Source organism: Actinosynnema sp. NPDC037264 (assembly GCF_055603705.1).
The window spans coordinates 57,672-170,819 of the sequence record NZ_JBVJVK010000010.1; the positions used below are offsets into that span (position 1 = coordinate 57,672).

Annotated in this window: 46 protein-coding genes and 1 pseudogene (1 of these 47 cut by a window edge); 29 read left to right on the forward strand and 18 right to left on the reverse strand. The window is 73.2% G+C overall.

Translation table 11 applies throughout. The features are described from left to right. Both ACZ7GX_RS14715 and ACZ7GX_RS14720 read left to right on the forward strand, forming a co-directional pair. On the forward strand, nucleotides 1–743 hold the 3' portion of the coding sequence (locus tag ACZ7GX_RS14715; RefSeq protein WP_498776694.1) for a LysR family transcriptional regulator. It extends 166 nt beyond the left edge of the window; the window shows 743 of its 909 coding nt (coding positions 167–909); the start codon falls outside the window, past its left edge; it ends in the stop codon at nucleotides 741–743. Nucleotides 744–1,397: 654 nt separating this feature from the next. Then, entirely contained in the window at nucleotides 1,398–2,972 is a 1,575-nt protein-coding gene (locus ACZ7GX_RS14720) for a hypothetical protein (protein WP_498776696.1), read from the forward strand. Between the two features lie 186 nt (nucleotides 2,973–3,158). Here ACZ7GX_RS14720 and ACZ7GX_RS14725 read toward each other — a convergent pair whose 3' ends face one another. Continuing rightward, the gene (locus ACZ7GX_RS14725; protein ID WP_498776698.1) at nucleotides 3,159–4,703 is read right to left on the reverse strand and encodes a pectate lyase family protein; all 1,545 of its coding nucleotides are present in this window, start codon (nucleotides 4,701–4,703) and stop codon (nucleotides 3,159–3,161) included. Between the two features lie 661 nt (nucleotides 4,704–5,364). Between ACZ7GX_RS14725 and ACZ7GX_RS14730 the strand changes: the two genes are divergently transcribed. Beyond that, entirely contained in the window at nucleotides 5,365–6,996 is a 1,632-nt protein-coding gene (locus tag ACZ7GX_RS14730; RefSeq protein WP_498776700.1) for a protein kinase domain-containing protein, read from the forward strand. Nucleotides 6,997–7,036: 40 nt separating this feature from the next. Here ACZ7GX_RS14730 and ACZ7GX_RS14735 read toward each other — a convergent pair whose 3' ends face one another. The 11 genes from ACZ7GX_RS14735 to ACZ7GX_RS14785 all read right to left on the reverse strand — a co-directional run bounded on the left by ACZ7GX_RS14735 (nucleotide 7,037) and on the right by ACZ7GX_RS14785 (nucleotide 26,750). After that, complete coding sequence (locus ACZ7GX_RS14735; RefSeq protein ID WP_498776702.1) at nucleotides 7,037–10,051, reverse strand: zinc ribbon domain-containing protein; 3,015 nt, start codon at nucleotides 10,049–10,051, stop codon at nucleotides 7,037–7,039. 5 nt (nucleotides 10,052–10,056) lie between these two features. After that, nucleotides 10,057–12,141, reverse strand: a complete 2,085-nt coding sequence (locus tag ACZ7GX_RS14740) for an Hsp70 family protein (RefSeq protein WP_498776704.1) — start codon at nucleotides 12,139–12,141, stop codon at nucleotides 10,057–10,059. A 55-nt stretch (nucleotides 12,142–12,196) separates the two neighbouring features. Beyond that, the gene (locus ACZ7GX_RS14745) at nucleotides 12,197–13,846 is read right to left on the reverse strand and encodes an Hsp70 family protein (RefSeq protein WP_498776706.1); all 1,650 of its coding nucleotides are present in this window, start codon (nucleotides 13,844–13,846) and stop codon (nucleotides 12,197–12,199) included. Further along, on the reverse strand, nucleotides 13,843–14,424 hold the full coding sequence (grpE, locus tag ACZ7GX_RS14750; protein WP_498776708.1) for a nucleotide exchange factor GrpE: 582 nt from the start codon (nucleotides 14,422–14,424) through the stop codon (nucleotides 13,843–13,845). Before grpE ends, ACZ7GX_RS14745 begins: the two co-directional genes overlap by 4 nt. After that, entirely contained in the window at nucleotides 14,421–14,843 is a 423-nt protein-coding gene (locus ACZ7GX_RS14755; RefSeq protein ID WP_498776710.1) for a hypothetical protein, read from the reverse strand. Before ACZ7GX_RS14755 ends, grpE begins: the two co-directional genes overlap by 4 nt. A gap of 55 nt (nucleotides 14,844–14,898) precedes the next feature. Then, nucleotides 14,899–15,468 carry a hypothetical protein gene (locus ACZ7GX_RS14760; RefSeq protein WP_498776712.1) on the reverse strand — a complete coding sequence of 190 codons (570 nt, stop codon included), beginning with the start codon at nucleotides 15,466–15,468 and terminating at the stop codon, nucleotides 14,899–14,901. 30 nt (nucleotides 15,469–15,498) lie between these two features. Continuing rightward, nucleotides 15,499–17,070, reverse strand: coding sequence for an OmpH family outer membrane protein (locus tag ACZ7GX_RS14765; protein ID WP_498776714.1), 1,572 nt, complete (start codon nucleotides 17,068–17,070; stop codon nucleotides 15,499–15,501). Between the two features lie 78 nt (nucleotides 17,071–17,148). Beyond that, complete coding sequence (locus ACZ7GX_RS14770; RefSeq protein WP_498776716.1) at nucleotides 17,149–20,784, reverse strand: tetratricopeptide repeat protein; 3,636 nt, start codon at nucleotides 20,782–20,784, stop codon at nucleotides 17,149–17,151. 507 nt (nucleotides 20,785–21,291) lie between these two features. After that, complete coding sequence (locus tag ACZ7GX_RS14775; RefSeq protein WP_498776718.1) at nucleotides 21,292–24,030, reverse strand: PKD domain-containing protein; 2,739 nt, start codon at nucleotides 24,028–24,030, stop codon at nucleotides 21,292–21,294. A 161-nt stretch (nucleotides 24,031–24,191) separates the two neighbouring features. Beyond that, nucleotides 24,192–25,901, reverse strand: a complete 1,710-nt coding sequence (locus ACZ7GX_RS14780) for an IlvD/Edd family dehydratase (protein ID WP_498776720.1) — start codon at nucleotides 25,899–25,901, stop codon at nucleotides 24,192–24,194. A 207-nt stretch (nucleotides 25,902–26,108) separates the two neighbouring features. Continuing rightward, nucleotides 26,109–26,750, reverse strand: coding sequence for a response regulator (locus ACZ7GX_RS14785; protein ID WP_498776722.1), 642 nt, complete (start codon nucleotides 26,748–26,750; stop codon nucleotides 26,109–26,111). 116 nt (nucleotides 26,751–26,866) lie between these two features. On the opposite strand from ACZ7GX_RS14785, the gene ACZ7GX_RS14790 reads away from it, so the two are divergent. After that, nucleotides 26,867–29,791, forward strand: a complete 2,925-nt coding sequence (locus ACZ7GX_RS14790; protein WP_498776724.1) for an AfsR/SARP family transcriptional regulator — start codon at nucleotides 26,867–26,869, stop codon at nucleotides 29,789–29,791. A 46-nt stretch (nucleotides 29,792–29,837) separates the two neighbouring features. On the opposite strand, the gene ACZ7GX_RS14795 is transcribed toward ACZ7GX_RS14790, so the two are convergent. Beyond that, nucleotides 29,838–30,050, reverse strand: a complete 213-nt coding sequence (locus ACZ7GX_RS14795) for a hypothetical protein (protein WP_498776726.1) — start codon at nucleotides 30,048–30,050, stop codon at nucleotides 29,838–29,840. Between the two features lie 465 nt (nucleotides 30,051–30,515). Between ACZ7GX_RS14795 and ACZ7GX_RS14800 the strand changes: the two genes are divergently transcribed. From ACZ7GX_RS14800 to ACZ7GX_RS14845, 10 genes are all read left to right on the forward strand, one after another. After that, nucleotides 30,516–31,631, forward strand: coding sequence for a phytanoyl-CoA dioxygenase family protein (locus ACZ7GX_RS14800; protein WP_498776728.1), 1,116 nt, complete (start codon nucleotides 30,516–30,518; stop codon nucleotides 31,629–31,631). A 129-nt stretch (nucleotides 31,632–31,760) separates the two neighbouring features. Next, the gene (locus tag ACZ7GX_RS14805) at nucleotides 31,761–31,910 is read left to right on the forward strand and encodes a hypothetical protein (protein ID WP_498776730.1); all 150 of its coding nucleotides are present in this window, start codon (nucleotides 31,761–31,763) and stop codon (nucleotides 31,908–31,910) included. Nucleotides 31,911–31,983: 73 nt separating this feature from the next. Further along, the gene (locus ACZ7GX_RS14810) at nucleotides 31,984–33,279 is read left to right on the forward strand and encodes an MFS transporter (RefSeq protein ID WP_498776733.1); all 1,296 of its coding nucleotides are present in this window, start codon (nucleotides 31,984–31,986) and stop codon (nucleotides 33,277–33,279) included. Beyond that, nucleotides 33,279–34,613, forward strand: a complete 1,335-nt coding sequence (locus ACZ7GX_RS14815; protein WP_498776734.1) for a tetratricopeptide repeat protein — start codon at nucleotides 33,279–33,281, stop codon at nucleotides 34,611–34,613. The genes ACZ7GX_RS14810 and ACZ7GX_RS14815 overlap by 1 nt, the downstream gene beginning before the upstream one ends. Then, nucleotides 34,610–35,914, forward strand: coding sequence for a hypothetical protein (locus ACZ7GX_RS14820; protein WP_498776737.1), 1,305 nt, complete (start codon nucleotides 34,610–34,612; stop codon nucleotides 35,912–35,914). The genes ACZ7GX_RS14815 and ACZ7GX_RS14820 overlap by 4 nt, the downstream gene beginning before the upstream one ends. Then, nucleotides 35,911–36,957, forward strand: coding sequence for an aKG-HExxH-type peptide beta-hydroxylase (locus ACZ7GX_RS14825; protein ID WP_498776739.1), 1,047 nt, complete (start codon nucleotides 35,911–35,913; stop codon nucleotides 36,955–36,957). Before ACZ7GX_RS14820 ends, ACZ7GX_RS14825 begins: the two co-directional genes overlap by 4 nt. After that, nucleotides 36,950–38,200 (forward strand): aKG-HExxH-type peptide beta-hydroxylase, encoded by a 1,251-nt coding sequence (locus ACZ7GX_RS14830; protein ID WP_498776741.1) that lies wholly within the window; start codon nucleotides 36,950–36,952, stop codon nucleotides 38,198–38,200. The genes ACZ7GX_RS14825 and ACZ7GX_RS14830 overlap by 8 nt, the downstream gene beginning before the upstream one ends. 7 nt (nucleotides 38,201–38,207) lie before the next feature. Continuing rightward, on the forward strand, nucleotides 38,208–39,281 hold the full coding sequence (locus ACZ7GX_RS14835) for a HesA/MoeB/ThiF family protein (RefSeq protein ID WP_498776743.1): 1,074 nt from the start codon (nucleotides 38,208–38,210) through the stop codon (nucleotides 39,279–39,281). Next, nucleotides 39,278–41,881, forward strand: coding sequence for an insulinase family protein (locus ACZ7GX_RS14840; protein ID WP_498776745.1), 2,604 nt, complete (start codon nucleotides 39,278–39,280; stop codon nucleotides 41,879–41,881). Before ACZ7GX_RS14835 ends, ACZ7GX_RS14840 begins: the two co-directional genes overlap by 4 nt. A gap of 35 nt (nucleotides 41,882–41,916) precedes the next feature. Continuing rightward, nucleotides 41,917–43,257: a coproporphyrinogen-III oxidase family protein gene (locus tag ACZ7GX_RS14845; RefSeq protein WP_498776747.1), complete on the forward strand. Its 1,341-nt coding sequence runs from the start codon at nucleotides 41,917–41,919 to the stop codon at nucleotides 43,255–43,257. 142 nt (nucleotides 43,258–43,399) lie between these two features. Here ACZ7GX_RS14845 and ACZ7GX_RS14850 read toward each other — a convergent pair whose 3' ends face one another. Beyond that, nucleotides 43,400–43,924, reverse strand: a complete 525-nt coding sequence (locus tag ACZ7GX_RS14850; protein WP_498776749.1) for a flavin reductase family protein — start codon at nucleotides 43,922–43,924, stop codon at nucleotides 43,400–43,402. Between the two features lie 380 nt (nucleotides 43,925–44,304). Here ACZ7GX_RS14850 and ACZ7GX_RS14855 point away from each other — a divergent pair, with 380 nt between their 5' ends. Beyond that, entirely contained in the window at nucleotides 44,305–47,082 is a 2,778-nt protein-coding gene (locus ACZ7GX_RS14855) for an AAA family ATPase (RefSeq protein WP_498776751.1), read from the forward strand. Nucleotides 47,083–47,434: 352 nt separating this feature from the next. Here the strand turns inward: ACZ7GX_RS14855 and ACZ7GX_RS14860 are convergent, their stop codons facing one another. From ACZ7GX_RS14860 to ACZ7GX_RS14870, 3 genes are all read right to left on the reverse strand, one after another. After that, on the reverse strand, nucleotides 47,435–48,187 hold the full coding sequence (locus tag ACZ7GX_RS14860; RefSeq protein ID WP_498776753.1) for a thioesterase II family protein: 753 nt from the start codon (nucleotides 48,185–48,187) through the stop codon (nucleotides 47,435–47,437). A 126-nt stretch (nucleotides 48,188–48,313) separates the two neighbouring features. Further along, nucleotides 48,314–48,496: an acyl-CoA carboxylase epsilon subunit gene (locus ACZ7GX_RS14865; RefSeq protein WP_498776755.1), complete on the reverse strand. Its 183-nt coding sequence runs from the start codon at nucleotides 48,494–48,496 to the stop codon at nucleotides 48,314–48,316. Nucleotides 48,497–48,500: 4 nt separating this feature from the next. After that, nucleotides 48,501–50,081 carry an acyl-CoA carboxylase subunit beta gene (locus tag ACZ7GX_RS14870; RefSeq protein WP_498776757.1) on the reverse strand — a complete coding sequence of 527 codons (1,581 nt, stop codon included), beginning with the start codon at nucleotides 50,079–50,081 and terminating at the stop codon, nucleotides 48,501–48,503. 212 nt (nucleotides 50,082–50,293) lie between these two features. Here ACZ7GX_RS14870 and ACZ7GX_RS14875 point away from each other — a divergent pair, with 212 nt between their 5' ends. The 8 genes and pseudogenes from ACZ7GX_RS14875 (at nucleotide 50,294) to ACZ7GX_RS14910 (ending at nucleotide 98,055) form a co-directional block, all read left to right on the forward strand. After that, nucleotides 50,294–50,728 carry an SRPBCC family protein gene (locus ACZ7GX_RS14875; protein ID WP_498776759.1) on the forward strand — a complete coding sequence of 145 codons (435 nt, stop codon included), beginning with the start codon at nucleotides 50,294–50,296 and terminating at the stop codon, nucleotides 50,726–50,728. A gap of 37 nt (nucleotides 50,729–50,765) precedes the next feature. Next, complete coding sequence (locus ACZ7GX_RS14880) at nucleotides 50,766–52,184, forward strand: NAD(P)/FAD-dependent oxidoreductase (protein ID WP_498776761.1); 1,419 nt, start codon at nucleotides 50,766–50,768, stop codon at nucleotides 52,182–52,184. A gap of 185 nt (nucleotides 52,185–52,369) precedes the next feature. Then, nucleotides 52,370–60,562 (forward strand): annotated as a pseudogene (locus ACZ7GX_RS14885) (type I polyketide synthase); the annotation flags it as partial. 133 nt (nucleotides 60,563–60,695) lie between these two features. Then, nucleotides 60,696–65,324 (forward strand): type I polyketide synthase, encoded by a 4,629-nt coding sequence (locus ACZ7GX_RS14890; protein ID WP_498776763.1) that lies wholly within the window; start codon nucleotides 60,696–60,698, stop codon nucleotides 65,322–65,324. A gap of 32 nt (nucleotides 65,325–65,356) precedes the next feature. Then, nucleotides 65,357–85,231: an SDR family NAD(P)-dependent oxidoreductase gene (locus ACZ7GX_RS14895; protein ID WP_498776765.1), complete on the forward strand. Its 19,875-nt coding sequence runs from the start codon at nucleotides 65,357–65,359 to the stop codon at nucleotides 85,229–85,231. A gap of 6 nt (nucleotides 85,232–85,237) precedes the next feature. Further along, nucleotides 85,238–96,127, forward strand: a complete 10,890-nt coding sequence (locus tag ACZ7GX_RS14900; protein WP_498776767.1) for an SDR family NAD(P)-dependent oxidoreductase — start codon at nucleotides 85,238–85,240, stop codon at nucleotides 96,125–96,127. Beyond that, on the forward strand, nucleotides 96,124–97,029 hold the full coding sequence (locus ACZ7GX_RS14905; RefSeq protein ID WP_498776769.1) for a proline iminopeptidase-family hydrolase: 906 nt from the start codon (nucleotides 96,124–96,126) through the stop codon (nucleotides 97,027–97,029). Before ACZ7GX_RS14900 ends, ACZ7GX_RS14905 begins: the two co-directional genes overlap by 4 nt. A 114-nt stretch (nucleotides 97,030–97,143) precedes the next feature. Further along, entirely contained in the window at nucleotides 97,144–98,055 is a 912-nt protein-coding gene (locus ACZ7GX_RS14910; RefSeq protein ID WP_498776771.1) for an ACP S-malonyltransferase, read from the forward strand. A 22-nt stretch (nucleotides 98,056–98,077) separates the two neighbouring features. Here the strand turns inward: ACZ7GX_RS14910 and ACZ7GX_RS14915 are convergent, their stop codons facing one another. Further along, a complete protein-coding gene (locus ACZ7GX_RS14915; RefSeq protein WP_498776773.1) occupies nucleotides 98,078–98,323 on the reverse strand; it encodes a phosphopantetheine-binding protein in 246 nt (81 codons plus the stop codon). A gap of 95 nt (nucleotides 98,324–98,418) precedes the next feature. Here ACZ7GX_RS14915 and ACZ7GX_RS14920 point away from each other — a divergent pair, with 95 nt between their 5' ends. From ACZ7GX_RS14920 to ACZ7GX_RS14945, 6 genes are all read left to right on the forward strand, one after another. Continuing rightward, nucleotides 98,419–99,984, forward strand: a complete 1,566-nt coding sequence (locus ACZ7GX_RS14920; protein WP_498776775.1) for an AMP-binding protein — start codon at nucleotides 98,419–98,421, stop codon at nucleotides 99,982–99,984. A gap of 77 nt (nucleotides 99,985–100,061) precedes the next feature. Next, nucleotides 100,062–101,579 (forward strand): AMP-binding protein, encoded by a 1,518-nt coding sequence (locus ACZ7GX_RS14925; RefSeq protein WP_498776777.1) that lies wholly within the window; start codon nucleotides 100,062–100,064, stop codon nucleotides 101,577–101,579. Beyond that, nucleotides 101,579–102,799, forward strand: coding sequence for a type III PLP-dependent enzyme domain-containing protein (locus tag ACZ7GX_RS14930; protein ID WP_498776779.1), 1,221 nt, complete (start codon nucleotides 101,579–101,581; stop codon nucleotides 102,797–102,799). The genes ACZ7GX_RS14925 and ACZ7GX_RS14930 overlap by 1 nt, the downstream gene beginning before the upstream one ends. After that, on the forward strand, nucleotides 102,796–103,278 hold the full coding sequence (locus ACZ7GX_RS14935; RefSeq protein ID WP_498776781.1) for a cobalamin B12-binding domain-containing protein: 483 nt from the start codon (nucleotides 102,796–102,798) through the stop codon (nucleotides 103,276–103,278). Before ACZ7GX_RS14930 ends, ACZ7GX_RS14935 begins: the two co-directional genes overlap by 4 nt. A 373-nt stretch (nucleotides 103,279–103,651) precedes the next feature. Next, the gene (locus ACZ7GX_RS14940; protein ID WP_498776842.1) at nucleotides 103,652–104,956 is read left to right on the forward strand and encodes a methylaspartate mutase; all 1,305 of its coding nucleotides are present in this window, start codon (nucleotides 103,652–103,654) and stop codon (nucleotides 104,954–104,956) included. Nucleotides 104,957–105,036: 80 nt separating this feature from the next. Further along, a partial coding sequence (locus tag ACZ7GX_RS14945; RefSeq protein WP_498776783.1) for an SDR family NAD(P)-dependent oxidoreductase occupies nucleotides 105,037–113,148 on the forward strand: 8,112 nt, incomplete at its 3' end.

Sequence of the window (113,148 nt, forward strand, 5' to 3'; positions counted from 1 at the left end):
TGGTGCTCACGCCGCGGGGGCACGCGCTGCTCTCCCACGCCGACGCGATCTTCGCCGAGATCGAACGCGCTCGCCACGAGCTCGACTCGTGGGATGACAGCGTTCGCGGGACGATCAAGGTCGGCGCGTTCCCCACCGCGATCACGGGCCTGCTCCCGCAAGTGCTCGACCGGGCCCGCGACGAGCTCCCGAACGTCAAGATCACGGTGACGGAGGCCGAGCCGCCCGCCCTCTTCGACGAACTCGACGCGGGACGTCACGACATCGCGCTCGCGGTCGACTTCACCGGCTCGCCCGCCGCGGGCGACCCGCGCTACCACCGCGTCGACCTGGGTCCCGACGAGCTCGACGTCGCACTGCCGCCCGGGCACCCCTTGCTGGAGCGGAAGGTGCTGGGGCTCAAGGACTTCCGGAACGACCCGTGGATCGTCGGCGACGGCCGGGGCTGCTGCGGCGCCATCACCGCCACGGCTTGCGCGGCGGCCGGCTTCACCCCGGACGTCGCGCACCGGACCAACGACTGGCAAGCGCTCGCCCAACTGGTCGCGCACGGCCACGGCGTCGCGCTGATCCCACGACTTGCCCAACGTGACCTGCCCGCCGCGGTCACGATCCGCCGGATCACCGCGTCCCGCCCACAGCGGTGGATCTTCGCCGCGGTGCCCGAGGGCGCCCAGCACTCGCCCCTGATCACCACGGCACTCGGTCTGCTCACGTCCGTTCGGGGGCGAGCGGCGGGGTGATGGAGCCGCTCGACCGCCTCCGGCACCGGTTCGTGCGAGCTGCTGCGCGTGAGAGGATGCCGCGGGCCGATTCGCTGCGAAGATGACCGGTTCGGCCCAACTACTTGTCGCCGACAAATCCCTGCACCCGATGACCGTGGTGTGGTCCCCTATGGGTGGGGTCGGGGACACCGTTGTGGGGGGTTTGGGATGAGCGAAGACAGATCGAAGGCGCAGACGCCGGCGGCCGGACCGCCGGACGAAGCGCCAGTTGCAGTACCGGTGTCGGAGCCGGTGCGAGAGTCGGTGCCGGAGTCGGTGCCGGAGCCGGAGTCGGTGCCTGTTGCCGAACCGGCACAGGGTGACACCACGGTCGCGGAACTGCCGGCGGAGTCGGCGCCGGGTGAGCAGGCGGCATCGACGGCCGGGACGGCAACTGCCGAGCTGCCGGTGGAACCCGCTCCGGCGGAACCCATGCGGGCGGAGCAGGAAGCACCCCAGGCCACTGAGCCGGCAGCGGCAGGCCCGGCCGCCGTCGTGCCGGATCCCGCTGGAGCACCGGCCGTTGGAACAGTGGCCGGTGAACCGCCGGCGGTTGAGTCGCCGGCCGTTGAGTCGCCGGCCGTTGAAACGGCGGCGGTTCACTCCGCCGAACCCTCGGCGGCTCAGGCCACCGTGGCGGCGAATCCGTGGGCGCGGCCGAGCGGGCCGGACGAGCACGTCACGTGGGTCGATCCGACGCCGACCGACCCGATCCTGCGGATCCCGCTGACGCCGCCGGAGCCGAGGTCCACCGCGGCGGCGGTGCTGTTGAACCTGACCGGGCTCGGGGCCGGGTACTTCTACCTGCGCCGACGTTGGCAGGCGTGGACGGCGGTCGTGCTCGTGGTCGCGCTCGTCGTCGTCGCGTTCGCCACCAACGCGGCGGCCAACCCGTGGTTGTGGCGGGGCCTGGTGGCGGCCTGGCTCGTGATCCTCGTGCTCGACGCGTGGCGGATCGCGGTGAAGCACCCGCCGGTCGCGAACCGCCGTCCGGTGGTGATCGGGGCGATCGCGGTGCTCGCCGTGGTCGGCGCGTACATCGGGTACGGCGTGCTGGGCCGCGGCGCCTACGACGACGGGCTCGCGGCTCAGGGGCGCGGTGACTGCGCGGCGGCGACCGGCCAGTTCGAGGCCGTGACCGGGCCCTACGAGCTGACGCTCAGCTCGGACGTCGCCGCGGCGATCCGAGGCCTGGACGAGTGCGCCGACTTCACCCGTGCGGCCGACGCCGAGGACGAGGCCACCGCCGTGCAGCGCTACGGCCAGTTCCGCCGCGACCACCCGGACAGCCCGCTGAGCCCGTTCGTCCACGACGAGCTCGTCGAGACCTACACGACCTGGGCTCGCGGCCTGCGCGACGAGGGCAAGCTGGTCGACGCGATCAAGGTCTACCGCGACCTGCTCTCCGAGGACGAGTCGTTCGCCGCGGAGGTCGCCGACGTCTACCTGCGGCTGGCGAAGCAGCTCACCTCCGAGCAGCCCGTCGGCTCCAGCGCGGCGGCCAACGCCCTCGAGGCGATCGCCGACGAGTTCGGCGACACGCCGGCCGCCAAGGAGGTGCCCGCGGCGTTCGACGCGCTCTACGCGGCGGCCACCGCGCCGCTCGCCGCCGGTCAGCCGTGCAAGGTGGTGGACGTCCTCGCCTTCTTCTCCGGCCTGACCAACAAGGTCGCCGCGAAGGTGGCCGGCGAGGCGAAGAACCAGTACCCGCGCACCATGCTCGACTGCGGGCTGAGCGAGCTGCGCGACGGCCAGGCGGAGCAGGCGGTCGGCACGCTGGACCGGTTCATCAGCACGTTCGCCGACCACGGCGACGTGCCGCAGGCCCAGTCGGCGCGCATCGCCGCCAAGGTGGCCATCGGCACCGGCGCGCGGGTGCCCGTCCCCGCGCCCCTCGGCGCGGGCGGCCCGATCACGATCACCTTCTACAACACCGTCAACAGCCCGATCAACATCAAGCTGGCGGGCTCCACCGCGCACGAGTTCACGTTGCCGGCGTGCACGACGTGCCCGGAGTTCCACCCGCCCGGCACCGGCGAGGCCGCCTGCGACTCGCCCATCGGGAAGCCGTTGTTCGCGGTCGGCCTGGGCGCGGGCAACCACCACGTGCTCGCCGACTTCGAGAAGAGCGGAGAACTGGTCAAGCAGCTCGACGCCCAGCCCGGCGGGTTCGACCTGTACTGCCTGTACTCGGAGTACAAGAACTGATCCGCGGCGCGGCCGGCCTTGCCACCAGGTCCGGCCGCGCGCCTTCGGTCGGGGACGAGGTCTCAGCTCCTCTGGTAGAGGTCCTGGAACGGGCCGTACTCAAGGCGATGGACGATTGCGTTCAGCGAGAAGGCGGCTACCGGGCGAGTGCTGCCCGGTAGCCGCCTTCTGCGACGGTGTGGTCGGTCAGCAGCTGCCGTTCGACTCGCTCAGGCCGGTGTTGGCGCCCGCGGTGCGGCTGACGATGCTCGGCACGCAGGTGGCCTGGTCGAGGGTGTAGCTGTAGGGGATGCTGACGGTGGTGGTGGACTTGACGTCGGGCCCGGCGGGCTTGTGGTCGCTGCTCGGGGCGGACCAGGTCACGTTGTCGAAGATGTTGCCGCTGACCTGCCAGTAGCCGGCCTCGGTGGTGTAGAAGGTGCCGAGGACGTCACGCGAGTTCTTGAAGTAGTTGTTGTCCACCTTGGCCTTGGCGCCGACGCGGGAGTTGATGCCGGTCTCGTTGAGGCTCACGTAGTGGTTGTTGTAGATGTGGGCGATGCCGCCGCGCAGCAGGGGCGTGCGGGAGTCGATGTTCTCGTACAGGTTGTGGTGGAACGTCACGAAGCCGTTCGAGACGTCGCTCTCGCTGGACCCGATCAGCCCGCCGCGGCCGGAGTTGCGCAGGGTGCTGTAGGACAGGGTCACGTACTGGGTGTCGTCCTTCATGTCGAAGAGGCCGTCGTAGCCCTCCGACTCGCCGCCGGACGCCAGCAGGTTGACGTGGTCGACCCAGATGTTGCGGACGTTGCTCTCCATGCCGATGGCGTCACCGCCGTTGGAGGTGGGCGAGCCCGACTTCTTGACGTTCTGGATCGTCACGTTGCGGATGATGATGTTGCGGGACTCGCGGATGTGGATGCCCAGCTGGTCGAACACCGCGCCGCCGCCGACGCCGATGATCGTGATGTTGCTGACCCGCTTGAGCTCGATCACGCCCGCGGCGGTCTCGCAGCTGCTGCCGGAGACCTTGGCGGTGTTGCCGTGGTTGATGGTGCCCGAGACCTCGATGACGATCGGGGTGGAGCTGCTGGCCCGCGTGCACAGCGCCTGGTGGATCTGGGTGCCCGTGGTGGCCCGGACCGTCGCCCCGCCCCGGCCGCCCGTGGTGCCGCCGTTCTGGGACGCGAAGCCGGTGGCGACGCCCGTGGGCGGGTTCGACGTCGTGGTGGTCGTGGTCGTGGTGGTGGAGGTCGACGTGGAGGTCGAGGTTGACGTTGACGTCGAGGTCGCCGTGGACGTCGAGGTGTCGGTGGGCTGGCCGGTGCACGCCACGCCGTTGAGCTTGAACGAGGTGGGCGCGGGGTTGGAGCCGCTCCAGGACCCGTTGAAGCCCGGCGTGACCGACGCACCCGTCGCCAGCGAGCCGTTCCAGGAGGCGTTGCGGACCGTCACCGCGCTGCCCGACTGGGAGAACTCGCCGCCCCACAGCTGCGTGACTTTCTGACCGGCCGCGAACGACCACTCCAGCGTCCAGTTCGACACCGCGTCACCCAGGTTGGTCACGGTGACGTTGGCGCCGAACCCGCCCTCCCACTGGTTGGTCACGGTGTAGTCGACGCGACACCCGGCCGCCGCATTGGCATTGGTGCCGGCCGCCATCACCAAACCCCCGGTCAATGCCGCCACCGACACGGCCGCGGCAATACCGGCGGCTCGACTTCTCGTTGGTTTGCCAATGCGCAGATCCATGCGTCGCCTCCTTGCGAACAGCACTCCCGGACAGTGGTTCCTCCGGACACCAGCCGACGCCGACCAGCGGATTCGGCGCGAGGGAGCGGTGTCTGGGAACGCTCCCAGGGAGCATTGCGCAACTTTCCGGAACAGGCAACAACATTCACATCGGTGAACTGCCGGAGCCGTGCCGGCCGGGAGGGCGGTGACTTCGTTGATCAACAAGGCGCACACTTCGCGGTGGCCGTCCACCGATTCACGCACGTGAACAATAGGGGTGTGCGACGGTCTGCTCGTCGACGTGAACCCGGCGCGCTTCCGTGCCCACTCCGGCCGGCCGGACTCGTCGCTGAAGGTCGATTCTTGGAAATAAAATACGGTTTCGGCAGACTGTTCCAGTCATGGTGCGGCTGGGTAGGCAAGTGGCCTGAACCGCTTCGCCTTATTCCAAGGCACCCGTCCTGGTTGCGCATTGGCGGCCGGTTCCGATCCGCAAAAGGACGGATACCGAATACCGCGGAAACGACTAGACTGCGCGAAGTGCGCACGGGGGATGTGGTCGACGGCCGCTACCGACTCGAGGACGCGTGGGGGTCGGGGGCCGGCGGTGTCGTGTGGAAGGCCTTCGACGAGAAGCTGAAGCGGGTGGTGGCGCTCAAGCGCCCGCACGGGGTGGCCGGTGGCGCCGACCGGGCGCGGTTCCGCCGGGAGGCCGAGACCGCCGCGCAGGTCCACCACCCCAACGCGATCTCGGTCTTCGACACGGTCGACGAACCACGACGAGTGCTGGCTCGTCATGGAGTTCGTGTCGGCGGACAGCCTGGACAAGCTCCTCACGGCCTCCGGCCCGCTGCCGCCGGAGCGGGTCGCGCGGATCGGCTTGCAGGTCGCCGCCGCGCTGGCCGCCGTGCACGCGAAGAAGATCATCCACCGGCACGTGAAGCCCGGCAACGTCCTGGTCGGCGACGGCGACCTCGCCAAGCTGACCGACTTCGGCATCTCCATCTGGCGCGAGGTGACCCGCACCGACGACGGCCGGATCAGCGGGACGCCGGCGTTCGCCGCGCCGGAGGTGGCCGGTGGCAAGCCGGCCGGCGAGGCCTCGGACGTCTTCTCGCTCGGGGCGACCCTGTTCGCCGCGGTGGAGGGGACTCCGCCCTACGGCGCCGGCGACGCGTACGAGGTCCTGAGACGTGCCCGCGAGGGCGAGACGCTGCCGATGGCCAAGGCCGGTCCGCTCGCACCGCTGCTGGCCGAGATGTTGGCGCCGCGGCCCGGGAAGCGGCCCACCGCCAGCCAGGTTCGCAGCCGCCTCAAGGAGATCGTCGGCGACTGGGAACCGCCCGCCGCGCCCGTCACGGCGGAGCGGAGGCCACCTCGCCGCCGGTACTGGATCGGCACGGCGGCACTCGTGGTCGCGATCACCGCCACCACCCTGTACGCGGCGAACCCGTGGCCGGGGTCCGGAGAGGCGGGCGCCGAACGGCCCGGGGCCGGCGGGCTCATCGGCGACGAGCGGACCGCGAACCCGTGCGCGCTGGTCGACCAGGGCGCGTGGGACCGGTTCGGCCCGGCCGAGCTGCACACCACGTACGGCAACTTCAACCGCTGCGACGTGCTGGTCGACGTCGGCGGTCGGGAGCCGGTCGACGTCGAGGTCCAGCTGGTGACCCGCAAGTCGCACCCCGTGCGGGGCGAGCCGTTCGAGGTCGTGCCGGAACCGTCGAGCGCCGACGAGTGCGACCGCACGTTCCTGGTGGACGACAGCTACGGGGTGCGCGTCACGGCGAAGGCGCCCGACGCGCCGGCGGACCTCTGCGCCATGGCCGACCACGCGCTCGTCACGGTGCGCCAGGTGGTCGGCGAGGGCCGGATCGCGCGTCGCAACCAGCCCTTCCCCGCCGGGTCACTGGCCTTTGTGGACGCGTGCGGCCTGTTGGACGACACCGCGCTGGCCGCGCTGCCCGCGGTGGATTCGAGCTCGGCCGTCGGCATGTTCGGCGGCTGGGGGTGCAAGTGGTACAGCGCGGTCGACCGCGTGCAGGTCTACGTGCGCTACGACCAGCACGCCACGACCGATCCCGTCGAGGGCGAGGAGGTCGCGATCGGCGGGTACCACGCCTTCGTGAAGCTGGACGCCGACACGGGCACGAGCTGCACGGTCAGCGTGCTCCACCAACCGCCGAACCGGCCCCGGAGCACCACGGTCGACCTGCTGAAGTTGTCGGTCAGGAGCGACCGCCCCGGCGAGGAGTACTGCCCGCAGGCCACCTCGCTGGCCGGCGCGGCCGCCGCCAACCTGCCCTCGTGATCCGGTCGTGGGTCGGGGGAGCGTCGAGCCGCCGGCGCGGTCACAGCGGGTCGAGGCGGACGGAGTACGGGGCGGTGGTGGGGAAGAGGCGGTACCGGAAGTCGGGACGGGCGGTCTTGGGCAGGTGGACCGCGTGCGTGTCGACCAGGCGGGACGGGGGCAGGGTGGTGACGGCCTCGCCGTCGTCGGCGGTGTGCGGTTGCCGGTCGGGGTGGCCGCGCAGGGTCAGGGCGGGCAGGTCGACCGGGGTGTCGGCCCGCAGCACGAGGTCCAGTCGCCGACGGGCGCCCGTGCGGACCTCGTAGCCGATGTGCGTGGTCGGGCGGACGGCATGGGCCGGGACGCCGGAACCGACGAACGGCAAGCCCTCGTGGTCGACCGCGGACGCGAGCACGACGGACACGTGCGTGCTCGACCCCGCCGGGATCTCGCAGCCACCGAAGCGATCGCCGGGGTGCCTGCCGACGAGCACCTGCCGTGCGGCGACCGTGGGATCCACGGGTGCTTGGTCGGACAGCTCGCAGCCGACGAGGACCCGGGTCCCGTCCTCCGGCCACGTCCAGCCGACCCGCACCGCCGTGCCGACGTACTCGACGTGGATGCCCGTCGGCTCCGGGAGCCTCGCGTAGTGCCGCGGCTTGCCGACGTGACCCGTGCCGTTCAGGATCACGACCGGCAGGTACGTGCAGAGCACGAGGCCCTTGTCGATCCACGCGTCGTTGACCGGCGAGGGCCCGTCGAGCACGCGTCCCGCGTGGAAGAGGTCGGCCTCGGTGACCCGGTCGCCCTCCCGCAGGGCGCCCGTGCCGCGCACCCGGACGACCTTGACGACGCCTTGGCCGGGCGGCGGCCAGCGCAGTTGGGTCGTGTGCTCGGCCAGGCTCAGCTCGGTGCTGATCCGCACCGCGGTCAGCGGACCCGGCGGCGCGGGCCTGCCCGCCGGGGTGACCTCCCGCGACCGGCCCGACGACCAGACGAGCCCGCCCGCGGGGCCCGGGTACGCGACGCGAACCGTGTAGCGGTACCGGCCGCCGTTGCGGACGTCCGTGTCGGTCACCCTGCCGGGCACGGTGGTCGCCAGGACGACCGGCGCGTCGTGCTCGGCCCCGACCTCGGCCCGGGACACCTCGACCCGCACGGCGGTGTCCGGCACGTGCCAGGTCACCGTGACCTCGCCGTCGTCGGTGTCGGTCTCGACGGTCGCCTCGGCGGTGATGACGACCGGCGCCGTCACGACGGGCGTGGAGTAAGTGCCGGACCGCTCGGTGAACACCGCGTAGCGCAGCGGCACGCCGGGGAGGCCGGCCGCGGCGGCGTCGCGGAACCCCGTCGTGGTCGTCCGGCCGAGGCGGGCGGGGCCCGAGGCTTCGTCGGGGCGTTCGGGCACCCGGTCCCCGGTGACGCGGACGACGACGTAGGCGATGTCCAGGTCGGGCGACGCGGGCCAGGTCAGCCGGACGCCGGCGGCCGGGTCGGTGACGGTGGCCCGCGCCCGTCCCGGTGGGTTCGGCGGGATCCGGTCGAGCTCGTTGCGCGCGGCCGACAGGTCGGCGCAGAGGTCGAGCGCGGCGGCGTACAGCTCGGCCCGGCGCGCGTTCGGCGTGTCCGGCCGCCTGGCCCGCAGGTACAGCTCGGTGGCCTTGTCGATCTCGGTCTGCGCCCGTTCCAGGAGCACGTCACGGCGGGGGAACTCCTCCGGCGCGGCCCGGATCTCGCGGACGGCGGCGACGTAGTTGCGCCCGTCGATCAGCTTGTCGATGCGCGCCACCGCTTCGCTGATCGACAGCAGGGTGGTGTCGACCGAGCCCTTGAACTCGCGGATCTCCCGGGCCAGCGGGTCGGGCCGGTCCGCGGGCACCGCCCAGATCCTGGCGGCCCGGTCGATGCTGAGCCGCGCCTGTTCCAGGTCGCGCTCCCTCAGCGCGCTCTTCGCCTCCGTGATGAGCTCCTCCACCAGGTACCGCTGCCCGATCGGGAAGCCGCACCGGCGGCAACCGAGGCCGTAGGCCGGGTCCACGGCGCCGCAGCGCGGGCAGGGCTCGCGCAGCAGCAGGCCGCACGTCTTGCACGCGGTGCTGGTCTCGTCGTTCAGGTCCGCGCACCTGGGGCACTGGACGCGGCTGCGCAGTTGCCGCTCGGACTCCGCGGCGGGCAGCTCGACGGCCCAGCCGAGCTTGCCGAAGTGGGCCACGAACTCGCGCTTCGCCAGCACGAGGTCGTCGACGCCGCCGAGCCGCGCCTCTTCGAGGTACAGCTCGAACTGCCGGGCGCTCACCGACGCGGCGAGCTTCAAGGTGGTCTCGAACCGCTTGATGATCGCTTGCAGCGTCACGGCTTTCATCGACATGTCGTGCTGTGCGCGCTTCTCCTCGGAGGCGAACACGGACTTGGCGAAGACACCGAGGCGTTCCCGCGTCGGGAGCGTCGGGTCGGACTTGTCCTTGATCAGGTGCGTCCGCGTCCAGAGCTCCTGCGCGGCCTGGCGCAGCTGCGGCAGCGGCGAGGTGTTGGTGATGGACTCGTCGACACCCCGGAGCAGCTCGTAGAGGCTGATCTCGCCGACTTCCGCGAGTTGACCGCTCAAGCGGCTCTCGTCCTCCGGCGGGAGCCGCGCGCTCGCCGTCCCGCCGCCCGAGCTGCGCTTCTCGGCCCGCTCGACCCGGTCGGCCAGCGCCGGGTCGGCGGCGAGGACGTCGGCGAACTCCGCCCGCAGGCCGGTCGCCTCCTCGACGAGCAGGTAGCCCTTGGCCAGCATGAGCGACAGCCGCCCGCCCACCTCCCGGCGGCGGTCCTCCAGTGCCGCGCGCTCGTGCCGGATGGCCAGCTCGCGTTCCTCCCTGCGCCGGTCGGCGCTCGACATGACCTCCTTGATCTCGGCGAACAGCGTCAGGTGGTACTTCGCGTCCTGCGCTTTCTTGCGGGGGAAACCGTTCTGGGCGGCCGTCGACCACTCGCTGCGGCGCTTGGCCAGCACGCGCACGAACAGGGCCTGGTCCCACGGAGCGTGGGGGTCCAGGCCGAGCAGGGCGAAGAAGTTCGGGCGGTCCTTGGCCACCGGGCTCACCCGGCACCGGAGAGCCGGTAGTCCGACGAGCCGCTCTCGGTGATCTCACGGGCGATCGTGCCGAACACGGAGGACAGCTTCCCCAGGTCGGTGAACAGGGCCTGCTCGGTCGAGGACGCGATCTTCCGGAGGAACTTCTCGTCGGCCGACCCGAAGCCGACCGCGATGATCTCGATGCCGTCGCGGTGGCACTCGTGCGCCCGTTGGACGGCTCCGCTCTGGTTGTACCAGACGCCGTCCGCGAGGACGACGCCGAACCTGCGACCCTCGACACCGGAGAGCAACTGGCGCAGCTCCCGGAACGGGTCGGTCGCGTTGCCGACCCCGGTGCTGCCGACGGTGAGCCGCCCGATCGCGCGCTCGACGTCGGCGGCGTTGTGGGTGGCGGGCAGGCTGACGGCGACCCGGTCGGAGAACGAGACGATGCCGACCTCCGTGCTCGTCAGGTCGAGCTGCACCAGGAACGCCCGCGCGGCCTCCTGCGCGGCGGCCAGCGGCCGGCCGGCCATGCTGCCGGAGAGGTCGAACGCGAGGTAGATCGTCAGGGGCTCGCGGACGGTGGTGCGCACGGGTGGTTCCAGGAAGCGCTGCGGCACGTCCTCCGGCAGGTCGGCGACCTCGACGTGCAGCGCGGCGCCGCTGGACCGGTCGGTCGCGGTCACCCCGACCATGGCGTTGTCGTCGTAGGCGTAGGCGATGTCGACTACCGTCCGGCCCCGGGATCCCGCCGGGAAGCCGGTGACCAGGTACCGGCCGAGGTAGGCGCAGGGCGCCGGGTCGTCCGTCTCGCCCTGGGTCAGGAAGACCTCGAGGAGGTCGGCGCCGTCGCCCTTGACGTGGAACTGGTACGGGCGCGTCTCCACGCACGGGATCGTCCGGTTCCTCGGCAGCAGCACGCTGTTGACGTAGCGGTCGCCCGCCGCGTTCTCGGCGATCATGCCGAGGCTGTGCGCGACCGTGCCGACCACCCGCCGCGGCGCGGACAGCCGGAGGATGGGCTCGACCTCGCCCGGGCCGTCGAGCCTCAGCCCGGCCTCCTGCTCGAGCAGGATCGCGGCCTGGGCGGCGGCGCCGAGGGCGACGGCCTGGTCGGGGTGGACGCCGCTCATCGGCGGCTTGCCGGACATGGCCTCGATCCAGTCGCGCACCATCGGCATCCGGGTCGAGCCGCCGACCGGCAGCACGCCGTCGATGTCGGACCAGGCCAGCCCGGTCTCCTCCAGCACCTTCCCGGTCAGCTGCGCGGTCGACTGCAGCAGGTCGCGGCAGGCCGCCTCGAACTCCTCGCGGGTCACCACGCAGCGCAGGGTCCGGTCGCCGACGACCAGCCGGACTTCGGCGGCCCGGCGTGCGGACAGCATCCGCTTGAGGTCCTCCACGGCCACGAGGAGCGGGCCGGGGTGCGCCTCGATCGCGGCCGCGTCCTCGGGGTGCTTGTCGAGGATGATCGTGGCCAGGCGCTCGTCCCAGTCGCGTCCGCCGAGCTCGTGGTCGCCCTCGGTGGACCGCACGGTGATCCCGTCGGCGTCGATGTCGACCAACGAGATGTCGAACGTGCCGCCGCCCAGGTCGTACACCAGCACGCGCCGTGACCGCGGTCCCGGCCGCAGCCCGTAGGCGAGGGCCGCCGCGGTCGGCTCGCTGATGATGCGCGGCACCTCCAGCCCGGCGAGCCGGCCCGCCTCGATCGTGGCCGAGCGCTGGGGATGGGTGAAGTAGTCGGGGACCGTCACCACGGCTCGGGTCACCGGCACGCCCAGCGCGGCCTCGGCCTGCGCCTTCAAGTGGCCGAGCACGAGGGCGGACAGCTCGGTCGGGCTCCACTCCCGACCGCCGAGGGACAACCGGAACGACGCGTTGCCCATCGACCGCTTGAACAGGTGCGCGACCTCGGTCGCGTCGGCGGCCAGGTCGGCCTTGGCCGAGACGCCCACGACCGGGGCGCCGCCGGCGAAGCTCACCACCGACGCGGTGAGCGGCTCGCCGGCCGCGTCGGGGATGATCTCGGGGTCGCCGTCCTGGTTCACCCACGCCACCGCGGAGTACGTGGTGCCGAGGTCGATGCCGACAGCCGGTGTCATCGTGTCCGCCTTCCCCGGTCCGGCGCCCGGACCGTCGCGGTCGTCGACCCGGGCATCAGCTGATGATCCGGATGCTCTTGGCGTGCTCGACCGCGTCGCTCAGCTCCGCGGCGGACAGGGCGCGGTTGGTCTCGATGGTGGCGTTCACCTCCGCACCCCCCGTCGCCTTGTCGCGGCCGGTGATCTGCAGCCGGCCCTGCCCGTTGATGCTGAAGCGCACCTCGACCGGCGAGTTCTCGGGCAGGTCGGCGACGAGCTTCAGCACCGCGCGGCCGACTTCCTCGGCGGTGTCGAAGTCCTCGACGATCCGGTCCCGCACGGTGTTCTCGAAGATGCGCAGCTCCACCTCGCCCATGCCGGCCTGCCGGGTGCCGAAGACGTTCATGGCCTCGGCGGGCAGGGGCTCCTGCGCGCGGACGAGGTTGTAGATGACCGGCTTGTCGTCCTTGGTGAAGGAACGGACGCCGAAGCTGTGGCTCAGCACGTTCTTGACCACCATGCCGTCGAGGTGGCGCACGGTGTCCAGCCGCAGGCCGAGCTCGGACGCGACGAGCTCCTCGGCGGCCTCGCGCGTCGAGGTCCCCTGGCGCGCCGGGTCCTGGTCGAGCTCGGCGGTCACCTCGCGGAGCCGGTCGCCGACGGCCAGCTTCTGCCCGTAGATCGCCGCGCCCTTGGCGACCGCCTGGTCGGGGTCGACCATGGTCACCTCGATGTCGAACTCCTCCTTCAGCCGCTCGGTGACCTGCACCATCCTGGTCGAGCCGCCGACCAGCAGGATGCGGTCGACCTTCGGGTGGCCGAGTTCGCGCGCGGTCTCCATCACCTTCTTGGTGAGCACCACCGTCGTGTCCAGCAGGTCGCGGGTGAGCTCGTCGAACTTCTCCCGGCTCAGGGTGACCGCGAGCTGGTGGTTGTCGTGGACGACCCGCATCCGGGTCTCGCCCTTGGCGCTCAGCGCCCGCTTGCCCATCTCCGCCTGCTGCCAGAGGTCCTGCAGGGTCTCCGGCGAGTCGAGCGGGTCGCTGGTGCTCCCGTGCTGGGCCTGCCACTGCTCGGCGAGGTGCTGGACGACCCGCTCGTCCCAGTTCCGGCCGCCGAGCTCGTGCGCCCCGTCGGTCGCCACCACCGTGATCGCGCCGACCTCGATCTTGATCACGGTCACGTCGAACGTGCCGCCGCCGAGGTCGTAGACGAGGACGACCTGGTCGGTCCGGTCCTGCATGCCGTAGCTGATCGCGGCCGCGGTCGGCTCGTTGATGATCTCCAGGACGTCCAGCCCGGCGATCCGCCCGGCGTTCGCGGTCGCGTCCCGCTGGACCACGCCGAAGTAGGCCGGGCACGTGATGACGACCTTGTGCGGCCGGACGGTGTCGTGCCGTTCCGCGTCGTCGACGACCTTGCGGAGGATGTAGGAGGAGATCTCCTCCGGGGAGTACTCCCGGCCGAAGAACTCCCGCCGCCACTCGCCGTGGCCGATCTGCCGCTTGATCATCTCGACCACGCGGCCCGCGTCGAGCATCGCGGTGCTCTTCGCCTCCCGGCCGACCACCCGCGTGTCCGCGTCCTCGAACAGGACCACCGAGGGCGTGGTGAGGTCGCCCTCGGCGTTCGGGGTGATCATGGGACGGCCGGAGAGCGGGTCGACGTGCGCGATGCACGTGTAGGTCGTCCCGAGGTCGATTCCGTACACGGGTGTTTCGGTCAACTCGGAGCTCCTTCTTCGGTGGTCGTCGGGGTGTCTGCCGGTGTGGTCGGGTCGGTCGACGCGGCGGTGGCGGGCTCGGCCGCGACGCCCTGGGCCGCGGCGTAGACCTTGACCCATTCCGGCCGCAGCACCTTGTCCTGCCAGGAGAAGCCGGTGCGGGACCGCTCGGCGACGTGCCGGTCGAGGCCGGGGTCCGCGGTCTCGACGACGCTGATGACCTTCTGCCGCGCCCGGTCCACCTCGGGCCCCTCGACGGTGAACGCCTCGACCCCGTTGCGGGCCAGGGTCTGCTCGACGGTCTCCCGGAAGAACAGCAGCGCCTCGACGGTCGCCGGGTCGCGGCCGGGCGACCCGGCCAGCTTGGTGAGGTCGTCGTGCATCGTCACGAGGTCGAGCAGGACCGTCCGCAGCTGGGCCTGGATCAGGCCCTGGCGGTGCGCGGTAAGCTCCTCGCTCATCGCGTCGAAGACCCGCTCCCTGGCCTCGTCGTAGCGGATCTTCGCGTCGAACGTGGTCTGCAGGCGCCGGATCTCCGCCAGCACCACGTCGGTCGCGTCCTGGGCCTCCGGCGAGCTCATCGGGTGATCTGGGTGATCTGGGCGTCGTCGCCGGTGGAGACGACGCTGTCGGTGATCGCCTCGGCCGCCACCGCCCGGTCCCCGGACGCGGTGACGGTGACGCCCGCGCTCTTGAGGACGTCCGAGATCTCGGCGCGCAGCTCCTCGTCCTCGGCGAGGAGCTTGCGGATCTGCAACCGCAGCGCCCCCTGCCGGTCCGGGTCCTCGGTGTCCTCGGCCAGGTCGAGCACGGCCGCTTCAAGGGCGGGCGCGGACTTCTCCTTGCCGAGCAGCCTGCGCAGCAGGGAACCGCCCGTCCGGACGGTCGCGTCGGCGGACTGCTCCTGCAACTTCGTCAGCACCGCGCTGCCGTAGGCGCCGGCCGCGGCGGTCACGTAGGGCACCACGGCGTTCGCCAGCTCGGCGATCTCCGCACTCATGTCGACTACCTCCAACGACGGAATGTGTTGTGTTTTCCCGCGAACGTGCTCACCGTCAGACCTTGAACAGGTAGACGTCCATGCTCAGCGCGTCCGGTGAGCCCAGGCTGATGAACGACCGGTACACGGTCGAGTCGAAGACGAAGCCCTGCGCGCCCAGCTCGCCGAGCACGCCGTTGACCCGGTCGGCGATCGCCAGGCCGCGCGTGACGTTCGCGCCCTGGCTCGACCCGCCGGTGCCGCCGAAGGTCATCACCAGGCCGGCCCGGCGTCCCGCGAGCCGCGGGTCCGCCCGGACGCGGTCGCGCAACCCCTGCGCCGTCCCCGCGTCGCCGCCCAGGAGCGCCGCCGCGTCGATCGGCAGTTCGAGCTTGACCGGGTCGAGTTCGAGCGCGGGCCCGGTGGGCCGGCTCGGCGTGGTGGTGGTCGTCGTGGTCGGTGGCGTGGTGGTGGTCGTGGTCGGTTCGGCCTGGGCGCCCGGGGGCAGCGGCGGCGCGGCGGTCACGGCCACGATGAACGCGAGCGCGAGCGCGAGCATGAGGTCGGCGAAGAGCCAGCCGATGGAGCCGAAGACGGCGTTGCCCGGATCGCGTTCCGCGCGACGCCTACCGGTCGAGGTCCGCACGCCGGTTCACCGCCTCGTTCCTCGGATCGGTCATGCGCCACCACCTCGCCGGAACAACAGCCGCCGCCACGCGCCCCGCCGGGCGGGGCTCGCCGCCGCCGCGTTCGCCAGCTGGGTGGCCGCGCCCCGCAAGGCGCCCGTGGTCGTCGCCAGCGTGCTCGTGGTCGTCGCCAGCGCGCTCATGGTCTTCGCCAGCTCGCTCGTGGTGACGGACAGCCCGGCGTCGACGTCGGCGATGCGCTTGCCCGCCAGGACGACGTCGCCGGTCAGCGTTTCCAGGTCGCCGCGCATCCGGTCGGCCAGGAGGGTGGCCACCTCGCTCAGCGCGGTGGCCGCGCTCTTGATGTCGGTCGAGTGCTGCGCCACCGTGGCGACCAGGTCGGTCTGCGATCGCTTGATGTGCTCCAGCTGCTGGTCGATCGCCTTCGCGGCCTCGGCGTGCGAGCTGGACGCGGAGGCGATCACCGCGGCCGACCCGGACAGCCCGGTCACCTCGGTGGCCAGCTCGGTCGCGGCGGCCCGGTAGACTTGGTGGTCGGCCCGGTAGTCCTTCAACGACTCGCGGAACCCGTCGAACAACGGCGTCATCTGCTGCTCGACGAGCTGCCGGTTGTCCGTCACCGCCTGCCGCAGGACGAGCAGCGCCTCCTGCGTGGTCCTGGCGATGAACTGGGTGTTGTCCTCCCGGACCGCGCTCAGGGTGTCGCGGACCTCCTTGGCCAGGCCGGCGACCAGCGTCTCGGCTTGCTGCTGGAGCCCGGCCATCTGCTCCTGCGCCCGCTGCTGGAGCCCGGCGACCTGGTCCTGCGCCTGCTGCTGGAGCCTCGCCATCTCCTCCCGCGCGTCCGCGGAGAGCTTGCGGTTCGTCTCGGCGAGGTCCTTGGTCTCGCTGATCGCGGTGGTGATCGTCTCCTGCGTCGTGCGCAGCGCGTCCTGCGTCTTCGCCAGGATCTCCTGCGCCGTCTGCGCCCATTCCCGGGCGGTCACCGGCGGCTGCACGACGTCCTCCGCGATGGCGGCGGCGAGCGCGTCCATCGCGTCGTCCAGCCGGCCGTCGAGGTCGGCCAGCACGCGGCTCGACGTGGTCTCGGCCCGGTGCGCCCGGACCGTCAACCACAGGATCGCCAGGATCAGGACGACGGTGGTGAGCGCCGTCTCGGTGAACGTGAGGATGAACCCGCCGCCGAACCGGGTCTGCCAGAGTGACAGGAACGGTTGCGCCGCCAAGTCCGGGTCGGCGGTGAGCTGCCGCTGGTAGAGGAGGCTGGCCCAGCCGAGGAGGAGCCAGGTGATCACCAGCGGCAGCAGCGCCGTGCCGTTGCGCAGGCTCGTGATCCGGCGGATCTCGTGGTGCTGGAGGTCCTCGAGCTGGTCGAGCCGGTGCTCGCGCTCGACCAGTCGTTCCAGCGCCGGGAAGTCCCGCAGCGCCGCCGCCCGGTTCGCCACGACGAGCCGTTCGGCGTCGTCCCTCGCGCCGCGCTTGCGCAACTCCGCGTGGACCTCCCGCAATCTCTCCGCGGCGGTCTCGCCGTGCGGTCCGAGGCCCGCTACGGCCGAGAACGGCTCGGCGGCCGAGGGCTCCTCAACTGGCTCACCCGTCATGCGGGCTCCTCCTGGGCAGGGTGGGTAAGTCGGTCCTCGTCACGGGCGGGGCCGCGGGACGGGGGATCGTGTCGTGGGTCATGGGCCCCACCGGGGTGGGGTCGGGTCGGGCGGACCGAGGAAGTCGCGCAGGTCGCGGATCGTCACGTGGTCCGGGTCCAGGTTCTTCTGCGCGATGGTCAGCGCGCGTTCGGCCAGTGCGATCGCGTCCGCCTCACGTCCGCGGGCCCGACAACTCGCGGCGAGGTTGAACAGCGGCAGGAGCAGGTCCACGTGGTCGGCGCCGAGCGCCCTCTCGCTGATCTCCAGCGCGCGGGTCTCGACCGGGATGGACGCTCCCGGATCGTCGTCCAGGAAGTGCAGGTTGCCGAGCGTGGTGAGCTCCTGGGCGACGTCGAGCGAATCCGGCCCGGATTCCGCCTCGACGAGGCGCACGACCCGCCGGACCAGCGGGATGGCCCGGCGGTAGTCATCGAGCTCGCGGTAGGTGGTGACGAGTTCGCGCAGCGGGCTCACGAGGTCACGGTGGTCCTCGCCGAACGCGGCCTCCGCGATCTCCAGCGCCCGGCGTCCCGTCACCGCGGCCGCCGCGTAGTCCGCCACGTTGCGCTGGGTGATCGCGAGTTCCTCCAGGCGTGACACCAGTTCGGGGCTGCGGCTGCCGTGCATCGCCTCGGCCACGGTCAACGCGTGCAGCGCCAACGGCAGCGCGTTGTCGTACCGGCTGAGCGCCCGGTAAGTGGCCGCGAGGTTGTCCAGCCGGAGCAGCAGGATCCGCTGGTCGAGCTCGGCGGTCGGGTGGTCGGTGAGCAGGCGCCTGGTGATCTCCAGCGAACGCGTCTCCGCCGCCACGGCCTCCTCGTAGCGGCCGAGCTCGTAGCAGGCGTGGCCGAGGCCGGTGAGGTAGTAGGCGGCGGCGATGTCCTCACCGTGCTCGGTGGTGCTGATGCCCACCGCCCGCCGGTACGACCTCGCGGCCAGGTCGAACTGCTCGGCGTCCTGGTGGGCGTCGGCGACCGCCTCCAGCCACGGCAGGGTCTCCGGGGCGTCCCGGCCGTGCTCGAACTCGACGATCTCCAGCGCGCGCCGCAGCAGCGGCACCGCGTCGCCCGGTCGACCGGTCCTGCTGTAGGTCGTGGCGATCTCGCGCAGTTGCAGGGCCACGTCGGGGTGGTAGGCGTGCAGCACGTTCTGGGTGATCTCCAGCGCCTGCCACCGCGTGCCGACCGCGTCGTCCAGGTTGGCCAGGTCCGCGTGCGCGTCGGCCAGGTCGGACAGCACCCGGGCCAGCCCGAGGTGCCGTTCCCCGTAGGTGTGCCGCATGATCTGCGCCGCCCGGTTGAGCAGCGGCACGGCCTCCTCGGCCCGGCCGAGCTTCTGGTAGCCGGAGGCCAGGCCGCGCAACCGGTGCGCGACGTCGCGGTGGTCGCGGCCGAAGTGGGTCTGGGTGATGACGAGCGCCCGCTTGAGCAGCGGCACCGCCTCGGCCGCGAGCCCGAGTTGCAGGTAGCTGTGCCCCAGGTTGGCCAGCAGCGTGGCGACGTCCGGGTGGTCGGGTCCGCGTCGGGCCTCCAGCAGGTCCAGTGCCTGCCGGTCCAGCCGGGCGGCCTCTTCGGCGCGGTCGAGCTGGCGGTAGGTGTTGGCGATGTCGCCGAGCCGGAACGCCATGTCGGGGTGGTCTTCCCCGACCGACTTCCGGGTGATCTCCAGGGCCTGTTCCTCGAGTTCGAGCTCCTTCTCGTACTCGTTCATCTCGCCGTACACCGAACCGAGCTCGGCGAGGAAGAACGCGAGGTCCGGGTGCTCCGGCCGCAACCGCTCCTTGCTGATCTCGTGGGCGCGCTGGGCCAGTGCCAGCGCCTCGTTGGTCCGACCCAGCTCCCGGTAGCTCGACGACAGGCCGCACATCCGGTACGCCACGAAGATGTGGTCGGAGCCGTACGCGCTCTCCTCGATGGCCAGCGCCTCTTCGAGCAGCGGCACCGCCTCGCGGGTCTGCCCGAGTTCCCGGAAGAAGCCCGCGAGGCTCGCCTTGCACCCGGCGAGGAACGGGTCGGTCGGGCCGAGCCCCGCCTGGGCGATCCGCAGCGCGCGTTCGGCCAGCGGCACCGCTTCCGGGATGCGGCCGAGGTGGCTGTAGCTGGTGGCCAGGTTGTTCAACCTGGTCGCGACGTCGAGGTGGCTCGGCCCGAGGCGCTGGGTCGTGATGGCGAGGGCTCGTTCCTCCAGGCCGATGCTCTCCTCGGCCCGGCCCAACGAGCAGTAGGCCGCGCCGAGGTTGCCGAGCAACGTCGCCATCTCGGGGTCGTCCGGCGCGAGGGTGGCCTCGCCGATGCGCATGGCCAGCGTCGCGAAGCGCTCGGTCGCCGTGTACATCCCCTGCGCCGCGGCGAACAGCCCCGCCTGGTTGAACAACGTGCGCAGAGGCGCGTCCCGGTTGTCACCGCCGATGTCGTCGGCCAGCGCGTGCACGTGCGGTAAGAGGCGCCACCACAGCCGCCAGCCGTCCACGTTCGTGCTCGGGTCCTCCGGGATCTGCCGCTCCAGCAGGTCGATCGCCTCGGTCGCCGCGGGCGCGAGTCCCGAATCCGTGGGCGGCACGTCCTTCTGACCCACGCGCAGGATCGTCTGGACGAGTCGGTGGATGCTGATGGAGTCGGCGGTCAGGGTGATCATGCTGTAGGACGCGAGGTGCCCGAGGATCCGGTTCGCCGCGAGTTCGTCACCGGCCAGGAGGTTCGTGACCAGGCTGCGCGGAATGTCGTCCGGCCCGAGCCAGGCGAGCACGTTCAGCACATCGACCGCTTTCGGGACCGGCCCGTCGCGCAGGGCGGCGAGCGTGATGTCCCAGGTTCGGGTGACGGCTTGTTCCTGGCTGATTTCCGGGCTGGTCTCGGCCAGGAGTTCGTACGGCTGCGCGGCGAGCAGGGAAGCGTAGTCGGCGATGGAGACGTGGTGGTACCTGATGTAGGCGCCGGCCTGTTCCAACGCCAGCGGCAGGAACCCGAGCGCCTCGGCGACCGACGCCGCGGCGCGTTCGTCGGACTGTTGGGACCGCTCGCACAGCAGCGTTATCGCGGAAGTGCGGCTGAGCACTCCCAGGCGCACCGGGCGGAGCCCGCGTTTCGTCCAGTCGAGATCTCGACGGGTGGTGACGAGGACGTGGCTCCGGTCCGCGGCGACGAGGAGTTTGTTGATGTCCTCCGGGTTCTCGACGTTGTCGAGGATCAGCAGCCAGTCGTCGTGCTCCTGCAACCAGTTCAGCGCCCAGTCGGCCCTGAACTCCAGCGGCGTGCTGCCGAGCACGGGGGCCAGCCTCGACGCCATCGCGGCGAGCGCCGACGTGATGTTCTCCGGCGTGTCCGCGGTGATCCACCAGACGCACGAGTACAGGTCCCGCTGGTGGAACGCGTACTGCAGGGCCAGCTCGCTCTTGCCGACACCGCCCATCCCGGCGACGCTCTGCCCGATGACCCCGTTGCCCGAGGCCATCGCCAAGCCCAGCTCGCCGAGCGACTGGCGGCGTCCGACGAACACGTCCGACGGGCGGCGCGGCAGGTTCCACAACCGATTCGGCGCGATATCGCGGGGCGACGGGACGTTGTTCGGGAGCGTGATGTGGTAGTTCTGCGCATTGTCACCGGACGAGACGATGCTGCCCTGGATCCGCTGCGACGCGATCGAGCGCTCACCCCGGGCAAAAGGATTCGTCACCGATGGATCACTTCCTCCTCGTGCCCAGGAGGTGACCGGACGCCAATCCGCAAGACCGCTCACCCGTCGAATCGCGATACCCGGCCCTCGAACACGCGTGGGCCACCGCTCGTCTCCGCATCACGATGACCGTACCCCCTTGCCGACACCACTCCATCCCGATCGGGTACATGTCGTCGTGCGCCGACCAGTGCGATGAACACTCGGGTTTCCCGACCCCGTCCGACCTCCGGTGATGACGGCTCCGGGATCATCCATCCCCTGAGTCGGCCACTACCCCGGATTTGTTACCCGCCAAAATCGGGGTTCGAGGTCTCGCCGTTTCCGGGTGCGGCGGCTATCGGGCTTGTCCGCAAAACTCGGGGTCGACCACGGTCGTCCGGGAATCGATTGCCCGGCCGGGGAGCGGGTCTTTCGGCATTTCGCCGACGACCACCGTGCCGCCCCGGTGGAGTCGAGGGCGGCGCGGTGGTCGTCACGGCCGGTTGGCCCGGGTCGTGCGGGGCGTCAGTTCTGGTAGAAGTAGCCGGTCACGTCGACCACGAGGTCGACGGTGCCGTCGCTCCCGTTGTGGAACGCCGTCCTCGAGTGCTCGGTGACCGCGAGGTTGTTGGTCACGGCGCCCGAGGTGAAGTTCAGGGTGGCGGCGTCCGGGGGAGTGGGGATCGCGCCCGGGAAGTAGGCGGTGAGGTAGCCACCGCGCTGCGGGTTGACGACCTTCGCGTTGAACATCACCGCGCTGGGGACGAAGTTGAACGACGGAGCGTTGTGGTCGAAGGTGTACTCGGTGGTCGATCGTCCCGGCAGCGCGCCGGTGCGACCGCCGACGCCGGTGCGGGTGTCGACCGCGCGGCGCGGTGACAAGGGCAGCAGGAAGCTCCTGCCCCCCGAGGAGAAGTAGCCGACGACGTCGACGACGAGGTCCGTGGTCGCGTTCGGGTGGAACGTGACGTGGCCGTCGGCGCCGATGGGGACGATCACGGAGTTCGTGGCGGTCTGGCCGGCCGCGTAGTTGAGGTTGGAGGTCTGCGGGTTGGCCGTGCCGGTGGGGAAGGCCGTCAGGTGGCCCGACGCGCGCGGGTTGACCACCGTGATGTTGAGCAGGGCCGCGGTCGCGTAGTCGGGCACCGTGCCGTACACGTGGGCGATCCGGTGGCTGAACGACTCGCCGGCGGCGATCGGCCGGGGCGACGTCATCCCGATGCCGGTGCGGGTGTCGAGCAGCCGGGACGGGTAGACGGTGGTGAAGCCCTCGGCCGTCGCGCCCTTGGTGAAGTAGCCGGCGACGTCGGCGATCAGGTCGACGGAGCCCGGGCTGCCGTTGTACAGGTCGACGTGGCCGCCGCCGACCGCGACGGTCGTCAGCCCGGGCACGGTCACGCCGGCCCGGAAGTCCACCACGGACGCGGTGGGCCTGGCCTGCCCGGCCGGGTGGGCGGTGAGGTGCCCGTCGGCCGTCGCGCTGGTGACGGTGAGGTTCACCGTCACCGCCGTCACGTCCGCCGGGATCCCGTGGCGGCCGCCGATCGCGAGCCGCACGGTGCCGTACGGCGCGACCTTCTGGGCCGGGGCGCCGACCCCGCTCCTGGTGTCCAGGAACCGGGTCGGTCCGTGCTTGACGTAACCCGAGCCGAGCGTGGTGAACGTGGTCGACGTCGTCGCGGTGTTGCCGGCGGCGTCGGTGACGGTGGCCCGGACCTGGTACGTGCCGGGGAGGTCGTACCGGTGGCTGCCCGTGCCGCCGACGGTTGCGGTGTCGCCGTCACCGAAGTCGAACTCGGTACTGGCGATGTTCCACGGGTTGTCGCCCGGGTCCACGGTGAAGTGCCCGGTCAGGACGCCCGAGCTGCTCGCGGTCAGGCGGGGGGTCAACGTGCCGCCGGCCGGCACGACCTTGAGCGACCAGGACCGACTCGTGGTCAGGCGGGACTCGCTGGAGGCGGTCACGCGGATGGTGTAGGTGCCGGTCGCGTTGTAGGCGTGCGACGCCGAGCACGGCGACACGGACGTCGTCGTGCCGTCCCCGAAGTCGACCGCGCAGGTGACGGGCGATCCCCACTCGGAGCGGACCGTGCCGCTGAAGTCGACCACACCACCGACCGGCGCCTGCGACGCGGACACCTTCATGGACGTGTCGACGAACCGGTCCTGCTGCTCCTGCGCGCCGCGGTCGAGGTAGGAGACCGCACCCGTCCCCGTATCGGGAACCCGCGGGTTGTCCACCCTGGGGCCGTTGGCGGCGTCGACCACGCCGGGCGCGTCCGCGTTGCCGGAGTCGACGGCGGGCGTGCCCTCGTCCGGGTCCGTCTTCAGGTCGTGCGCGCCCTGCCCGGTGGCGGCGTGCAGCTCGGCGGGGTCGTGGTGGACGACGCCTGCCCACCGGTACACGTTGACCCACAGGTACGCGATGTTGTAGTCGAGCGTGACCCCGGGCGCCGCCGCGCTGTCGACCTCGATCGTGTGCACCGGTCCCCGCGGGCAGTAGCTGCTGACCGAGGAGGACAGCACCTCCGAGATGATGTTGTTCTGGATCGAGGAGCCGGTGGTCGCGCCGGTGATCACGATCCCGCGGTGGCACGAGTCGCGGAAGGTGTTGCCGGTGACGGCGACGGCGTCGACGTTCTCGGCGATCACGCCGAAGTTGCCGAGCTCGGTGATCGTGTTGCCGGTGACCGTGAGGCTGGCGCCGCCGTCGGCGTACACGGCCCGGCCGCGCGTGCCGAAGTTCGTGCGGCTGACCGTGACCGCGGTGGACCCGCCCGTGACGCGCACCGCGTGGGCGCCGCCGTAGGGGTTCGCGTCCGGGCGCAGCGAGCCGCGGTCGAGCGTGACTCGGGCAGCGCCGTCGATCAGGACGGCGTCGACGACCGTGGCGCCGTGGATGGTCATGCCGCGCAGCGTCACGTCGTGCGCGCCGCGGACGGTGATCGTCGGCGTGGTGCCGCCCGCCGGGCGCCGCACGGCCCCGCCCTGGAACACGATCGGCGCGTCGGCGGTCCCGGACCGGGTGATCGTCACGCTCTCGTCCTGCGTGCCGGTGATGTCGACGACCTGGCCGGGCTCGACCACGTCGGCCGCCGCCTGCACCGTGCAGAACGGCGTGGCCGCGCTGCCGTCACCGCTGTCGCTGCACGTCGCGACGTCGTTCACGTACAGCGTCGTGGCCGCGGCCTGCGCCGCCGGTGTCGTCACCACCCCGGCGAGGACCACGAATGCCGCTGCTGCGGCGATGTTCGGCAAGCGCACGGTGTCTCCTCGGAACGCGCGACGGGCGGTGCGGTAGTTCTACCGCGAAACCGCCGCCGAGGATGACGAGTTGACCGAACGGGCCGCCGCCCGTCCCGCTCGCCGGTGCGACAGGGGGATCGGGCGCGGTCGGCCGGCGATCACGGCGGCCGACGTCGTGCTCAGTGCGACTCGCGGCTGACCTCCGAGCCGCTGGAGCCGAGGAGGAAGTCGAGGTCCGCGCCGGTGTCGGCTTGCAGGACGTGGTCGACGTAGAGCCGTTCCCAACCGCGGCGGGGGTTGGCGAACCCGGCGACGGTCGCCGCGTTCGGCGTGCGGGCGGCGAGCTCGTCGTCGGACACCTCGACGTCGATGCGGCGGGCCTCGACGTCCAGGCTGATCACGTCGCCGGTGCGCACGAGGGCGAGCGGTCCGCCCGCGGCGGCCTCGGGGGCGACGTGGAGGACGACGGTGCCGTAGGCGGTGCCGGACATGCGGCCGTCGCAGACGCGGACCATGTCGCGCACGCCCTGCTCCAGCAACTTCTTGGGCAGCGGCATGTTGGAGACCTCCGGCATGCCGGGGTAGCCCTTGGGCCCGCAGCCGCGCAGCACGAGCACGGAGTCGGCGGTCACGTCGAGGTCGGGGTCGTCGATGCGGGCGTGGAAGTCCTCGACGGAGTCGAACACGACGGCCGGGCCCCGGTGCCGGAGCAGGTGGGGCGAGGCGGCGGCGGGCTTGACGAGCGCGCCGCGCGGGGCGAGGTTGCCGCGCAGCACGGCGATGCCGCCGTGCTCGACCAGCGGCGTCGCCCGGGTGCGGATGACCTCGGGGTCCCAGATCGGCGCGTCGTCCAGGTAGTCCACCAGCGGTCGGCCGGTGACCGTGAGCGCGTCGGGGTCGAGCAGGTCGCGGACCTCGCGCAGCACGGCGAGCAGGCCGCCGGCGCGGTGGAAGTCGTCCATCAGGAACCGACCGGCGGGCAGCAGGTCGACCAGCACCGGCACGTCGGAGCCGATCCGGTCGAAGTCGTCCAGCGCCAGGTCGATCCCGAGGCGGCCGGCGATGGCCAGCAGGTGGACCACGGCGTTGGTCGAGCCGCCGATCGCGGCCAGGGCGACGATGGCGTTGTGGAAGGACGCCTTGGTGAGCAGGGCACCGGGCCGCCGGTCGGCGGTGACCAGCTCCACGGCCAGCCGGCCGGTGGCGTGGGCGGCTTCCAGCAGTCGGCTGTCCGGGGCCGGGGTGCCCGCCACGCCGGGGATCACGGCGCCCAGGGCTTCGGCGACCAGCGCCATGGTGGAGGCGGTGCCCATGGTGTTGCAGTGGCCCCGGCTGCGGATCATCGCCGACTCCGACCGGATGAACTGCTCGTTGGACAGCGAGCCCGCGCGGACCTCCTCCGACAGCCGCCACACGTCGGTGCCGCACCCCAGCGGGACGCCGCGGAACGTGCCGGTCAGCATCGGCCCGCCGGGCACGACCACGGCGGGCAGGTCGACCGAGGCGGCGGCCATGAGCAGCGACGGGATGGTCTTGTCGCAACCGCCGAGCAGCACCACGCCGTCGATCGGGTTGGCCCGGAGCATCTCCTCGGTGGCCATCGCGGCCATGTTGCGCCACAGCATCGCGGTGGGGCGGACCTGCGTCTCGCCCAGCGACACCACGGGCAGCTCCAGCGGGATGCCACCGGCCTCGTAGATGCCGTTGCGCACCGACGCCGCGACCTCCGTCAGGTGCGCGTTGCACGGCGTCAGGTCCGAGGCGGTGTTGGCGATGGCGATCTGCGGGCGGTCGAACGCGTCGTCCGGCACGCCGCGGCGCATCCAGGCGCGGTGGATGTAGGCGTTGCGATGATCTCCCGCGTACCACTGGGCGCTCCGGAGCGTCACGTGCGACCGCCTTCCGACTACCGGCGCGATGGCCTGATCCGTGGAATGCGATGAACCCTACCCGCTGCGGGCACCGGCAGGGCCAGGTGAAATCCGGCCCGGTCCACCCGCGCGGCGCCGGCCGGCGGTGACCACTGTCCACTTCGGACAGTGAGGTGCACTCCGCCGACCTGCGCCTCGACGTCTCCCGGCGCAGCGGTGCGTGCCTCAAGCGGTGAGCTCGTCGATGGAGATCAAGCCGTCGTCGAGCACCCTGGTCACCAGGTCGCTCTTGGTGCGCGCGTGGCGGCCCGCGTTCGCGTACTTCGTCCGCACCCGCTGGATGTAGGTGTCCACGGTCTTCACGCTGAGGTAGAGCCGGGCCGCCACCAGCTGCTTGGACGGCGAGGCGAACCAGGCGCGCAGCACCTCCAGCTCACGGGGTGTGAGCTTCGGCCGCGTGGCGGAGTCGGCCGGCGCCGCGCCGCTCGTCGCCGGGCTCAGGTAGGTCCGGCCCGCTGCGGCGGCCCGGATCGCGGGCACGAGGCGGTCCGCGCCCTCGCACTTGGGCACGTACGCGTGCACACCGAGGGCCATGCACCGCTCGGCGGCTCCGCGGTCCACGTGCTGCGCGTACACGACCACCCGCCGGCCGACCTCGACGAGCCGCCGCAGCGCGGTGGCCCCCTGGCTGCCGGGCGCCTCGACGTCGAGGATCACCACGTCGGCCGCCGCGCCCGGCCCGGTCCACGCCCCGGCGAGGCTGCCGCCCGTGTCGAGCAGCTCGATCGGTGGATCCGCCTGCGCACACCACTGCCCGACACCCGCGACGATCGCCGCGTGGTCGTCGACGATTACCGCCGTCGTCACCGCTCCCCCTCGCCGTCACCCCGCCCTGACGGTGAGCTTGTCGGGTCGACCTCTCCGATCGATATCGGTTGATCATGAACGACCACTATCCTGTGGTCGGCGGCTTGGGGGGCGCGATGGAGTTTCGTCTACTCGGACCGCTCGAGGTCGTCGACGGCGGGACGACGGTGCGAGTGGGCGGTCTGCGGCAGCGGACGCTGCTGGGTGTCCTGCTGCTGCACCGCGGCCGGGTGGTCCCGCTGGAACGGCTGGTGGACGCGGTGTGGGACACCGATCCGCCGTCGTCGGCCCGGGACCAGGTCCGCAACAGCGTGTGGGCGCTGCGCAAGGCGCTCGGCGACGCGCCGGGCCGGGTCGTGGTCACCGAGGACGCCGGCTACCGGCTGGACACCGACGGGCACGTCGTGGACGCGGACCGGTTCGAGGCAGGCGTGCGCGCGGCCAGGTCCGGGGCCGAACGGGGCAACCTCGAGCAGGCGAGCGCGGTGCTGCGCACGGCACTGGACCTGTGGCGCGGGCCCGTGCTGGCCGGCCTGCGCGCCGGGCTGGTGCGCGACCTGGCGACCGGGCTGGACGAGCGACGGCTCCTCGCGCTGGAGGAACGCCTGGAGCTCGACCTGGCCCTGGGCCGACACGGCGAGCTGGTCGGCGAGCTCACCGAGCTCGTCGCCGAGCACCCCGGGCGGATGCGGGTCGTCGGCCAGCTGATGCGCGCCCTGAACGGCGCGGGCCGCTCCGCCGACGCGCTGACCGCCTACCAACGGGCCAAGCGGCACCTCGCCGACGAGCTCGGCCTCGACCCGCCCGCCGAGCTGCGGGAGCTGGAGGCCGCCATCCTGCGGGACGACCCGGAGCCGGTCCCGCCGCGCCCGGGGCTCCGGGCCGCCGACGTGCCGCCGCGTGGCCGCGCCGTGCCCAGGACGCTGCCGTACGACGTGCCGGACTTCACCGGCCGACCCGCCGAGCTGCAACGGCTGCTCGGCCTGGGCGCGGCGGCGCGGACGGTGGTGATCTCGACCGTCGAGGGCATGGCCGGCGTGGGGAAGACCGCGCTGGCCGTGCACGCCGCGCACGCGCTCGCCGACCGGTTCCCCGACGGCCAGCTCTTCGTCGACCTGAACGGCTTCACCCCCGACCGGGTCCCGACCAGCCCCGAGGACGCCCTGGCGGTGCTGCTGAGCACGCTGGGCGTGCCCCGCGACCGGATACCGTCCTCCGTCGACGAGCGGGTCGCGATGTGGCGCACCGAGGTCGCGGACCGGCGGCTGCTCCTGGTCCTCGACAACGCCGCTGACGCCAAGCAGGTCGCGCCGCTGATCCCCGGCAGCCCCGGTTGCCTGGTGCTCGTCACGAGCCGCCGCCGGTTGACCAACCTCGACGGCAGCATCCCCGTCGAGCTGGACGTGCTGCCGGAGGAGGAGGCGGTGGCCCTGGTCGTCGCCATCCTGGGCGCGGCGCGGGTCGACGACGAACCGGAGGCCGTCGCGGAGCTGGTCGGGCTGTGCGGGCGCCTGCCGCTCGCGATCCGCATCGTCTCGGCCCACCTGCAACGTCGCCCGCGGTGGACCATCCGGTCCCTGACCGAGCGGATGGCCGGCGAGAAGCGCAGGCTCACCGCGCTCGCCGCGGCCGCCGACCACGGGGTGACGACCGCGTTCGCGCTGTCGTACCGGGCGCTGGCCCCGGACCACCGACGGGTGTTCCGGCTGCTCGGGCTGCACCCCGGTGCGGACATCGACTCGTACGCGGTCGCCGCGCTGGCGGGCCTCGACGTCGACGTGGCCGACGCCGTGCTGGAGCAGCTCGCCGACGAGTACCTGCTCCAGCAGTCCAGCCCCGGTCGCTACACGTTCCACGACCTCCTCCGCGCACACGCCCGCGCGTGCGCGGAGGACGAAGAGCCGGCGGCGGCCCGGCACGAGGCGCTCACCCGGCTCTTCGACCACTTCCGCCACACCGCCGCGGAGGCGGTGAACCTGCTCGACCCGCACGACCGGGACCGCAGGCCGCGCACCGAGGACCCCGGCGCCGCTCCGTTGCCGTTCGGGCACGACGTCGCGGCGGCCCGCCGTTGGCTCGACCGGGAGACCCCGAACCTGCTGTCCGTCGCCGCCCAGGACGACCGGCCCGCCCACACCTGCGACCTGTCCCTGATCCTCTGGCGCCACCTCGAACAACAAGCGCGGCACCGGGAAGCCGAGGCACTGCACACCCACGCCGTCGCCTCCGCACGTGCCGCGGCCGACCCTCTCGCCGAGGCGGGCGCCACCCGCAACCTCGGCCGCACCCAGTGGTACCTGGGCGACCTCTCACGCGCGGCGCAGCTGTTCGAACGTGCCCTGGCCCTGTTCGACCACGTCGAGAACCCGCTGCTCACCGTGACCGTGCTCAACGACCTGGCGACCACCGTGTTCCAGCTGGGGCGGCACGACGAGGCGATCGAGCACTGCGAGCGCGCGCTGGCCATCTGCGCGGGCACCGACGACCCCACGGGCGAGATGCAAGTGCTGATGACCCTGGGCAACGGCGAATCACTGCGGGGCGACGACGAGGCGTCGAGCCGCTACCTCCACCAGGCGCTGCGGCTCGCCCACGCCGTCGGCAACCGGAACATCGAGGCCCGTGCCCGGCTGAACATCGGTGACATGTACGCGGGCACGGGCTTTCCCGACGTGGCGAAGACCTACCTCGAACACGCGTTGGAGCTGTACCGGGAGATCGGCAACCGCGAGGGCGAAGCGGTCGCCCTGGCCAACCTCGGCAGCGTCCACACGCGGCTCGGGGACGAGCGACGGGCGACGGCGTACCTCGACCAGGCGCTGACCTTCTTCCAGCAGAACGGCGACCGGCGCTGGCAGAGCGAGACGCTGCGGGAGATCGGCACCCTGCACGCGCGAGCGGGGCGGCACGAGCAGGCCGACCGGTACTACGGCGAAGCCCTGGACCTCGTGCGGCGGATCGGCAACCGGTCCGCGGAGGCGGACATCCTCGACCGCCTGCGCGAGAACGCCCTCGCCCGCAGCGCCAGGGCGACCGAGTGAGGCGCCACCGCCGGCCGCCGTCCAAGGGCTCAGGACGTCGCGACCGTCACCACCACGGGAAGCCCCACTTCCGGCCCTGAGTCCCCATTTCGGCTTCCCCCGCCCAGTCGACACCCGCCTGCGACACCTCGGTCACGACGTCCGTGCCACCGCCCGACACCTCGCTGTCGTAGCCCAGCGCGAGCGCCGGCGACGCCGCGCCGAGCGCCATCGCCGCGGCCATGACCGCAACCACCACTGTTCGGTTCCGCACCTTCATCCGAATCCTCCCTGCCAGTCCGTGCCCGCCGGTCAAGGCGAGACGCTCGACCTCGGTTCGCAGACTACGAACGTCGGCGCCGACCCGCTGTCAGGCGAACACCTGACACGTGCCGCCACGTCGGTGTGCCACGTGGGCGCGGGCGTGTGCCACGCGCACGCCGAACGTGTGGGTGGCCGGTGGCCGGGATCGACGCCGTCCCAACGGATCCGTCGGCCGGCGAGGGAGGTTTGTCGGGCGTTCGCCTGACAATCCGACCAGTGGCGGGCCTTTAGCGTGACGATCAGTCGCACGCACCATGTGAATGTTCGCCGGAATAACGCAACGCACCTCTGGTCCTTCGTCGCAGCGATGAAGTCGGACACCTCCAACCACACCGTGGCGGTCGTCGGTCACCGGAAACGCGTCGATCGCCCGCGGTCAAGCGCGGACGGACCGGAAATTGCCTGCCGGAAGGGTTGTTACATGACGACAGCACCAGTGAGGCAGCCGTCGGGACTCCCGCGTGGTCTGACCGCGGAAGCGCCGCTGCGCGATCTCACGGAAGACGAGATCGCCACTTTCGAGCGGGACGGCGTCATCCTCGCGAAAGGGCTCTTCCAGGACTCGTGGGTCGCGCACGTCGGCGACGCGATCGACCGGATGATCGAGCACCCCACGCCGTACGGCGAGCTGCTCTCCCGCGGCAAGGGTTTGTACACGGACCTGTTCATGTGGAAGTACAGCGAGGCGTTCCGCGATTTCGCCTACTACTCACCGGCGGCACGCATCGCCGCGCAGGCGGCGCGGTCGAGCCGGATCAACTTCCTCGTCGACCAGATGTTCAAGAAGGACCCGGGGTGTGACATCCCGACGAGCTGGCACACCGATTCCATCGCGTGGCCGGTGGCCGGCGAGAAGCTGGTCAACATCTGGCTGGCCTGCGACCACGCCACCACGGAGAACAGCGCCATCCAGTTCATCCGGGGGTCGCACCGGTGGCCGACGGCGCGGTCGGCGCGCGCGTCCGGCGAGCTCGACGACGCCCGCGTCGCCGAGGCGCTGGCCAAGCTGGGGTGGAAGCCGACCGAGCCGATGACGTTGGACGGGCTCGAAGAGCCGTTGACCGTGCCGGCGGTGACCCGGGCCGCGTTCCGCGGCGTGCACCGGCGCGTCGAGGAGGAGATGACGCACGCGCCGCTGCCGGGCGGGCTCCGCGGGCTGGTGGAGATCGAGCCGAACCGGGACCGGCTCCCGATCGTGGGCTGGGACGTCGAGCCCGGTGACGCCCTGATCTTCCACCTGGGGATCCTGCACTACTCCACGGGGACGAGCGGCACGGGCGGCGCGCGTCGCGCCCTCGCCACGCGCTGGCTGGGCGACGACGTCCGGTACGCGCCGACGACCGGGTCCCTCCCGACCTTCTGGGAGCACGGGCTGCGGCCGGGTGACCGGTTCGGCGGCCCCCTGCACCCGCAGATCCTGCCCGAGGTCGTGCCCGGTGAGGGCGACGCGCGCTTCCGGCAGGTCGAGGAGGCCGACCCGCACATCGGGTTGGCGGACTTGAAGGTCCGCCTCGCCCTGGAGGAAGGCGCCTCCTGAGCCGGATTCCGGTCCGAGCCGGGTTCCGGTCCGCCGCGCCCGCGAGAGGCGCACCACGAACGCCGGCGCCGTGAGCCAGCCGACGGCGCCGGGGAATGGAACGCACGACCACGCCGGAATGGAGGATCGATGAACAACGACGAAGTCACCGCGGTGAAGTCCGCGACCGCGACGGCGAACGAGCCGAGCACGCCGTTCGCGTTGGAGTCGCACGAGGAGCAGCTCCTCGAGGAATTCGGGACGCTGCTGTCGGCTGAGTACAACTACCAGATGGTGTAGCCGCAGGGTTTCGGTGGGGCCGTGCGCGGCCCCACCGGAACCGTGCTGCGCCTCGTCGACAAGGAGTGCCGTTTTGACGAGCAACCGCACGCCCGTCGGAGGGGCGCCCGCGGACTCCGCCACGGCGCCGGAGCCCGCGGTCGCCGCCAACGTCCTGCGCAACACGCCTTTTCTCCTGCTGCTGGTCGCGCTGGTCCAGTCCGCGTTCGGCGACCAGCTCTTCAAAGTGGGGGTGCCCTGGTACGCGACCCAACGCGGGGAGTTCTTCGACGGCGCCCTCATCGGCATCGTGATGGCCATTCCCATCGCCTGCTTCGGCCTGGTCGCGGGTGTGCTCGTCGACCGGTACAGCAGGTTCTGGTTGCTGGTCGGGGCCGATTTCGTGCGCATGGTCGTCGTCGCGGCGATGGCGGTGCTGGTCGCGACGCAGCTGGCGCCCCTGTCCGTGCTGCTGGTGGGCACGTTGCTGCTCGCCGCGCCGGGGACGGTCTTCATGCCGGCCGTGCAGACGCTGATCCCGGTCATCGCGGGCGGGAAGCTCGAACGCATCGCCAGGATGGACGCGCTGCTCATCGGCGGCGCCACCACCATGGCCATCCTGGGCCCGTCCCTGACCGGTCTGCTGCTGAACGTGGTGGAGATCGAGGTCCTCCTCGCGCTGGACGCGGTCACGTTCGGCGTCTCGATGGTGCTGATCCTGCTGGTCAGGAAGTCTCTGCCGGTCGTGCCGCCGCGTGCTGCCGCGGATCGCCCCAAGCGGTCGGTCAGCGGGGTGCTCGCCAACGCCAAGGCGGGCTTGCGGTTCATCCTCGCCGACAAGGTCCTCCGGCCCCAGTTCCTGGTCTACCCGGTGCTGGACGGGGCCCAGTACAGCATCGTGTTCCTGCTGCCCGGCTACCTGCTCACGCTCGAGGAGAGCGGCGCCACCTACTTCGGCCTGGCCGTCGCGGCCATCGGCGTCGGCCGGGTGATCGGCCTGTTCACCGTCGCGCACACCTCGCTGCTCCGTCGCCGGGGCATCGTGTTCGTGGGCAACTGGATCGTCCAGGGGACGGCGTTGCTGGTGATGACCGCGTTCGACAGCGGTTGGGTGGTACCCCTCGCGCTGCTCTTCGTCGGCCTGCCCGCGGGCATGGCGACCGTCGCGGTGACCTCGTTCGTCCAGTCGGTCGTCCCGGACGAGCTGCGCGGCCGGGTCTTCGCGGCCGTGATGTCGTTGAGCGGCGCGGCCATGCCGCTGGCGCCGCTCGTGCTCGGTCTGGTCGCCACGGCCTGGTCGCCGGCCGGGGCCATGGTCTGCACCGGCGCGCTGTTCGTCCTCGGTGGCGTCTTCCTGGCCACCCGGTCCGCGGTCCGCGGAGCCTCGTGATGAGCACGACGCGACCTCCCTACCACAGCACGGGCCTGCGCCCCGACGCCGAACGGCCACGCCGGTGGCGGCCGGACGAGCGGGTGGACCTGTGGTTGCTCGGTCCGTACTTCGGGCTGCACGAACCCCCGGTGTGCTCCCTGCACACCGCGACCGTCACGGCCGCCTACGCCGAGCTCGACACCTCGCGCCCGGCGACGCCGTTCCAGTGCCACACGCCTCGCGGGTTGCGCGAGGCGGTCGCCCAGTGCCTGCGGTGGCCGGAGCTGGCGTCGCCGGGCCCGGCCGCGCTGCCGGACGAGCTGGTGACCGAGCGGTGGCGCGCGCTGGTCCGGCTCACGGAGCACCCGCTCGACCTGGACCTGGAGACGCGCCTGCGCCTCGGCACCCTGCTGTGCGCCCTCGGCCTGGACGCGTGCGCCCTCGGCGTCCTCCCGGCGTCGACGCCCGAGGACGCCGGTCGCGACCAGCTCTCGGCGAACCTGGCGATGAAGCGGACGCACGCGCTCGTCCGGGCGAGCGGGTCGGAGGCGGCCCGTGCGGAGGACCGCGAGGTCCTCACCGCGGTGGCGACGAGCCGGCGCCTGCCCGCCGCGACCGCCCTGTCCGCCGCGCTGACCCTGGTGGTGCTCAACGCGAAGGGACGCGCACCGGACGTCGCCGCGACGGCGCACTGGCGCGAAGTGGCCGGCGCCCACCTCGCCGGGCTCGCGCCGGGAGGGTCCTGGCGGGACGCGCTGTTCACGAGCGCCTACTGGCGAGCGGTGAGCTACCTGCCGTTCCTGCTTGGTGACCACGAGCGCACCCGCGCGGAGCTCGACCGCGCCGAGGAGCACGCGCGCGACCTCCCGGACGGCACGGAGCAGCAGGCGCTCGTGCGCCGCCAGAACCTGCACCCCCTGCTGGAGACCCGGACGCGTGCCGCCGCGGCCGCGAACGACCTCGACGCGGCGCTCCGGTACGCGCACGAGTTGGCGGCGCTCGACCCGTACGACGGCAAGGTCCTCCTGGGGCTGGGCGACGTGGCGATGCGGGCTGGGGACACCGCGGCGGCGGTGGAGGCGTACCGGCGCGCGGCGATGCTGGGAGCTCCGCACGCCGCCCGCGCGCGGGTGGCGCTCGGCCGGCACCTGGAGCACGCGGGCGACGAGGAAGGCGCGCTCGACTCCTTCCTGGCCGCCGCGCACGCCGACCCCACCGCGTACACGGCCGTCGCGGCGGTGCACCGGCTCGCCGAGCGGACCGGTCGCTCCGACCTGGCCGACTGGTGCGTGCGGTGGCTGGCCGACCTGCGCGCCCGGTTGCGCGTCCGTCCGGAAAGGACTGTCGGATGAGCGTCTCCTCGAACCCGTTCCGGCGGATGCCGACGCGGGGGATCACCACCGCGCCCGGGACCCGGAGCGACCTGCGCGCCGTCCGCCCGTACGTCGACCTGCGCGGCGCAGGGGGCGCCATCCACTCCCGCGTGCTGCTGCACTACGCCGATGCGTTGTCGAGCGGCCACCAGGTGCGGGCGGTGTTCCAGAGCAACCCCGTCGCGCACACCCGCCGGCACATCCTGCGCGAGGCGCGGCTGCCCGACTTCCACGCCGATCACCCCGCCGACCTGCCACCGGAACTGCGCGGCCGGCGGTGGCAGGACCTGTGCGAGCACGTCGAGCACTGGCCCGACCTCGACGACGACACCAGGGCACGCGCCGGCATCGTGCTCGTCCGCCTCGGCTTCTACGCGACCTTCCTGGGGCTGACCGGCCCGGATGAGCCACCCACCGCGATCGGGGACGCCGGCGCGAGCCTGCTCATGCTGCGCGCCAACGCCCGGTACAAGCGGGCGCTCGCCGCGGGCGAGGCGGTGCCGACGTACGAGTCGCTGGTCGAGCACGCGTCGACGGCCCGGTCCCGGTTGCTGGCGGCGCTGGCGCTGGCCGTCCACCACGCCCGGGTCAGCCGGGACAGCGCGCAGGTCGACGCGTGGGCCACGCGGTCGATGGACCTGCTTCCCCAAGCGCTCGACGGCGGCGAGGACGACGCGCTGCTGCACAGCGCGGTGCTCCGGGCGTGCAGCTTCGCCCCGTTCTTCGACGGCGACAAGGCCCGCACCACGCGGCTGCTGGACGAGTGCGAGGCACTCGCGCGGTCCGCGCCGGCGGACACCGCCGAGCGGGCCCTGGCCAAGGCCGAGAACCTGCGCGCCGTGCTCGAGACCCGCGCCCGGGAGGCGCAGTGGCGGGGGGAGGCGGACCTGGCCCTCGACCGCACCAGGGAGCTCGTCGACCTGGACGCCGACGACGGCCGGGCGCACCGCGACCTCGGGTACCTGTTGCTGGCCCGGCAGGACGTCGAGGCGGCGCTGCGCTCGTTCGCCCGCTCCGCCGCGCTCGGACCCCCGTTCGCGGCGGTGTCGTGGGCGCTCGTGGCGCGGTGCCGCGAGCTGCTCGACGACCCGCGTGCGGCGATCGAGGCGTACCTCGTGGCGTGCGAGCTGGATCCCGGATCGCTGACGGCGCTCGACGGTGTCGCGCGGTGCGCGGCGTCGATCGGCGACGCCGGCCTGCGCGGGTGGGCGCTGTCGCGGTCGGCCGCCCTCCCCGCCCTGCCCGCACCCGCCGACCGCGAGAAGGAGACCGTCCGATGACCCTTGCCCAGGCCTCCGTGATGGCGTGCGCGACCGCCGACGACCCGTACGTGGTCGCGTTCGCGGCCAAGCGCGCGTCCGCCGTGGACAGAGTGCTCCCCGTGCTGGCGCGCCGACTTCCCGTCGACACCGCGCGAGCGCTGCGCGCCGCGCTGGAGGAGTTCGCGTCGCTGGGGGAGGCGGAGCGGCGGGCGGTGGTCACCGCCCCGCTGTTCGGCTACTGGTGGCACCGCCTGTGCGTGGACTACCGGCGCGGTGAGTTCACCGCCCTGGCGGACTGGGTCGGCCACCTCCGGCGCTTCCTCGAACCGGTGCGCGACGACCTGTCGCCCGACTCCGTCGAGCTGCGCGGCGGGATCCTCCTCGGCGCCGACCACCCGTGGATCCACGAGTACGTCCGGACGGCCAACGGGAACACCAGGGCCGAGGGCGGGCGGGGTGATGTCACGCCGGTGCCGCCCGACGAGGTGCGACCCGACCTGGCCCGCGCGCTGGCGCTGATCGACGACGTGTGGCCCGCCTTCGGCGAGGAGGTCACCCGGTTGGTCCGGCTGATCGTGCCGTTCACCAGCGCCGACACGGTCGCGTTCAGCAACAGCGTGCTGGACGGGCTGCTGTTCCTCCGCGCGGACCTCGCCGATCCGGTGGTCGCCACCGAGCGCCTCGTCCACGAGACGAGCCACCTGCGGCTCAACGCCGTCTTCGACCTCTACCGGGTGCACGAGCACGGGCCGGAGGAGCGACTGCACTCGCCCTACCGGAAGGTGCCGCGACCGGTCGACGGGCTGTACCACGGTGCCTTCGTCTTCGCGCGGATCGCGCAGTTCCACCTGCGGGCGCACCGGCGGCTCGGCGAGGACCGCTGGCTGCACCGGCTGGTCGAGGTGCTCGACATGCAGCGGGAGGCGCTGGACCTCTTGCGGGACTCGGTCCGCCTCACGCCGTTCGGCCAGGTCGCCTACGAGGAGTTCCGCCGCGCGACCGAAGCGGTTGCCCACGACGCCTTCGACAAGACCGGATCCACTGGGAGCACTGATGCCTAGCCAGACGATGGCCCCCCTCGCGGTGGCCGACAGCTACCCCGACGAACCGCTCAGGACCTACCGCGACCGGGTGTCCCGGGGCATCTCCCGCGTGCTGCCGCGACTGCTCGACCGGGTGGACGAGGCGCAGGCCGCCAGCGTGGACCAGGTCTGGGAGTGCTTCGAGCACCTGCCGGCGGAGCAACGCGGTGACATCGCCCAGCACCCGCTGTTCTGCTCGTGGTGGATCAAGCTGAAGTCGGCCGTCGCGGGCGGGGACGACGCCGGCATCCGGCGACTGCTGCCGCACTTCGGCCGGTTCGTGCTGATCCCCGCGTTGCGCGGCGCGGTCGCCTCGGGGTCCGCGACGGACCTCCGGCTCGACCTGCCCCTGTCCGATCGCGGCGAGCTGCGCTTCCCCGGTCACCTCCGGCACGTCGTCCTGGACGGCGCCGGGCCCGGCCACGCCCGGCTGCGCCACGACGGCGACGTGCTGCGGGTCGACACGACGGACCGGTTGTGGCTGGTCCCGGTCGCCGACCTGCTCGGGCCGGCCGCCACCGACCACCCGCTGCTGGGCACCCGTCCGGCCATCGCGGGCGGCGCGATCGAGGTGGACGCGTCCGACGAGTGGTTCCGGCGGTTCTTCGAGGGCCAGAACGCCAGGAACCCGCTGCCCGGCTACCCCCGCCGGGACCTCGCCCCGCTGGAGCCGGTCAGCCGGCAGGTGGTCGAGCAGCTCGACCGGGCGCTGGACCTGCTCCGGTCGACCAGCCCCGGGTTCGCCGCGGAGGTCGAGGCGCTGATCAAGGTCGTCTCGCCGTTCCGCAGCCGGCTGATGTCGACGTTCACCGACACCGGGTTCTTCGGCACCGTCTTCATCAGCGAGCGCCTCGGTCCGTTCGCGGACACGGCCCTGACCGCGGAACACCTGCTGCACGAGGCCAGCCACCACCGGTTGACGCTGCTGATGGAGGACGACCCGCTCATCGACGCCGACCCGGCGAAGCTCGTGAAGTCGCCGTGGCGCCTCGACCCCCGGCCGCTGCACCAGATCCTGCACGGCACGTTCGTGTTCGCCCGGATCGCCCAGTTCCTCGGCGCGGCGGTGGCCGACGGCGGCGGCCCGGAGCTCGTCCAGCGCTACGAGGCGGTCCAGCACGACCTGCGCGACGCGCTGCGGACGCTGGACGAGGGCGGTGTCGAGTACACACCCGCGGGCCGACAGCTCCGAGAGCTGTTCGGCGAGATCGTGGAAGGCTGAGCCGGTCGTGACGACGACGATGCGGCTGCGCGGGCGGACCCAGCTGCTGCCCTCCGGTCCCACCCTCATCGCGCGGTTGGGCGACCGCCTGACCCGGATCGCGCCGTTCGGCCCGGTCGAGGAGCAGGTGCTGCACCTGCTCGCGAAGGGGACGTCCGACCTGGACGAGGAGACGGCGGACTGGCGGCCCGACGACAGGACCCGGGCCAACGAGCTGGCGGCGACCCTGCGCGACGCCGGGTTCCTCGAGGCGGTCGAGCCGCCCGCCACGATCCGCGCGGAGGACCTCGCCCGCTTCGACCGCCTCCTGCACTACTTCTCCGAGCAGGAGGACGGCGAGGTGTCCCGGTTCGACCGGTTGCGGCGCCTGCTGGACGCACGGGTCCTGGTCGTCGGCACGGGCGGCATGGGGAGCTGGCTGCTCTACGGCCTCGCCTGCTGCGGTGTGCGCGACTTCGTCCTCGTCGACTCCGACGTGGTCGAACCGTCCAACCTGAACCGGTCGATCCTGTTCGGGGAGGGCGACATCGGCCGGGCCAAGGTCGACGCCGCGGCCGAGGCGCTGACCCGGTTCTCGCCCCGCGCGAGGGTGCGGACGGTGGCCGCGCCGATCACCGGCCCCGGCGACCTGCTCGACCACCTCGACGGGGTGGACCTGGTCGTCGGCGCGGCGGACCAGCCGATCTGGCTGGTCCGCGAATGGCTCGCCCGCGCCTGCCGACAGGCGGGCGTGCCGCTGCTGCACCCGAGCGGTCTGCGGGTCGGTCCCTTCTACCTGCCCGGCCGCAGCGCGTGCCCGATGTGCGAGTTCGCGCAGCGGTGCCAGGAGCAGCCGCGGTTCGCCGAGACCGTCGCACGCCTGCGCCGCCTGCCCCGGGGCACCTCGGGCGGGCTGGCGCCCTGGGCGGGCATCACCGCGAGCGTCGCCACGGCGGAGGTCTTCCGCCACCTGGCCGGGCTGGGCAACCCGATGACCGTGGACGCGGTGTGGACCTGGCGCAACGGCGGCACGTCGGACGTCACGCCGCTCCTGCCGCAGGCCGGCTGCCCGGTGTGCCACGGGGAAGGGCTCCGGACGTGACGTTCGAGACCGCGGGCACGTGGGCGACCGAGGTCGGGGACGTCGCGCTGCACCGCGACGGGCGCACCGGCCTGCGGCACGTGCACGTCGACACCGGGGACCCGCACCTGGTCGTCGCACTGGCCCTGCACACGCCGTCGACGCACCCCGGCGTGCCGCACGTCCTGGAGCACTGGGTGGGCGCGGGATCGCGCCGCTTCGGCGACGTGCACGTGTTCCCGTCGTTGGCCGACACCGCCGCCACCACGTTCGTCAACGGGTTCACCGGCCCGGACTTCACGTGCTTCGTGGCCGGCACCACCTGCGTGGCGAGCGCCGACCTGCTGACCGAGGCGCTGCTCGACGGTGTCTTCCACCCGCTGCTGCTCGACGCGACCTTCGCCAGGGAAGCGGGCGTGGTCCGGCAGGAGTCGGCGAGCCGGGCGCACGACCCGCGGACGGTGGCGCTCGGAGCGCTCGCCGCCGCCGTCTACGACGCACCGGCGCTGAGCCGCCTCCAGGCGCAGGGCCTGTCGGTCGCCGACCTGGCCGGCCTCACCCCCGAGCAGGCCCGGGAGTACCACCGGCGGCACTACCGGCCGTCGGCGGCGTGGCTGGTGACGGTCGGGGACCAGCCGCCCGCGCGGTTCCACGAGCACGTCTCACGCGTGCTCGGCCCGGACGGGTCGACGCCCGCGGCCTTCGCCCCGTTCGCCGCGCATCCCTCCGCGGTCGTCGTGCCGGGGACGCCGGGATCACCGGGGGTCGACGCCCTGCTCGCGGTCGCGCTGGAGCCGTCGACCGCCGCCGGGGCGACCGCCCGGGCCATGGTGCTCGGGGAGGCGCTGGCCGGCACGACGGACGGGCCGTTGCGCCGGTTGCTGGCCGAGCACGGCGGGCACCGGTACCCGCCGGGCTCCGGGGTCAACCTCCACTACCCCCACACCCTCTTCACGGTGGGCGTGAGGGTGACCGGGCCGGACGCGGCCGACGGGGTGCACGACCGCCTGGCCGAGGTCGTTCCCGAGGCGTTCCGCGCGGAGGACGTGACGAACGCGGCCCGCCGCCTGTTGCTGCGGGCGCTCGACCGCAGCAACGGCAAGCACCCGCACCACCCGTGGGCCGTGCAGCTGGTGCTCGACGCGGTGGCGCCCCTGGTCCGCGGGCTGTCCCCGGTCGACGCCCTGAACCTGCCCGAGCACCTCCGCTGGTGCGCCGAGCACCCGGACCGCGTCCTGTCGCTGCTGACGGGCACCTCGGTACGTTTCGGGCGGGCACTCGTCGACCACACCTCGTCACGGGTTCCGCTGCCGCCGGTGGACTCCGGTACCCCTGCCGCGGCGGGCCCCGCTCCGGACACGGCCCTGCCCCCCGTCCCACCCGCGCGGCCGGCACCGAGGCACCCGCGCTGCGTGCCGACACCCGTTCCCGGCGCGGCGCGGACCTGGCTGTGGACCACGGACACGAAGGGCATCGGGTACGCCGTCGCCGACCTCGACCTCGTCTGCGACCTCGACGTCCTCCCGCTGCTGCCGACCGCGGTCGCGCCGTTCCGGCACGCGCGGCGGTGGCGGTCGGACGTGACCGTCACGGCGACGGCCCACGACTCCGCGCCGGACCGGCCGCGGATCAGGCTCCGGGTCTGCCTGCGCCACCACCAGGACGACGCGGCGGAGGCCCGCACGTGGCTGGCGCAGCGGATCACGGCCCTGCGCGACCAGCCGGACAGGTGGTTCGAGCGGGTCCCGGCGGTGGTGGGCCGCGAGGCCTCCGCCACGCCCACGACCCCGGGCCTGGTGGTCAGCGCCGCCCACGCCCAGGTCTCGACCACGGGCGCCGCGCAGGACCTGGTCGACGGCTGGTCCCGGCGGCGAGCGCTCCAGGACCTCGTCGCCGACCAGGACGCGCTGCGCCGCACGATCGCCGCCGCGGTCGACACGGTGGCCGTGCGGACGGCGCGGGTGGTGATCACCCAGAGCGGTGACGCGCCGGCCCCGGACGTCGAGAGGTGGGAGGCCGCGCTCACCGGGTCGGACGACGGCCCGACGGCGGTGCGGCCGCCGCTGGTGAGCGGCCCGGTGCTGATCCCGTCCGGGGGCGGTGACCTCGTCGTCGCCACCGCGTACGACCTGGCGCAACCCGGCGGTGGGGACGGCGCGGCGGCACTGGTCACCGCCGCCGTGCTCAACCGGCGGCTGCGCGACGCCCTGCGCCGGATCGGCGCGCACGGCAGCAAGGTCGCGTTCTCGCTCCGCACCGGCGTCCTCACCACGACCTGCGTCGGCGGCGCGGACGCCGCGGCGGCGTTGGCGCTCACCCGAGCCGCGCTCACCGGGCTCGGCGGCGACCCGCCGTCCGAACGGGAGGTCGCCGCCGCGCACACCGCGGCGACGACCGCGCTCCACCCGCTCACCTCCGTGGACACCCTGGCCGCCGACGTGCTCGCCGACGGGGAGTCCGGGTTCGGGCGCCGTCGCGGGCGGGCGCACGACGCGATCGCCTCCGTGCGCGTCGCCGACGTGCTCCGCTGCGCCGATCACCTCGTCGGTCGCGCGCCGGCGGTCGGCGCCACCGCCTCGCCCGAGGCGCTGGACCACCTCCGCGAGAGCAGTCGGCGCTGACCGGAACGAAGACCTCCCGAGACACAGGAGATGCCATGCCGACCAACCTGACCCCGCCGACCCCGCTCTCCACCGAGCGGTCCGCGCACCCGCTGATCCCGGTGCTGCCGCCGTTGCGGCCGAACACCGGCGGTGCGGCCGTCGTGGAGCACCAGTTCGGCCTCGACGAGGTCGGCGGCGACTTCGTCCTGTACGTGTCGATCCCCTTCTGCCGGGTCCGCTGCCACGCCTGCCCGTTCTTCATCGAGCTGCTGTCGGAGAACGACCCCCGTGCCCGGGAGGCCCGGTACGTCGAGGCCCTCGTCGCGGACATCCAGCGGTGGGGGCGGCGTCGCCGTTGGCAGACCGGCAGGTTGCGCGCGGTGTACATCGGAGGCGGCACCGGGTCCGTGCTCACCACCGCCAACCTCGAACGGGTGGTGGACGCGATCACCACCAGCTTCCCGCTGGCCGAGGGCTGCGAGCTGACGTTGGAGGGCAACGCCAGGGACTTCACCGAGGACAAGGTGGAGTACGTCGCCGGATCGCCGATCAACAGGGTCAGCCTCGGCGTGCAGTCGTTCCACGAGGACGTCCTCCGCGTGATCGGCTCGCCCCACGCGGCGGAGCAGAGCGCGCGGGTGATCAACCGGCTCAACCGCCTGGGGCACACCAACATCCAGCTCGACATGATGTACAACCTGCCCTCGCACACCCGCGAGGTGTGGCAGAGCGACCTGCGGCGCCTGGCGGAGCTGGAGGTGCAGCACTTCACGATCTACGAGTACCGGGTCCACCACGGCAGCCCGCAGCACAACTTCATCAAGCGGGGGAAGGTGCCCGCGCCGCTGCCCTCCGGCGCGGAGCAGGTCCGCGCCATGTACGACGACGTCGTGGAGGCCGCGCGCAAGTCCGGCTTCGACATGTACATGATCGACTACTTCGCCCGGCCCGGCTACGAGAGCCGGTACAACACGTGGATGTACCAGAAGGACGACGTCGACGTCCTCGCGATCGGGCCGGGTGCGTACGGGTACGTCAACCGCCGCCGCTACCTGGCGCACCGGGACGTCGAGGGCTACATCGCCACCGTCGGCCGCGGCGAGCACGCGGTGGACTCGGTCGCCGACGAGCTGACCGGACAGGAGCGCCGGGAGCGCTACGTCGTGGGCCGGCTGATGTTCCACTCGATCGACCTGGCCGACTACCGGCGCAGCTTCGGCACGTCGTTCGTGGACGACTTCGGCGCGCTGGCGGGTCAGGTCGTCGACGCCGGGCTCGCCACGCTCGACGAGCGCGAGTTGCGCCTCACCGAGTCCGGTGTGGGCTGGCACCGGCATCGGATCGCGTACGGACGGGTGGCGCCCGGGGTCAGCCGGGTGACCACGTCGTCGTGAACGGGCTCCGCGCGGACCGCCCGCCGCCGGCGACTTCGGAACGTGGAGGTCCGGCGGGGAGGTGCCGGGCGATCCTCCTTTGTGGAGGTCCGGCGGGGAGGTGCCGGGCGATCCTCCTTTGTGGATGTCCTGCGGGCCGCGGTCAGCCCCGGCCGTTCGCGGCCACCGGTTCGTCGAGGGCGTGGAACGCGCGGTGGAAGTAGACGGTCGGCGGGTGGCCGTTCGCCCGGGTCCCGGTGACGCGGCCGACGAGGATGGTGTGGTCGCCGCCGTCGTGCCGGGCGAACGCGTCGCAGTGCAGGATCGCCGCCGCGTCGGAGAACACGGGGTTGCCGCGCGGGTCGGGCTCGAAGTCGCCGCCCTCGAACTTGTCGACGCCGCTGGTGCCGAACCGGCGGGCCAGGTCGCTGCGGTGGGCCGGGACGACGTGGACCACCCACGACTCGGCGGTCAGGAACGCCCCGTGGCACGACGCGGTCTTGGCCAGGCACACGAGCACGAGCGGCGGGTCGATCGACAGCGAGCAGAACGAGGTGGCGGTGAAGCCCCACCAGCGGCCGTCCGGGTCGCCTGTCGTCACGATCGTCACCCCGCTGGGGAACGCCGCCAGCGCGTGCCGGAACCGCACCGCGTCGGCCGGCGTCCCATCCGCGAGGCTGTCCGCCACCGCGCCCTCCATTCGCCTGGGGACAATTGTCGATCCTATTTGGCCGGCGGTGGCCGGGTCAGTGCCACAGCGGGGATTAGGGGGTGGTTCATCCGGCGCCCGGTTCATCACGACGGATTTCGCAAGAATGTGTCCACTTACCGTCCACTTGGGTTTGTCGACCTCTACGGACCGTGATTGACCATGCACGGGCAGGTTGCGTCGCCGGTGGTGGCGGGTCGGCCGCGCGATCGGTCGCACATTTCTTCCCGATCCGATCGGCCGATCGGGCGCTTGAACCCCAGTCCTGCCCACTAGGGGTAGCCGGGCACGGCACCGCGGTCTGAGAGTCCACTGACGACGGTGCTAGGGGTTTCACCACTGGGGGAAGGAACGCTTGGGTGGTATTCGTCGACCACAACGACGCACTGGGCACCTTGAACGCCTTGCTCGCCAAGACCTCGGTCGGCGGCGGCCAGCTCGCGCTGATCAGCGGCGGCCTGGCCACGGGCAAGACGTCCCTGCTGCACGAGTTCACCCGCCAGGCGTCCGAGTCGGGCGCGGTGTCGCTGATGGCGGTCGGCTCGGCCGCGGAGAGCAAGCTCCAGCTGGCCGTCATGGAACAGCTCTTCCGCGTGGTGGAACTGCCGGACGACCTCGCCGAACGCCTGCTCGAACCGCTCGCCGCGGTCGCGGCCACGGTGGACGAGGGCGACCACGACATCGGCGCCGGCCGGTACGCCGAACCCGGCCTGGTGCGGGCCGCGCGCGAGGTCTGCGGCGCGCTGCTCGAGCTGTCGCGGGAACGACCCGTCGTCATCGGCATCGACGACGTGCAGTTCGTCGACAGCACCTCCCTGCAGCTCCTGCTGTACCTGTGGCGCCGGCTGAGCTCGGCGCGCGTCATGCTGGTCGTCAGCGAGTGGGCGACGCCGGAGTCCACCTTGCCGAGGTTCCACGCGGAGCTGTTCCGGCAGCCCCACCGCCGGCTGCGGCTCGGCCCGCTGGACGTGCGCGGCGTCGTGCGGCACGCGTCGCGGTTCCTGCCGGAGGACGAGGCCAAGCGCGTCGCGCCGGACGTGCACCGGTCGAGCGCGGGCAACCCGTTGCTGGTCGCCGTGCTGGTCCAGGAGCACCTCGCCGCGTCGCGCGAGGGCGGGCACGGCGCGCCGGGCGACCTGCTCGGCCCGGAGGTCGTCGCCGCCCTGCACCGCTGGGGCACCCCGCTGCTGGAGACGGCCTGCGGGCTCGCCGTGCTCTGCGCCAAGGCCAGTCCCAACGACGTCGCGCGGCTGGTCGGGCTGCCGTTGCCGGAGGTGCGGCGGGCGTTGGAGCTGCTGGTGTCCGCCGGCCTGGTGGAGGGGTGCGGGCTGCGGCACCCCGCGGTGGCCAAGGCGTTGCTCGACAGCCTGCCCCGGACGCGGCGCACCCGGTTGCACGCCGACGCCGCGGACCTGCTGCGCCAGGTCGGCGCGCCCGCGGTCGAGGTGGCCGACCACCTGCTGGAGGCGGCCGGTCCGCACGCGGACTGGGTGGTGGACGTGCTGCGCGAGGCGGCGGACGTGGCGTTGGCGGGCGACCGCGTGGAGACCGCCGTGCGCTACCTCGAACTGGCGCTGGACACGTGCACGGACCCTGGGCAGCGCGTGTCGTTGGCCGTCGCCGTGGTGCGGGCGTCGTGGCGGGTCCGCCCGTCGCGGGCGGGGGTGGCGCGCCAGCTGGTGCGCACCGCCGCGGCCGAGGGCGAGCTGTCCGACCGGGACGGCCTCGCCACGCTCCGCGAGGCGTTGTGGCACGGCGACACGACGCTCGCGCTGGGGATAATGGACTCCTTGGCGGGGGCGGACCGCGAGGTCGACACGCAGTTGGTCGTGGAGGCGCGGCTGGTCTACCTGTGGGTGCACGGCGCGCACCGGGAACGGGTGCGCGACCTGGGGCCCGCGCACCAGCGCGCCGCGGACAACCCGTGGACGAGGGCGGCGAGCCTGCTCGGCAACGTGTGGACGCAGGGCGTCTCCGAGGCGTTGACGGTGACCGCCGAGCACCTCCTGCACAGCAGTCGGCTCGGCGACGCGACGTTGGAGACGATGGGCACGGCGCTGATCGCGCTCGGGCACGGCAACCGGGCGGAGAAGGCCGCGGCGTGGTGCGACCGGCTCGTGGAGGAGGCCGCGCGGCGCGGCGCCACGGCGTGGCAGGCGTACCTCAGCGACGTCCGGGCGCGTCTCGCGCTGCTGATGGGCGACCTCGCGGACGCGGTCGCGTCCGCGGAGTCGGCGCTGGAGCTGATGCCGCCCGCCGACTGGGGCGTGTGCGTCGGTTCGCCGTTGGGGACGCTCGCGCTCGCGCAGGTGGCGTCCGGGCGGCTCGACGCGGCCGAGGAGACGTTGCGCCGGCCGACGCCCGACGCGATGGCGGGCACGTCGCACGGGCTGTGGTTCCTGCGCGCCCGCGGGCTGCACCACCTCGCAAGTGACCGGGTGCTGGCGGCGGTCGGCGACCTTCAGGAGTGCGGTACGATGGCGCGGGAACGGGGCGCCGACGTGCCGGCCCTGCTGCCGTGGCGCACGGACCTGGCCGAGGCGCACCTGCGGCTCGGCGACCCGCTGACCGCGCGCGACCTGGTCCGGCACCAGCTCGAACGGGTGAGCGGCACCGATCGCCGCACGACCGGCCTGTCGCTGCGCGTGCTCGCCGGGTGCGGTGAGGTGGCGAAGCGGCCGGCGCTGCTCGCGCAGGCCGTGGACGCGTTGCAGCAGGCGGGGGACCGGTTCGAGCTGTCGCGCGCGTTGCAGGACCTGAGCCGGGCGCACCACGAGCTGGGCGACGTGGACCGGGCGCGGGTGTTCGCCCGCCGCGCCGCGCACGAGGCCAAGGAGTGCCGGGCCGGCCTGCCCGCGCAGGCGGAGGTGCTCGTCGGCGCCGAGCCGGGCGGGCCGCCGGGCGAGGCCGCCGGCCGGGGTCCGACGCCGTCCACCGCCGCGGTGCTCAGCGACGCCGAGATCAGGGTGGCGCAGCTGGCCGGGCTCGGGCACACCAATCGCGAGATCGGGCGACGGCTCTACATCACGGTGAGCACGGTCGAGCAGCACCTGACCCGCGTCTACCGGAAGCTGGGCGTGACCAGCCGCAGCGAGCTGCCCGCGGTGCTGGTGCGGCACGACATCCCGCCGGCGTAGGGCCGCGCCGGGCAGGGGTCGGCGCGCGGTCGCGGGCAGGCGGGTCGGTCGGTCCGGTGGGTTGTCGGCGGGTCGCGCCGCGCCGGTTGCGGGTACAGGTCCGGGTCCGGTTGCGCCGGGTGCGGGTGCGGATCGGGTTTCGCCGGTTGCTGGTGCTGTTGCGGGTTCGGGTCGGGTCTCGCCGGTTGCGGTTGCGGTTGCGGTTGCGGGTGCGGGTGCGGGTGCGGGTGCGGGTCCGGTTGCGGGTCGGCGCGTGGGCGGGTGGGGCGTCCGGTCCGGTGCGGTGGTCGTGGTCGGGCGGGGTCGGGCCGCGGTGGGGTCGGGCTGCCCCGGCGTGGTCGCGGGCACCCCGTCAGGTCGGCCGGGCGAGGTGCCGGCGGAGCGAGGCCAGCACGGCGGGCGCGTGGTCGTTGAGGTAGAAGTGGCCGCCCGCGAACACCTCCAGGTCGAAGCCGCCGGTGGTGTGCTCGGCCCACGCGCGGGCCTCGTCGAGCGTCACCTCGGGGTCCTCGTCGCCGGTCAGGGCGCGCACCGGGCAGGCCAGCCGGGCGCCCGGCCGGCCGCGGTAGGTCTCGGCGGCGCGGTAGTCCGCCCGCACGGCGGGGAGCACGGCGCGCAGCATCTCGGGGTCGGCGAGCACGGTCGAGTCCGTCCCGCTCATCCGGGCCAGGTTGGCCGCGAGCTGGTCGTCGTCCAACAGGTGCACGTGCTCGTCACGCCACCGGCTGGGTGCACGCCTGCCCGACGCGAACAGGCCGAGCAGCCGCACGCCCGACTCCTCCAGCCGGCACCCGACCTCGAAGCCCAGGGACGCGCCGAGGCTGTGGCCGAACAGCAGCAGCGGCCGGTCGGTCCAGGCGGCCAGCTCCTCGGCGACCAGGTCGGCGAGGCGGTGCACGTCGTCCACGCACGCCTCGGACCGCCGGTCCTGGCGGCCGGGGTACTGCACGGCCAGCACTTCCACGTCGGGGGAGAGGGCGCGCGAGGTGGAGAAGTAGTACGACGCCGACCCGCCGGCGTGCGGGAAGCACACCAGGCGGACGGGTGCGTCCGGCGAGGGGTGGAAACGCCTGATCCAGGCGCCGGCAACGGGCGGTGCGGTCAACGGTCGGTCCTTTTCGCGGGTTGAGGTATCGGTGGTGGGCGCGAGGTCGGCGCGTCTGGGCGGGTTGAGGTTTCGGTGGTGAGCGCGGGGGCCGCGCGCCGGGTTCGTGGTCCGCGTGCCGGCCGGTCAGCGCGAGGTCCACGCGCCCGGCACGCGGTGGCTCGGCGCGCTGGTCCAGCCGGGGCTCGTCGTCGGGGGACGGGACGGTCCGGGGTTGCCGGAGGTGGCGGCGACCAGCGCCAGCACGACCGCGACCAGCTCGTCGTCGCTCGGCCGTCCCTTGAGGACGCGCAGCAGCGGTGCGCTCATCGGCTCACACCGGCTGGTTGCCGTGCTTGCGCGACGGCAGCTTGGCCTGTTTGGCCCGCAGCACGGCGAGCGCGTCGATGACGGTCGACCGGGTCGCGGCGGGGTCGATCACGTCGTCCACCAGCCCGCGCTCGGCGGCGTAGTAGGGGTGCACCAGCTCGGCCTGGTACTGCTTGATGCGCTGGGCCCGCGCCGCCGCCGGGTCGGGCGCGGCGGCGATCTCGCGGCGGAACACGACGTTCGCCGCGCCCTCCGCGCCCATGACCGCGATCTCGTTGGTGGGCCAGGCGAAGGACAGGTCGCAGCCGATCGACCTGGAGTCCATCACGATGTACGCGCCGCCGTAGGCCTTGCGCAGGATCACCTGCACCCGCGGCACGGTGGCGTTGCAGTAGGCGTAGAGCAGCTTGGCGCCGTGCCGGATGATGCCGCCGTGCTCCTGCTCGCGGCCCGGCAGGAAGCCCGGCACGTCGACCAGCGTCACCAGCGGGATGCTGAACGCGTCGCAGGTCTGCACGAACCGCGCCGCCTTCTCCGAGGCGTTGATGTCGAGCGCGCCGGCGAGCACCGAGGGCTGGTTGGCGACGATGCCGACGACGTGGCCGCCCATCCGGGCCAGCCCGCACAGGATGTTGCGCGCCCAGCGCTCGTGCACCTCGAAGAAGTCGCCGTCGTCGACGATCTCCTCGATCACCGCGCGCATGTCGTAGCCGAGGTTGGGGCTCGCGGGCACCAGGTCGAGCAGCACGTCGTTGCGCCGGTCCGACGGGTCGTCGGTGGGCGCGGCGGGCGGCAGCTCCCGGTTGTTGGAGGGCAGCAGCGACAGCAGGTGGCGGACGTCGGCCAGGCACTCGGCCTCGTCCTCGTAGGTGAACGCGGCGGCGCCGGACGTGCTGCCGTGCACGTCCGCGCCGCCGAGGTCGTCGTGGGTGATGCGCTCGCCGGTGACGGCCTCCACCACGTCCGGCCCGGTGATGTACATCTGCGAGATCCCGCGCACCATGAACACGAAGTCGGTCAACGCGGGCGAGTACGTCGCACCGCCCGCGCACGGCCCGAGCATGACGCTGATCTGGGGGATCACCCCGGACGCGCGCACGTTGCGGCTGAAGATGCCGCCGTAGCCCGCCAGCGCGGTGACGCCCTCCTGGATGCGGGCGCCCGCACCGTCGCTCAGGCACACCAGCGGCGCGCCTGCGGACTCGGCGAGGTCCATCACCTTGTGGATCTTCTCCGCGTGCGCCTCGCCCAGCGAGCCGCCGAAGATGCGGAAGTCGTGGGCGTAGACGAAGACCGTGCGCCCGTCGACCTCGCCCCAGCCGGTGACCACGCCGTCGGTGTGCGGACGGCGGTCCTCCAGGCCGAAGCCGGTCGCGCGGTGCCGGCGGAACTGCTCGACCTCGCGGAACGTGCCGGGGTCGAGGAGCAGGTCGAGCCTTTCCCGGACGGTGAGCTTCCCGCGCGCGTGCTGTTGTTCCGAGGCGCGCGGCGACGGGCCCCTTTCCGCGGACTCCCGCACGGCCGCCAACTCCTCCGCCCGCGCCCGCATGTCGACGAGTCGCGGGCGCTCTGGCGCTGTCGTCATGGGTCGCACTCCACGGGGTCGGCTCGGACCGGGACGATTTCATTGAAGTGTCCGGCGACGAATTGGGCCATGCCGGCGGTCCCCTAAGTGTCGGTGGTGCCCCCTAGTCGTTAAGGGGCCCACCGACTGTTAGGGGGTCCGTCCTCTGGTGCGGCGCCCGCGCGCGCGGTTTGACTGATGCGGAAATCGACCGCGCAAAGGTGAGGTGTGTGATGCTGTCATTCAGCGAGTCCGCGACGATCGAGGCCGAGCCGGAGTACCTCTGGCAGGTCGCCTCGGACCTGAAGGCGTGGCAGGACTGGGACCCGCACGTGGAGAAGCTGGGCTTCGAGGGCCGGTTCGAGGTCGGCGCCTCCGGCTGGACCAAGCCCCGCGGCGGCCCCCGCGGCAACTTCACCATCACCGCGATCGAGGACGGCCGCAGCTACTCGACCGAGTCGCCGATGCCGATGGGGAAGATGCTGATCAACACGATCTTCGAGCCGGTGGGCGAGGGCAAGGTCAAGGTCACCCGCGAGGTGGAGCTGAGCGGCGCGTTCGTCCCCGTGTTCAAGAAGCTGTTCCTCAAGGGCATGCGCGCCGACATGCACGAGACGTTCGCCGCGCTGGAGGCGGAAGCGCGCCGCCGCGCCGCCGCCCAGGCCTGAGCCGCGCCCACTGCCGGGCAGACGCGGGAGGACCGTGATGACGCACGCAGTCGTGCTCGGTGGCGGCATGGCCGGCATGCTCGCCGCCGCCGCGCTCGCCGAGCACGTGGACCGGGTGACCGTCGTGGAGAGCGACCGGTTCCCCGACGCGCCGCTACCCCGCAAGGGGTTGCCGCAGGGGCACCACTTCCACATGTTCATGGGCGGCGGGGTCGACGCGCTCGACGAGCTGCTGCCCGGCACCAGCGACCTGCTCTACGCGGCGGGCGCGCACCGCAGGCGCATGGGCGACGAGTTCCTCGGCGTCTCGATGCACGGCTGGTCGCGGCCGTACGACGGGCGCGCCTACGTGCTCGCGGCCAGCCGCCACCTGCTCGACCACGTGGTGCGCGGGCGGGTGCTGGGCCACCCGGCGATCGACGTGGTCGAGGGGACCAAGGCGGTCGGCCTGATCGGTGACGCGGCGCGGGTCACCGGCGTGCGGCTGGAGAGCCGGGCCGACCAGGACGCCGACCGGCCCGAGCGCACGCTGGCCGCGGACGTCGTGGTGGACGCGACCGGTCGCGGGTCGCGCGCGCCGGTGTGGCTGGAGTCCTTGGGCCTGCCCAAGGTCGCCGAGGACCTCCAGGACGCCGGCTTCGCCTACGCCGGGCGCACCTACGAGGCGCCGGCGGCGCTGGCCGACGGCTTCCCGGCGATCCTCGTGCAGGCCGACTCGGGCACCGGCCGTCCCGGTCGCGGCGCGGGCCTGCTGCCGAACGAGGACGGCAAGTGGATCGTGTCGATGATCGGCACGAAGGGCGCGCAGCCGCCCACCGACGAGGAGGGCTACCTCGCGTTCGCGCGGAGCCTCCAGGACCCGCTGGTGGCCGAGCTCATGGCGGCGGCACGCCCGCTCACCGAGATCCGCGCCTACCGGGGCCTGGTCAACCGGCAGCGGCACTTCGAGAAGCTGCCCGTGCCGGAGGGGTTCCTCGTGGTCGGCGACGCGGCCACGATCCTCAACCCGAACTACGCCACCGGCATGTCGATGGCCGCGTTCCAGGCGCTCGCGCTGCGCGCCGAGCTGGTCAAGCGGGGTCTCGCCGACGGGTTCACCCGCCGGGTGCAGACCGCGGTGGCGAAGTCGGTGGTCGGGTCGTGGCAGGCCGCGACGTTCAACGACAGCCTGTTCCCCGGCGCCGAGTCGACCATGAAGGTGCGCGGCGGCAAGGGGCAGCAGCGGTTCATCGCCCGCTGGAACCGCGTGTCCGCGGAGAACCCGGCGGTGGCGCGGGCCACGTTCGAGGTGGCGTCGTTCCTGGCGCCGCGGCGCTCGATGATGACGTTGCCGCTGCTGTTCACGGTGCTGCGCGGACCGCGGCACCCCGAGATGGCGCTCGCGGACGCGATCGAGCGGTACCCGGCGTTCCGGGAGCCGCTGTCCCGGATCGGATCCGTGATCCCGCCGGGCTGACCGGCGCCCGACCCGCCCGCGCGGTCCGCGCCGACCCCGATCCGCCGGCGCGGACCGCGCCGCGTGAATAAGAGCCGCGCGGGACGACTAAGGGTTGTGGTCAGGGGGTGGGGAAAACGTAGCGTCGGTCGACGTTGGGGCGAAAGCTGACCAGGGGAGTGCCTGCGGTGGGCGACGACGAAAAGCTTCTCGGCTATCTCAGAAGGGCCACCCAGGACTTGCGGGAGGCGCGTCGGCGCATATCCGAACTGGAGAATTCCGGTTCGACTTCGACCGAGCCCATTGCCGTGGTGGCGATGGCGTGCCGCTATCCGGGCGGGGTGGCCTCGCCCGAGGACCTGTGGCGGCTGGTCGACGACGGCGCGGACGCCATCACGGAGTTCCCCGGCGACCGCGGCTGGGACGTGGACGGGATCTACGACCCCGAGCCGGGCCGGCCGGGCAAGTCCTACGCCCGCACGGGCGGCTTCCTGCACGACGTCGCGGGGTTCGACCCCGCGTTCTTCGGGATCAGCCCCAACGAGGCGCTCTACATGGATCCCCAGCAGCGGCTGCTGCTGGAGGTGTCGTGGGAGGCGTTCGAGCGGGCGGGCCTCGACCCCCGGTCGCTCAAGGGCAGCCCGACCGGCGTCTTCACCGGGATGATGTACCACGACTACCCGGAGGCCCACAGCAACGGTTCGGTCGCCTCCGGCCGGGTGTCGTACGTGTTCGGCTTCGAAGGGCCGTGCGTCACCGTGGACACGGCCTGCTCGTCGTCCCTGGTGGCGGTGCACCTGGCCGTGCAGTCGCTGCGGACGGGCGAGAGCTCGCTCGCGCTGGCGGGCGGCGTCGCCGTGATGGCCACGACCGACACGTTCGTGGAGTTCAGCAAGCAGCGCGCGTTGTCGCCGGACGGCCGGTGCCGGTCGTTCGCCGCCGCGGCCGACGGCACCGGGTGGGGCGAGGGCGCGGGCGTGGTGCTGCTGGAGCGCCTGTCCGACGCCCGCCGCAACGGCCACCGGGTGCTCGCGGTGATCCGCGGCAGCGCCACCAACCAGGACGGCGCGAGCAGCGGCCTCACCGCGCCGAACGGCCCGTCGCAGCAGCGGTTGATCCGCCGCGCCCTCAAGGACGCGGGACTGGGGCCCGCCGACGTGGACGCGGTCGAGGCGCACGGCACCGGCACCCGGCTCGGCGACCCGATCGAGGCGCAGGCGCTGCTGGCCACCTACGGGCAGGACCGGCCGGCGGACCGACCGCTGTGGCTGGGCTCGCTCAAGTCGAACATCGGGCACACCCAGTCGGCCGCCGCGGTCGGCGGGATCATCAAGATGGTCATGGCGCTGCGGCACGGCGTGCTGCCGAAGACGCTGCACGTGGACGAGCCGACGCCGAACGTGGACTGGGCGGCGGGTGACGTCCGGCTGCTCACCGAGGCCCGCGAGTGGCCCGCGTCCGACCGGCCGCGCCGGGCCGGTGTCTCGTCGTTCGGGGTTAGCGGCACCAACGCGCACGTGATCCTGGAAGAGGCGGAGCCGCAGGACGTGCCGCCGGTCGAGGACGGCGCGGGCGTCGGTGTGACGCCGTGGCCGCTGTCCACGCGCACCGCGGAGGCGTTGCCCGGTCAGGCGGCGCGGCTGCTGGCGGCCGTGCGCGACCTGCCGGTGGGTGCGGTGGGGCGTTCGCTGGCGACGACCCGTGCCGCGTTGGAGCACCGGGCCGTGGTGCTCGGCGCGGACCGTCCGCAGTTGGTGGCGGGGCTGGACGCGCTGGCCGCCGGTCGTCCCGCGGCCGGCGGTCCGGTGGTCGTGAGCGGTGTGGCGCACGAAGAGCCGGGTGTCGTCTTCGTGTTCCCCGGGCAGGGTTCGCAGTGGGCGGGCATGGCGGTGGAGCTGCTGGACACCGCGCCGGTGTTCGCCGACAGCCTGACCCGGTGCGCCGAAGCGCTCGAACCGTTCGTGGACTGGCGGTTGACCGACGTGCTGCGCGGTGCGCCCGGCGCGCCGTCGCTGGAGGCCGTGGACGTCGTGCAGCCCGCGTTGTGGGCGGTGATGGTGTCGCTCGCGGCGTTGTGGCGCTCGTGCGGCGTGGAGCCGGCCGCGGTGGTCGGTCACTCGCAGGGCGAGATCGCGGCGGCGTGCGTGGCCGGCGCACTGTCCCTTGAGGACGGTGCACGGGTGGTCGCGCTGCGCAGCGCCGTCATCGCCGGTGAGCTGGCGGGCAAGGGCGGCATGATGTCCGTGCCGCTGCCGCGTGCGCGCGCGCAGGAGTGGGTGGACCGCTGGGACGGGCGGTTGTCGCTCGCCGCGGTCAACGGCCCGGGTTCGGTGGTGGTGTGCGGCGAGTCCGCCGCGTTGGACGAGATGTTCGCCGAGCTGGCCGAGGCGGGGGTCGAGGGCCGCCGCATCCCGGTGGACTACGCCTCGCACTCGCACTACGTCGAGGCGGTCGAGGGCCGGTTGCTGGACGTGCTCGCGCCGGTCCGACCGCGATCGTCCACAGTGGCCTTCTACTCGACGGTGACGGGCGGGAAGCTCGACGACACGGCGGTGCTGGACGCCCGCTACTGGTACGCGAACCTGCGTCGGACGGTCGGTTTCGAGCAGGCGACCCGCGCGTTGCTGGAGGACGGCTACGGCCTGTTCGTGGAGTGCAGCCCGCACCCGGTGCTCCAGGTCGGTCTGCAGGAGACCGTGGAGGACTCGGGCGAGTCGGCGGTGACGGTCGGTTCGCTGCGCCGCGACCACGGTGGCCTGGACCGGTTCGCGCTGTCGTTGGCGACGGCGTACGTGCACGGCGCGCCCGTCGACTGGACCGGGTTCCACCCCGGCTCGGGGACGGTGGAGCTGCCGACGTACGCGTTCCACCGGGACCGGTTCTGGCTGGAGCCGGTGGCGACGGAGGCCGACCTGCCCGCCGTGGGCCAGGACCGGGTGGACCACCCGCTGCTCGGCGCGGCGGTCGAGCTGCCGGACGGCGGCGGGCACGTGTTCACCGGCCGGTTGTCGGTGCGGACGCACCCGTGGCTGGCCGATCACGACGCGTTGGGCGCGGTGCTGCTGCCGGGCACGGCGCTCCTGGAGATGGCGATCCGGGCTGGTGACCACGTCGGGTGCGACCTGCTGGCCGAGCTGACGTTGCAGGAGCCGTTGGTGCTGCCGGCCGACGGGGACGTGCGGGTGCAGCTGGTCGTCGGGGTGGCCGACGAGTACGGGGCGCGGTCGGTCGCCGTGCACTCGCGGCGGGAGGGCGACGACGCCTGGGTGTGCAACGCGGTCGGCGCGCTCGCGGAGTCCGCGGCCCGCGCGCCTTCGATGGACCTGGCCTCCGAGTGGCCGCCGGCCGGTGCGACCGAGGTGGACGTGACCGGGGCTTACGAGGCTCTGCTGGCTCGGGGGTATGCCTACGGGCCGGTGTTCCAGGGGTTGCGGGCCGTGTGGGTGCGGGGCGAGGAGGTGTTCGCCGAGGCCGTGCTGCCGGAGCGGGCGCGGGGTGATGCGGACCGGTTCGGGCTGCACCCGGCGGTGCTGGACGCGGCCCTGCACGCGGCGCTGGTGACGGCGGACGAGGGCGGCGCGACGGCGCTGCCGTTCGCGTGGACCGGGGTGACGTTGCACGCGACCGGGGCCACCGCGCTGCGGGTGCGGTTGGCGGGGTCCGGGGTGGAGGTGGCGGACTCGGCCGGGCGGCCCGTGCTGTCGGTGGACGAGCTGGTGATCCGGGAGGTGTCGGCCGAGCAGGTGAACGCGCGGTCGGGCCGGCGGGACACGCCTTATCGCGTGGAGTGGACGCCGCTCGCCGCGGTTGCCGGTGGGGTGGACGGTGCGTGGCTGGAGGTCGACGGCTGGTGGGAGGACGGTCTCGCGGCCTTCGAGGGTGATCAGGTGCCCGAGGTCGTCGTGTGGCGGGTGCCCGGGCCGGCCGGTGACGGGCTGGTCGGTGTCGCGCCGGCTGCTGGCGCGGCGGTCGGGCCTGCCGGTGGTGGGGCTGGGGTGCCCGGCGCCGTGCACGAGGTGGTGCAGCGGACTGTTCGGGTGTTGCGGGAGTGGGTGGGTGAGCCTCGGCTGGCGTCCTCCCGTCTCGTCGTCGTCACCGGTGACGCGACCGGGTTGGGCGTGGCGCCCGTGTGGGGCGCGGTGCGGGCGGCGCAGGCGGAGAACCCCGGGGCGTTCGTGCTCGTGGAGACCGACGGGCTCGCGGAGTCGGAGGCGGTGCTCGCCGCGGCTATAGCCAGTGGGGAGCCCGAGGTCGCGGTGCGGGAAGGCGTCCTGGCCACGCCCCGGTTGGTGGCGGTTGAAGGCGGTGGTGACGCGCCGGGGTTCGACCCCGAGGGCACCGTGCTGATCACGGGCGGCACGACGGGGCTCGGCGCGCGGGTCGCCCGACGGCTCGTGGCCGGGCACGGCGTGCGGCACCTCCTGCTGGCCGGCCGGCGCGGTCCGGACACGCCCGGCGTCGACGCGTTGGTGGCCGAGCTGACGGAGGCGGGCGCCCACGTCTCGGTGGCCCGGTGCGACTTCGCCGACCGTGACGCGGTCGCGGCACTGGTGGGCTCGGTGCCGGCGGCGCACCCGCTGACGGCGGTCGTCCACGCGGCCGGCGTGCTCGACGACGGTGTGCTCGCGGCCCAGACGCCGGATCGGGTGGAGCGGGTGCTGCGGCCCAAGGTCGACGCCGCGTGGCACCTGCACGAGGTGACCGCGGGACTCGACCTGGCGGCGTTCGTCCTGTTCTCCTCGCTCGCCGCGACGCTCGGCGGTCCCGGCCAGGCAAACTACGCCGCGGCGAACGCGTTCCTGGACGCCCTGGCGGCCCATCGGCACGCCGCAGGGCTGGCCGCCTCGTCGTTCGCCTGGGGTCTGTGGACCGGGACGGGCATGGGCGAGTCGCTCACCGACGCGGACGTGCGGCGGCTGGCGGAACTCGGGCTGCCGCCGCTGGACGTGGACGCGGGACTGGCGTTGTTCGACGCGGCGCTGCGGACCGACGAGGCGCACGTCGCGCTGATGCGGGTGGACCGCGCCGCACTGCGGGCACGGGCCGTCCGGCACGAGGCGCCGCCGATGCTGCGCGACCTGGCCCGGGTGCCCGTCCGGCAGAGCGTGGGCGAGACCTCCGCCGCCGAACGGCTGGCCGCGCTCGGCGACGAGGAACGCGCCCGCGTGCTGCTCGGCGAGGTGCGCGCCGCCGCGGCCGAGGTGCTCGGTCACGACGGCGCGGCGTCGGTCGACCCGGACCGGGTGTTCCGCGACCTCGGGTTCGACTCCCTCTCGTCGCTGAACCTGCGCAACCGGCTCAACGCGGTGACCGGGCTGCGGCTGCCCGCCACGCTGGTGTTCGACCACCCGACGTGCCGGGCCGTGGCCGCCTACCTCGACGAGCTGCTCGGCGCACGGGTGGCGGCCCGCGCGGAGGTCGTCGAACGGCGGGTGGACGACGACCCGATCGCGATCGTCGCGATGGCCTGCCGGCTGCCCGGTGGCGTGGCGTCACCGGAGGACCTGTGGCGGGTGGTGGCGGACGGCGTCGACGTGATCTCCGACCTGCCCGCCAACCGGGGGTGGGACCTCGACGGCGGGTTCGACGCCGAACCGGGCGTGCCCGGCAAGCACTACGCCCGCGCCGGCGGGTACCTGCACGACGCGGGGCGGTTCGACGCCGGGTTCTTCGGCATCAGCCCGGCGGAGGCGCTGACCATGGACCCGCAGGAGCGCCTGCTGCTGGAGGTGTCGTGGGAGGCGTTCGAACGCGCGGGCATCGACCCGTTGTCGTTGCGCGGCAGCGACACCGCCGTGTTCGCGGGCGTCATGTACCACGACTACCCGCTCAACAGCGCGTCGGGCGCGATCGCGTCCGGCCGGATCGCCTACACCTACGGCTTCGAGGGCCCGGCGGTCACCATCGACACGGCGTGCTCGTCGTCGCTGGTGGCGCTGCACCTGGCCGTGCAGGCGCTGCGGGCCGGTGAGTGCTCGTTGGCGCTGGCGGGCGGTGCGACCGTGATGGCGACGACGGAGACGTTGGTCGACTTCAGCATGCAGGGCGGCCTGTCCGCCGACGGCCGGTGCCGCTCCTACGGCGCGGGCGCGGACGGCACCGGGTTCTCCGAGGGCGTCGGGCTGCTGCTGGTGGAGCGCTTGTCGGACGCGCGGCGCAACGGGCACCCGGTGCTGGCGGTGGTGCGCGGGTCGGCGGTCAACCAGGACGGCGCGTCCAACGGGTTGACCGCGCCGAGCGGCCCGTCGCAGGAACGGGTGATCCGGCGCGCGCTGGCGAGTGCCGGTCTGTCCACTTCGGACGTGGATGTGGTCGAGGGCCACGGCACGGGCACCTCGCTGGGCGACCCGATCGAGGCGCAGGCGTTGCTCGCCACCTACGGCCAGGGCCGCACCGGAGACCCGCTGTGGCTGGGGTCGGTCAAGTCGAACCTCGGTCACACCCAGGCCGCGGCCGGCGTCACCGGGGTGATCAAGGCCGTGGAGGCGATGCGCCGCGGTGTGGTGCCGCCGACCCTGCACGCGGACGAGCCGTCGACGCAGGTGGACTGGTCGGCGGGCGCGGTGCGGCCGGTCACCGGGGCGGTCGCGTGGCCCGCGGTGGCGCGCCCGCGCCGTGCCGCCGTGTCGTCGTTCGGGATCAGCGGCACCAACGCCCACGTGATCCTCGAAGCCGTGCCGCCGGCGGACGTCGAACGACCCGAGGTCGAGCCGCGGGTGGTGCCGTGGTTGCTGTCGGGCCGGACCGAAGAGGCGCTGACCGCCCAGGCCGCGGCGTTGCTGGCGGCGGACCCGCGCGGCGGTGCGGCGGACGTGGGGTTGTCGCTCGCGACCACCCGCACCGCGCTGGAGCACCGGGCGGTGATCGTCGCGGCGGACCGCGCCGAGGCGGAGGCCGCGGTGTCGGTGCTGGCCGGCGGGCCCGGGGTGCCGCCGGTGGTGGAGCGGGCACGTCGGGACGCGCGCACCGCGTTCGTGTTCACGGGCCAGGGTTCGCAGCGGCCGGGCATGGGACGCGAGCTGTACGGGGTGTACCCGGTGTTCGCCGCCGCGCTGGACGAGGTGCTGGCCGGGTTCGACCCGGTGTTGCGGGACGTGATGTGGGGCGAGGACGCGGCGCGGTTGGACCGCACGGAGTTCACGCAGCCCGCGTTGTTCGCCTTCGAGGTCGCGCTCCACCGCTTGCTGGAGTCCTGGGGCGTGCGGCCCGACTTCCTGGCCGGGCACTCGATCGGCGAGGTCGCCGCCGCCCACGTGGCCGGCGTGCTGTCGTTGCCGGACGCGTGCCGCCTGGTCTCGGCGCGGGCGAGCCTGATGCAGGCGCTGCCCGAGGGCGGGGCCATGGTGGCGATCCAGGCCGCCGAGGCCGACGTGCTGCCGTTGCTGTCCGAGGGCGTGGGCATCGCCGCGGTCAACGGGCCGGACTCGGTGGTGATCTCGGGCGTCGAGGCCGACGTGGTGCTGGTCGCGTCGAAGTTCGAGCGGGTGAAGCGGCTCTCGGTGTCGCACGCGTTCCACTCGGTGCTGATGGACCCGATGCTGGACGACTTCCGCGCGGTCGCGACGGGTCTGACCTACCGGGAGCCGACCATCCCGATCGCGACGAGCGGTGACGTGACCGACCCGGAGCACTGGGTGCGGCACGTCCGCGACGCGGTCCGGTTCCACGACTCGGTGCGGCACCTCCTGGGCGAAGGCGTGACCACGGCGCTCGAACTGGGGCCGGACGCGGTCCTGTCGAGCACGGGCCCGGACGTGTTCGTGCCGACGCTGCGGCGCGGCCACGGCGAGGAGCACCGGCTCGTCACGGCGCTCGCCACGGCCCACGCGCGCGGCACGGCGGTCGACTGGCGGGCGTTCTTCGCGCCCACCGGCGCCGTGGTCGTGGGCCTGCCCACCTACGCCTTCCAGCGCGACGAGTACTGGCTGGTCGGGGCGGACTCCTCGGCCGTGGCTCGGCTCGCCGCGGAGCACCCGTTGCTCGCGGGCGCGGGCGAGGACACCGAAGGGCTCGCCGCGCGGCTGGCGCCGCTGTCCGAAGTGGACCGGCACCGGGTGCTGCTCGACCTGGTGCGCGCCCACGTGGCCGCCGTGCTCGGGCACGCCACCGTGGCGCCGGTCGAGCCGGGACGACCGTTGCAGGAGCTGGGTTTCGACTCCATGGCGGCGGTGGCACTGCGCCGCCGGCTCGGCGCGGCGACAGGGCTTGAGCTGCCGGTGACGCTGGCGTTCGACCACCCGACGTGCGAGGCCCTCGCCCGCTACCTCGAGGTCGAGGTCCGGGCGGAGGACGGCGGCGCGGCGGGCGCGGTGCTCGGCGAGGTCGAGCGGTTGGAGGCGGCGCTGGCCGCGGCCGGGCCCCTCGACGGTGACGCCGACCTGGTGACCGCGCGGCTGGAGGCGGTGCTGCGCCGGTGGCGCGACCTGCAGGGCGGTGTCGAGACCGAGGACGCCGACTACGAGGCGGCCACCGACGAGGAGCTGTTCGCGGCTCTGGACCGCGAGTTCGGCGCGTAGTCCGCACGGAGATTGGGTGAATGAGGCGATGGGCGACGACGACAGGCTCCGGGACTACCTCCAGCGCGCGACGACCGAGCTGCGGCAGGCGAAGCGGCAGCTGCGCGAGGCGGACGAGCGACGGCACGAGCCGATCGCGATCGTCGCCGCGAGCTGCCGCTTCCCGGGCGGGGTGCGCACGCCGGAGCAGTTGTGGGAGCTGGTGGAGGGCGGGGTCGACGCGATCTCGCCGTTCCCGACCGACCGCGGTTGGGACGCCGACGCGCTGTACCACCCGGAGCCCGCGACGCCGGGCCGCACCTACGTGACCCGGGGCGGGTTCCTGCACGACGCGGCGGAGTTCGACGCGGACTTCTTCCGCATCAGCCCCCGGGACGCGCGGGACACCGACCCGCAGCAGCGGCTGCTGCTGGAGACCGCGTGGGAGGCGGTCGAACGGGCCGGCATCGACGCCACCGCGTTGCGCGGCACGGCGACCGGCGTGTTCACCGGCGTCGTCTACCACGACTACGCCATCGGCGCCGGTCCCGGCGGCCTGGCCAGCGTCGCCTCGGGCCGGTTGGCCTACTTCCTGGACCTGGTCGGCCCGGCCGTCACGGTCGACACGGCGTGCTCGTCGTCCCTGGTCGCCCTGCACTGGGCGGTCCAGGCGCTGCGCTCCGGCGAGTGCTCGATGGCTTTGGTGGGCGGTGCGACCGTGATGCCCGGCCCGGAGTCGTTCGTCGGCTTCAGCCAGGACAACGGGCTGGCGCCGGACGGTCGGTGCAAGTCGTTCGCCGACGCCGCCGACGGCACCGCCTGGGGCGAGGGCGTGGGCGTGCTGCTGCTGGAACGGCTGTCGCAGGCCCGCCGCGAGGGGCACCCGGTGCTCGCCGTCGTGCGCGGCACCGCGATCAACTCCGACGGCGCGAGCAACGGGCTCACCGCGCCCAACGGCCCGGCCCAGCAACGCCTCATCCGCGCCGCGCTCGCCGACGCGCAGGTGCCCGCCGACCAGGTGGACCTCGTCGAGGCGCACGGCACCGGCACCACGTTGGGCGACCCGATCGAGGCCGTGGCGCTGCTGGAGACCTACGGCCGGGGCCGGCCCGCGGACCGGCCGCTGTGGCTGGGGTCGATCAAGTCGAACGTCGGGCACACCCAGGCCGCCGCGGGTGTCGGCGGCGTGATCAAGGTGGTGGAGGCGATCCGGCGCGGCGTGCTGCCGCGCACCCTGCACGTGGACGCGCCGTCGTCCAATGTGGACTGGTCGCGCGGTGCGGTGCGGCTGCTCACCGACCAGGCGCCGTGGCCGGACCACGGCTACCCGCGGCGCGCGGGCGTGTCCGCGTTCGGGCTCAGCGGCACCAACGCCCACGTGATCATCGAGGAGCCGCCCGCCGAGGAGCCTGCCGCGGACCGGGCCGACCGGGCGCCGGGCGCGGTGCCGCTGCTGCTGTCGGCCCGCACGGCGGCGGCGCTGCCGGCGCAGGCCGCGGCGTTGCGCGACCACGTGCTGCGCGACCCGGCGGTGGACGTGGCCGACCTGGCGTTCTCCCTCGCGACCACGCGGGCCGCGCTGGACCACCGGGCCGCGGTGGTGGCCGAGGACGTGCCGGGGCTCCTGCGCGGCCTGACCGCGTTGGCCGAGGGCTCCGCCGCACCCGCCGGGGTGTCCACGGCCCACGCCAGGCCCGGTGGCCGCACGGCGTTCCTGTTCACCGGCCAGGGCGCGCAGCGGCTGGGCATGGGGCGCGGGCTGCACGCCGCGTTCCCGGTGTTCGCCGCCGCCCTGGACGAGGTGCTGGCCGAGCTCGACCCCGTGCTGCGGGACGTGGTGTGGGGCGAGGACGTCGGGCGGCTCGACCGCACCGAGTTCGCCCAGCCGGCGCTGTTCGCGTTCCAGGTGGCGTTGTTCCGGCTGGTCGAGTCGTGGGGCGTGCGGCCGGACCTGCTCGCGGGCCACTCGGTGGGCGAGCTGGCCGCCGCCCACGTGAGCGGTGTGCTGTCGCTGCGTGACGCGGCGGCGCTGGTCACCGCACGCGGCCGGCTCATGCAGGCGCTGCCGAGCACCGGCGCGATGCTCGCGGTGGAGGCGACCGAGGACGAGGTCGTGCCGCTGCTGGACGGCCGCGTCGACGTGGCCGCGGTCAACGGACCGACCGCGGTGGTCGTCTCCGGCGAGGAGGAGGTGGTCGACGCCGTCGACGCCCACTTCACCGCGCTCGGCCGCCGGACCAGGCGGCTGCGCGTGTCGCACGCGTTCCACTCGCCGCTGATGGAGCCGGTGCTCGCCGACTTCGCCGAGGTCGCCCGCGGCCTGGACTACCGGGCGCCGTCGATCCCGATCGTCTCCACCGTCACCGGGGAACCGGTCGGCGCGCGGGACCTGGCGGCCGACTACTGGGTGCGGCACGTCCGTGACGCGGTCCGCTTCCGCGACGGCGTCCGCCGGCTGCACGCCGAGGGCGTCACGACTTTCCTGGAGCTGGGGCCCGCTGCCGTGTTGTCCGCGATGGGGCCTGACTGCGTCGAGGACGGCGACGCGGTGTTCCTGCCGACCGTGCGGGCCGACGGGGCGGAGCGGCACGACGTGTTCGCCGCGCTGGCCCACGCCCACGGGCTCGGCGTCACCGTCGACTGGGCCGGCGTGTTCGCGGGGTGGGACGTGCGCCGCGTCGACCTGCCCACCTACGCCTTCCAGCGCCGCCGCTACTGGCGGGACGTGCCCGTGCCCGCGGTGGACCCGGCGGACGCCCTGCGCTACCGCGTCGAGTGGCAGCCCGTGACGCCGCCGTCCGCGCGGCTCGACGGCACCTGGCTGGTCGCCCACCCCGCCGGGGACGACCCGCGCCTCGACGCGGTGCTCGCCGGGCTCGCCGACGCCGGCACCCTGGTGCTGCCGGTCGAGGTGAGCGGCGCCGACCGGGCCGGACTGGTGACCGCGCTGGCCGCCGCGCCCGAACCCGACGGCGTGCTGTCGCTGCTGGCGTTCGACCGCACCGAGGAGCGTGCCGTGCTGTCCCGCGGCCTCGTGGACAACGTCGTGCTCGCCCAAGCGCTCGGCGACGCCGGCATCACCGCGCCGCTGTGGTGCGCGACCGCCGGCGCGGTCGCCGTCGGGACCGGGGAGCCGGTCGACGCGCGGCAGAGCGCGACGTGGGGCCTGGGCATCGGCCTCGCCCTGGAGCAGCCGACCACCTGGGGTGGCCTGGTCGACCTCCCGCCGCACGTGGACGCGCAGGTCGTCGAGCGGCTGGGCGCGGTGCTGGCCGACGATCGCGGCGAGCACGAGGTGGCGATCCGACCGGGCGGCGTCTTCGCGCGCCGCCTCGTCCGCGGGTCCGGCGGCACGCCCGACGAACCGTGGCGGGCCCGCGGCACCGTGCTGGTCACCGGCGGCACCGGCGGCCTGGGCGCCCACGTGGCGCGGTGGCTCGCCGACCACGGCGCCGAGCACGTCGTGCTCACCAGCCGCCGCGGCCGGGCCGCCGACGGCGCGGCCGACCTGGAAGCCGACCTCGTCGCGCGCGGCGTCGAGGTGACGATCGCCGCGTGCGACGTGACCGACCGCGAGGCCGTGCGCGGGCTGCTCGCCGGCCTGCCCGGCCTGACCGCCGTGGTCCACGCCGCCGGCGCGTCCCAACCGCTGGCCCCGCTCACCGAGCTGGACGCGGCCGGGTTCGCCCGGGTCGGCGCGGCGAAGATCGCCGGCGCCGCGCACCTCGACGCCCTGCTGGCCGACCGGCCGCTGGACGCGTTCGTGCTGTTCTCCTCCGGGTCGGCGGTGTGGGGCAGCGCGGCGCAGGCCGCCTACTGCAGCGCCAACGCCTACCTGGACGGCCTCGCCGCCGACCGCCGGGCGCGCGGCCTCACCGCTACCGCCGTCGGCTGGGGCTCCTGGGACGGCGGCATGGTGGACGACGAGATCGCCGCGACCATGCGGCGGATCGGCGCGCCGGCGATGCCGCCCGGCCTCGCCCTGCGGGCGTTGCGGCGGGTGCTGGAGACCGGCGACGCGGCGCCGGTCGTGGCCGACTTCGACTGGGCCCGCTTCACCTCCGTCTACACCTCCGCCCGACCGAGGCCATTGCTGGCCGCCCTACCCGAGGCCGCGGCCGTCCTCGCCGACTCGTCGCCCGAGCAGGGTGAACCCGCGCTGGCCGCCCGCCTGGCCGCCCTGCCCGCCGCCGAACGGGCGGGCGCCGTGCTCGGCGCGGTGCGCGAGCAGGTCGCCGCGATCCTCGGTCACGACGACCCGACCGAGGTGGACCAGGCGCGCACGTTCACCGACCTGGGGTTCGACTCGGTCGCCGCGGTGGACCTCAGGGCGCGGCTGAACGCGGTCACCGGCCGCAGCCTGCCCAGCACCCTGGTCTTCGACCACGTCACCCCCGCCGCGCTCGCCGACCACCTGCACTCGGTGCTCGGTGACGGCGAGGCGGAGCCGCCGTCCGCGCTCACCGAGCTGGAACGGCTGGAACGGGCCGCCGCCGGCCTGTCCGCCGCCGAGATCACCCGCCTGGGCCTGGTGGCGCGCCTCCAGGCGCTGGCGGGCCGGCTCGGCGAGGTCGGCGGGTCCGCGGCCGACGTCGAGGACCGCCTCCGCGCCGCGTCGGCCGACGACCTCTTCACCTTCATCGACACCGAGCTCGGAATCTCCTGACCCCGGGCAGGGGCACGAAATCAAAGGACGCCGTGAACACGATGGCTAACGACGACAAGCTCCTGGAGTACCTCAAGCGCGTCACCGCCGACCTGCACCAGACCAAGCGGAGGTTGCGGGAAGTCGAGAGCGCCGAGCCGGAGCCGATCGCGATCGTGGCCATGGCCTGCCGCTATCCCGGTGGCGTGTCCTCGCCCGAGGACCTGTGGCGGCTCGTCGACGACGGCGTCGACGCCCTCACCCCGTTCCCGGCCGACCGCGGCTGGGACCTGGGCGAGCTGGTGGGCGGCACCGCGGACGGCACCGGCGCGAGCTACGTCCACGTCGGCGGTTTCGTGCCCGACGCGGGCCACTTCGACCCCGGCTTCTTCGGCATGAGCCCGCGCGAGGCCCTCGTCACCGACCCCCAGCAGCGGCTCATGCTGCACGCGTCGTGGGAGGCGTTCGAACGGGCCGGCATCAACCCGGAGGAGGTGCGCGGCGCGCCGGTCGGCGTGTTCGTCGGCTCCGGGTTGCAGGACTACTCGGCGCTGCTCGACGGCTCACCGGAACTCGCCGAGGCCTACCTGGGCACGGCCAGCGTGGGCGCGGTGATCTCCGGCCGGGTCGCCTACGCGCTCGGCCTGGAAGGGCCCGCCGTCACGGTGGACACCGCGTGCTCGTCGTCGCTGGTCGCGATGCACGTGGCGAGCCAGGCGCTGCGGTCCGGCGAGTGCTCGATGGCGCTCGCGGGCGGCGTGATGGTGATGTCGACGCCCGGCGCGTTCGTCGCGTTCAGCAAGCAGGGCGGCCTGTCGCGCGACGGCCGGTGCAAGTCGTTCGCGGGCGCGGCCGACGGCACCGGCTGGGGCGAGGGCGTCGGCGTGCTGCTGCTGGAGAAGCTGTCCGACGCGCGGCGCAACGGTCACCCGGTGCTGGCCGTGCTGCGGGGCACGGCGGTGAACCAGGACGGCGCGTCCAACGGCCTGACCGCCCCGAACGGTCCGTCCCAGCGCCAGGTGATCCGGCAGGCCCTGGCCAACGCCCGGCTGTCCGCCGCGGACGTCGACGTGGTCGAGGGCCACGGCACCGGCACGACGTTGGGCGACCCGATCGAGGCCCAGGCGTTGCTGGAGACGTACGGGCGTGACCGGGACGCGCCGTTGTGGTTGGGGTCGATCAAGTCGAACATCGGTCACACGCAGGCCGCCGCCGGTGTCGCCGGTGTGATCAAGATGGTCGAGGCGATCCGGCACGGCGTGATGCCGCGGACCCTGCACGTGGACGAGCCGTCGCCGCACGTGGACTGGTCCGCCGGCGACGTGCGGTTGTTGACCGAGGCCAGGGAGTGGGTTGCCGAGGGTCGGCCGCGTCGGGCCGGTGTGTCGTCGTTCGGGATCAGCGGCACGAACGCGCACGTGATCATCGAGCAGGCGCCGGAGGAGGAGGCCGGGCTCGCGACGGCAGAGCTGCCGGTCGTGCCGCTGCTGGTGTCGGGGAACGACGCGGCGTCGCTCGCCGCGCAGGCCGAGCGGCTTCGCGCGTGGTGGTCGGCCAACCCCGCCGCTCGACCGACGGATGTCGCGTTCTCGCTGGCCACGGGCCGTGCGCCGTTGACGCACCGGGCGGTGGTGGTCGGTCGGGACCGGGACGAGTTGGTGCGCGGTTTGGCGGATGTCGTGCCGGTGGTGGCGCGGGCTGGTGGTGAGACGGCGTTCTTGTTCACTGGTCAGGGTTCGCAGCGGTTGGGGATGGGCCGTGAGCTGTCGGTCGTGTTCCCGGTGTTCGCGCGGGTGTTCGACGAGGTGTTGGCCGGGTTCGACCCGGTGTTGCGGGAGGTGGTGTGGGGCGAGGACGCAGAGCGGCTGGAGCGGACCGAGTTCACGCAGCCTGCGTTGTTCGCCTTTGAGGTGGCGTTGTTCCGCCTGTTGGAGTCGTGGGGTGTGCGGCCGGATCGGGTGGCTGGGCATTCGATCGGTGAGATCGCGGCGGCTCACGTTGCCGGGGTGTTGTCGCTGTCGGACGCGTGTCGGTTGGTGTCGGCGCGGGCGAGTCTGATGCAGGCGTTGCCCGAGGGCGGCGCGATGGTGGCGATCAAGGCTGCCGAGGCCGAGGTGGTGCCGTTGTTGACCGGCGGTGTGGGCGTCGCGGCGGTGAACGGCGCGGACTCGGTCGTGGTTTCCGGGGTCGAGGCCGAGGTGCTGGCGGTGGCCGCGAAGTTCGAGCGGTCGAAGCGGCTTTCGGTGTCGCACGCGTTCCACTCGGTGTTGATGGACCCGATGTTGGACGACTTCCGCGTGGTGGTGCGGGAGTTGGGCTTCCGGGAGCCGACCATCCCGATCGCTACGGCCGGTGATGTGACGGATCCGGAGTACTGGGTTCGGCACGTCCGGGACGCGGTGCGGTTCCACGACTCCGTGACGCAGTTGCAGGGCGCAGGTGTCGCGAGGTTCGTCGAGGTCGGGCCCGATGGCGTGCTGAGCGCGCTGGTCGAGGGCGCGATCGCGGTGCAGCGCAAGGGACGCGATGAAGCGGTCACGCTGGTGGCGGGCCTGGGCCGGTTCCACGGCACGGGCGGCGCGGTCGACTGGCGGGCGTTCTTCGACGGCCGCGGCACGCGGGTCGACCTGCCGACCTACGCGTTCCAGAGCGAGCGGTACTGGCTCGACGTGAAGCCGGGCTTCGGCGACCTCTCCTCGGCGGGCCTCGACCCGGCTGACCACCCGTTGCTGGGCGCGGTCGTCGTCCTCGCGGACTCCGACGGCGTGGTGCTGACCGGGCGGCTGTCCGCTTCGGCGCAGCCGTGGTTGGCCGATCACGTCGTCGGCGGCTCGATCGTGTTCCCCGGCACGGGTTTCGTGGAGTTGGCGATCCGGGCGGGTGACCAGGTCGGTTGCGGTGTGGTCGAGGAGTTGACGCTCACCGCGCCGCTGGTGCTGCCCGAACGCGGCGGCGCGCAGGTGCGGGTCGTGGTCGGCGCGGTGGGGGAGTCCGCGAGCCGTTCGGTGGACGTGTACGCGCGCCCGCAGGGCGCTCCCGCCGACGTGCGGTGGACCCACCACGCCACCGGTCTCCTGCGTGCCGGGGCCGTCGGTGACGGCGAGTCGTTGAGCGAGTGGCCTCCGGTCGGCGCGGAACCCGTGGCCGTGGACGGGGCGTACTCGCACTTCACGGAGGCGGGCCTGGAGTACGGGCCGGTGTTCCAGGGGTTGCGGTCGGCGTGGCAGCTGGGTGACGACGTGTTCGCCGAGGTCGCGCTGCCGGACGGGGTGGACGGCGGGTCGTTCGGGCTGCACCCGGCGTTGCTGGACGCGTGCCTGCACGTCGGGTCGTTCACCGGGTTGTTCGGTGAGCGCGCGGTGCTGCCGTTCTCGTGGTCCGGGGTGTCGTTGTTCGCGGCCGGGGCGTCGCGGGTGCGGGTGCGGTTGTCGCCGGTGGGCGAGGGCGCGGTGGCGCTGGCCGTGGCGGACGCCGGTGGCGCTCCGGTCGCGTCGGTGGCGTCGCTGGTGCTGCGGCCGGTCGACGTGAAGCAGGTCGGGGCCGCCGCGGCCGGGACGTTCGAGTCGTTGTTCCGGGTGGAGTGGTCCCCGGTGTCGGCGTCTCCGGTGTCGGCGGACGTCGTGGTGTTGGAGGCCGGCGCACCCGGTGCCGGCCCTGCCGGCGTGCGGGCTGAGGTGTCGCGGGTCCTGGGTGAGGTGCAGGACTGGTTGGCGCGGGGTGATGGCTCGTCGTTGGTCGTGGTGACGCGGGGTGCGGTCGCGTTCGGTGAGGTCACGGATCTTGCCGGTGCCGCGGTGTGGGGTCTGGTGCGGTCGGCGCAGTCGGAGAACCCGGGTCGGATCGTCCTGGTGGACACCGACGCCGAGGTGGACCCGGCCGTGGTGCTCGGTGCCGGTGAGCCGCAGCTGGTGGTGCGTGACGGGGCGTTGTTCGGGGCCAGGTTGGCGCGGGTGACCGAGTCCGGGTCCGAGGCGCGGTTCTCGGGTCGGGTGTTGGTGACGGGTGCGACGGGTTCGCTCGGTCGGTTGGTGGCTCGGCACTTGGTCGCCGCGCATGGTGTGACCGACTTGGTGTTGACGAGTCGGCGTGGGATGGATGCGCCGGGTGCTCGTGAGCTGGTGGCCGAGTTGGCTGGGGCTGGCGCCGAGGTCGAGTTCGTGGCCTGCGACGTGGCTGATCGGGAGGCGTTGGCCGGGTTGTTGGCCGGGCGCCCCGTCGATGGTGTGGTGCATGTCGCCGGTGTGTTGGACGATGGTGTGATCGGGTCGTTGACGCCTGGGCGGGTTGACGGGGTGTTGCGTCCGAAGGTGGATGCGGCGTGGAACCTGCACGAGCTCGTGGGTGATGTGTCGGCGTTTGTGTTGTTCTCGTCGGCGTCTGGGGTGTTGGGTGCGCCGGGTCAGGGGAACTACGCGTCGGCGAACGCGTATCTGGACGCGTTGGCGGCGTATCGGCGGGCGAACGGGATGGCGGCGCAGTCACTGGCCTGGGGCCTGTGGGCGGCCGAGGACGCCGGGATGTCCGGCCGGCTGACGGACGCCGACCGCTCCCGGGTGGTCGGTGCCGGTGTGTTGCCGCTGGCCGCCGAACAAGGGCTCGCGCTCCTCGACGCCGCGATCGGCACGGGTGAGGCCGCGGTGATCCCCGCGTCGTTCGACCTGGGCGCGATCCGGGCGCGTGGCGAGCTGATGCCCGAGCTGTTCCGCGGCTTGGTGAAGGTGGCGCGGCGGCGTCGTGCCGGCACCGGGAGCGAGCCCGCCCAGTTGCGCCGGGTGCTCGCCGCGCTGCCCGAGGACGAGTGGGAGGCCGCGCTCCTCGACCTGGTGCTGAACCAGGTCGTGTCCGTGCTCGGGTTCACCTCCGCGGCGGCGGTCGACCCGGAGCGGGCGTTCAACGACCTGGGCTTCGACTCGTTGTCGGCGGTGGAGTTCCGCAACGGCCTGAGCACCGCGGTCGGCGTGCGGCTGCCCGCGACCCTGGTGTTCGACCACCCCACGCCGCAAGCGCTTGCGCGTCACCTGGTGGCCGAGGTGTCCGGTCTCGGTGACGACGCGGCGGCGGTCGCGACCACGACCGTCACCGACGAGCCGATCGCCATCGTCGGGATGGCCTGCCGCTACCCCGGTGGCGTGTCCTCGCCCGAGGACCTGTGGCGGCTGGTGGCCGACGGCGTGGACGCGGTGTCGCCGTTCCCGACCAACCGGGGCTGGGACGTCGACAAGCTGTACGACCCGACGGGCGAGCGGCCCAACACCAGCTACACCCGTGAAGGCGGGTTCCTGCACGACGCCGACGAGTTCGACCCGGCGTTCTTCGGGATCAGCCCCAACGAAGCCGTGATCATGGACCCGCAGCAGCGGTTGCTGCTGGAGGCGTCGTGGGAGGCGTTCGAGCGGGCGGGTATCGACCCGGTGTCGTTGCGGGGCAGTGACACCGGTGTGTTCGCCGGGATGATGTACCACGACTACGCCGCCAACAGCAGCACCGGCGCCATCGCGTCCGGGCGGGTGTCGTACGTGTTCGGGCTCGAAGGCCCGGCGGTCACGGTGGACACGGCGTGCTCGTCGTCGTTGGTGGCGTTGCACTTGGCGAGCCAGGCGCTGCGATCGGGCGAGTGCTCGCTGGCGCTCGTCGGTGGGGTGGCCGTGATGGCGACGCCCGAGGTGTTCGTGGAGTTCAGCCGTCAGCGCGGGTTGTCGCTGGACGGTCGGTGCCGGTCGTTCGCGGCCACCAACAACGGGACGTCCTGGGGAGAAGGCGTCGGCATGCTGCTGGTGGAGCGGCTGTCGGACGCCCGCCGCAACGGTCACCCGGTGCTGGCCGTGGTCCGCGGCACGGCGGTGAACCAGGACGGCGCGTCCAACGGCCTGACCGCACCGAACGGTCCGTCTCAGCGTCGGGTGATCCGGCAAGCGTTGGCGAATGCCGGTCTGACGGCCGCTGATGTGGATGCGGTGGAGGCGCACGGCACGGGTACGACGTTGGGTGATCCGATCGAGGCTCAGGCGTTGTTGGAGACGTATGGGCGTGATCGTGAGGTGCCGTTGTGGTTGGGGTCGATCAAGTCGAACATCGGTCACACGCAGGCGGCTGCGGGTGTTGCCGGGATCATCAAGATGGTCATGGCGATGCGGCACGGTGTGATGCCGCCGACCTTGCACGTTGACGAGCCGTCTCCGCACGTGGACTGGTCGGCGGGGAACGTGCGGTTGTTGACCGAGACTCGGGAGTGGGTTGCCGAGGGTCGGCCGCGTCGGGCCGGTGTGTCGTCGTTCGGGATCAGCGGCACGAACGCGCACGTGATCGTCGAAGGTGTGGCCGCGGAGTCGGTCGACGAGAGCGATGCGGGCCTGCCGGTGGTGCCTTGGGTGTTGACCGGTCGCTCGGCTGAGGCGGTGCGTGCTCAGGCTGTGCGGTTGGCTTCCGTGGACGCTGACGTCCGGCCTGTTGATGTCGCGGTGTCGTTGGCCGGTCGTTCGGTGTTCGAGCACCGGGCGGTGGTGGTCGGTCGGGACCGGGACGAGTTGGTGCGCGGTCTGGCGGATGTCGTGCCGGTGGTGGCGCGGGCTGGTGGTGAGACGGCGTTCTTGTTCACTGGTCAGGGTTCGCAGCGGTTGGGGATGGGCCGTGAGCTGTCGGTCGTGTTCCCGGTGTTCGCGCGGGTCTTCGACGAGGTGTTGGCCGGGTTCGACCCGGTGTTGCGGGAGGTGGTGTGGGGCGAGGACGCAGAGCGGCTGGAGCGGACCGAGTTCACGCAGCCTGCGCTGTTCGCGTTCGAGGTGGCGCTTTACCGGCTGTTGGAGTCGTGGGGTGTGCGGCCGGATCGGGTTGCTGGTCATTCGATCGGTGAGATCGCAGCGGCTCACGTTGCCGGGGTGCTGTCCTTGGCGGACGCCTGTCGCTTGGTGTCGGCGCGTGCGCGTTTGATGCAGGAGTTGCCCGAAGGTGGGGCGATGGTGGCGATCAAGGCCGCCGAGGCCGAGGTGCTGCCGCTGTTGACGTCCGGAGTGGGCATTGCGGCGGTCAACGGGCCGGATTCGGTCGTGGTTTCGGGTGTCGAGGCTGAGGTGCTGGCGGTGGCCGCGAGGTTCGAGCGGTCGAAGCGGCTTTCGGTGTCGCACGCGTTCCACTCGGTGTTGATGGACCCGATGTTGGACGACTTCCGCGCGGTGGTGCGGGAGTTGAGCTTCCAGGCACCGAGCATCCCGATCGCCACGGTCGGTGACGTGACGGATCCGGAGTACTGGGTTCGGCACGTGCGGGACGCGGTGCGGTTCCACGATGCCGTGACGCGGCTGCGTGACGAGGGCGTGGCGCGGTTTGTCGAGGTCGGGCCGGACGGTGTGTTGAGCGCGCTGGTCGATGGTGCGATTCCGTTGCAGCGCAAGGGGCAGGACGAAGCGCTGACGCTGGTCAAGCGCCTCGGCCAGTGGTACGCCACCGGTGGGTCCGTCGACTGGCGGTCGTTCTTCGGTGGTCGTGGGCGGCGGGTCGACCTGCCGACCTACGCGTTCCAGCGCGAGCGGTACTGGATCGACTCGCTCGACTACTGGCGTGAGGCGTGGGCGGGCGCGACCCTCGGTGCGGGCGACGTCGTGTCCGCCGGGTTGGACGTGCCGGAGCACCCGTTGCTCGGCGCGGTCGTGGTGGCGCCGGACACCGATGGCGCGGTGCTCACCGGCCGGTTGTCGGTGCGGGCTCAGCCGTGGCTGGCCGATCACGCGGTCGGTGGCGCGGTCGTCTTCCCCGGCACCGGGTTCGCGGAGTTGGCGATCCGGGCCGGTGACGAGGTCGGCTGCGGCGCGCTCGACGAGCTGGTGCTCACCGCGCCGCTCGTGCTGCCCGACGAGGACCGGGACCAGGGCGTTCAGCTGCGCGTGATCGCGGGCGCGCCCGACCGGACCGGTCGGCGCACGGTGACCGTCCACTCGCGCCCGGAGCGCGGGGACGGCCTGCCCTGGGTGCTGCACGCGGAGGGCGTGTTGTCGTCGGGGACGCCGGTCGCGGGGTTCGACCTGCGGCAGTGGCCGCCGGCCGGCGCGGAGCCGCTGGACGTCGCCGGGCACTACGACGTGCTGGCCGAGGCGGGCCTGGAGTACGGGCCGGTGTTCCAGGGGTTGCGGTCGGCGTGGCGGCTGGGCGACGACGTGTTCGCCGAGGTGGCGCTGCCGGACGACGTCGACGGCTCGGCTTTCGGGGTGCACCCCGCTTTGCTGGACGCGTGCCTGCACGCTTCCTCGTTCACCGGGGCGTTGGGTGAGCAGGCCATGTTGCCGTTCACGTGGTCCGGCGTGTCGTTGTTCGCGGCCGGGGCGTCGCGGGTGCGGGTGCGGTTGTCGCCGCTGGGCGAGGGCGCGGTGGCGCTGGACGTCGCGGACGCCGACGGCAACCCGGTCGCGTCCGTGCGTGAACTGGCGCTGCGCCCGGTGTCGACCGGTCAGTCGGCTTCGCCGTCCGCGCAGTCGTTGTTCCGGGTGGAGTGGTCGCCGGTGTCGGGGACTCCCGTCTCGGCGGACGCTGTGGTGCTGGAGGCCGGTGCGCCGGGTGCGGACGCTGCGGGAGTGCGGGCAGAGGTGTCAAGGGTGCTGGGTGAGATCCAGGACTGGTTGGCACTTGGTGACGGTTCGTCGCTCGTCGTGGTGACGCGGGGTGCGGTGGCGTTCGGTGAGGTCACGGATCTGGCCGGTGCCGCGGTGTGGGGCTTGGTGCGCTCGGCTCAGTCGGAGAACCCCGACCGGATCGTTCTGGTGGACACCGACGCCGAACTCGACATGGCCGCTGTCCTCGGCACCGGTGAGCCGCAGGTCGTTGTGCGGGACGGCGTGATGCACGGCGCCCGGTTGGTTCGGGTGACCGAGTCCGGGCCTGAGGTGCGGTTCTCGGGTCGGGTGTTGGTGACGGGTGCGACGGGTTCGCTCGGTCGGTTGGTGGCCCGGCACCTCGTGACCTCGCATGGTGTGACTGACTTGGTGTTGACGAGTCGGCGCGGGATGGACGCGCCTGGGGCGTCCGAGTTGGTCGCGGAGTTGGCTGAGGCTGGGGCCGAGGTCGAGCTGGTGGCCTGTGACGTGGCCGATCGTGAGGCGTTGGCGGGGCTGTTGGCCGGGCGTCCGGTCGGTGGTGTGGTCCACGTTGCGGGTGTTCTGGACGATGGTGTGATCGGGTCGTTGACGCCTGAGCGGGTTGACGGGGTGTTGCGTCCGAAGGTGGACGCGGCGTGGAACCTGCACGAGTTGGTCGGCGATGTGTCGGCGTTTGTGTTGTTCTCGTCGGCGTCTGGGGTGTTGGGTGCGCCGGGTCAGGGGAATTACGCGGCGGCGAACGCGTATCTGGACGCGTTGGCGGCGTATCGGCGGACGAACGGATTGGCGGCGCACTCGCTGGCCTGGGGCCTGTGGGCCGACGAAGCGGGCATGGGCGGCGAGCTGAGCGAAGCCGACGTGCAGCGGATGCGGCGGTCCGGTGTGCTCGCGCTGTCGGCCGGCGAGGGGCTCGCGCTGCTCGACGCCTCGCTGGCACTCGACCTGCCTGCCTTGGTGCCGATCCACGTCGACATGTCCGGCGCGACCGCGACCGAGGTGCCCCACATGCTCCACGGGTTGCTGCGCCGCCCGGCACGGCGTGCGGCGGCGTCCGGTGGTTCGTCGGTGTGGCGTGAGCGGTTGGCGGGGTTGGCGCAGGAGCAGCGGCTCGCGGTGTTGGTGGAGTTGGTGCGGGCGCAGGCGGCTGCGACCTTGGGTCACGCGGGTCCGGAGGCGATCGATCCGGAGCAGGCGTTCAACGATCTCGGTTTCGACTCGTTGTCGGCGGTGGAGTTCCGCAACGGCCTGAGCACGGCGCTGGACATGCGGCTGTCGGCGACGCTCGCGTTCGACTACCCGACGCCGTTCGCGCTGGCCGAGCACTTGCTGGGCGAGGTCACCGGTGAGGGCGAGCGGGCGCGGGCGGTCGTGGCGACGACGTCGGTGACCGACGAGCCGATCGCGATCGTGGGCATGGCCTGCCGGTACCCCGGTGGTGTCAGCACGCCCGAGGACCTGTGGCGGCTCGTCGCGGACGGTGTCGACGCCATCGGCGAGTTCCCGACCGATCGCGGTTGGGACGTCGAGCGGCTGTTCGACCCGACCGGTCAGCGGCAGGACACCAGCTACACGCGTGAGGGCGGCTTCCTGTACAGGGCTGCGGAGTTCGACCCGGCGTTCTTCGGGATCAGCCCGAACGAGGCGTTGGTGATGGACCCGCAGCAGCGGTTGTTGCTGGAGACGTCCTGGGAGGCGTTCGAGCGGGCGGGGATCGATCCGGTTTCCCTGCGGGGCAGCGATACCGGCGTTTTCGCCGGGATGATGTACCACGACTACGAAGCGAACAACAACACCGGCGCGATGGCGTCCGGTCGCGTCGCTTACACCTTGGGGCTGGAAGGGCCTGCGGTGACGGTGGACACGGCGTGTTCGTCGTCGTTGGTGGCGTTGCACTTGGCGAGCCAGGCGCTGCGGTCGGGCGAGTGCTCGTTGGCCTTGGCGGGCGGCGTGACCGTCATGGCGACCGCGGACACGTTCGTGGAGTTCAGCCGTCAGCGCGGGCTGTCGCCGGACGGCCGGTGCCGGTCGTTCGCGGGTTCGGCGGACGGCACCGGGTGGGGTGAAGGCGTCGGGATGCTGCTGGTGGAGCGGTTGTCGGACGCGCGCCGCAACGGCCACCGGGTGTTGGCGGTCGTCCGTGGCACGGCGATCAACCAGGACGGCGCTTCGAACGGCTTCACGGCCCCCAATGGTCCGTCTCAGCGTCGAGTGATCCGGCAGGCCTTGGCGAACGCCGGTTTGACGGCCGCTGATGTGGATGCGGTGGAGGCGCACGGCACGGGTACGACGTTGGGTGATCCGATCGAGGCTCAGGCGTTGTTGGAGACGTATGGGCGTGATCGTGAGGTGCCGTTGTGGTTGGGGTCGATCAAGTCGAACATCGGTCACACGCAGGCGGCTGCGGGTGTTGCCGGGATCATCAAGATGGTCATGGCGATGCGGCACGGTGTGATGCCGCCGACCTTGCACGTTGACGAGCCGTCTCCGCACGTGGACTGGTCGGCGGGGAACGTGCAGCTGTTGACGGAGGCTCGGGAGTGGCCGTCGAACGGGCATCCTCGTCGGGCCGGTATCTCGTCGTTCGGGATCAGCGGCACCAATGCGCACGTGATCATCGAGCAGTGGCGCGACGAGCGCCGGGAGCCCGTGGGCGACGACTTGCCGGTGGTGCCGTGGGTGTTGTCGGGTCGTTCGGCTGAGGCGGTGCGTGCTCAGGCTGTGCGGTTGGCGTCGTTCGTGGGCGCTGATGTCCGGCCGGTGGACGTCGGCTTGTCGTTGGCTGGTCGTTCGGTGTTCGAGCACCGGGCGGTGGTGGTCGGTCGGGATCGGGACGAGTTGGTGCGTGGTCTGGCGGATGTCGTGCCGGTGGTGGCGCGTTCCGGTGGTGGGACGGCGTTCTTGTTCACGGGGCAGGGTTCGCAGCGGCTCGGGATGGGTCGTGAGTTGTCGGTGGCGTTCCCGGTGTTCGCGGGTGCGTTCAGCGAGGTGTTGGCCGGGTTCGACCAGGCGCTGCGGGAGGTGGTGTGGGGTGAGGACGCTGAGCGTCTGAGCCGCACGGAGTTCACGCAGCCTGCGCTGTTCGCGTTTGAGGTTGCGCTTTACCGGTTGTTGGAGTCGTGGGGTGTTCGGCCGGACTTCTTGGCTGGTCATTCGATCGGTGAGATCGCGGCGGCTCACGTCGCGGGCGTGCTGTCGTTGCCTGATGCGTGTCGGTTGGTGTCGGCGCGGGCGAGTCTGATGCAGGCGTTGCCCGAGGGTGGCGCGATGGTGGCGGTCAAGGCTGCCGAGGCCGAGGTGCTGCCGTTGTTGACGGCCGGAGTGGGCATCGCGGCGGTCAACGGGCCGAATTCCGTTGTCGTATCGGGCGACGAGGTCGAGGTGTTGGCGGTCGCGGCCCGGTTCGAGCGGTCGAAGCGGCTTTCGGTGTCGCACGCGTTCCACTCGGTCCTCATGGACCCGATGCTGGACGACTTCCGGGCTGTGGTGGGGGAGTTGAGCTTCCGGGAGCCGAGGATCCCGATGGTCACGTCAGGTGATGTGACCGACCCGGACTACTGGGTGCGGCACGTGCGCGAGGCGGTGCGCTTCCACGACGCCGTGACGCGGTTGCAGGACGCGGGCGTCAGCAGGTTCGTCGAGGTGGGGCCGGACGGTGTGCTCAGCGCACTGGTGGACGACGGCATCGCCTTGCAGCGCAGGGAACGTGATGAGGCCGTGACGCTGGTCGCGGCTGTCGGGCGGTTCTCCACGGCGGGTGGAACGGTCGATTGGCGGGCGTTCTTCAGCGGCCGTGGTCGGCAGGTCGACCTGCCGACCTACGCGTTCCAGCGCGAGCGGTACTGGCTGCGCGAGCAGCGGTCCGGCGTTGACGCGGCGTCCATGGGCCTCGGGCAGGTCGAGCACCCGTTGCTCTCGGCGGTCGTGCCGTCGCCCGCGTCCGACGGCGTGGTGCTGACCGGCAGGCTGTCGGTCGACGCGCTGCCGTGGCTGGCGGATCACGACGTGTTCGGCAGCGTGCTGCTGCCCGGGACGGCGTTCGTGGAGCTCGCGGTCGAAGCGGGTGACGAGGTGGGGTGCGGCACGCTCGAAGAGCTGATGCTGACCGCGCCCCTGGTGCTGCCGACGACCGGTGGTGTGGCGGTGCAGGTGGTCGTGGACGCGCCGGACGGCGCCGGGCGACGCGCGGTCTCGGTGTACTCGCGGGCGGGCGGCTCGGACGCCCCGTGGGCGCTGCACGCCGAAGGTGTGCTCTCGGCGCGGACCCCGGCTCCTGCGTTCGACCTGGGGCAGTGGCCGCCGGCGGGTGCGGAGCCGGTGGACGTCGACGGCCTCTACGACGCGTTGGCCGACGCGGGACTGAACTACGGGCCGGTGTTCCAAGGGCTGAAGTCCGCCTGGCGGCACGGCGACGACGTGTTCGCCGACGTGGCCCTGCCGGAGGACGTGGACGGCTCGGCGTTCGGGATCCACCCCGCGCTGCTGGACTCGTGCCTGCACGCGATCGGTCTCGCCGGTCGGGGCGGTGGGCGGACCGTGCTCCCGTTCTCCTGGTCCGGGGTCACGCTGCACGCCGTCGCGGCGGGTCGGGTGCGCGTCCGGATCAGCCCGGCCGGCGAGGGCGCGGTGACGTTGCAGCTCGCGGACACCGATGGCGCGCCGGTCGCGTCGGTGGAGTCGTTGGCATTGCGCCCGGTGTCGGCGGACCAGCTGGCTTCGTCGGCCGCGGAGTCGTTGTTCCGGGTGGAGTGGTCCCCGGTGTCGACGTCTCCGGTATCGACGTCCCTGGTGTCGGTGGATGCCGTGGTGCTGGAGGCCGGTGCGCCGGGGGCTGACGCTGCGGGGGTGCGGGCTGAGGTGGCGCGGGTCCTGGCCGAGGTGCAGGACTGGTTGGCGCGGGGCGACGACTCGTCGTTGGTCGTCGTGACCCGAGGTGCGGTGGCGTTCGGTGACGTTACGGATCTGGCCGGTGCCGCGGTGTGGGGTCTGGTGCGGTCCGCGCAGTCGGAGAACCCGGGTCGGATCGTCCTGGTGGACACCGACGCCGATCTCGACGCGGCCGCCGTCCTCGGCACCGGCGAGCCGCAGGTGGTCGTGCGTGACGGCGTCATGCACGGTGCCCGGTTGGCGCGGGTGGCGGAAGCCGGGTCCGAGGCGCGGTTCTCGGGTCGCGTCCTGGTGACGGGTGCGACGGGTTCGCTCGGCAAGCTCGTCGCCCGGCACCTGGTCACCGCGCACGGTGTGACCGAGCTGCTGTTGACGAGTCGACGCGGCCTGGCTGCCCCGGGGGCACCCGAGCTGGTGGCCGAGTTGGCCGAGGCCGGCGCCGAGGTCGAGCTGGTGGCCTGCGACGTGGCTGACCGGGAGGCACTGGCCGGGCTGCTGGCCGGGCGTCCCGTCGATGGCGTCGTGCATGTCGCCGGTGTGTTGGACGACGGGGTGATCGCGTCGTTGACGCCCGAGCGCGTGGACGGGGTGTTGCGCCCGAAGGTGGACGCGGCCTGGAACCTGCACGAGCTCGTGGGTGACGTGTCGGCGTTCGTGCTGTTCTCCTCGGCCGCGGGCGTGTTCGGCAACCCCGGTCAGGCCAGTTACGCGGCGGGCAACGCGTACCTGGACGCGTTGGCGGCCCACCGCCAGGCGAACGGGCTGGCGGCGCAGTCGCTCGCCTGGGGCCTGTGGGCGGACGAGGCCGGCATGGGCGGTGCGGCGGAGGTCGAGCGGATCCGGCGGACCGGTGTGCTCGCCCTGTCCGCGGCACGTGGTCTGGCGTTGTTCGACGCCGGAACCGCCGTGGACGCGCCCGCGCTGGTGGTGATCGACCTCGACCTGTCCGGCGCCGGTGACGACGTGCCGCCGTTGCTGCGCGGCCTGGTTCGTCGCCGTGCCCGCCGAGTGGCCGGCGGTTCGTCGGTGTGGCGTGAGCGGTTGGCGGGGTTGGCGCAGGAGCAGCGGCTCCCGGTGTTGGTGGAGTTGGTCCGGACGCAGGCCGCGGCGACCTTGGGGCACGCGGGTCCGGAGGCGATCGACCCGGAGCAGGCGTTCAACGACCTGGGCTTCGACTCGTTGTCGGCGGTCGAGTTCCGCAACGGCTTGAGCGCCGCGGTGGACATGGTGCTGCCCGCGACCCTGGTCTTCGACTACCCGACGCCGTTCGCGCTGGCGGAGCACCTGCTCGGCGAGATGTCCGGCACGGGTGAGCGCGCGCGGGCGGTCGTGGCGACGACGTCGGTGACGGACGAGCCGATCGCGATCGTCGGCATGGCCTGCCGCTACCCGGGCGGTGTGTCGTCGCCGGAGGACCTGTGGCGGTTGGTGGCGGACGGTGTGGACGCGGTGGGCGGGTTCCCGACGGATCGTGGTTGGGACGTCGACGGCGTGTACGACCCGGAGCCCGGTGTCACGGGCAAGACGTACACCCGTGAGGGTGGCTTCCTGTACGGGGCGGCGGAGTTCGACCCGGCGTTCTTCGGGATCAGCCCGAACGAGGCGTTGGTGATGGATCCGCAGCAGCGGTTGTTGCTGGAGGCGTCGTGGGAGGCGGTCGAACGGGCGGGTATCGACCCGGTTTCCTTGCGGGGCAGCGATACCGGTGTGTTCGCGGGGATGATGTACCACGACTACCCGGCCAACAACAGCACGGGCGCGGTCGCCTCCGGCCGCGTCTCCTACACGCTGGGGCTGGAAGGGCCCGCGGTCACGGTGGACACGGCGTGCTCGTCGTCGCTGGTGGCGCTGCACTGGGCCGTCCAGGCGCTGCGGTCCGGTGAGTCTTCGCTCGCCCTCGTCGGCGGTGTGGCCGTGATGGCGACGCCCGAGGTGTTCGTGGAGTTCAGCCGTCAGCGCGGGCTGTCGCCGGACGGTCGGTGCAAGTCGTTCGCCGGTGCGGCGGACGGCACCGGCTGGGCCGAAGGCGTCGGCGTGCTGCTCGTCGAGCGGCTGTCGGACGCCCGCCGCAACGGGCACCGCGTGCTGGCGGTCGTCCGTGGCACCGCGATCAACCAGGACGGCGCGTCGAACGGGTTCACCGCCCCGAACGGCCCGTCCCAGCGCCGGGTGATCCGGCAGGCGTTGGCGAACGCCGGGCTGACGACCGCCGACGTCGACTTGGTGGAGGCGCACGGCACCGGCACGACGCTGGGTGACCCGATCGAGGCGCAGGCGTTGTTGGCCACCTACGGTCAGGACCGCGCCGAGGACGCGCCGTTGTGGTTGGGGTCGATCAAGTCGAACATCGGTCACACGCAGGCCGCGGCCGGTGTCGCCGGGATCATCAAGATGGTCGAGGCCATCCGGAATGGCGTGATGCCGAAGACGCTGCACGTTGACGAGCCTTCGCCGCACGTGGACTGGGCGGCGGGCAACGTGCGGTTGCTGACCGAGGCGCGGGAGTGGCCGTCGAACGGGCACCCGCGTCGGGCCGGGATCTCGTCGTTCGGGATCAGCGGCACGAACGCGCACGTGATCGTCGAGGAACCGGTGGCGGTGGACGCGGGCGACACCGGTGTCGAGCTGCCGGTGGTGCCGTGGGTGCTGTCGGGTCGTTCGGCCGAGGCGGTGCGTGCTCAGGCCGCCCGGTTGGCGTCGTTCGTGGGCGCTGATGTCCGGCCGGTGGACGTCGGCTTGTCGTTGGCTGGTCGTTCGGTGTTCGAGCACCGGGCGGTGGTGGTCGGTCGGGATCGGGACGAGTTGGTGCGTGGTCTGGCGGATGTCGTGCCGGTGGTGGCGCGTTCCGGTGGTGGGACGGCGTTCTTGTTCACGGGGCAGGGTTCGCAGCGGCTCGGGATGGGTCGTGAGTTGTCGGTGGCGTTCCCGGTGTTCGCGGGTGCGTTCTCTGAGGTGCTCGCGGGCTTCGACCCGGTGTTGCGGGAGGTGATGTGGGGTGAGGACGCGGGGCGGTTGGACTGCACGGAGTTCACGCAGCCTGCGTTGTTCGCGTTTGAGGTTGCGCTCTACCGCTTGTTGGAGTCGTGGGGCGTTCGACCGGACATGCTCGCAGGGCACTCGATCGGTGAGATCGCCGCCGCCCACGTGGCCGGGGTGTTGTCCCTGACGGACGCGTGCCGGTTGGTGTCGGCGCGGGCGAGCCTCATGCAGGCGTTGCCCGAGGGCGGCGCGATGGTGGCGATCAAGGCCACCGAAGCGGATGTGGTGCCGTTGTTGACGGAGGGCGTGGGCATCGCGGCGGTGAACGGGCCGGATTCCGTGGTCGTCTCGGGTGTCGAAGCCGAGGTGCTGGCAGTGGCCGCGAAGTTCGAGCGGTCGAAGCGGTTGTCGGTGTCGCACGCGTTCCACTCGGTCCTCATGGACCCGATGTTGGACGAGTTCCGCGCCGTCGTGGGCGAGCTGACGTTCCGCGCACCGGCCATCCCGATCGCCACGACCGGCGACGTGACCGATCCCGAGTACTGGGTCCGGCACGTCCGCGACGCGGTGCGCTTCCACGACGCCGTGACACAACTGCGGGGTCGGGGCGTGAGCAGGATGGTCGAGGTCGGGCCGGACGGCGTGCTCAGCGCGCTGGTCGAGGACGGCATCGCCTTGCAGCGCAGGGGACGTGACGAGGCGGTCACCCTGGTCACCGGCCTGGGCCGGCTGCACACCGCCGGTGGGGCGGTCGACTGGTCGGCGTTCTTCAGGGGCAGCAACGCCCGCAAGGTGGACCTGCCGACCTACGCGTTCCAGCGCGAGCGGTACTGGCTGGACACGGTGGACTACCTGGCCGAGTCCTGGATCGCCGACGAGATCGGCAACGTGAAGTCGGCCGGACTGGTGGTGTCCGAGCACCCGCTGCTGGGTGCGGTGATCGAGTCGCCCGACTCCGAACGGGTGGTGTTGACGGGGCGGCTCGGCGTCGACCGGCAGCCCTGGCTGGCGGATCACGAAGTGCACGGCACGGTGCTGCTGCCCGGCACGGCCTTCGTGGAACTCGCCGTCCGGGCCGGTGACCACGTCGGGTGCGGTGTGTTGGAGGAGATGACGCTGACCGCGCCGTTGGTGCTGCCGGCGAACGGCGGAGTCGCGTTGCAGGTCGTGGTGGACGCGCCGGACGGCGCCGGCCGGCGTGCCGTGTCGGTGTACTCGCGTCCCGAAGAGGCCGACGTGCCGTGGGTGCTGCACGCGGTGGGCGAGCTGGCCGAGGAGGACGTCACGCCGGCGTTCGACCTGGCGCAGTGGCCGCCGGCCGGCGCGCGGCTGGTCGACCTCGACGGCGCGTACGAGCAGCTGGCCGATCAGGGCTACGGCTACGGGCCGGTGTTCCGAGGGCTCAAGGCGGCCTGGAAGGTCGGGGACGACGTGTACGCCGAGGTCGCGTTGCCGGACGGCGCGGACGCCGCGCGGTTCGGCCTGCACCCGGCGCTGCTCGACTCGGCGCTGCACGCGCTCCGGATGGCGGCCGGTGACGGTGACGACAGCGGGACCGCGCCGCCCGCGATGCTGCCGTTCTCCTGGTCCGGGGTGTCGTTGTTCGCGGCCGGGGCGTCGCGGCTGCGGGTCCGGTTGGCCCCGGTGGGCGAGGGCGCGGTCGCGCTGCTGGTCGCGGACGGCACGGGTGCGCCGGTCGCCCGGGTCGGCACGCTGGCGATGCGTCCCGTGTCGGCCGAACAGCTCGCGGCCGGTGCGGGGACGTACGAGTCGCTGTTCCGGCTGGAGTGGGCTCCGGTCACGGCGTCGGGGCCGGTGGTCGCGGACGCCGTCGTGCTGGAGGCCGGCGCGGCGGGTGCGGACCCGGCGGGGGTGCGGGCCGAGGTGTCCCGCGTCCTGGCCGAGGTGCAGGACTGGCTGGCGCGGGGCGACGGCTCCTCGCTCGTCGTGGTGACGCGGGGTGCGGTGGCGTTCGGCGAGGTCACGGACCTCGCCGGCGCCGCGGTCTGGGGCCTGGTGCGGTCGGCCCAGTCGGAGAACCCGGGTCGGGTCGTCTTGGTGGACACCGACGCCGATCTCGACCTGCCGGCCGTCCTCGGGACCGGTGAGCCGCAGGTGGTCGTTCGTGACGGCGTCATGCACGCGGCCCGGTTGGCGCGGGTCTCCCGTGGGTCGGAGTCAGACGGCCAGGCGTTCTCGGGTCGGGTCCTGGTGACGGGCGCGACGGGTTCGCTCGGCAAGCTCGTCGCCCGGCACCTGGTCACCGCGCACGGCGTCACCGAGCTGCTGTTGACGAGTCGGCGCGGCCTGGACGCGCCGGGCGCGCACGACCTCGTGGCCGAGTTGGCGGAGGCCGGGGCCAAGGCGGAACTGGTGGCCTGCGACGTCGCCGACCGGGAGGCCTTGGCGGAGCTGGTGGCCGCCTACCCGGTGGACGGCGTGGTGCACGTCGCGGGCGTCCTCGACGACGGTGTGATCGCCTCGTTGACGCCCGAACGGGTGGACGGGGTGCTGCGCCCGAAGGTCGACGCCGCGTGGAACCTGCACGAGGTGGTCGGGGACGTGTCGGCGTTCGTGCTGTTCTCCTCGGCCGCGGGTGTCTTCGGCAACCCCGGTCAGGGCAGCTACGCGGCGGGCAACGCCTACCTGGACGCGTTGGCGGCCCACCGCCGGGCCAACGGCCGGGTGGCGCACTCGTTGGCGTGGGGCCTCTGGGCCGACGACTCCGGCATGACCGGTCAAGCCGACGTGCAGCGGATGCGGCGGTCGGGCGTGCACGCCCTGTCGACCGACGACGGCCTGGCGCTGTTCGACACCGCCGTGTCGCTCGACCTCCCGGCGCTGGTGCCGATCGGGTTGGACCTGTCCGGCGCCGGTGGGGACGACGTGCCGCCGCTGCTGCGCGGCCTGGTTCGTCGCCGTGCCCGCCGGGTGACCGGTGACGCGGCGGGGTCCGGGTGGCGGGACCGGCTGACAGGCCTGAACGACGACGGCGAGCGGCTCGCGGTGTTGGTGGAGCTGGTGCGGACGCAGGCCGCGGCGACCCTGGGCCACGCGGGTCCGGAGGCGATCGACCCGGAGCAGGCGTTCAACGACCTGGGCTTCGACTCGTTGTCGGCGGTCGAGTTCCGCAACGGCCTGAGCGCCGCGGCGGACCTGCGGCTCCCGGCGACGCTGGTGTTCGACTACCCCACGCCGCGGGCGCTGGCGGAGTTCCTGCGCGCCGAGCTGGCGCCCGAGGCCGCCGACGAGGCGCGGGCGCACGAGGAGCAGGTCCGGCGCATCCTGCAAGCCATCCCGCTCACCCGGCTGCGCGACGCGGGGCTGCTCGACAGCCTGCTCGAACTGGGCGGGGCGGGCGATCGGCAGGTCCAGGCCGGTCCGGGGGCGGCCGCAGACTCGATCGACGAGATGGACACGGAAAGCCTCATCAGCATGGCGTTCGAGGGCATCGACCTCGACGACGCGACTCAGGGAGCGTGAACGGGAATGACCGGCCCGAACGACAAACTCGTCGAAGCGCTCCGCGCGTCGTTGAAGGAGACCAAACTCCTGCGCGAGCAGAACCAGAAGCTCACCGCCACCCAGCGCGAACTGATCGCCATCGTCGGCATGAGCTGCCGCTACCCGGGCGGTGTCTCGTCGCCGGAGGACCTGTGGCGGCTCGTCGCGGACGGTGTGGACGCCGTGGGCGGGTTCCCGACGGATCGTGGTTGGGACGTCGAAGGCGTGTACGACCCGGAGCCCGGCGCGGTCGGCAAGACCTACGCCCGTGAGGGTGCGTTCCTGCACAACGCCGCCGACTTCGACCCCGCGTTCTTCGGGATCAGCCCGAACGAGGCGTTGGTGATGGATCCGCAGCAGCGGTTGTTGCTGGAGGCGTCGTGGGAGGCGGTCGAACGGGCGGGTATCGACCCGGTTTCCTTGCGTGGCAGCGATACCGGTGTGTTCGCGGGGATGATGTACCACGACTACCCGGCCAACAACAGCACGGGCGCGGTCGCCTCCGGCCGCGTCTCCTACACGCTCGGCCTGGAAGGGCCCGCGGTCACGGTGGACACGGCGTGCTCGTCGTCGCTGGTGGCGCTGCACTGGGCCGTCCAGGCGCTGCGTGCGGGGGAGTGCTCGCTGGCGCTCGTCGGCGGTGTCGCGGTCATGGCGACGCCGGAGACCTTCGTGGAGTTCAGCCGCCAGCGCGGACTGGCGAAGGACGGTCGGTGCAAGTCGTTCGCGGGCGCGGCGGACGGCACCGGCTGGGGCGAGGGCGTCGGCGTGGTGCTGGTGGAGCGGTTGTCGGACGCCCGCCGCAACGGCCACCGCGTGCTCGCCGTGGTCCGCGGGTCCGCGATCAACCAGGACGGCGCGTCCAACGGTCTCACCGCGCCCAACGGCCCGTCGCAGCGCCGCGTGATCCGGGCGGCCCTCGCCAACGCCCGCGTATCTGTGGATCAGGTCGACGTGGTGGAGGGTCACGGCACCGGCACGACGTTGGGCGACCCGATCGAGGCCCAGGCGTTGTTGGCCACCTACGGCCAGGACCGGGCCGAGGACGCGCCGTTGTGGTTGGGGTCGATCAAGTCGAACATCGGCCACACCCAGGCCGCCGCCGGCGTGGCCGCCATCATCAAGATGGTCCACGCGATCCAGCACGGTGTGATGCCGAAGACGCTGCACGTGGACGAGCCTTCCCCGCACGTGGACTGGGCGGCGGGCAACGTGAAGCTGCTGACCGAGGCCCGGGAGTGGCCGTCGAACGGGCACCCGCGTCGGGCCGGCATCTCGTCGTTCGGGATCAGCGGCACGAACGCCCACGTGATCATCGAGCAGGCGCCCGAGGAGGAGGCCGAGCAGGCGACGGCGGAGCTGCCGGTCGTGCCGTTGCTGGTGTCCGGGCACGACGCCGAGGGTGTGGCCGCGCAGGCGCGCAAGCTGCACGACTGGTTGCTGGACCACCCGTCCGTGCGGCCGACCGACGTGGCCTTCTCGCTGGTGACCACGCGTGCGGCGTTGTCGCACCGGTCGGTGGTGGCCGGTCGGGACCGCGACGAGCTGGTGCGTGCGCTGGCCGGGCTGGTGCCGGCGTTCACCCGTTCCACGGGCTCGACGGCGTTCTTGTTCACGGGGCAGGGTTCGCAGCGGCTCGGCATGGGTCGTGAGCTGTCGGCGGCGTTCCCGGTGTTCGCGGGTGCGTTCACCGAGGTGCTCGCGGGCTTCGACCCCGTGCTGCGGGACGTGATGTGGGGTGAGGACACCGAGCGGTTGGACCGCACGGAGTTCACGCAGCCTGCGCTGTTCGCGTTCGAGGTGGCGCTCTACCGGCTGTTGGAGTCGTGGGGTGTTCGGCCGGATCGGCTGGCGGGGCACTCGATCGGTGAGATCGCCGCCGCCCATGTCGCCGGGGTGTTGTCCCTGACGGACGCCTGCCGGTTGGTGTCGGCGCGGGCGAGTCTGATGCAGGCGTTGCCCGAGGGCGGCGCGATGGTGGCGATCAAGGCTGCCGAGGCCGAGGTGGTGCCCTTGTTGACCGGCGGTGTGGGCATCGCGGCGGTGAACGGCGCGGACTCGGTCGTGGTTTCCGGGGTCGAGGCCGAGGTGCTGGCGGTGGCCGCGAAGTTCGAGCGGTCGAAGCGGTTGTCGGTGTCGCACGCGTTCCACTCCGTGCTCATGGACCCGATGCTGGACGACTTCCGCGCGGTGGTGCGGGAGTTGAGCTTCCAGGCGCCGGAGATCCCGATCGTCACGTCGGGTGAGGTGACGGACCCGGAGTACTGGGTGCGGCACGTCCGGGACGCGGTGCGGTTCCACGACGCCGTGACGCGGTTGCGGGAGGAAGGCGTCGGCCGGTTCGTGGAGGTCGGCCCCGACGGCGTGCTGAGCGCGCTGGTCGAGGGCGCGATCGCGTTGCAGCGCAGGGGACGTGACGAGGCGGTCACGCTGGTCACCGGCCTCGGGCAGCTGCACGGCACCGGCGGCGCGGTCGACTGGCAGGCGTTCTTCGCCGGCCGCGGCACGCGGGTCGACCTGCCGACCTACGCGTTCCAGCGCGAGCGGTACTGGCTGGACACGATGGACTACCTGGCCGAGTCGTGGATGGCCGACGAGATCGGCAACGTGCGGTCCGCGGGGCTCGCGAAGGTCGAGCACCCGTTGTTGGGCGCGGTGGTCGAGTCGCCCGACTCGGAACGAGTGGTGTTGACCGGGCGGCTCGGCACCGACCGGCAGCCGTGGCTGGCCGACCACGACGTGCTCGGCAGCGTCCTGCTGCCCGGCACGGGCTTCGTCGAACTGGCGGTGCGCGCCGGTGACCAGGTCGGCTGCACCACGTTGGAGGAGCTGACCCTGACCGCACCCCTGGTGCTGCCGCCGGGCAAGGCGGCCGTGGTGGAGGTCGTGGTCGACGCGCCCGACGGGAACGGTCGGCGGCCGGTGTCGGTGTACTCGCGGGAGGAGGGCTCCGCCGCGCCGTGGACGCTGCACGCCCAGGGCGCGTTGTCCGAACGTGCGGTCGTGCCCTCCTTCGACCTGGCGCAGTGGCCGCCGGCCGGCGCGCAGCCGGTCGACCTCGACGGCGCGTACGAGCACCTGGCCGACCAGGGCTACGGCTACGGGCCGGTGTTCCAGGGGCTCAAGGCGGCCTGGCGGCACGGCGAGGACGTGTACGCCGAGGTCGAGCTGCCCGCGCAGAACGCCGACGCCGCGCGGTTCGGGCTGCACCCGGCGCTGCTCGACGCGTCCCTGCACGCGATCCTGGTGCACGACGACGGCAACCGCGACGGCCGGACGGTGCTGCCGTTCGTGTGGAGCGGGGTCACGCTGCACGCCGCCGCCGCGCACGCGGTCCGGGTGCGGATCACCCCGTCCGGACGGGACAGCATCGCGCTGGCCGTCGCGGACCAGACCGGCCTGCCGGTCATGTCGGTCGAGGCGCTGGTGTCCCGACCGGTGTCGGCCGCGCAGCTCGACGTGCGGCCCGACCACCGCGACGCGCTGCTGCACATCGGGTGGCAGCAGGTCCCGGTCGCCTCGGCCGAGGAGTCCGACGACGTGCTGTTCGCCGTGACCACCCCGGACGGCGCCGTCACCGACCGGGTCCGTGCCGTCACGGCCGCCGTGCTCGACCGGCTCGACGCCGAGCACGCGGGCACGCTGGTCGTGGTGACCACCCACGCCGTGGCGGTGGGCCCGGACGACGTGGTCGACCTCGCGCAGGCCCCGGTGTGGGGTCTGGTGCGGGCCGCGCAGGCGGAGAACCCCGGCCGGTTCGTGCTGGTGGACACCGACGGGTTCGACGAGTCGCTGGTCCGGGCGGCGGTGGCGACCGGTGAGCCGGAGATCGCGCTGCGCGCCGGGCAGGCGCACGTGCCCAGGCTGGCCAGGACGTCCGCGACCGGCGACCGGCCGCGGTGGCGCGAGGGCGGCACGGTGCTGGTCACGGGTGGCACCGGTGGACTGGGTGGCCTGGTGGCCCGGCACCTGGTGGTCGAGCACGGCGTGCGGCACTTGGTGTTGACGAGTCGCCGTGGCCTGGCAGCGCCGGGTGCGACCGAGCTGCGCGAAGAGCTGACCGCGCTCGGTGCGGAGGTGACGATCGCGGCGTGCGACATGGGTGATCGTGCCGCGGTGGCGGCGTTGCTGGCCGACATCCCGGCCGAGCACCCGTTGACCGGTGTCGTGCACGCCGCCGGCGTCGCGCGCAACGGCGTGGTCGGCGCGGTCACCCCGGAGCAGGTCGAGGACGTGTTCCGCCCCAAGGTGGACGCCGCCTGGCACCTGCACGAGCTGACCGCGGAGGTGGACCTGGCCGCGTTCGTGCTGTTCTCCTCGGCGGGCGGCCTGGTGCTGGCCGCCGGGCAGGCGACGTACGCGGCGGCGAACGTGTTCCTCGACGCCCTCGCGCACCACCGCCACGCCGAAGGGCTGCCCGCGACGTCCCTGGCCTACGGGCTGTGGGGCGTGGACGCGGGCCTCGGCGCGCTGCTCGGCGAGGTCGACCTGGACCGGGTGCGCCGCCAAGGGCTCCCGCCGCTGACGCTCGACGAAGGCCTCGGCCTGTTCGACGCCGCGCTGGAGACGGGCCGACCGGTGCTCGTGCCGCTGCGGGTCGACGCGGCCACGGCACGCACCCGCATCGGCGACGTGCCCGCGTTGCTGCGCGGACTCGTGCGCGCTCCCGCGCGTCAAGCGGCCCGGCGGGGTTCGAGCGAGCTGGTCAGGCAACTGGACGGCCTCGACGACGCCCGGCGCCTCGACGCGCTGCTCGACCTGGTGCGCGGCCACGTCGCCGCCGTCCTCGGGCACGCCTCCGCCGACGCGATCGAGCCCGACCGGGCGTTCCAGGAGCTGGGCTTCGACTCGCTGTCGGCGGTCGAGCTGCGCAACGCCCTCAACACCGTGACCGGCCTCGACCTCCCGGCGACCCTGGTGTTCGACCAGCCGTCCGCGCGGGCGGTGGCGCTCCACATCGAGGAGACGCTGGCCGGCGCCGCCGCCGCGACCGCCGCGGTCGTCACCAGGGTGGCGGTCGACGAACCGATCGCCATCGTCGCGATGGGCTGCCGCTACCCCGGCGGCGTCACCACGCCGGAAGACCTGTGGCGGGTCGTGCTGGACGGCGTCGACACGGTGACCGGGTTCCCGGACAACCGCGGCTGGGACGAGGTCTACGACCCCGAACCCGGCAAGCGCGGCAAGAGCTACACCCGCGAGGGCTGCTTCCTGCACGACGCGACCATGTTCGACCCCGGGTTCTTCGGGATCAGCCCGAACGAGGCCGTCGCCATGGACCCGCAGCAGCGGCTGCTGCTGGAGATCGCCTGGGAGGCCCTGGAACGCGCCGGGATCGACCCGGTCTCGCTGCGCGGCAGCGCCACCGGCGTGTTCGCGGGCCTGATGTACCACGACTACGGGCAGGGCTCGGACCGCGCGCACTCCAGCGGTGGCAGCCTCGTGTCCGGCCGCGTCTCCTACACCCTCGGGTTGGAGGGACCCGCGGTCACCGTCGACACCGCGTGCTCGTCGTCGCTGGTCGCCCTGCACCTGGCGATCCAGGCGCTGCGCTCCGGCGAGTGCTCGCTGGCGCTCGCCGGTGGCGTGACGGTGATGTCCACGCCGGACATGTTCGTCGACTTCAGCCGCCAGCGCGGGCTCTCCGCCGACGGCCGGTGCAAGTCGTACGCGGGCGCGGCGGACGGCACCGGCTGGGGCGAGGGCGCCGGTCTGCTGCTGGTCGAACGGCTGTCGGACGCGCGCCGCAACGGGCACCCGGTGCTCGCCGTCGTGCGCGGGACCGCGCTCAACCAGGACGGCGCGTCGAACGGCTTCTCCGCGCCGAACGGGCCGTCCCAGCAGCGGCTCATCCGGCAGGCCCTCGGCGTCGCCGGACTGTCCACTTCGGACGTGGACGTGGTCGAGGGCCACGGCACCGGCACGACGTTGGGCGACCCGATCGAGGCGCAGGCGCTGCTGGCCACCTACGGCCAGGACCGGACCGACGACGCCCCGCTGTGGTTGGGGTCGATCAAGTCGAACATCGGCCACACGCAGGCCGCCTCCGGCGTGGCCGGGGTGATCAAGATGGTGGAGGCCGTCCGGCGCGGTGTGATGCCGAAGACCCTGCACGTGGACGAGCCGTCGCCGCACGTGGACTGGGCGGCGGGCGGCGTGCGGCTGCTCACCGAGGCGCGCGAGTGGCCCGCGGTGGACCGGCCGCGGCGGGCGGCGGTCTCGTCGTTCGGCATCAGCGGCACCAACGCGCACGTGATCATCGAGCAGGCCGACCCGGTGCAACCCCGGCCCGAGACGCCGACCGTGACCGGTTCGGTCGTGCCGTGGCTGCTGTCCGCCCGGACGGCGGAAGGTCTCCTCGCGCAGGCCGCGTCGTTGCGGTCGCACCTGGTGGACCGGCCGGACCTGCGCGGTGTCGACGTCGGCTTCTCGCTGGCCACGGGCCGTTCCCGGTTCGAGCACCGGGCCGTGCTGGTCGGCGAGCACCGGGGCGAGCTGATGCGGGAGCTGACCGCGCTGGCCGAGGGCCGGGGCGCGTCCGGCGTGGCGCGGTCGACCGGCTCGACCGCGTTCCTGTTCACCGGTCAGGGCTCGCAGCGGGTCGGCATGGGCCGTGAGCTGTACGGGGAGTTCCCGGTGTTCGCGCGGGCGTTGGAGGAGGCGGCGGCCGGGTTCGCGCCGGAGCTGCTGCACGTGATGTGGGGCTGGGACGAGAAGGCGGTCAACCGCACGGAGTTCACGCAGCCCGCGCTGTTCGTGTTCGAGGTGGCGCTCTACCGCTTGGTGGAGTCGTGGGGCGTGCGGCCGGATCGGGTGGCGGGTCACTCGATCGGCGAGATCGCGGCGGCCCACGTGGCCGGGGTGCTCTCCTTGGACGACGCGTGCCGGTTGGTGTCGGCCCGGGCGAGCCTGATGCAGGCGTTGCCCGAAGGCGGGGCGATGGTGGCGGTCAAGGCCACCGAGGCCGAGGTGCTGCCGCTGTTGACCGAGGGTGTGAGCATCGCGGCGGTCAACGGGCCGGATTCGGTGGTGGTTTCCGGGGTCGAGGCCGAGGTGCTGGCGGTGGCCGCGAAGTTCGAGCGGTCGAAGCGGCTGGCGGTGTCGCACGCGTTCCACTCGGTGTTGATGGACCCGATGCTGGACGACTTCCGCGCGGTGGTGCGGGAGTTGAGCTTCCGTGAGCCGACGATCCCGGTCGTCGCGGTCGGCGACGTGACGGATCCGGAGTACTGGGTGCGGCACGTCCGCGACGCCGTCCGGTTCCACGACGTCGTGGTGCGGCTGCGTGAGCAGGGTGTCGTGCGCTTCGTGGAGGTCGGCCCGGACGGGGTGCTCAGCGCCCTGGTCGAGGACGGCATCCCGTTGCAGCGCAAGGGCCGTGACGAGGCCGTCACGCTGGTGACCGGCATCGGTCGGCTGCACACCGCCGGCGGGACCGTGGACTGGCGGGCCTTCTTCGCGGGCCGCGCCGCCCGGCGGGTCGACCTGCCGACCTACCCCTTCCAGCGCCAGGAGTACTGGCCGGACGAGCAGCTGCTGCTCACCCCGGACATCGCGGCCACCGGCCTGGCGACGGTCGAACACCCCCTGCTGGGTGCGGCGGTGCCGCTGGCCGACTCCGGCGAGCTGCTCCTCACCGGACGCCTCGCCGCCCACGCGCAGCGCTGGCTGGCCGACCACCGCGTGTTCGACAACGTCCTGGTCCCCGGCGCCGCGCTGGTCGAGCTGGCGGTCCAGGCCGGTGACCGGGTCGGCTGCGACGTGCTGGCGGAGCTGACCCTCGGCGCACCGCTCGTGCCCGCCGAGAAGGGCTCGCAGGTGCAGGTGCGCGTCGGCGCGGCCGACGACGGCGGGCGACGTCGGATCACCATCCACTCCCGCCCCCAGGACGCGGAGCCGGACGAGCCGTGGACGGCGCACGCCGACGGCGTGCTCGCCGCCGGGACCGGGGCGCCCGGCGCCCGGCTGGACGAGTGGCCACCGCCCGGCGCCGAGCCCGTCGACCTCGACGGCGCGTACGAGTTCCTCCAGGACCGCGGTTACGGGTACGGCCCGGCGTTCCAGGGCCTGCGGGCCGCGTGGCGGCGCGGTGACGACGTCTACGCCGAGGTCTCCCTCCCGGAGCAGAGCCGCGCCGAAGCCGCCCGGTACGGGCTGCACCCCGCGCTGCTCGACGCCGCGATGCACGCGTTGAACTTCGCCGGCGACGATGACGCCGACGGCACGCGCACGATGCTGCCGTTCTCCTGGTCCGGCGTGACCCTGCACGCCACCGGCGGCACCGCGCTGCGGGTCCGGCTGAGCCGGTCGAGCGAGACGGCGTTCGCGCTCACCCTGGCCGACGCCGCCGGCGCGCCCGTCGCCACCGTCGCGGCGCTGAACCTGCGCCCGGTGTCGGTCGAGCAGCTGACGGCGGGCCGGCGCGACGCGTCGGTGCTGCGCGTCGACTGGAACCAACTCGCCACGCCGGAGGACCGGGTGGAGCTGGTGCCGCTCGCCGAGGTCGCCGACGGCCGCCCGGCGCCGGCGCACGTCCGGCTGCGCGTCGAACCGGTCGGTGACGACGTGCCGACGCGCGTGCGGTCCGCCACGACCGCCGTGCTCGCCGCCGTGCGGACCTGCCTGGAGGACGAGCGCTTCACCGGCACGACCCTCGTGGTGGTGACCCGGCACGCGGTCGACACCGGTGACGGCGTGGTGGACGTCGCGCAGGCCCCGGTGTGGGGTCTGGTGCGGGCCGCGCAGGCCGAGAACCCGGGCCGGTTCGTGCTGGTGGACACCGACGACCGGGCCGTGTCCGCGGGCGCGGTCGACGCCGCCGCGGCCGCCGGTGAACCGGAGATCGCGGTGCGGGGCGGCCGGTTGAGCGTGCCGAGGCTGGTCCGGCACACCGACGTCGGTGACTCGCCGCGGTGGCGCGAGGGCGGCACGGTGCTGGTCACGGGTGGCACCGGCGGTCTGGGTGGTCTGGTGGCCCGGCACCTGGTGGTCGAGCACGGCGTGCGGCACTTGGTGTTGACGAGTCGGCGTGGTGTCGAAGCGCCGGGTGCGACCGGGTTGCGTGACGAGCTGACGGCGTTGGGCGCGGCGGTGACGATCGCGGCGTGCGACGTCGGCGACCGTGCCGCGGTGGCGGCGTTGGTGGCGGGCATCCCGGCCGAGCACCCGTTGACCGGTGTCGTGCACGCCGCCGGCGTCGCGGACAACGGCCTCGTCGGCACCATCACGCCCGAGCGGATCGACCCCGTGCTGCGGGCCAAGGCGGACGCCGCCTGGCACCTGCACGAGCTGACCGCGGAGGTCGACCTGGCCGCGTTCGTGCTGTTCTCCTCCGCGGGCGGGCACGTCCTCGCGTCGGGCCAGGCGCCCTACGCGGCGGCGAACGTGTTCCTCGACGCCCTCGCCGCGCACCGGGCGGCCTCCGGGCTGGCCGCGACGTCGATGGCGTTCGGCCTGTGGGCGGTCGACACCGGTCTGAGCGCCTACCTGACCGAAGCCGACCTGCACCGCCTGCGCCGCCAGGGCCTGCCCGCGCTGACCGAGGCCGAGGCGTTCGCCTCGTTCGACGCGGCGCTGGCGGCGGGCGTGCCGGCGCTCGTGCCGCTGAAGGTGGACGTCCAGGCGCTGCGGTCCCGCACTGACGAGATCCCGGTGCTGCTGCGCGGTTTCGCACCGGCACGCCGGCGTGGCGCGGCGGAGGCGGCGGAAGCGGGCGCGCTGCGGCAGCGGCTCGCCGGGCTGGACGAGGCCGAGCAGGAAGTCGTGCTGCGCGACCTCGTGCTCGGGTACTGCGCGATGCTGCTCGGCCACACCGACCCGGCCGCCGTCGACCCGGAGCGCGACTTCCTGGAGTCCGGGTTCGACTCGCTCACCGCGATGGAGCTGCGCAACCAGCTCAACGCGGCCACCGGGCTGAGCCTGCCGCCCATGGTGGTGTTCGACAACAAGAACCCGGCGGAGCTGGCCAGGTGGGTGCGCTCCGAGCTGTCCGTCGGCACCACGGCGGCGCCGGTCGCCGCCACGGCGGACGACTCGCTCAGCGCCCTGTTCCGCGCCGGGCTGGAGGAGGGGCGGGTCGGCGAGGCCTACGACCTGCTCCGCGCCGTGGTCGCGCTGCGGCCGAAGTTCACCTCGGCGGCCGACCCGGCGGACGTCCCGTCGCCGGTCACCATGCGCGAAGGGCCGGCCGGCGCGCCGCGCCTGATCTGCCTGAGCACGCCGATGGTCACCGGCGGCCTGCACCAGCACTCGCGGGTGGTCGGTAACCTCAGCACGCCGCGGCGCGTCGTGGGCATCCCCACGCCGGGCTTCGTCGCGGGGGAGGGCCTGCCCGCCTCCGTGGACGCCGCCGTCGAGGTGCTCGCCGCCGCCGTGCTCAAGGCCGCCGAGGGCGAGCCGTTCGTGCTCTTCGGCTACTCGTCCGGCGGATCGCTGGCCTACTCGGTCGCCGGGCACCTGGAGCGGACCGGGGCGGCGCGGCCCGCGGGCGTGGTCATGCTCGACTCGTTCAAGATCCTCGACGAGGGCTCCGGCGCGGCCATGCCGATCCGCGAGCTGACGCTGGGCCTGTACGAGAAGGAGTCCCTGTTCGGCCGGTTCGACAACGCCCGGCTGTCCGCGATGGCCTGCTGGTTCGACCTCGTGCCCAACCTGCGGATGGACCCGGTCGAGGCGCCCGTGCTGTTCATCCGGTGCACCGAGAGCTTCCTGGACCTGCCCGAGGGCCAGCAGGACTGGCTCGCCGAGCCGCTGGAGCCCACGCACGCCGTGCGGTCCGTGGCGGCCAACCACTTCACCGTCATCGAGGAGCGCTCCGCCGACACCGCGAAGCTCGTCGACGGCTGGCTCGACTCGATGGAGAGGGACGACCGATGAGGATCAAGCCGACGTCGAAGGGCCTGGCGCCGTTCGGGGAGCACCACACCTGGTACCGGGTGACCGGAGACCTGCGCTCCGGTCGCCCGCCGCTGGTGGTCGTCCACGGCGGGCCGGGCAGCACGCACGACTACCTCCAGAACCTGGCCGTCCTCGCCGAGCACGGCCACCCCGTCGTGCACTACGACCAGCTCGGCAACGGCGGCTCCACGCACCTGCCCGACCGGGGTCCGGACTTCTGGACCGTGGAGCTGTTCCTGGCCGAGCTGGACAACCTCCTGGAGCACCTGGGCATCGCCGACGGGTACGTGCTCTACGGGCACTCCTGGGGCGGGATGCTCGCCACCAAGCACGCCGCCGCGCGGCCCGCCGGGCTGCGCGGCCTGGTGGTGGCCAACTCGCCCGCGTCCTACCCGTTGTGGTTGCGGGAGATGGAGGTGCTGCGCGCCCGGCTGCCGTTCGGCGTCAACGACACCCTGCTGCGGCACGAGGCCGCGGGCACCACCGACAGCGAGGAGTACGCCAAGGCGATCATGCCGTTCTACACCGAGCACGTGTGCCGGCTCGACCCGTGGCCGCGCGACTACCTGGCCTCGTTCTACGAGATCGTCAACGACCCGACCGTCTACCACGCCATGAACGGGCCGAGCGAGTTCCACGTCATCGGCACCCTCAAGGACTGGTCGGTGATCGACTGCTGCCCGCTGGTGGACGTGCCGACGCTCGTCGTCTCAGGCCGGCACGACGAGGCGACGCCCGTGACCGTGCAGCCCTACGCCGACCTTGTGCCCGACGTGCGGTGGGAGCTGTTCGAGGAGTCCAGCCACCTGCCCAACCTGGAGGAGCCGGAGCGCTTCACGCAGGTCCTGCGGGACTACCTGGACGGCCTGGCGGCCCGGTAGGGGGAGCTAGGGGTGTGCCGGGCACGGGACCGCGCCACACACTCGCAGGGAAACCGCGGCGCGTTCTACGTGAATGGACAAAGGTACATGGACACCGCCATCACCTTCCCCGGAATGGGGCCCAACCGATTCCACGACCTCGCCAAGTTCCTGCTCGTCGACCCGTCGACCCGGGCCATGCTCGCGACCGCGGACGACGTGCTCGGCTATTCGCTGTTCGACCGCTGCCTGGCCGATGACGACGACTACTCGGAATACGCTCAGGTCGCGTTCCTGATCGCGTGCCTCGGCATGGCCAAGTGGGCGGAGGAGGAGTTCGGCGCACGCCCCGAGGTGTGCGTCGGGCTCAGCTTCGGCGGCAAGACGGCCGCGGTCTACTCGGGCGCGCTGGACTTCGCCGACGCGGTCGGCCTGACGGTGGCGATGGCCAGGGCCGAGCAGGAGTACTTCGCCCACGAGCACCGCGACGTGGTCACCCACTCGTTCACCAGGGTGCCCGCGGACGTGCTGGCCGGGATCCTCGGCGAGCTGGACCGGCGGGGCGAGTGGTACGAGATCTCCTGCTACGTCGACGAGGACTTCCACATGGTGTCCCTGCGCGACCACGCCCTGGAGGACTTCCAGCGCAGGCTCCGCGCGGTGGGCGGCATGTCGTTCTACACGATGCGCCCGCCGCTGCACTGCGCCGCGTTCGCGCCGCTGCGCGACCGGGTCGAGCGCGACGTGCTCGCCGGGATCGACTTCGCCGACCCGCGCGTGCTGGTGGTGGCCGACCAGGACGGTCGCGTGCTCACCACGGCGGAGGGGGTGCGGACGATGCTGCTGGACGGGATCGTGCGCCCGGTGCGCTGGCCGGCCGCGATCGCGACCCTGCAAGGGCTCGGGGTGCGCACGCTGCACGTCGCCGGGCCGGACGCGGTCTTCGGCCGGGTCCGCGCGGCGCGGTCGGCCTTCGAGGTCGTGCCCGCCAACCTGGACCGCGTGCTGCGGCCACGCACCCGCGGCATGGCCGCCGCGAGCGCGTAGCCGTCGCTGCCCGGTCCGCCGGTCAGGCGGGCTCCAGCATGGACGACAGCGCCGCCCACAGCGTGCCCGGCGTGGCGAACGTGCTCAGGTTCAGCGACTCGTCCAGGAACCGCACGCCGTACTCCTGCTCCACCGCGGACAGCAGGTCCACCGTGGCCATCGAGTCCAGGCCCAGGTCGCGCAGCACCGCGTCCGCCGACAACTCCTCGTCCGGCGGGAGGAAGGGCAGTTGCGCCCGCAGCAGCTCCTCGAACCGTTCGTCCCACATAACCCCTCCGACTGTCGTTGGTCCGCTGGACCGAAACGAAAACCGATCCGCGGTGCCCTCACAACCCCTGGCGCCCCCTAGTCACCGGAGCCACGATGACCGACACGACACCCGCGCTGCACGCCCGTTTCCTGCGCGGGCTCGGGGTTTCGCCGCACCGTGACGCGGTGCGCGTGGGCGCGGACGCGATCACCTACGAGGCCGCGCACGACCGCGCGTCGCGGTGGGCGGGCGCGCTGCTGGCCGGAGTGGACGAACGGCCGCGCGCGATCGGCGTGCTGGCGGGCAAGAGCATCGAGGCCTACGTCGGCGTGCTCGCCGCGCTCTACACCGGCGCCGCGGTCGTGCCGCTGCACCTGGCGTTCCCGCCGGCGCGCACCGCGCGGATGATCGAGCTGGCCGGGGTGTCGGCGCTGATCGTCGACGAGGAGGGCGCGGGCGTGCTCGCCCGGATGCCGGAGGTCGACGTCCCGGTGCTCGCCCCGGCGGGCGGCGACGTCCCCGCCGGCCGGGCCGTGCCGGTCCACGCCGCCACCGCGCTCGGCGAGCCGCGGTCGGTCGACGCGACCGACACCGCCTACCTGTTGTTCACCTCCGGGTCGACGGGCACGCCGAAGGGCGTGTCGATCACCCACGGCAACACCCGGCACTACTTCGACCTCGTCACCCGCCGGTACGAGGCCGGGCCGGACGACGTGTTCTCGCAGACGTTCGACCTGAACTTCGACTGCGCGATGTTCGACCTGTTCTGCGCGTGGGACGCGGGCGCGACGGTGCAGGCCGTGCCCGCCGCCGCCTACCGCAGACTGCCGGAGTTCCTGGCCGAGCGCGACGTCACGGTGTGGTTCTCCACGCCCAGCGCGATCCCGCTCGTGCGCCGCACCGGCGGCCTCGGACCCGGCGCGCTGCCGGGGCTGCGGCTGAGCCTGTTCGCGGGCGAGGCGCTCAAGGCCGCCGACGCCGCCGACTGGCAGGCCGCGGCGCCCGGCTCGGCGCTGGAGAACATCTACGGCCCCACCGAGCTGACCGTCACCGTCACCGGGCACCGCTGGCGCCCCGACACGTCGCCTTCGTTGTGCGTCAACGGACTCGTGCCCATCGGCGCCGTCCACGAGGGACACGACCACGTGCTGCTCGGCGCGGACGGCGAGCCGGTCGCCGACGAGGGCGAGCTGTGCGTCACCGGGCCTCAGCTCACCGCGGGCTACCTCGACCCGGCCGACGAGCCGGGCCGCTTCGTCCGCCGTGACGGCCGCACCTGGTACCACACCGGGGACCGCGTGCGCCGGCTCGACAACGGCGAGCTGATCTACCTCGGCCGGCTCGACAGCCAGGTGCAGGTGCAGGGCTGGCGGGTCGAGCCCGCCGAGGTCGAGCACGCGCTGCGGTCGTGCCCCGGCGTGCAGGACGCGGTGGTCGTCGCGGTCACCGCGGACGAGCTGACCGAACTGGCGGTCTACTACACCGGCGAGCCGACGCCGCCCGCCGCGCTGGCCGCCGCGCTGCGCTCCGCGCTGCCCTCCGGAATGGTGCCGAAACGCTACCGGCACGTCGAGGAATTCCCGCTCAACTCCAACCGCAAGGTGGACCGTTCCCGACTCGCGGCGGCCGCCGCGGCCGAGTACGCCCCTAGGGGTGAGAAAAGCTCCGTAGGGGTGTGACCGGCGCCGGCCGCCGGTTACGTTCGAGCCCATCGAATTCTGCTCAGGCCCCGCTTTCCGAATGGGAGACGCGGATTTTGGACGCCCGAATTGACCCGATCGAACGCGCCGCGTCGATCCACGGCCTGCTCGACGACGCCGCGGCCGAGACGCCCGACGCGTCCGCCGTCCGCGACCCGGTCGGCACGCTGACCTACCGCCGGCTGCACGCGCTGAGCCACGCCTTCGCCCGGTGGCTGCACGACCAGGGGCTGCGCCGCGGCGACCGCCTCGTCGTGCAGCTGCCGACCCGCCGGGAACAGGTCGCGATGTTCTTCGGCGCGTCCCGCAACGGCGTGGTCTTCGTGCCGCTCAACCCCGCGATGAAGCAGTACCACCTGCGTTCCGTGCTCGCCGACGCCGAGCCCGTCGCGGTGATCGGCGCGGGCGAGCAGACGGGGCGGCTGCGGGAGATCACCGACCTGCCGGTGCACGACCTGGCCGACGTGTGGCCCGAGGTCGAGGCGGCGGCCGACCAGGACGTCCGGGTGGACGTCGAGGTCGCGCCCGACGACATCGCCGTGCTCATCTACACCTCCGGCAGCACGGCCGCGCCCAAGGCCGTGATCGGCCCGCACGCGCAGGTGGTGTTCGCGTCCCGCGCCCTCCAGCAGGTGCTCGGCTACCGCGCCGACGACGTGGTGTTCTGCCGCTTCCCGCTGTCGTGGGACTACGGCCTCTACAAGGTCCTGCTGACGACGCTGGGCCGCAGCGAGATCGTGCTGGCGGGCGAGGAGTCCGACCTGTTGCTGCTGCGGCGGATGCGCGAGGTCGGCGCGACCGTGGTGCCCATCGTGCCGTCGCTCGCGACGATGATCACCACGTTGGCGCAGCGCGACGTCGAGCCGCCACCGCCGGTCCGGCTGATCACCAACACCGGCGCCGCGCTGTCCGCGCCGACGATCGGCGCGCTGCGGTCGGCGTTCCCCGGTGTCCGGGTGGTGCGCCAGTTCGGCCAGACCGAGTGCAAGCGCGTGTCGATCATGCCGCCCGAGGAGGACGACCAGCGGCCCCAGTCGGTCGGCCTGCCGCTGCCCGGCACCACCGTGTCGATCCTCGGCCCCGACGGCGAACCCGTGCCGCAGGGCGAGGTCGGCGAGATCGTGGTGTCCGGCCCGCACGTCATGCCCGGCTACTGGCGCATGCCCGAGCTGACCGACCGGACGTTCCGGCCGGTCGGCGACACCGGGCAGCGGCGGCTGCACACCGGCGACTACGGCCGCGTCGACGAGGACGGCTACCTGTACTTCGAGGGCCGCCGCGACGACATGTTCAAGCGCAAGGGCATCCGCATGAGCACGGTCGAGATCGAGGCCGCCGCGATGGACGTGCCCGGCGTGCGGACGGCCGCCGCGGTACCGCCGTCGGGCGACCGCGACCTCGCGCTGTTCGTCGAGGGCGACGTCGACCCGCACGTGGTGCTGAAGGAACTGGCCCAGCGCCTCGAACCGGCGAAGGTGCCCGCGATCTGCCGGGTCGTGGACGACCTGCCGCTGACCATGCACGGCAAGAACGCGCGCGCCGCGCTCGCCGACCTCCTCGACCGGAGCAGATGATGACCGACGACGTCGGGCTTGCCGCCGAGTTCGGCACGCCGCTGTACGTGTACCGGCTGGACGACGTGGCCGAGGCGAGGAAGCAGCTGTTCGACGCGCTGCCCGACGACGTCGAGCTGTTCTACGCGCTCAAGGCCAACCCGCACCCCGACCTGGTGCGGGCGCTGCGCGAGGGGGAGGGCCGGACCTGCCGGGCGGAGATCAGCTCCACCGGCGAGCTGGCCGCCGCGCTCGCCGCCGGGTTCCGCGGCGAGGACTGCCTCTACACCGGTCCGGGCAAGACCCGCGGCGAGCTGGACGAGGCGATCGCGCAGGGCGTGCGGTTGTTCTCCACCGACTCGGTGACCGACGTGCGGCACGTCGGCGAGGCCGCCCGCGCCCAGGACGTCGAGGTGGACTGCCTGCTGCGCGTCAACAGCGCCGCGGCCAGCGCCACCACCAGCATCCGGATGACCGGCACGCCGTCGCAGTTCGGCTTCGACAGCGAGGTGCTGGCCGACGCGCTGCCGCTGCTGCGGGAGGTGGCGGGCGTGCGGATCGCGGGCTTCCACTTCTTCCCGCTCAGCAACGCCACCGACGAGGACAACCTGATCGGCGAGTTCGAGCACACGATCGCGCTCGCCGCCCGGCTGTCGGCGGAGCTCGACCTGCCGTTGCGCTACCTCGACATCGGCGGCGGCTTCACCGTGCCATACGGCGCGCCGGGGGAGCGGCCCGAGTACCCGAAGCTGCGCGCCGCGCTCGAACGGGCGCTCGACCTGCACCTGCCCCAGTGGCGCGCCGGTGCTCCCCGCGTGGCCTGCGAGTCGGGGCGCTACCTGGTCGGTGGCAGCGGCACGCTGGTCGCGGGCGTCACCAACGTCAAGGTCAGCCGCGGGCGCAAGTTCGTGATCACCGACGCGGGCATCAACACGTTCGGCGGCATGTCCGGCCTCGGCCGGCTGCTGCCGGTCCAGGTGCAGACCGCGGAGGGCGACGGGCCGGTGGAGAAGGCGAGCCTCGTCGGTCCGCTGTGCACGCCGGGGGACGTCCTCGGTCGGCAGATCGACCTGCCGCCGGTGGAGTCCGGTGACGTCGTGTGCGTGCCCAACACCGGGGCGTACGGGCCGACGGCGAGCCTGCTGATGTTCCTCGGCAGGCCCGCGCCGACCGAGGTCGTGGTGCGGGGTGACGAGGTCGTCTCGGTGTCCAGCATCGAGCACCGCCGGGTGTACCGGTGACGACTCCGGACCACCTCCCGACCGCGCCGACGGTCGTGGTGAGCGGTGTCGCGTCCGACTCGCACACGTGGAACCTGGTGTTCCTCCAGCTGCTCGTGGAGGAGCTGGGCTACCCGGTGGTGAACCTCGGGCCGTGCGTGCCGGACGAGGTGCTGGTGGAGCGGTGCCGCCGCATCCGGCCCGGCCTGGTGGTGATCGGCACGGTCAACGGGCACGGCGGCCAGGACGCCCTGCGGGTGATCGAACGGCTGCGCGGCGTTCCCGAACTGGCCGCGACGCCCGTGGTGATCGGCGGCAAGCTGGGCGTGTCCGGCGACGTGAGCGGCCACACGCCCGCCCTGCTGGCGGCGGGTTTCGACGCGGTCTTCGAGGACGGCGGCGAGGCGATCGCCGACTTCCGCCGGTTCATGCGCGCCATCCCGCCCGCCGGCCGCCCCGCCCTGTCGCGCGTGGCGCAGGGTTCGGAGGCGACGGCGTGAGGGCGTCGGTCCGGCGACCGGCGCCCGGCGCCGTGGATCTGGTCGAGCCGCCCGCCCGGCCCGACTTCGAAGGCGCGTCCCGGTCTGCGTTCGGCCGGCCGGTGGGGCGCGAGGACGTCGGCGTGGCTCGGCTGGGCGTTATCTGTGGGCGTGTGGAGTCCCTGGAGCGATCGGCTTCCGGCCATGAGCGCCTCACCGCCGCGCGGTCGGCAGGTGTCGCCCGGCGCGGGGCGCGGGGCGCGCGTTCGGCGAGCGGAGGTCGCGGTGCCGCCGGGCGCGGTGATCGGAAGGTGCGGCGGGCCGCGAGGTGGGCGGCGTGAGGTCCGTCGGGTCGTCGGCCGGTGAGGGCGTCGTCGGGCGGACCCCCGGCGAGCTGGGCACGCGGCCGGTCGGGTTCGGCGAGTTCGTGCGCACCGCCGCCCGCCGTGACGGCCTGGTCGTGCAGCCGCGCATGGGGTTCGACTCGCCCGAGCGGATGCGCGCCGGGCTCATGGCCACCAAGCACGCCCGCGCCACCACCGTCGGCACCATCACGCTCGACAGCTACACCCGCGTCGGCGACCTCGCCGCGGCCGAGGCCGCGCTCGCCGACGGCATGCCGCTCAACGGCTACCCCATCGTGACCCACCTCCCCGAGACCACGGCCGGTGTCCTCGACGGACTCCGCGACGACGACTTCCCCGTCCAGGTGCGGCACGGCTCGGCCGTGCCCGGCGACATCGTGTCCGCCCTCGTCCGCCTGAAGATCGACGCCACCGAGGGCGGCCCGGTCTCGTACTGCCTGCCCTACGGCCGCACGCCGCTCGCCGAGTCCGTGCGCAACTGGGCCGACGCCGCCACCAGGTTCACCGCGCTGCGGGACTTCGGCGTCGAACCGCACGTGGAGACCTTCGGCGGCTGCATGCTCGGCCAGCTGTGCCCGCCGAGCCAGCTCGTGGCGATCAGCGTGCTGGAGGCGTTGTTCTTCGCCGCCAACGGCATCCGCAGCATCTCCGTCAGCTACGCCCAGCAGACCAACCAGGAGCAGGACGTCGAGGCCGTGGCCGCGCTGCGCCGCCTGTGCGGCGAACTGCTGCGGGTCGCCGACTGGCACGTGGTGGTCTACGCCTACATGGGCGCCTACCCCACCACGCCCGCGGGCGCGTACCGGCTGCTCGGCAAGGCCGCGGAACTCGCCGTGACCACCGGGTCCGAGCGGCTCATCGTCAAGACCGTCGCGGAGTCCCGGCGCATCCCCACCATCGCGGAGAACGTGGCGGCGCTCGAGCACGCCGCCGCCGCGGCGCGTGCCGGCACCACCCGACCCGCCCCGCGGGACACCCAGACCTACGCCGAGGCACGGGCACTGGTCGAGGCCGTGCTCGACCTCGCGGGCGACGTCGGCACGGCCCTGCTGCGCGCGTTCGAACGGGGCTACCTCGACATCCCCTACTGCCTGCACCCGGACAACGCGGGCCGCACCCGCAGCCACCTCGACGCGCGGGGTCGGCTGTGCTGGTCGGACCTGGGCAACCTGCCCCTGCGCCACCTCGTGGCGCCCACCGGCGGGCGGCACGTCACGTCCTCGGGCCTGCTGGCCGACCTGTCGTACGTGCGCCGCGCCTACGACGGCGAGCCGGGGCGACCCGGGCTACCCGACCACCACCCCGTATCCCTGCCCGCGAGCCCGGAGCGCTAGGTCAGGGGTCGGCTAGGGGCGTGCCGGCGCGGTCGTCCCTGTTTTCGTGCAACGAGCGTGCGACGGCGAATGCGTGGAGAGTGCAGATGAACGAGTCCGAGTTGACCGCGTCGCTGGCGGAGCTTTCCGCACCCGAGCAGACCAGGGTCCTGGTCGAGCTCGTCCGCCGGCACGCCCTGGCGGCGTTGCGACAGGTGCGGCCGGGCGAGCCGGTGTCCGTGCAGGACGCGGTGGCGTTCCGCGACCTGGGGCTCGACTCGCTCGCGCTGGTCGACCTGCACACGCGGATCAACGCCGCCACCGGCCTCGCCCTGCCACCCACCGTGGCCTTCGACCACCCCACGCCCGCGCTGCTCGCCGAGCACCTGCGCGCGGAACTGCTCGGCCTCGCGCCCGCGACGACCGCGCCGGTCGCGACCCGCCCGACCGACGACGCGGACGACCCGATCGCGATCGTCGGCATCGGCTGCCGCTTCCCCGGCGGCGTGCACGACCCGGAAGCACTGTGGACGTTGGTGGACGAGGGCCGCGACGTGCTCGGGCCGTTCCCCGCGGACCGCGGCTGGGCGCTCGACGACTACTTCGACGCCGACCCGGACGCGCCCCGCAAGAGCTACGTCGACCGGGGCGGCTTCCTCGACACCGCAGCGCTGTTCGACGCGGACTTCTTCGGCATCAGCCCCCGCGAGGCGGTGGCGATGGACCCGCAGCAGCGCCTGGTGCTGGAGACGGCCTGGGAGGCGTTGGAGCGCACCGGCATCGACCCGACCTCGTTGCGCGGCAGCCGCACCGGCGTGTTCGTCGGCGCGGAGGTGCACGACTACGGCGTCCACGTGCACGAGGCGCCCGAAGGCCTCGACGGCTACCTCATGACGGGCAACGCGCCCAGCGTGGTGTCCGGCCGCGTCGCCTACGTGCTGGGCCTGGAAGGGCCCGCCGTCACCGTCGACACGGCGTGCTCCGGCTCCATCGTGTCCCTGCACCTCGCGGCCAACGCGCTGCGCCGGCACGAGTGCGCGCTCGCGCTCGTCGGCGGCGTCGCGGTGATGGGCAGCCCCGGCATGTTCACCGCGTTCAGCAGGCAGCGCGGCCTGGCCCCGGACGGCCGGGTCAAGGCGTTCGCCGCCGCCGCGGACGGCACCGGCTTCGCCGAGGGCGTCGGCCTGCTCGTCGTGGAACGGCTGTCCGACGCCCGCCGCAACGGCCACCCGGTGCTGGCGCTCCTGCGCGGCTCGTCGGTCAACTCCGACGGCGCGAGCAACGGCCTCACCGCGCCCAGCGGCACGTCCCAGCAGCGGCTGATCCGGCAGGCGCTGGCCGAGGCGGGCCTGACCGCGGCGGACGTGGACGCGGTGGACGCCCACGGCACCGGCACCCGGCTCGGCGACCCGATCGAGGCGCAGGCGATCCTGGCCACCTACGGGCAGGACCGGCCCGAGGGCCGCCCGCTGTGGCTGGGCTCGGTCAAGTCCAACCTCGGGCACACCCAGGCCGCGGGCGGCGTCGCCAGCGTGATCAAGATGGTGCTGGCGATGCGCCACGGCGTGCTGCCGCGCACGCTGCACGTCGACGCGCCGTCGCCCAACGTCACGTGGTCCGCTGGCGACGTGCGGCTGCTGACCGAACCGGTGGCGTGGCCGCGCGGCGAACGCCCGCGCCGCGCCGGCGTGTCCGCGTTCGGCATCAGCGGCACCAACGCGCACGTGATCATCGAGGAGCCGCCGGCGGACGACGCCGGCGCCGTGCCGCGCGACGTCCGGCCGCGCCAGGTGACGCCGGTCGTGGTGTCCGCACGCGGTGAGCAGGCGCTGCGCGCCCAGGCGGAACGGCTGCTCGACGCCCACGCCGAGCCCGCCGACCTCGGCTTCTCGGTGGCCACCACGCGGGCCGCGCTCGCCGACCGCGCCGTGGTCGTGGCCGCGGACCGCGACGAGCTGCGCCGCGGGCTGCGCGCGATCGCGGCCGGTGAGCCCACGTCCGACGTGCTCGTCGGCTCCGCCCGCACCGGCGGCGGCCTCGCGTTCATGTTCACCGGCCAGGGCAGCCAGCGCGCCGACATGGGCGCCCAGCTCTACCGCGACTTCCCCGTCTTCGCCAAGGCGCGCGACGAGGCGATCGGCTACCTCGACCTGCAACTGGACACCTCGCTGTGGGACGTGCTGCACGCCGAGCCGGGCACGCCGACCGCCGAACTAGTCCACCGCACCGAGTACGCGCAACCGGCGCTGTTCGCCGTCGAGGTCGCGCTGTTCCGGCTGCTGGAGTCCTGGGGCCTGCGCCCCGACCACCTCATCGGCCACTCGGTCGGCGAGCTGGCCGCCGCGCACGTCGCGGGCGTGCTGTCGGTGGCCGACGCCGCCCTGCTGGTCGCCGCGCGCGGCCGGCTCATGGGCGAGCTGCCCGGCGCGGGCGCGATGGTGGCGCTGGAGGCCACCGAGGACGAAGTCCTGCCGCTGCTCACCGACGACGTCGACATCGCCGCGCTCAACGGCGCCCGGTCCACCGTCGTGTCGGGCGAGGAGACCGGTGTCGCGCTCATCGCCGCCCACTTCGCCGGCCTCGGCAGGCGCACGAAGCAGCTGCGGGTGTCGCACGCGTTCCACTCGCCGCTCATGGCGCCGATGCTGGCGGAGTTCCGCCGGCTCGCGCAGGTCGTCACCTACTCCCGGCCGCGCGTGCCGATCGTCTCCACGCTGACCGGCGCGCCCGTCACCGCCGCCACCCTGGCCTCGCCGGAGCACTGGACCGAGCACGTGCGCCGGTCCGTGCGGTTCCTCGACGGCGTGCGGCACCTGGTGGCGCAGGGCGTGACCACGTTCGTCGAGCTGGGCCCGGACGCCGTGCTGTCGGCCATGGTCCCCGACTGCGCGGACGCGGCGGACCTCGCCACCGCACCGGTGCTGCGCCGGGGCCACGACGAGGAGCGGACCCTGGTGTCGGCCGTCGCGCTCGCCCACGTCCGCGGCGGCGAGGTGGACTGGCGCGCGTTCTACGCCGACCGCGGCGCCCGGCAGGTCGAGCTGCCCACGTACCCGTTCCAGCGGCAGCGCTTCTGGCTCACCGCGCCGCGCGCCGTCGACGCCGCGCCCGGCCAGTCCGCGGTCCGGCACCCGCTGCTCGGCGCGGCCGTGGGCGTGGCCGGTTCCGATGGCGTGGTGCTGACCGGCGGTGTGTCGCTGCGCAGCCACCCGTGGCTGGCCGACCACGCGATCGGCGGCAGCGCCCTGCTCCCCGGCACCGCCTACCTCGAACTCGCCCTGCGCGCCGGGCAGGAGGTCGGCTGCACGGCCGTCGAGGAGCTGACCATGGCCGCACCGCTGGCCCTGCCCGCGACCGGCGTGGTGGCGTTGCAAGCCGTCGTCGGGGCCGCGGACGCGACCGGCAGGCGTGAGGTCGAGCTGTACTCGCGGCCCGAGGGCGCGGAGGTCGACGAGGCGTGGACCAAGCACGCGAACGGCGTCCTCGTGCCGAGCGCCGAGGACGTGCCCGCCGACCTGACCGAGTGGCCGCCCGCCGGCGCGGAACCCGTGGACGTCTCCGGGATCTACGACGAGCTGGCCGACCAGGGCTACGGCTACGGCCCGGCGTTCCAGGGCCTGCGCGCCGCGTGGCGGGTGGGGTCGGCGGTGTTCGCCGAGGTCGTGCTGCCCGAGGGCGTGGACGGCGCGGCGTTCGGCCTGCACCCCGCGCTGCTCGACGCGGCCCTGCACGCCACCGACCTCGCGTGGCCCGCCTCGGCGACCGGGACGACCCGGCTGCCGTTCGGGTGGGGCGGCGTCGTGCCGCACGGCACCGGCGCGTCCGCGCTGCGCGTGCGGATCACCGCGACGGGTGACGACTCGGCCCGCCTCGACCTCGCGGACGGCGACGGCGCGCCCGTCGCGTCGATCGGTTCGTACCTGGTGCGGCCGGTGTCGGAGGAGCAGCTGCGCGCCGCCCGGACCGGCCGCCCGGCCGCACTGCACCGCGTGGCGTGGACGCCGCTCGCGGTCGTGCCGGACCCCGTGCGCGCGGACTTCGCCGTGGCGCGGGTGGAGCCGGTGGACGGTGACGTGCCGGCCGCCGTGCGGGCCGTCGCCGCGACGGTGCTCGACCGGGTGCGGGAGTGGACGGCCGGTGGTGCGGACTCGCCGCTGGTGATCGTGACGCGTGGTGCGGTGTCGGTCGACGGCGAAGCGCCCGACTTGCGGCTCGCGCCGGTGTGGGGGTTGGTGCGGTCGGCGCAGGCCGAGCACCCGGGCCGGTTCGTGCTCGCGGACCTCGACGGCTCGCCTGCCTCGGACAGCGCGCTGGCGGCGGCCGTGGCGACGGGTGAGCCGGAGTTCGCCTTGCGCGACGGCAAGGTCCTCGTGCCGAGGCTGACGCCCGCACCCGCGACATCGCCACGAACCCTGGACACCGCCACTCCGCGCACCCAGGACATCGCCGGTTCGGTGGGGGACTCGGCCGGGTCTGCCCGGGATTCGGCTGCCGCCGCGCTGGTCACCGGCGGCACCGTCCTGGTGACCGGTGGCACGGGCGGGGTCGGGGCGCACCTCGCGCGGCACCTCGTGGCCGCACACGGCGTTCGCCACCTGCTCCTCGTCGGCAGGCGTGGTGCGGAAGCGCCTGGTGCGGCAGGTCTGAGCGAAGAGCTGACCGCGCTCGGCGCGCACGTCACCGTCGCCGCGTGCGACCTGGCCGACCGCGAAGCCACCCGAGCCCTCCTCGACGGCATCGACCCCGCCCACCCCCTCACCGCCGTCGTGCACGCGGCCGGGGTGCTGGACGACTGCCTCGTCGGCGAGCTGACCCCCGACCGGCTGGACGCCGTGCTGCGGCCCAAGGTCGACGCGGCCTGGCACCTGCACGAGCTGGCCGGCGACCTCGCCGCGTTCGTGCTTTTCTCCTCCACCGCCACGCTGTTCGACGCGCCCGGCCAGGCCGGCTATGCCGCGGCCAACGTCTTCCTCGACGCGCTCGCCACCCACCGCCGCGCGGCCGGCTCCGCCGCCACCTCCCTGGCCTGGGGCCTGTGGACCGACACCGGGATGGGCGCGGGACTGGACGACGCGGCCCTGCGGCGCATCGCGCGCTCCGGCCTCGAACCCCTCACCGCCGCCGAGAACCTGGAACTGCTCGACCTCGCGCTCGGCAGCACTGAGCCGGCCCTCGTGCCCACCCGCGTCGACACCGGGGGCCTGCGCAAGCGCCCGGACGACGTGCCGCCGATGCTGCGCGGCCTCGTGCCGACCCCGGCCCGCCGCCCCGCCGTCGCCGACGCGCCGGGGTCGAAGTACGCGGCGCTGCCCGAGGCGAAGCGCCAGGACGCGCTGCTCGCCCTCGTGCGCGCCACCACCGCGGACGTGTTGGGCCACACCGGTTCCGACGCGATCGGCGCCACCCGCGCGTTCAGCGAGCTCGGGTTCGACTCGCTGTCCGCGGTCGAGCTGCGCAACCGGCTGGGCACGGCGACCGGCCTGCGCCTGACCGCCACCCTCACGTTCGACTTCCCCACCCCGGCCGCGCTCGCCGGACACCTCGCGGAGCTGGTGCGCGGCACGGTGGCGGCCCGCCCCGAGGTCGCCGCGCCCGCGTCCGAGGCGTCGGTGGACGAGCCGATCGCCATCGTCGGCATGGCCTGCCGCTACCCCGGCGGGGTGACCTCGCCGGAGGACCTGTGGCGGCTGGTGTCCGGCGGTGAGGACGCCATCTCGGTGTTCCCCGGTGACCGAGGCTGGCCGGACGACCTCTACGACCCGGAACGCGCCCGCACCGGCACCAGCGCCGCCCGCGAAGGCGGCTTCCTCTACGACGCGGCCGAGTTCGACGCGGACTTCTTCGGCATCAGCCCGCGCGAGGCGCAGGCCATGGACCCCCAGCAACGGCTGCTGCTGGAGACCGCGTGGGAGACCGTCGAACGCGCCGGCATCGACCCGGTGTCGTTGCGGGGCAGCGACACCGGTGTGTTCGCGGGCGTGATGTACCACGACTGGGGCCTGCGCCTCGGGCCGCTGCCGGAGGAGCTCGCCGGCTACCACGGCAACGGCAGCCTCGCCAGCGTCGTGTCGGGTCGCATCTCCTACGCCCTCGGGCTGGAAGGTCCCGCGGTCAGCATCGACACGGCGTGCTCGTCGTCGCTGGTCGCCCTGCACCTGGCCATCCAGGCGCTGCGGCGCGGCGAGTGCTCGTTGGCGCTCGCGGGCGGCGTGACCGTGATGTCCACCCCGGACACGTTCGTCGACATGACCCGCCAGGGCGGCCTCGCGCCGGACGGCCGGTGCAAGTCGTTCGCGGGCGCGGCCGACGGCACCGGCTGGAGCGAGGGCGTCGGCGTCCTGCTGGTCGAACGGCTGTCGGACGCCCGCCGCAACGGGCACCAGGTGCTGGCGGTCGTGCGCGGGTCGGCGGTGAACCAGGACGGCGCGTCCAACGGCCTCACCGCGCCGAACGGCCCCTCCCAGCAGCGGGTGATCCGCCAGGCCTTGGCCGGCGCGCAGCTGTCCACTTCGGACGTCGACGTGGTCGAGGGCCACGGCACCGGCACGACGTTGGGTGACCCGATCGAGGCGCAGGCGTTGTTGGGGACCTATGGTCAGGACCGCGCCGAGGACGCCCCGTTGTGGTTGGGGTCGATCAAGTCGAACATCGGTCACACGCAGGCGGCTGCGGGTGTCGCCGGGATCATCAAGATGGTCTTGGCGATGCGGCACGGTGTCCTGCCGTCCACGCTGCACGTCGACGAGCCGTCGCCGCACGTGGACTGGACCGCCGGTGGCGTCCGCCTGCTGACGGAGGCGCGCGAGTGGGCGGTCGAGGGCCGGCCGCGTCGGGCGGGTGTGTCGTCGTTCGGGATCAGCGGCACGAACGCGCACGTGATCATCGAGCAGGCCGTCGAGGAGCGGGTCGAGCCCGAGCCGGTCGGGGCCGAGCTGCCGGTGGTGCCGTGGGTGCTGTCGGGTCGTTCGGCCGAGGCGGTGCGTGCTCAGGCCGCGCGGTTGGCGTCGTTCGTCGACGATGTCCGGCCGGTGGACGTCGGGTTGTCCTTGGTGACGGCACGTTCGGTGTTCGAGCACCGGGCGGTGGTGGTCGGTCGGGACCGGGACGAGTTGGTGCGTGGTCTGGCCGAGGTCGTGCCGGTGATGGCGCGTTCCGGTGGTGGGACGGCGTTCTTGTTCACGGGTCAGGGTTCGCAGCGGCTCGGGATGGGTCGTGAGTTGTCGTTGGCGTTCCCGGTGTTCGCGGGTGCGTTCAGTGAGGTGTTGGCCGGGTTCGATCCGGTGTTGCGGGAGGTGGTGCGGGGTGAGGATGCGGAGCGTCTGAACCGCACGGAGTTCACGCAGCCTGCGTTGTTCGCGTTTGAGGTTGCGCTTTACCGGTTGTTGGAGTCGTGGGGTGTTCGGCCGGACTTCTTGGCCGGTCATTCGATCGGTGAGATCGCGGCGGCTCACGTTGCCGGTGTGCTATCGCTTCCTGATGCGTGTCGGTTGGTGTCGGCACGGGCCCGGTTGATGCAGGCGTTGCCCGAGGGTGGCGCGATGGTGGCGATCAAGGCCGCCGAAGCCGAGGTGCTGCCGCTGCTGACCGAGGGTGTGAGCCTCGCGGCGGTGAACGGGCCGGACTCCGTTGTCGTCTCGGGTGTTGAGGCCGAGGTGTTGGAGGTGGCCGCGAAGTTCGAGCGGTCGAAGCGGCTGGCGGTGTCGCACGCGTTCCACTCGGTCCTCATGGACCCGATGTTGGACGACTTCCGGGCCGCAATAAGGGGGTTGAGCTTCCGAGAGCCGGAGATCCCCATCGCGACGGCCGGTGACGTCACGGACCCGGAGTACTGGGTGCGGCACGTCCGCGAAGCGGTGCGCTTCCACGACGCCGTGACGCGGTTGCACGACGCGGGCGTCAGCAGGTTCGTCGAGGTCGGCCCGGACGGTGTGCTCAGCGCGCTGGTGGACGACGGCATCGCCTTGCAGCGCAAGGGACGTGACGAGGCGGTCACGGCGGTCACGGGCCTCGGCCGGTTGCACGCCGCCGGCGGCACGGTCGACTGGGCCGCCTTCTTCGCGGGCGCCAACGCCCGCAAGGTGGACCTGCCGACCTACGCGTTCCAGCGCGAGCGGTACTGGGGGGGGGGGGGGGGGGGGGAGGGCGAGGCCGCCACCCCCAGCCCTTACCAGACGGGCCACCCCACACTCTGCGCCGCCTTCCCCTCACCGAGC

Coding starts and splice junctions, on each gene's coding strand:
- ACZ7GX_RS14905 (WP_498776769.1), top strand. CDS start 96,124: ATGAGGATCAAGCCGACGTCGAAGGGCCTGGCGCCGTTCGGGGAGCAC.
- ACZ7GX_RS14790 (WP_498776724.1), top strand. CDS start 26,867: ATGGAGTTTCGTCTACTCGGACCGCTCGAGGTCGTCGACGGCGGGACG.
- grpE (WP_498776708.1), bottom strand. CDS start 14,424: ATGAGCTCGCCGGAGGCCCAGGACGCGACCGACGTGGTGCTGGCGGAG.
- ACZ7GX_RS14820 (WP_498776737.1), top strand. CDS start 34,610: ATGAGCGTCTCCTCGAACCCGTTCCGGCGGATGCCGACGCGGGGGATC.
- ACZ7GX_RS14880 (WP_498776761.1), top strand. CDS start 50,766: ATGACGCACGCAGTCGTGCTCGGTGGCGGCATGGCCGGCATGCTCGCC.
- ACZ7GX_RS14930 (WP_498776779.1), top strand. CDS start 101,579: ATGACCGACGACGTCGGGCTTGCCGCCGAGTTCGGCACGCCGCTGTAC.
- ACZ7GX_RS14920 (WP_498776775.1), top strand. CDS start 98,419: ATGACCGACACGACACCCGCGCTGCACGCCCGTTTCCTGCGCGGGCTC.
- ACZ7GX_RS14910 (WP_498776771.1), top strand. CDS start 97,144: ATGGGGCCCAACCGATTCCACGACCTCGCCAAGTTCCTGCTCGTCGAC.
- ACZ7GX_RS14915 (WP_498776773.1), bottom strand. CDS start 98,323: ATGTGGGACGAACGGTTCGAGGAGCTGCTGCGGGCGCAACTGCCCTTC.
- ACZ7GX_RS14825 (WP_498776739.1), top strand. CDS start 35,911: ATGACCCTTGCCCAGGCCTCCGTGATGGCGTGCGCGACCGCCGACGAC.
- ACZ7GX_RS14875 (WP_498776759.1), top strand. CDS start 50,294: ATGCTGTCATTCAGCGAGTCCGCGACGATCGAGGCCGAGCCGGAGTAC.
- ACZ7GX_RS14870 (WP_498776757.1), bottom strand. CDS start 50,081: ATGACGACAGCGCCAGAGCGCCCGCGACTCGTCGACATGCGGGCGCGG.
- ACZ7GX_RS14900 (WP_498776767.1), top strand. CDS start 85,238: ATGACCGGCCCGAACGACAAACTCGTCGAAGCGCTCCGCGCGTCGTTG.
- ACZ7GX_RS14830 (WP_498776741.1), top strand. CDS start 36,950: ATGCCTAGCCAGACGATGGCCCCCCTCGCGGTGGCCGACAGCTACCCC.
- ACZ7GX_RS14805 (WP_498776730.1), top strand. CDS start 31,761: ATGAACAACGACGAAGTCACCGCGGTGAAGTCCGCGACCGCGACGGCG.
- ACZ7GX_RS14845 (WP_498776747.1), top strand. CDS start 41,917: ATGCCGACCAACCTGACCCCGCCGACCCCGCTCTCCACCGAGCGGTCC.
- ACZ7GX_RS14755 (WP_498776710.1), bottom strand. CDS start 14,843: ATGAGTGCGGAGATCGCCGAGCTGGCGAACGCCGTGGTGCCCTACGTG.
- ACZ7GX_RS14725 (WP_498776698.1), bottom strand. CDS start 4,703: ATGGATCTGCGCATTGGCAAACCAACGAGAAGTCGAGCCGCCGGTATT.
- ACZ7GX_RS14865 (WP_498776755.1), bottom strand. CDS start 48,496: ATGAGCGCACCGCTGCTGCGCGTCCTCAAGGGACGGCCGAGCGACGAC.
- ACZ7GX_RS14795 (WP_498776726.1), bottom strand. CDS start 30,050: ATGAAGGTGCGGAACCGAACAGTGGTGGTTGCGGTCATGGCCGCGGCG.
- ACZ7GX_RS14800 (WP_498776728.1), top strand. CDS start 30,516: ATGACGACAGCACCAGTGAGGCAGCCGTCGGGACTCCCGCGTGGTCTG.
- ACZ7GX_RS14740 (WP_498776704.1), bottom strand. CDS start 12,141: ATGACACCGGCTGTCGGCATCGACCTCGGCACCACGTACTCCGCGGTG.
- ACZ7GX_RS14815 (WP_498776734.1), top strand. CDS start 33,279: ATGAGCACGACGCGACCTCCCTACCACAGCACGGGCCTGCGCCCCGAC.
- ACZ7GX_RS14765 (WP_498776714.1), bottom strand. CDS start 17,070: ATGACGGGTGAGCCAGTTGAGGAGCCCTCGGCCGCCGAGCCGTTCTCG.